Origin of the sequence: Arthrobacter sp. yr096, assembly GCF_900108925.1 — a bacterium.
Lineage (GTDB): Bacteria > Actinomycetota > Actinomycetes > Actinomycetales > Micrococcaceae > Arthrobacter.
The window spans coordinates 1-115,343 of the sequence record NZ_FNYI01000011.1 but is presented as its reverse complement, the minus strand read 5'-3'; the positions used below and the strand labels follow the sequence as shown (position 1 = coordinate 115,343).

Sequence of the window (115,343 nt, the reverse complement as noted above, 5' to 3'; positions counted from 1 at the left end):
TATTCGCTGGCTGCCGTCGGTTGGTATTGCATGACTGGAACCACTCCGGAGCCAGTGCAGCACCGCCCACCCTTGTCCCTGCTTGTTCCGGGTGTTCCACAGTCCTTGGTTGCCGCACTGGAGGCGGCCTTGGACGAGGATCCCCACATGCGGCCCTCGGCGGGGGAATTGGGAACGGCAATTTTCCGAAGTGCGGCTCCTGAGGCCTTGGACTTATCCGGTGCGGTGCACCCGTCCGTTATTCCCGAGTTACTCACACGCAGGCAGGCCCGTCGGCGTCCGCCGCTCCCCGGAACGTCGTGGATGAGGTCTCTGCGGAAGTTCCGGCCAGTCCGGCTACGATTCCTGCGCCGACAGGATGGGCGGCCCAGGTGGCAGCGAATCAGTCGGCCGACTGGAATGGCGGTCCGACTCGCCATGGCAGGGGTGCTGTTGGGGGTGGCGGGATGGATTGCCTGGCAACAATACGTGTCCGTGACGGTGGCACCGAAGCAGGAGTCGACGGCCGGCAGCGAAGCACCGTCCGGCGAGGCATCAACCAGCTCGGATTCCGCGGAGCTGCCCGTCGGATTGAGCCGGGATCTGGGATCCGCGGATCCTGCGGCGGCTGTGCGAGCGATGTCTTCCGTGCGGGACATGGCCTTTCGGCAGGGCCAGTTGGAGCTTCTGGCCCTTATTAACGCGCCAGGATCACCTGCGGCAGCGGCGGACGAGCTGGTGACCAATCACTTGAGGGAGACCGGCGCAGTATTCAGCGGATTCATCACGTCGTTGTCGGCCGTGACGGTGGAAGAGCCCTCAGCGGACGACGACGTGCTGGTAGCGGTGACTGCCTCCACCTCAGCTTATGAGGAGCGGATCCAGTCCGGTGAAATTGTCAGGACGCAGGGGGCCGGGACTCCCCGTGATCTTCGCCTGCATTTGCTTCGTTCGGACGGGCGGTGGTGGCTGTTCGAAATTCTGGCTCCCAGCGGCGCCGGGTAGCAGCCGCACCCTGGCCCGGTCGGATGAGCGGATCAGGAGTCTCCCTTAGCGTTCTGTTTCCGTGACCAGCCAGTTCATGGCATCGGACAGGGAAGGGTGCTGCCATTGAAAGCCCGCTTCGGCCAACTTGGCGGGCTCCATCTGTTGGTTGGCCAAAACGAGTTCATCGGCCAATGTGCCGAGGACCAATCTCAGGGCTGGTCGCGGCACGCGGAACGCTGCGGGCCTGTGGAAGGCCTTTGCCAGGGCAGCGACAATCGCGTTGACGTCCGCGCTTTCAGGGGCGCAGACGTTGACTGGACCCTCAAGGTCAGATGCAAGGAGGTAGGCAAGGGCGCTGGCCTCATCCGCCAACGTGATCCACGGCCAGAATTGGCGTCCGTTTCCGAAAGGCCCGCCCAGTCCTAGTTTCAACAGAGGGAGCAGCGGCCCCAGCGCCCCACCTGAAGCGCTGAGCACAACTCCGGTTCTGGGCGTAACAACCCGAACACCCGGCGGGGCTGCATGGGCGCTACGTTCCCACTCAACACACAAACTGCCGAGGACGCCGCCACCGGGGCCTGAATCCTCCCGCAGCACGCCGTCGCGGGAGGCGCCATAATAACCGGACGCCGATTGGCTGATGAAAGCCGGGGGCGGTGCGCTGAGGCTGCGCATGGCCGCCGTCAGGGTCTGGGTGGCCTGGACCCGGGAGTCCCGGAGAACCTGGATCCTCCGTTTTGTCCATGGGCGGTCTCCGATGCCGGCGCCGGACAGGTTGACAACGGCGTCTGTGGCTTCCAGTACGGCGGCGTCGAGCTCTCCCGCGGCCGGATCCCATGTCCATTCCGCGGAGTTCCTGGCTGGCCGCCGGACCAGGTGGATCACTTCATGGCCTTGGCCGGTCAGTTGCTCCGCCAACGCTGTTCCGATCATTCCCGAGGCTCCGGACATCACGATTCGCATGACCCATCTCACCATGGCGAAGGCATGCGGCGGAAACGCCTGTCGGTACCGCAATCGACGGCTGCCTCTTGACTATGATCGAACAATGACCTCCTCCAGCTACCTCCGTTTCCCGCATGTGCACGGCGATCTGGTCACTTTCGTGGCCGAAGACGACATCTGGGTCGCCCCTCTTTCCGGAGGCCGTGCCTGGCGGGTTTCCTCCCAGCAACTTCCGGCCAGGAACCCCCGGTTCACTCCGGACGGAGAGTCCCTGGTGTGGACGGCTGTTGTGGGTACGTCACCGGAGGTGGTGACGGCACAGGTCGACGGCGGCGGGTACAGGCAGCTGAGCTACTTCGGCCACAGCACTACGAAGGTCAAGGGTTTTACGCCCGCTGGAAACGTTGTGGTGACCAGTGCTTTCCAGCAAGCGGAAAGCCGCCACACGCATGCCTATAGCCTCCCCTTGGACGGTGGCGCCGCCGTCGAACTTCCCTTCGGTCCCGTGGAAGCGGTGGCTTTCGGCCCTGAGATCGGTGACGAGAAGCCCGTTGTCCTGGCCAGCGTCCTCTCCCGCGAACCCGCGTGGTGGAAGCGTTACCGTGGCGGAACGGCCGGAAAACTCTGGATCGACTCAGACGGCAACGGCGAGTTTGAGCGCTTGGTCCCTGAGCTCGACGGTAACCTGACCGATCCGCTGTGGGTCAAGGGGCGGATTGCTTTCCTTTCCGACCATGAGGGGTATGGCAACCTCTATTCGGTGCTTCCTGACGGTTCAGACCTCAGCCGCCACACGGACCACGAGGACTTCTACGTCAGGCACGCCAGCACTGACGGGAACAGGGTTATCTTCGAATCCGCCGGTGAACTCTGGGTCATTCCGTCGTTGGACGCCGATGCGGTGGCAACAAGAATCCCCATCACGTTGGGTTCTGCGTCCCCTGCGCGCCGGCCGGCACCCCTCAAAGCATCGAAGCATCTTGGCGACGTTGTTCCGAACATTGCAGGCACGGCCAGCGCAGTGGAGTCGCACGGTACCCTTCACTGGCTGCGTCACAAGGACGGACCCTCGCGGGTGGTGGAGGCTACGCCGGGTGTCCGGGCCCGCCTGCCACGCCCGCTGACGGACGGCCGGATCGCCTACGTAGCGGACCACGGGGGAGTGGAAGCTCTGTACGTCAAGCAGATCGCGTCGCCACTCTCTGCCCCCGTTGAGGCACCCAAGGCCGTAACGGAACCGTCCGCACCGGCACCGGAAGCGGACCCGCTGCCGAAGCCCGTGTCAGCCTCCAACGTGGTGGGACAGGGCAATGCTCCCGTCCAGGTTGTTTCAGAGCCTGGCCAAGCTGCCACGTCCGGGCAGTCAGCGGACACGGTAAGCGGAGTGGCAGCCGAGCCGGCCTCCACAGCAGTAGAGGACGTGGCGGATCTCCGCATTGACTTCCCGACGCCCACCCGCACGAGTGCTTTGGAAGCCAGCCCTGATGGCCGGTGGATTGCAGTTGGGACCTCGTTCGGGGACGTCTATGTGGCCGACACTTCTGCCGGAACACTGACACTGCTGGTCAGTGTTGGCGAGGGATCCATTGAGCAGCTCTCGTGGTCGAGTGACTCCCAGTGGCTTGCCTGGTCTGAACCGGTAACGTCCTTCGGGTCCCGCAGCAAGCTCCGGATTGTCCGCCCTGCTGAGCCTGGATCCGGCATCATTGATGTCACTGACGGGCGCTTCTGCGACGAATCACCACGTTTCACGCCCGACGGGAAGTTCCTGGCCTTCCTGTCCAACCGGAGCTTTGACCCCGTCTATGACGGTCACTCGTTCGATCTGTCGTTCCCCAGCCCCATCAAGCCCTACCTGGTGGCGCTGGCGGCGGACACGCCGTCACCGTTCGGGCCTTCCGTGGACTCGCTTGATGACGGACAGGTCACCTCTGCAAAGTCCGACGACGGCGACGCCCCGGCAGTGCGGGTGGACCAGGAAGGCCTGGCTCATCGGGTTATCGCCGTCCCGGTTCCCCAAGGAAACTACTCAGACCTTGCCGTTGGTGATGGCTCCCTGTTGTGGCTGGATACCGAGTTGTCCGGTGTCACCGGAGAAGGAAAGGGCACCCTCCAGGACAAGAAAACACCCCCGTCCCTGGTTCGCTATGACATTGCGAAGCGTAAGAAGTCCACGCTCGTCACCGCAGTGGATAGCTACCGCATCTCCGGCGATCTCAGCCGCATCATTTACCTCCTGGACAAACAAATCACCTCTGTTCCTGCTGACAGCAAGGTTGAGGAAGATTCAGCTGACCTCGTCAAGGTGGAGCTCAACAGGATTCGTGTCATCCTTGATCCCGTTGCTGCCTGGGGACAGGCCTTTGATGAGGCTTGGCGGCTGCAGCGTGACTTCTTCTGGACGGCCGACATGGCAGGCCAGGATTGGGAGTCGGTGTACAAGCGCTACCGCCCGATCGTGGACAGGCTCGGATCGCACGATGACCTGGTTGACCTGCTCTGGGAAATCCACGGCGAACTGGGGACGTCACACGCCTACGTGAAGCCGGCGGCCGTGACAGAGAACGGACGGAATGGTCAGGGCCGGCTGGGCGCTGAACTGCAGCTGGGTAGCAAGGGCTGGGAAATCACCAGAATCCTGGCAGGGGAGTCCTCTGACCCGTTGGCTACTTCACCTTTGACGCGACCAGGTGCGGACGCCAAGGTTGGCGACGTGCTCTTGGCGATTGACGGCGTCGGGCTTTCTGCTGCCGTGACGCCCGCGATGCAGTTGGTCGGCGCCGCTGGCCGGACCGTCGAACTGACGCTGTTGAACGGAGAAGGGCACGGGGCAGCGGCTGGAATCCAACGCCGCGTTGCCGTGGTGCCCGTTCGCGACGAGGAACGGTTGCGTTACCAGGATTGGGTCCGGGCCAACCGGCGCACAGTCCGTGAGGCGTCCGATGGCTCGTTCGGGTACCTGCATGTCCCGGACATGATGGCCAACGGATGGGCGCAGCTGCACCGGGATCTGGACACCGAAACGGCCCTTGACGGTCTGATCGTGGATGTTCGGCGCAACCGCGGCGGGCATACATCGCAACTGGTTGCTGAACTCATCGGGCGAAAGGTGACCAGTTGGAGCATGCCACGCGGCGAAAAGCCCCGGACCTACCCGGACCACGCGCCCCGCGGCCCCGTGATCATCCTTACGGACGAATTTGCCGGATCCGACGGCGACATCATCACCCAGGTCTCCAAGTTGAGGGGCATCGGCCCCGTGATCGGCACGCGGACCTGGGGCGGCGTGGTGGGCATCGACAACCGCTTTGCCCTGGCGGACGGCACCGGTGTCACGCAGCCTCGATACGCCACCTGGTTCGGCGGTGGGATTGGCTGGGATGTCGAAAACCGTGGAGTGGAGCCGGACATCGAGGTGGTGTTCCCGCCGCATGCTTACGCTGCCGGCACGGATCCGCAACTTGAGTATGGCATTGGCGCACTCAAGGAAATGATCCAGGAACTGCCTACCGACCGTCCTCCGCGCCGCGAAGGTTACCGGAAGCTTCGCCCTGCACCGCTGCCCTCCCGGCCGCAGAAGGGCTAGACGGGCCAGGTCCGGTCACAGAAGAGCCCCGCCACTTTCCTGCTGGAAAGGACGGGGCTCTTCCGCGTTAAGCCTGGGGCTAATGCTAGGAAGCCAGGGTGGCGTCCAACGTGATCTCAATGCTGGCCAGTGCTCCGGAAACAGGGCAGCCTGTCTTGGCATCCTCGGAGATGCGGCGGAAGTCCTCTTCGGAGAGACCCGGGACCTTGGCGGTCATGGTCAGGTGGCTGCCGGTGATGCCGGTGCCGGGAACGAAGGTAACGTCCGCCTTCGTGTTCACTTCTTCTGCAGTGAATCCTTCTCCGGCCAGGGCGTGGCTGAACGCCATGGAGAAGCAGGCAGAGTGTGCAGCTGCAATGAGTTCCTCGGGGCTGGTCTTGCCGCCGGACTGCTCGGTGCGGGCTTTCCACGTGACATCGAACGTGCCCAGTCCTGAGCTGTCCAGCGTCGTGTTGCCGGCGCCTTCGATGAGGTTGCCGTTCCAAACCGTGTGTGCGGTGCGTGTTGCTGCCATGTCCACTCCTTGGGGGGGGTCGTTGTAAGTCGGCAACCAGCCTTTGGCAGGTGCCACCGGGATCAATCCTAGGGACTTGCCGTCAGGACTGCACGGCCATTCCGCTGACAGTGGATTGTGACCCCTAGACTGACGAAATGGATACTCAAGAACAGTCACTTGCCGGCCATCGAACTGGGCCAAGAATCGCATCCATCATGATTAATGCCGTTGATGCAGAACGGTTGTCGCGCTTCTGGTCGGAACTGTTGGCGACGCCCGTTGCGGCAGAACATGAAGGGTTCATTTGGCTGCAGCCGTCCGAGCCTGGATTCCCCCAACTGGCGTTTCAGCAGGTGGCGGCGCCCACCGAGGGGCGTCGTCGGCTTCATTTGGACCTTCACGACGCCGATGCTGCAGCTTTGAGGCGAAAAGCTGAGGCTCTGGGTGCTTCCTTGGTTGAATCGCACGACATCGGGCACTTCTGTTGGGACGTCATGCAAGATCCCGAGGGGAACGAGTTTTGCATAGCCCAGGAGTAGCACCGCAGGGAAGACAGACAGAAGCCGTCCCATTCGTGCCGTTGGCACGTTGGGACGGCTTCTGTCAGTTCAGCTGGCAGGACCACAGGCCCGCCTGACATTAGTTCCAGAGGGTGGCGATAGCGATGTTGACCAAGGCAAGCCCGCCTACACCATGGGCCAAGCCTGTTGATACGGGTTCGCCGTTTTTGACCTTGCGCGAGCCGATGACTGCGAGGACTGCAACTGCGACGCCGATGGCGAACTTGACGCCCAGCTTGAAGTAGTTGGGATCGGCGTCAGGCAGCAGGGGGAAAAGACCCATCATTGCGATGCCCGTCAGGAGCTGAAGGAAGGCGCCGTCACGCTGGCGCGGGTGGACGGTTGGCTCCCTGAGGGTGGCGATCCAGTAGCCCACAATCATGGCTGCGCCGACGATGTGCAAGAACACCAGAATGTTGAAGAGAATACTCATGGCCCCAGCTTATCCAGTTGGTTCTACGACCCGTAGCAAAGCCACGCGTGGGTGACAAAGCCCGTGGGCGACAAAGCAAAGGAGCAGGTTGCCGGAAACCGGCAACCTGCTCCTTTGCTGTCATTCAAACGCGCTATTGGCAGTGGGTCCTAGAGACCGAGATCTGCTTCGAACGCACCCTCTTCAAGGCGGGCCTTAAGGGTCTGGAGGAAGCGACCCGCGTCCGCGCCGTCCACCAGGCGGTGGTCGTACGTGAGCGACAGGTACATCATGGAGCGGATGGCGATCGAGTCGTCGCCGTTTTCGTCAGCAACCACAACGGCGCGCTTGACGATGGCTCCCGTGCCGAGGATGCCCACCTGGGGCTGGTTGATGATCGGAGTGTCAAACAGGGCACCAACGGAGCCGATGTTGGTGATGCTGAAGGTGCCGCCGGACAGTTCGTCCGGACCGATCTTGCCGTCACGGGTGCGGCCTGCGACATCCGCGATCTTGCCGGCCAGGCCGGCGAGGTTCAGGTTGCCGGCGTCGGAGATGACGGGGACCAGGAGGCCCTTGTCGGTGTCCACGGCGATCGCCAGGTGTTCGGCGTTGTGGTAGGTGATTTCCTGCTTGGACTCGTCGTACGCAGCGTTCAGCTTGGGGTGCTGCTTCAGGGCCTCGGCAACGGCCTTGGCGATGAACGGCAGGAAGGTCAGCTTGACGCCGTTCTGGGCCTGGAACTGGTTCTTGGCCTTGAGGCGGAGTTTGGCGATCTTGGTCATGTCGACCTCGTGCACCTGGGTCAACTGAGTCGAGACCTCAAGCGATTCGCGCATGCGGCGGGCGATGACCTGACGGATGCGCGGAGCCTTCTCCGTGGTGCCACGCAGGGAGGAAGCGACCACCGGGGCAGCTGTCTTGGCAGCGGGAGCCGCGGCGGGAGCGGATGCAGCAGGAGCTGCAGCGGCCTGCTTGGCTTCGGCAGCGGCCAGAACGTCCTGCTTGCGGATGCGGCCACCGACGCCTGTGCCAGCGACGGCAGCGATGTCCACACCGTGCTGGTTTGCAAGCTTGCGGACCAGGGGAGTGACGTAGCCGGACTCCGATGCGGGGGCATCGGCAGCCGGGGCGGGAGCGGCCGGAGCGGCAGCAGCAGGAGCCGGAGCAGCAGCGGCAGGAGCCGGAGCTGCAGCGGCGGGTGCCGGGGCAGCAGGAGCCGCGGGGGCGGGGGCAGCAGCGGGTGCCGGAGCGGCAGGAGCGGCGGCAGGAGCCGGTGCAGCGGCGGGCGCGGCTGCACCGGAACCGATAACTGCCAGGACCGAGCCAACCTCAGCGGTCTCGTCCTCGCTGACGCGGATTTCCTGCAGGGTGCCGGCAACCGGGGAAGGAATCTCGGTGTCCACCTTGTCGGTGGATACCTCGAGGAGCGGCTCGTCTACCTCGACGGTGTCGCCTACGGCCTTGAGCCAGCGGGTGACGGTTCCCTCGGTGACGCTCTCACCCAACGCGGGAAGGGTTACTTCGTGGCCCTCGCCGCCGGAAGCTGCGGGAGCCTCGGCTGCCGGTGCTTCTTCAGCGGCCGGAGCGGCGGGAGCTTCCTCGGCGGGCGCGGCCTGCTCTGCGGGGGCAGCGGGTGCTTCTGCAGCCGGTGCAGCCTCGGCAGCCGGAGCGGCGGAGCCGGAACCATCGCCGATGCGGACCAAGGGGGCGCCAACTTCGGCCGTCTCGTCTTCAGCGACGAGGATTTCTTCGATGACGCCTGAGATCGGAGAAGGGATTTCGGTGTCTACTTTGTCGGTTGAAACCTCGAGCAGCGGCTCGTCGATCTCTACCCGGTCACCAACCTGCTTGAGCCAGCGGGTGACGGTTCCTTCGGTGACACTCTCACCGAGGGCGGGCAAGTTAACGGATTCAGACATGTCGTCCCCGTTCTCCTTATTGATCTTTGTGCGGATGAATTCTGCTGGTCCGGGCCGGGTGCATCCGGCAGATTCCGCTGCATGCACCCGACCCGTTTGTCTTGGGTAAAGACTTAGCCGTGGAGCGGCTTGCCCGCGAGGGCGAGGTGGGCTTCGCCCAAAGCTTCGTTCTGGGTGGGGTGGGCGTGAACCAGCTGGGCCACGTCCTCCGGGTATGCTTCCCAGTTCACGATCAGTTGTGCTTCACCGATCTGTTCACCGATGCGTGAACCGATCATGTGAATGCCCACTACGGGGCCGTCCTTCTGGCGAACGAGCTTGACGATGCCACCGGTACCGAGGATGGAGCTCTTGCCGTTGCCGGCAAGGTTGTATTCCTGGGTCTGTACTTGGTCGTCGCCGAACTTCTCCTTGGCGGCCTTTTCGGTGTAACCGACCGTGGCGATTTCAGGCTCGCAGTAGGTCACCTTGGGGATGTTGATGTCCTCGACGATGGCCGGGTTCAGGCCGGCGATTTCCTCGGCCACGAAGATGCCCTGCTGGTAGCCACGGTGTGCGAGCTGGACGCCGGGGACGATGTCGCCCACAGCGTAGATGTTGCCAACGCCCGTGTGGAGGCGCTCGTTGGTGATAACGAAGCCACGGTCAATGGTGATGCCGGCTTCTTCGTAGCCCAGGTTGGCGGTGACGGGACCGCGGCCCACAGCTACGAGCAGGAGATCGGCCTCGAATGTCTGGCCGTCAACCAAAGTGACCTTGACGCCGTCGTCGTTCTGTTCCACGCCCTGGAAGAAGATGCCGGTGGTGAACTTGATTCCGCGCTTCTTGAAGGCACGCTCGAGGTTCTTGACGATCGAAGCGTCCTCGTTGGGAACCAAAGAGGGGAGGCCTTCGATGATGGTGACATCCACGCCAAAGGACTTCCACACCGAGGCGAACTCGACGCCGATGACGCCGCCGCCGAGCACGATGGCGCTCTTGGGGATGTAATCCATGGTGAGGGCCTGGTCAGAGGTGATGACCTTGCCGCCGATTTCCAGCCCGGGGAGGGATCGCGAGTAGGAACCCGTTGCCAGGACAATGTTCTTGCCCGTGTAAGCGGTGCCGTTCACGACGACGGTGTTGTTGCCCTGGAGCTTGCCTTCACCCTCGATGACGGTGATGCCCTTGGACTTGATGAGTCCTTGGAGGCCCTTGAACTTGCCGGCGATGATGCCGTCCTTGTACGCGTTCACTGCCGGCATGTCGATGCTGTCCAGCGTGACGTTCACGCCGTACTTGGCGGAATCGCGTGCATGGTCGGCCAGTTCAGCCGAGTGCAGGAGGGCCTTGGTGGGGATACAACCGTTGTGCAGGCAGGTTCCGCCGAGCTTTGCCTTTTCCACAAGGCCAACGGTGAACCCAAGCTGTACGGCCCGCAGGGCAGTGGCGTAGCCGCCGCTGCCGCCACCGAGTACCAGGATGTCGAATTCTTGCGCAGTTGCCTGATCGGCCACTAAAACGCTCCCTCGCGTGAATGATGACACGGGACTGCGTGCCATCTGGTCTTTGGAACTTGTTCTGCCGTGATTATGCCAGCACCTAAGTTCTCTTGCATTTGTGACTATCGAGTTCACCTTAGCGAACCACCTACCCATGCTCCACCCTCTGCGGGCGTTTGTGGAGCGCTTGTGTCGAGACTCACGTTCACTTGTGACACAGCGCTACACGCCGCATAATTCCGGGGTTGTGCGGGCCCTGCAGAGTCTTCCGCGGGGCCCGCACAGCCGGGAGGGCGTGGGGGTGACGCCTAGGCGGAAACTGCCAGAAGGTCCTCGGCATAGGCAACCAGGGTGCGGACAGTGCATCCGGTTCCCTGCTTGGGGGTGTAGCCGTAGGGGCTGCCGTTGTTGAAGGATGGGCCGGCAATATCGACGTGTGCCCACGGGATCTGTTGGCCGTCGCCATTCTTGCCAACAAATTCGCGTAGGAACACCGCAGCGGTCATCATGCCGCCGTTGCGTTCACCGATGTTGGCAAGGTCCGCCACCTGCGAGTCAATGCTGGGGCGAAGTTCCTCCGGCAACGGCATTGGCCAGACCAACTCTCCGGCACGATCCGCGGCGGATTTCAGGGCCGCCGTCACGGAATCGGAACCCATGACGCCGGCCGTGCGGAGACCCAGGGCGATCAACTGCGCACCCGTCAGGGTTGCGACATCGATGATGGCATCAGGTGCTTCCAGGCTGGCGGCCACGATGCCATCGGCCATCACCAGGCGGCCTTCGGCGTCGGTGTTGAGGACTTCCACCGTCTTGCCGCCGTAGACGGTGAGGACGTCTGCCGGCCGCTGCGCGGCACCCGAGGGCATGTTCTCCGCAATGCAGAGCCACGCCGTCGCCTTGATGGGCAGGCCCAACGAGGCGATGGCCAGAACGGCGTTCAGTACGACGGCGGCGCCCGCCATATCGCTCTTCATGTCACCCATGCCGAGGGCCGGCTTAATGGAAATGCCGCCGGTGTCGAACGTGATGCCTTTGCCAACCAGGGCAATTTTCTTGGTGGCCTTTGCGGGTGCATATTCGACCTTGACCAGTCGCGGCTGGCGGGTGGAACCCTTACCTACGCCGAGGATGCCTCCGAAACCTTCCTTTTCCAGGCGCTTCTCATCCCAGACGGTGACCTTAACGGGAAGGCCCTTGGCGAGTTCCTTGGCGGATTCAGCGAACGATTCCGGGTAAAGGTGGCTGGGAGGCTGGTTAACCAGCGTCCGCGTGGCATTAACCGCACGGGCCAGCACAAGTGCCCTGTCCAGTGCAGGCTGCGCCGCTTTGGCATCGACATCGGTGAAAATCAGGGCTTTGGCGACGGGCGCCTTGAGGCCGTCCTTGCTGGAGCGGTGCTCTGTGTAGGAGTAGGCCCCGAACGCGGCGCCTTCGGAAACGGCCGCGACCTCGGCGACAGACGTCGTCGGGAATGCCAGGGTGGCGGAGGAAACGCCGGCAAGCTGGCGAACCGCGGATCCAGCGGCCCGACGCAGCGCCTCTTCGGTGAGGATGCCGGCATCGGACAGTTTGCCTACTCCCGCAAGAACCAAAATTCCGGAGCCCGTCTCCGGCAGTCCGGGCAGTCGGTGTACCTGGTCTGCAGCACCGGTGATCCCCAAAAGCCGCAGGGAGGCCGACACTGACTCGGCTGCCTTTGCGCTCAAAGGATTCGAGAGCAGCACCGGCCCGTCAGTGCCTTGTGCAACTCCAATCACCAGCGCGTCGCTGGGGGACTTTTTCAGGTCCTTGGCGATGATGCCCAGGATGATGTCAGTAGTCTTGACCACGAGGATGTGTCCTCACTTCTCTCTGCATTGCATGGCGGGGCCGCATGTTTGGCGGCCTGCCCCGGTACGCGCCCGACGTCCTCTTGCGACGGCGGCCTTGGTCTTCAGGGCCGCCGGGGCGGCCCTTTTCGATCGTAGTCTCTTGAGCGCTGCGGACAGCAATTAAATGAGAGCTGCCGCACATCCGGGGCAGGAATGCCTGTTGGATGTGCAGCGTTGTAACGATTAATAGAGTCCCTCAGCCCAACGCTGGTGCCCGAAAGCGCCAGATAGCTGGTGCTCCGGGACCTTCCCGAACTTTGTCATTGCGAAAGGAACATGCCGTGTTTGAACGGATATCCGGCTCCCTCCTGGACCCCGAATCGCTGTACGCGCGAAACATCGAGACCTTCCACAGCCCGGAGTTGCGTGGACTGAATATGGTCATGGGATTCACGGGCTTTGCCGACGCCGGTCATGTGGTTCGGCAGATCAATGCTGAACTGCTGGACGAACTGGACGCCGAGGTCGTCGCCATGTTCGACGCCGACCAGCTGATCGACTACCGCTCGCGCCGTCCCCACATCAGCTTCGTGGAGGACCACCTGCAGGACTATCAGGCACCCAAGCTCGGCTTGTACAAGCTGAACGATGGTCTGGGACAACCATTCCTTTTGCTTGCCGGCTTCGAGCCCGATCTCCAGTGGGAGCGTTTCTCGAGGGCCGTCATCGGGATTGTGGAAATGCTGGACGTCAATCTGGTGACGTGGATCCATTCCATTCCCATGCCGGTTCCGCATACACGGCCCGTGGGCGTGACTGTTCACGGCAACCGCCCCGAACTCATCGAGGGCATTTCCAGTTGGAAGCCCACGGTGGATGTTCCTGCCGCCATTGGTCACATTCTTGAACTTCGGCTCACGGAAGCAGAGCGCAACGTGGCAGGCTACGTGATCCACGTGCCTCATTATCTTTCCGAAGCCGAGTATCCGCCGGCAGCTGTAGCCGGTCTGGAGTACCTGGGTGCGGCCACGTCCCTGATGTTGCCCACGGACCGTCTCCGCGAAGCGGGCCGTGAGGTGGGGCGCCAGATCGCCGAACAAATCGAAGCCTCTGAAGAAGTGCAGGCGGTGGTCACCAATCTTGAGACCCGTTATGACGAGAAATCCGAAGGCGTCGTTCGTCGCTCCCTGCTGGCTGATGAGAATGATGAGCTGCCCAACGCAGAGGACCTCGGGGCTGCCGTCGAAGCGTACCTGGCACGTAAAGACTCGCCTCAATAAATCATCTTTGATCGGACCAGAGGCATAATTGGGGGGTGAATGCTCCCCGCGCCTGGCTCATCTGGACGATCGGCGTGTTCGCCTACCTGGTGGCTGTGGCGCAACGGACCTCGTTTGGTGTCGCTGGCTTGGAGGCTACTGAGCGCTTCCACGCAAGCGCTGCCGCCATCTCCTTCTTTACGGTGCTCCAACTTCTGGTTTACGCCGGTTTGCAAATACCTGTCGGAGTGCTGGTGGACAGGTTCGGTTCCCGCGCCATGGTGGCCGGCGGAGCAGTGCTGATGGGTTTGGGCCAGCTGCAACTGGCTTTTGCGGACAGCGTGCCCGGCGGTGTCCTGGGCCGTGTCCTTGTGGGCGCCGGCGACGCCATGACGTTTATCTCCGTGATCCGGCTCGTCCCTTTGTGGTTTGCGCCGGCCAAAGTTCCGTTGGTTACGCAGCTCACCGGCATGTGCGGCCAACTTGGTCAACTCTTCAGCGTGGTTCCCTTCGCGCTGCTCCTTCATTCAGCCGGGTGGACGCCGGCCTTCCTGACGTTGGCGGCGATGTCCGTGGTGGCCATCGTCCTGGTCCTCGCACTGCTGCGGGATGCGCCGCCAGGGCACCCGCCCAAGGAAACCGGCCAAGGCCTCCGGGCGACGGGTGTGTCGCTGTCGCGGGCATGGAAACAGCCGGGTACCCGGCTGGGGCTGTGGAGCCACTTCACTGTCCAGTTCAGCGGGAACCTTTTTGCGATGACTTGGGGCTATCCCTTCCTGTTGTCAGCGCAGGGACTCGACGCCGGGACGGTATCGGCTTTAATGGCGTTGTTCGTGGCTACGGCAATTGTCGCGGGTCCTGGCTTCGGGCGCTTTGTGTCAAAGCACCCCATGCGGAGATCTGCCATGGTTCTGCTCATCACCCTCGCCACGGCGTTGGCGTGGGCGGCGGTGCTCCTTCTCCCCGAGCGTGCTCCGCTGTGGCTACTGGTGATCCTTGTGGTGGTACTGGCTGTAGGCGGGCCAGGATCAATGATCGGCTTTGACTTTGCCCGCACGTTCAATCCCTCGCACCGGATCGGCACGGCAACCGGCATTGTTAACGTCGGTGGCTTCATTGCTGCGCTGGTGGCGATTTACCTCATTGGCCTGGTGCTGGACCTCTTGAACGCCAGCGGCTTCTCTGACGGAGATTTGTACGGCCTTGCACCTTTCCGTATCGCCCTGAGTGTCCAGTTTGTCCTCCTTGCCCTCGGCACAGTTCTCATTCTGGTGACGAGACGTAAAGTGCGGCGGCAGATGGCCGCACAGGGTATCCACGTGGCTCCGCTCGTGGCGACCCTTGCCAGACAACGCCGGGAACGGATCGAGCGGCGCCGTGCATCGCGTTCGGATGAGGCAGATGAACAGCAGAACAGCCATTAGCGGCTTCGGTTCCACCTGCTTTTCCACATAGGCAAGGTGTTATCTGTTTCCTCTGCCTCGACTTGAGCAGGCTGGAGGCATGACCACCAATCGAACGTTGAGCATCCACCAGCCCGAAGACATCCTTGGCTACATACCGCACATGCTGGGGTACTGGCCTGAAGACAGCCTCGTGGCGATCACCATGCAAGGGAATGTACTGGGTGCCACACTTCGCGTGGACCTGCCGTCCGACCGATCCCGTCGAGCGTTGGCAGGCTTCGCAGACCTGATCCGTAGTTACCTGATCGCCGACGAAGACGCCAATGGTGTGGTTCTTGCCGTCTACACGGACGCCGGATGGGCCGATGGCAGAGTAGTGGGCATGTCTGCTCCGATGCTGGACGCTCTGCAGCTGAGTTTGCAGGAGGTAGGTCTCCCGGTTCGGGATGCGTTCCTGATTGGCCCTGAATACTGGCGTGGCGCGTATTGCTCCGATGAAAGCTGCTGTCCAGCCCCGGGACTTCCTGTTGAGCGCATCAAGAACAGCCGGCTCAGTGCGGAACTGGTGTTCAGGGGAAGTGCGATCGGGCCATCGCCGCGAAGCGGATTGGGTAACCCGTTGCTGGCGAGGCAGGGGGCACTGGATCCCTTGGTGCTGGCAGCTGAGTCCCGCTACGCGGAACTCCTGAGAGGCAGATGGCGCAGCGAGGCTTGCTTGGACGCCGTGCTGGCCGTGTGGATGCACGTGATGCAAGGATGCAGCCAAAGCCAGCCTGCGCAGCTGGCAGCCGATGCCGGGCTCGTGGGATTCCTCAGATATACGTTGACGGTCACTAGCTGGCGGGATGCCGTCGTGGTGATGGCAGGTGCAGGTATTGAATCGGCGAAATTGGGGGCGGGGGCCTTCGGCCTGTTCGTCGAAGATGACGAGGATGGCCTTCCCTTCGACCCTGGCGATTTCGGCTTACCTTTCGCCGGAGTAACGCCACCCGCTGAAACATTGGGTGATTCGGGCGGGATGGGAAACGTCTTTGGATATGGGGAGGTCTTGCTGGGAATGAAGCCGGACAAGCCGTCATGGGGCCACCTCGATGCCTTGGCCCGCATACTTTCCAGGCTGTGTGTGGTGGACGAAAAAGGCGAGGTGGCCGCGGCGGCTTTGACTCTTCAAGGGTGGATCTCGTGGTGCAAGGGGAGCGGATCCATTGCCCATGGTTGTCTTAGCCGGGCACAACTGGCCTTTCCGGGATACAGGCTGGCGGAACTCCTGATGGAAGTCATGGGGCAGGGTGCCATTTGTGGGTGGGCGCGGCGGTCCGGTTCCGCCTGGCGGGGCTCGGAGGGTGCCAACGCCTAGTCGTTGCGGATTCATCAGGCGTGTGTTTCGCAAAACCGTGAGACAATGGATGCCGAGACCCGGTTGGGTCCGCGTTCGAATGCCTGTATTGCCCCGGAATCCGGGAACAATACAGTGTCGTCGGGAGTTCTACATAGTGACTCTGCAGACGGCGATCGCATTTGAAATTGATCGCGGACTTGACAGGGTCATAGTGGTGTTGCCCGTATGGTGATTCCACAGACCGCCGCTAGAAAGGTTTTCTGTGACCCCGTCTTCCGTCGAGAAGGAACCCGCCGCCCAGGCCGAACTGTCCGCTGAGGAAAAGAAGGCGGCCACATCGGCAAAGCGCGCTGCGACACGTGCTGCCAACAAGGCTTCAGAGGGTAACTCTGACAAGCCGGCACCAAAGAAGCGTGGACCCAAGCCCGGCGCGAAGGCCGCCGCTGAAGCCGCGAACAACTCCTCTGGCTCCGATTCCGATGAAGCCAGTGCCGAAGATGAAGACTTTGATCCCGCAGCCGCGGAGGAAGTCGAAGTCGGAGAAGATGACGCCGAGGATGGTGCGGTTGCCGCCAAGGAGAAGGCCGCGCCTTCCGGTTCGGGGTTCGTCTACTCGGACGCCGATGACGACGACGCCCCTGTACAGCAGGTCATGTCGGCTGGAGCTACCGCAGACCCCGTCAAGGATTACCTGAAGCAGATCGGCAAGGTTGCCCTGCTGAACGCAGAGCAGGAAGTCGATCTGGCGCTCCGAATCGAAGCCGGCCTCTTCGCTGAGGAAAAGATCAATGCTGACGACGGATCCATGGATCCCAAGCTCAAGCGTGAGCTTGAGTTCGTCATCCACGACGGCAAGCGTGCCAAGAACCACCTCCTCGAGGCCAACCTGCGACTCGTGGTTTCCCTGGCCAAGCGCTACACGGGCCGCGGCATGCTCTTCCTGGACTTGATCCAGGAAGGTAACCTTGGCCTGATCCGTGCAGTGGAGAAGTTCGATTACACCAAGGGCTTCAAGTTCTCCACCTACGCCACGTGGTGGATCCGCCAGGCAATCACCCGTGCCATGGCCGACCAAGCGCGCACCATCCGTATCCCGGTACACATGGTGGAAGTCATCAACAAACTGGCCCGTGTCCAGCGCCAGATGCTTCAGGACCTCGGCCGCGAACCTACGCCGGAAGAATTGGCCCTGGAACTGGACATGACGCCTGAAAAGGTCGTCGAGGTTCAGAAGTACGGCCGCGAGCCGATTTCGCTCCACACTCCTCTTGGCGAGGACGGCGACTCCGAGTTCGGTGACCTTATTGAGGACTCGGAAGCAGTTGTCCCGGCTGACGCCGTCAGCTTCACGCTCCTGCAGGAGCAGCTGCACTCCGTCCTGGATACGTTGTCCGAGCGCGAAGCTGGAGTTGTTGCCATGCGCTTCGGCCTGACTGACGGCCAGCCGAAGACTTTAGACGAAATCGGCAAGGTCTACGGAGTAACGCGTGAGCGCATCCGTCAGATCGAATCCAAAACCATGTCCAAGCTGCGGCACCCGTCCCGCTCCCAGGTCCTCCGGGACTACTTGGACTAAAAATTCCAGCAATACGCAAGCGGCCCGGTCGAATCCTCGACTGGGCCGCTTTTTTTGGCTGGACCGCTTAGTTTGAAGAGGCCGCATTGTTAGGCTCGAGCTCGGAGCAGCACAAGCCCTCTTAACGTAAGGAGGCTCCTCCCGTTGGGGAGGAGCCTCATCACCTGTTCAAAGTAGTTTCCGGACTGAGTCGGATTTGCCCTGCCTCGCCGGAGTGCCCTGCCTAGTCGACGGGGACGGGAGCCTTCTCGTTGAGGCGCTCGGTCTCATCGTGCCAGTCAGAAGTCATGGGCCGAAGCGTAGCTTCAACTGCACGTGCGTGGTGGCCGCAGAAGAGCAGCTCACCGCCGGAGGACTCGAGTACAACGCGGACGTACGCCTGGGCTCCGCAACGATCACAGCGGTCAGCTGCGTTCAGCGTGCGGTCTGCAACTGCTGTTGTCATGTCGGCCTCCTTAGTAGTTCTGTACATCCATATAACCAGCATTCGACGCAGATCCATGGCAAGGATGGGTCACTTTCGCTGTCCGCGTATCACATGTACGTAACGTAACCATGGAGCCTGGGCTTGCCCGGGAGTGGCAACCCGTGCGGGGAGGCCTCCGCGGCTAGCCTAGTATGGGCAGTGTTTGCCTTGAATTGCCAGCAGAATCACGGCTGGGAAGCACCCTGAGATATACCCCCGAAGGAGCACACCGCGAGTGGCACCGAGTTCTGAATACAACGCCCGGCATCTTTCTGTCCTTGAGGGCCTGGAAGCCGTCCGCAAGCGCCCGGGCATGTACATCGGCTCCACCGATTCCCGTGGCCTCATGCACTGCTTGTGGGAAATCATCGACAACGCGGTGGACGAGGCCCTGGCGGGCTTTGGCCATGACATCAAGGTGATCCTGCATGCCGACAACTCAGTGGAAATCCACGACGACGGGCGTGGCATCCCTGTGGACGTTGAACCCAAAACCGGCCTGTCCGGCGTCGAGGTTGTGTTCACCAAGCTGCATGCCGGCGGCAAGTTCGGCGGCGGTTCCTATACCGCGTCGGGTGGTTTGCACGGTGTGGGCGCATCGGTAGTCAACGCGTTGTCCAGCCGCCTGGACGTCCAGGTGGATCGTGGCAGCAAGACCTACCAGATGTCCTTCCGCCGGGGCGAGCCAGGACGATTCGTGGACTCAGGGTCCAAGCCGGGCCCGGATGCACCCTTTGAGCCTTTTGTTGAAAATTCGGTGCTGGATATTGTGGGGAAGGCGAAGCGCGGCGTCACCGGAACCCGGGTGCGCTACTGGGCTGACCGGCAGATTTTCACTCCGGATGCCAAATTCTCCTATGACGATCTCGCATCCCGGGCACGCCAGACGTCCTTCCTTGTCCCGGGCCTGAAGATCACTGTCCGCGATGAGCGAAAGTTGGCCGGAACGCCGGGCGAGAATGGGGCCCACGAGGAAGTCTTCCACCACGACGGCGGCATCAGCGAGTTCGTCGAATTCCTGGCTGCTGACGCGGGCGTAACGGACGTCTGGCGCCTTCACGGTTCGGGGAAGTTCAAGGAGACCGTCCCGGTGCTCGACGAGAATGGGCACAGCAAGATCGCCGAAGTGGAGCGGGATTGCGAGGTGGACATTGCTTTGCGGTGGGGCATTGGCTACGAAACCACCATGCGAAGCTTCGTTAACATCATCGCCACGCCCAAGGGCGGCACTCATCAATCGGGCTTTGAGGCCGCGTTGCTGAAAACCTTCCGCAAGGCCGTGGAGACGAATGCCCGCAAGCTCAAAGCCGGCAACGACAAAGTGGAGAAGGACGACATCCTTGCCGGGCTGACGGCTGTATTGACGGTCCGTTTGGCTGAGCCGCAATTCGAGGGACAGACCAAGGAGATCCTGGGTACGTCCGCGGTCCGTGCCATCGTGGCCAAGGTGGTTGAAAAGGAAATCACCGCACGTCTCACATCGGCCAACCGCAACGACAAAGCACAGTCCGCGCTCCTGTTGGAGAAGATGGTCAGCGAGATGAAGTCGCGCATCTCGGCCCGTGTGCACAAGGAGACCCAGCGGCGCAAGAACGCCCTGGAAACCTCGTCGATGCCCACCAAGCTGGCCGACTGCCGCACCGACGACGTCGCCCGCTCGGAACTGTTCATCGTTGAAGGTGACTCCGCGCTGGGGACGGCAAAGCTGGCCCGCTCTTCCGATTTCCAGGCGCTGCTTCCCATTCGCGGCAAGATCCTTAATGTCCAGAAGGCGTCCGTGGGGGACATGCTCTCCAACGCAGAATGTGCGGCGCTGATCCAGGTGGTGGGTGCGGGTTCCGGACGCAGCTTCGATATTGATGCAGCCCGCTACGGCAAGGTGATCCTCATGACAGACGCCGACGTGGACGGCGCGCACATCCGTACGCTGCTGCTGACGCTGTTCTTCCGTTACATGCGTCCCATGGTGGAAGCGGGGCGCGTCTTTGCGGCGGTCCCGCCTCTGCACCGAGTGGAAGTGATCAACCCGGGCCAGAAGGCCAATGAGATGATCTACACCTACTCCGAGGCCGAGCTCCACGTCCTGCTGGCAAACCTTGCCAAAGAGGGGAAGCGCTACAAGGAGCCCATCCAGCGTTACAAGGGCTTGGGGGAAATGGACGCACAGCAGCTTGCTGAAACCACTATGGATCCGCGCCATCGGACGCTCCGGAAGGTGGGCATTGAAAGTGCCCAGCGTGCCGAAGAAGTGTTCGACCTCTTGATGGGTTCTGACGTGGCACCGCGCAAGGAGTTCATTATTGCCGGCGCGGCCACTCTGGACCGGGAACGCATCGACGCCTAGTTCTTGGGAGGAACCGGAGTTGCCTCACTCGCTGGATGATCGGTGCGGGAGGATGGGGCGGCAGTTGCCGCCGCCCCCACCAGCAACGCCAAAGCGCCGAGTCCCCACGGCAGTCCCGCGGCAACGGCAACTCCGCCCACCAGGAGGGGTCCGCCGGCGTCGCCGAGTTCCCGCCCCAATTCGGCCGAGCCCATGGTCCGGCCGAGTCGTTCCGCCGGCGTCGAATCCGCGAGGTGGGCAAAGGCCAGGGGTGTGGCCACGCCGATGCCCAGTCCGATGAGGACAGCGGCACAATAGATCCAGCCGGCTCCCGGGAGGAAGCCTGCCATTAGTGTTCCGACTGCAACGGAGAGCAAGCCGGCTACCATGCCGGGCTTGTCGGCCAGCGCTCCACGGTCCCGTAAAGCACCCACGCGGGGCTGCACGAGCGACGACGCGACGGCCAAGACGGTAACCACGGCAACGCTCCCCGCCGTGCCCAGGCCCTCGCGTGCTGCCAACGCGGGAAGGAAGCCAACTGCGGCGCCCAACGCTCCGGTAGCTGCGGCCAGCACCAGGGTGGGCCCAAGGAACGAGCGTTCCGTGCTTTGCCTCCATACGTCCGCGATGGTGTACCGGGGCCGGGGGAGCGGTTCCAGGCGTGGCACTGAAAAGGTGGTCCACACGGCAACGCCCAGCCCCAGGGCGGACAGGATGCCGAACAGGAAGCCGAAGCCACCGCTCAAGATCGCCAAGGCTCCCAGCAAGGGGCCAATCGCGTAGCCAAGTCCTTTCCACGAGCCGTAACGTCCGAAGTAGTGACCGGTCTTTGTCCCGGCGAGTCGGGCAACGCTTGCGGACGACGCCGGAGAGAAAGCCGAGGCTGCCATCCCCTGCCCCAGACGCGCTGCGGCCAGCAGGGCGGGTTGATCTGCCCAGAGGCCAATGAGGGAGGCAGCTGAGAACGCGAGGAGCCCGCCCACGATGACCGGTTTCGGTCCAATGCGGTCCGAGAGTGCACCGAACACGGGCTTGAGGAATACTTCTGCGATGTCGTACAGGGCCAACAGGATTCCCAGGACCAGGAGGCTCAACCCGATGTCGGCGCTCTCGGCACCGAGACCAGCGGCGACGGCATGGGCGCCGAAGGCTGTGGTGAACCCGGCCGCGTAGAGCGGCCATCGTTGGCCGGCGGCAGGGCGTACGGGCGGGGGAGTTTCGGGTGTGGTCACGCTTCCCAATGTAACAGCTGCTACATTCATGTTTGTGATTGATGAACGTTGGTTGTTAATCCTGGTTCAGGTTCCATCGCAACCGTCCAGGCACCGTGTTGCTGTCTGGCGGGAACTGCGTCGCATAGGTGCCGTGCCGTTGTCGCCGGGAACCTGGGTTTTGCCTGCGCACCCGGCTTTCGACTCTGGTTTGGCCCGGGCGGAGGAGCTGGCGGCCAAGGGCGGGGGCTCCTGGACGTTGGTAGACGCCTTACCGCGCAATCAAGGTGCCGAGACCTTCCGGAGTGCCTACGAGGCTGCGCGGCTGGAGGAGTGGGCTGAGTTCATGTCGGACTGCCGAAAGTTCGAACAGGAGATAGCCAAAGAGGTTACACAGGAGAAGTTCACGTTTGCCGAGTTGGAGGAAGAAGAGCAGAGCCTGGAACGCTTGAGGCGCTGGTACAGGGACTTGAAATCCCGCGATGTTCTTCTCCTTCCCCAAGCCGGGGAGGCCGCCGGGCTCCTTGCCGGCTGCGCAGATGCGTTGGAGGCGTATGCAGCCATGGTGTACGAGGCCACGCTGCCGCAGTAAGAGGTGCAGAGAGCCGCAGTAAAGGGCTCCTCTAGCCCAACAATCCCGGCACGATCAACAATGCAGTTGGTACAGCCAGAAGCAGAGCAGATGCCGCCAGGACCAGCAGGCGCAGACCCTTGGTGAGTGGCGGCTGTGGTGAGAGCAAGCGGCTGACGCGTGACGCCGTCGTACGTGGCGAGTCGGCACCACCGGTGGCGCTGACTGTATTGCCTTCGACGACGGCCCCTCCGGCATTGAGGGTGGGGGCTCCGATGGCGGGCTGCGAGGTGCCGCTGGCCACAATCGCAATGGCTTTGATGAGCGTGCCCTTGCTCTCGGTACGGAGGGCAACGTCGTCGGCCAGCATTTCGATCAGGGAGTTCACGGCTGTTTGCGCCAACCGGGTGGTCGGAAACCATGGGAGTGCCTGTCGCCAGGCCGCGAATGCCCACAGCAACAAATCGTGGCGCTGGGACAGGTGCGCGTTTTCGTGGATGAGGACAGCTCTGAGCTCGGCTGGTTCCAGGGCTGCCATGAGCCCATCCGAGAGTACCGTTACCGAGCGGGCGCCGCCGGGAAGGCAGTAAGCCACGGGGGAATCGTGGTTGATGACCACAGTCCCCGGACCGTCCTCCGATGGTGAAGCCAGCAGGGCCAGCAGTTCGCGGTGACGCCTCCGCTGCCTCTCGATTTTGTAGTACGTCAGCAGCAGGGTGAAAACCAGGTGTGCGGTTAGAAGGGCCGCGGCTGAGAGCGCGAAGAGGTGCCAGAAACCCAGCGCTGTTGTGGGTTCATTGTTGAAGACCATCCCGGCCAGACTCTTGAGCCCGGCTATGAGGTTCTCGCCTATCGGCTCAAGGCCATAAACGAGCATGGCCCCAATCATGGACAGGCCGCCGGCGAGGGCGATTGCCTGCCATAGGACCATGGCTGTGAAGGGAGAACGCGCCGGCCACTGCGCGCGCGACAACAAAACGGGCACGGGCCACGCCAGAATCAATGCCAGGACCGCAAGCAGGTATGAGGTCCAGAACATAGTGGCTAATTGTAGCCGAGCAGTTTGCGCAGGGTAGCGGCTTCACTTTCAGTGACGGATCCGATGAAGCGGGCCAGTACGGCTTCGCGGTCCGGAGCGGAGCCCAGGACCTCGTGCATCAGTTCGGCCGTGTGGTCTGCCCGGCTTGAAACGGCCTGGTAGCGGTGCGGACGCGTTCCGCGTTCACGTTCCACGAGACCCTTCTTTTCCAGGCGGGAGAGCACCGTGAGCACCGTGGTGACGGCCAGGTCCTTGCCCTGGTGGCCCGCAGTGCCGTCGCCGGCCTCGGAATCCTGCGCGAGCAGATCACGCAGTGTGTTGGCAGTTGCAGCCTCCTGGCCTGCCCAGAGCAGATCCATCACTGCCCGTTCCAGTTCCCCAAGACTTGCCATCTATACGTCCCTACTTTCCGCTTCCCGGTGCAGGTGGCTGCTGCCGGGGGCGATGATCCAACATTCCACAATAAATCTACCGCTTTTCAAGCCTTCATTCTACGTGAGGTAGAACTATCGGCGCGCCGTGTCCTCCGCGGAGCTCTTGCGCGTGTGTAACGCCACTTGAAGAATGGGTTTGGTGTTCCGCCGTTTGTTCTACACTGTGTAGAAGAGTACTTTTCTACACTACGTAGAAGTAACGTCATCGTACTTCGGTCCGCCGTACAAAGGACAGCCATGGACGCCTTGGAAATCGCACGCTGGCAATTCGGTATCACCACCGTCTACCACTTCATGATGGTGCCCCTCACTATTGGCCTCGGCCTGGTGGTGGCCATCATCCAGACCATCTGGTATCGCACGGGCAAGCCCGAGTACCTGCGGATGACCAAGTTCTGGGGAAAGCTCTTCCTCATCAACTTCATCATGGGCGTAGCCACCGGCATTGTTCAGGAATTCCAGTTCGGGATGGCCTGGAGTGAATACAGCCGCTTCGTTGGCGACGTTTTTGGCGCGCCGCTTGCCCTCGAAGCTCTATTGGCCTTCTTCGTGGAGTCGACATTCCTGGGACTGTGGATATTCGGCTGGAAGCAGCTGAAGCGCGGCGTCCATCTGGCATGCCTGTGGATCGCAGTCATTGGGTCCGTCTTTTCCGCCTACTTCATCATCGTGGCGAACTCCTGGATGCAGCACCCGGTAGGCGTTGAGATGGTGGATGGCCGGCCGGTGATGACCGATGCCTGGGCCGTGTTCACCAATAACACCGCGCTGGTTGCCGTCCCCCACACACTGTTCGGTGCGCTGGGGGTTGCCGGGGCCTTCCTGCTGGGGATCGCCTGGTACCACCTGTGGCGCCGCCGCCACGACGGCATTGACGTAGTGGGCAAGGACGGCAGGCTGGTTCCCGGCGAAGCTGCGATTCCCGGCCGCGACAAGGCTGATTACACCGTGTGGATGAAGTCACTCAGGATCGGTGCCGTGGTGGCCATGATTTCCTTCGCGGGAACTGCGGTCACCGGCGACCTCCAGGGCAAGTTGATGTTTGAACAGCAACCCATGAAGATGGCTGCCGCTGAAGCCGCCTGCCACGATGGCACCGGATTCTCGGTACTGAGCGTTGGCAACCTTGGCGCCACAAACTGCGACGACATCGTGGCAGTCATTGAAGTACCCGGCATCCTTTCTTTCCTGGCCAAGGGCGACTTCACCACAGAGGTCAAGGGCGTGAACAGCCTGTTGGGCGAGTACAAGGAAAAGTACGGCACCCACTTGCCGGACAACCCGCTGTACGGTGAGCGCGCCGGCCAGGAAATCCAGTACGTTCCCGTCATGGAAGTCACTTATTGGGGCTTCCGCATGATGATCGGTTTCGGCGGCATCGCAGCCTTCGCTGCATTGCTGGCACTATGGGTGACCCGCAAGGGCGTCGTCCCCCAATCCAAGTGGCTCATGCGCCTGGCAGTCTTTGGGATCCTTGCGCCTTTCGGTGCCAACGCAGCCGGCTGGATCTTCACCGAGATGGGACGCCAGCCGTTCGTGGTGGCCCCCAACCCGGACATGAACGGCATCGACCAGGTCTTCATGTTTACAGCCGCGGCGGTCTCGCCCGGCGTTAGCGCGGGCGAACTGATGACATCGCTGGTGGTTCTCACCGCCATCTATGCCGTGCTCCTGGTGGTGGAAGTGAAGCTCCTGGTCAAGTACATCAGGGGTGGCGTGGCCTCAGCAATGCCCGAACTGGCACATGCGAAGGACTCAAACAATCACCACGACAAGAACGACGACGGAAATGGTCCGGACAAATCCGGCGACGACGTCCTGGCATTCGCCTACTAGAAGCAGGGGAAACTGACAATGGAACTGTTGCCAACCATCTGGTTCGTGGCCATAGCCGTCCTGTGGACCGGCTACCTCTTCCTCGAGGGCTTTGACCTTGGCGTCGGCATGCTGATGAAGCTGTTCGCACGCAACAACACCGACCGCCGGGTTCTTTTGAACACCATCGGTCCAGTATGGGATGGCAATGAGGTGTGGCTGCTCACTGCGGCCGGGGCAACCTTTGCTGCCTTCCCGCTCTGGTATGCGTCCTTATTCTCGGCCTTGTACCTGCCGCTCCTCTGCGTCCTTGCGGCCTTGATCTTCCGAGCCGTTGCCTTCGAATACCGGGGCAAGGTTGACTCGGAGCGCTGGCGCAACCGCTGGGACTGGGCCATCGCCGTCGGATCCTTCGTTGCAGCGTTCGGAATTGGTGCGGCCTTGGCGCTGACAACAACGGGCCTGCCACTGAACGCCAACGGCGATCGCGTGGGTGGCCCTATGTCCTGGTTCAGTGGCTATGCGCTGCTTGGCGGATTTGGGGTGGTGGCGTTCGCCGTGGTGCACGCCCTGGCATTCCTCGCCCTGAAGACCGACGGCGAGGTGCGGCACCGTGCCCGCCGTTGGTTTGTGCGGTTGGTCCCGGTGGCCGTAGTGCCTATGCTCGGCTGGATGGTGGCGGTCCAGTTCCTCAGCGGGAAACCGTGGACGTGGGCGTTGGTGGCAGCGGCGATCGTCGCCGTCGTGCTGGCCTGGCAGTTGGAACGAGCCGGTTCCGAAGGGCGGGCATTCGGTGCGCTCGGCGCCTTCATAGTCTGCGCCACGGCATCGATCTTCGGGGCAGCCTTTCCCGTGGTCATTCCCTCCACGATCGATCCCGCCTTCAACCTGACTATCTCCAACGCTTCGTCCTCTGACTACACCCTGGGTCTGATGAGCATTGTTGCCGCCGTTGGAGTGCCCTTGGTGATTGCATACCAGTCCTGGACCTACTGGGTCTTCAGGAGGCGTGTCAGCGCCGCCCACATCCCCGAGGCACATGGGTTCCTTCCCGCAATTGCCGCCAAAGTGTTGGTGTCCAAGGAGCCAGGAGCATCCAGCCACCAGTCCAGCGACCAGTCATAACCGGGAGACCAAGCCCTTCATGAAACCCGTGTTCCCCTCCGGCCCGGCCACGCGATCAGCTCTCTACGTGATCGGCTTGATGTCCGCGCTCAAGGCGCTTGCCCTGGTGTTGATGGCACAAGCCGTGGCGGGCATGCTGGCTGGTCTCGCCTCCGGGTCTGAGGATTGGAACAGCGGGCTCATATGGGGTGCTGCGGGAGCGGTCCTGCGGTCGCTGACCGTGTGGGGCCAGGGTATTGCCTCCAGGCGTGCCGCCCTGGGCGTCAAGGAGGAACTGCGCGCGGGCTTGTTGAAGCGCACGCTGGCCGACGGCGGCTCAGCGCCGTTGGAAGGAATGAACGACGGCGGCCTGGCGATTCTCGCGACGCGCGGCCTCGATGCGCTGGACGACTATTACACGCAATACCTTCCCGCCTTGGTGAACTGCGCAACCGTTCCGCTGCTGATCGGCGCCCGCATCCTGTTTGCCGATTGGGTCAGTGCCGTGGTGATCGTCCTGACGGTGCCGTTGGTGCCTTTGTTCATGGTGTTGATAGGCCGGCATACCGAAGACAGCGTCAAGGACGCGCAGAGCACCCTTCGGAAGCTCTCGGGACACATCCTGGAGCTGGCCAAAGGCCTCCCCGTGCTGGTGGGCCTGGGGCGGGCCAGCGAACAGCGCGCCGCCCTCGAAGACATCTCGGAGCAGTACCGCAGCCGAACCATGGGCACTCTCCGCACGGCGTTCCTCTCCGCGCTGGCCCTGGAACTCATCGCAACCATCTCAGTGGCCGTTGTGGCTGTGTTTATCGGCGTCCGGCTGGTGCACGGCGATATGGCATTGGAAGCTGGCCTGTTGGCGCTGATCCTTGCCCCTGATTGCTACCTGCCCCTCAGGGAACTCGGAACCGCCCATCACGCCAGCGACGACGGTCGGGCAGCCCTTGAAACCACCAACGCTGTGCTGGAAGCACCGGCACATCAGCGATTGCAAGGTAACGGCGACAACCCGGGACAAGCCGACACCGTGGTCACCAAGCTGACAGTGACCTACCGCGGAAGGTCAGCAGCCGCCGTCGGGCCCCTCAGCTTTACCGCGCCTAAGGGGAGCGTCACCGCACTGGACGGTGACAGCGGAGCCGGGAAGAGCACCGTGCTCGGCGTCCTGGCCGGACTCATTGGACCCGGGCATGCCGCGACAGTCACCGGGAACATCAGTGTTCCAGGTATGCGTGCCATGGCATGGGTCCCACAACACCCTGTCATGGCGGCCGAAACGGTCCAGCAGGAGATCGAGCTCTACCTGGACGGGTACAACGGCGACACCGCCGAAGCTGCGGCCCGTGTACTGAAGAGGACATCTGCGGACCACTTGGCAGCCAAACACCCTGCCGAACTAAGCCCAGGCGAATTGCGCCGGGTTGCACTCGCCCGGGGACTGGCACGGGTAGAGGCCGGGGCCACCCTGTTATTGCTCGACGAGCCCACCGCCCACCTGGACCACGACTCCGCCAGCGTGGTACGGAAGGCTATCGAATCCCTCCGTGGCTCTGTCACGGTAATCCTCGTGGCACATGACGCCGCCACACGGGCGCTCGCGGACCACCTTGTGCCCGTGGGACCTCAGCACTCCAGCCCCTCGTTAGAGTCCGGGGAGGGAAAGCAAAGCCTGGTGGTTGAGACGACCATGGCAGCTGTCGCGTCGATTCCTGCACACGGGTCCGGGCCTCAGGGGGAGCGCCCGCACACAACCGGGAGCGTGAAGCGACTCCTGGGAGTTCTCACCCCGGTCCGATGGAAGTTCGCCGCCGCTGGTGTGGTGGCAGTCCTGGCGGCCCTGTTCGCCGTAGCCCTTTCCGGGTTGTCCGGCTGGCTGATCATCCGGGCCAGTGAGCAACCGCCCATCCTCTACCTGCTCGGTGCCATTGTGGGCGTCAGGTTCTTCGGCATCGGACGCGCCGTCCTCCGGTACTGCGAGCGTCTCCTGACACACGACGCCGTGTTTGCGGCCATGACCCGTCTCCGTGGAGCCCTGTGGGCAAGCCTGAGCCGCAGGGCACTATCGCTCCGGAAGCTCCTCCAAGGCGGCAACGTCCTTGGCTCGGTGGTGGACGACATCGACACCCTCCGCGACCTCCTGCCACGGGTCGTCTTGCCTCCCATCACTGCTGTGGGCGTGGGGGGAGCCGCGCTGGCAGCCACCGCCATCGTCTTGCCCGCCGCGCTGCCCGCTGTGCTGGTGGCATCAGTGATCGGTGTAGCGGTTGCCCCGTTCCTTGCAGTCATGGCAGACCGGAACGCCGCCACAGCGGAACAGCAAATGCGCTCCGTGGTGCTGAAGGGAGTGGCTGCGGCCTTGGACGCAAGGGCAGAGCTGACTGCCAACGCAGTGGGACTGCCTGTCCTTGAGGAACTGCGTGCCAAAGACCGTGCCGCCACCGTTTCAGCGCAGCGCTCAGCCTGGGCTGAAGGGCTCGGGCAGGCCGTGATCGTTCTCGCCTGTTCGCTGGCCGCAGTGTGGGCCGGCGTCCTCAGCGCCCCTTCGGTAGCCAACGGCTCCGCAGCCCCTGAGCTCGTCGCCGTGATTGTCCTCCTACAACTGGCCCTGGTGGACCCATTCGGCGGCATCGTTTCCGCGGTACGCCAAGCCCCCGCGCTCGCAGCGGTCCTGGGGCGGGTAGCGGCCTCCGGAGCGTTGGATGCACCTGCTGCTGTGAACGGTCCGCAAGGCCACGACGACGGACCGCGGCCACTGCCTGACCGCGCCGGCAAGGCAGGGCTCGAGTTGAAAGATGCAGCGGCCGCGTGGCCCGGCGGACCTGACGTTTTCACAGGCCTCACCGCCGCGGCCGAACCAGGTCGCTGGCTCGCCATCACAGGACCATCCGGAGCGGGGAAGTCCACGCTGCTGTCCGTGCTGCTCGGTTTCCTGCCGCTCACACAGGGAACTGCGCACTTGACGGGTTCTGCCGCGTGGTGCCCCCAGGAGGCGCATCTCTTTGACTCCACGATCCGTGGGAATCTGCTCCTGAGCCGGGCTGCCGGGACGAAACCCAGCGAGGCGGAGATGCACAAGGCGCTGGCCGACGTCGGACTTGATGCAGTGGTGGAGCGACTTCCAGACGGACTCGATGCGCGGATAGGCCCCGGCGGTTCGTTCCTCAGCGGTGGCGAACGGCAGCGCCTGGCCATGGCCAGAACGCTCCTGACCGGCGCCTCGGTGTTGTTGCTGGATGAGCCAACGGCTCATCTGGACGCTGCTTCCGCGCGGGAAATGATGTCTATCCTCCGCCAAGGGCTTAAGGACGTCACGGTTGTCCTGGTCACACACAATCCGGACGACATTGACCCCTCGGATGCGCGTCTTGAGTTGTGCGGTTCAGGAAGCGTCGTATCCCCAAGCGCGGGCGCGGCGGAGCTGGTGGGAGAGCCTACTCCTCAGTAGCCTGTTGGCATGCCTTTCGAAGACGCAAGCCACTCCATGCCCGACGTCGCGGTGACGGGCCTCCAGTGGAGGCCCGCCACTCTGGAGGACCTCGATATCTGGGCTGCACTGATAGCCCGGACGGCCGCCGTCGAGCACCCCGCCTGGTTCGAGAAACGAGGCGATCTGATCCACGTCCTGGAGTCTTCCAAGAATCCGGCGGAGACGAGCACACTCCTGGGAGTGGATGGCGACGGCGTGGCGCGAGCCTATGGGCGCATCATGAAGAACCCGACGGGCGACAAAGCCACCGGAATGGCATGCGTTGACCCCGAGTGGCAGCAGCGCGGCATAGGCTCCGCAGTCCTGGCCTGGCAGGAAGCACAGGTCCGTGCGCGGTTCCAGTCCGATGAAGCTGCGGGTAACACCACCGCTCCTCCCCGGCTCCGTATCCAGACCGAAGAGCAGCACGAGCACCAGGCCGCATTGCTGATGGGGCATGGCTACGGAGCGGTGCGCTGGTTCAACGAAATGCACCGGCCATTGTCCGCGGAGCTCCCGCACGCAAGGCTTGATGGAGGACTGGAACTGAGGAACCTGGACGCTTCCCTGTTCGAGGCAGTCCGTCTGGCGCACAACGATGCTTTCAGGGATCACTGGGGGAGTGAACCGAGGGACCAGGAGTCGTGGCGGTTCACCATTGAAGAACCCACTGCCAGGCATGACCTCAGTGCCGTGGTCATCGACGGCGGCACTGGCGAAGTGGCCGGATACCAGTTGGCAAGCTTCGATCCCGACGCCGCCGCAGACCGCGGCTTCACAGAGGGCTACACCGAGCTCCTTGGCGTGCGGCGGGCATACCGTGGCCGGGGGATTGCCCAAGCCTTGCTGGCCGACGCCATGCGGCGGTATTCGGAAGCAGGCATGGACGTAGCCTCGCTGGACGTGGACTCAGCCAATCCCACCGGAGCGCTGGAGTTGTACCTCGGCATGGGCTATACGCCCGTGAACCGCAGCATGACCTGGGAGAGAGTGCTGCTCGTGAGCTAGCCGTCCACGTCGTGCAGGTGATGGACGACGTCATGCAGGAAGTACTGCGAAAACGTCAGTACGGTGAACGACGAGCCATTGCTGCGCATCCCGGTTCGCTGCCAGTCATCTTCCACCACGCGGGCAAAGGACTCGGCAATTTCCTGTCCTGCAGCGTCCAATTCATCGGCCACGGTTCGTGGATCGGCCGAGGTGTATTCGCCGTCAATGGCTGCCTGGTCCTGGTCCCAGTTGGCGAACGTGGCATCATCTTCGGCCAGCATCAGATTCAGCCGCTGGTCGAACAGGCTGAAGACGTCGCGGACGTGGCATGCGTACTCAAGGGTGGACCAGGTGTGATCGTTGGGACGAGTCGCTACGTCCTCCCGCCGCAGGACTGCCCGCCATCGGGGGAGCATGTTCAGCACTGTCCCCGGCACCGTGGAGGGAGTCACCGTGGCGGCGTCGAAACCACACTCGGGGCAGGGCTCGGAGAGGACCCAGGTCCAGTCTTTTTCGTCAGGCATGATAGGCATGCGGCCAGTCTAAGGCGATCCAGCGGACACCCCTTTGCGGGCCATGAAATATGGTGTCGTTTTCCGATTTCTAAGCGAAGCGCCCAAGAGTAGAGTTCGTTCCGGGGGGAGAGCCGGAAAGAGAAAACAATGCTCAAGGATCAGCAGGTTGGTGCCGTTCTACCGGCACAGGACATAGCCCGGGCACGTGCCTATTACAGCGAAAAGCTCGGGTTGGAACCCGAAAATCCGGACGCCGATGACAACCTCCAATACAGGTGCGGCGATGGGACCGGATTCTTCCTTTATCAAACACCCAATGCGGGGACTGCCAAGAACACGCAAATGGGTTGGATGGTCAGCGATGTCGCCGCAGCGGTGGCGGAATTGCGGGACAAGGGAGTCACGTTCGAGGACTACGATTTCCCCGGGTTGAAGACTGAGAACGGTGTCGCCACCATGCCGGATGGGAGCGCCGCAGCATGGTTCCTTGACACTGAAGGAAATATTCTGAGCCTCAACCAAACCGGCTAGCCCATGCAGGTGGCCCGGATGCCACAGCAGCAACGAAGGCCCGGCGGTGACAACCGCCGGGCCTCGCTGCGCCTGCGTCTACTCTGCAGCCTCAGCCCACGCCATGCTCGGGCCGATCGCTTCCACGGGCTGGGACAGTGGCACGCCGGAGCCGTCCCTGCGGCCATGCTCATGCGGAAGGGCCCGTGCGACACCGGCCGCGGACGACGCCTTTGCGGGACCATGTCCGGCCCAGGCGAGCAGCAGGGTGTCTTCACCCTTAAGGAAGCGGTGGACGCGGACGCCGCCAGTAGCCCGGCCCTTGGCGGGGTATTCCTCGAAAGCCGTCACCTTTGCGGTTCCGGGAGCCGTGCCCGGCAAAGCTCCGTTGGTGCCGGCAATAGTCACCACGACGGCGGCAGGATCGTTGGCGCGTACGGTACCAAAGTGGATCACATCGTCACCGGCGGCGAGCTTGATACCGGCCATTCCACCCGCGGTTCGTCCCTGCGGACGGACGTTGGACGCACTGAATCGCAGCAACTGGGCCTGCCTCGTCACAAAGACGAGATCGACGTCGTCGTCCTGTGCCGGTTCCACAGCCAGGACCGAATCCTTATCCTTCAGGGCGATGATCTCCCAATCTTCGCGGTTCAGCGGATAGTCCGGCTGAACCCGCTTCACGACGCCCTGAACCGTGCCAATGGCAAGGATGGCGTCCAGGGGAACGAAGGCAACCAGGGTCTCGCCCTTGACCAGGGTGATGAAGTCCTTCGCCGGCACGCCTCCAGCCAGGTTTGGAAGGCCCGACGTCGGCGGCAGCACGGGCATATCCATCACTTGAAGGCGCAGCATGCGGCCCTGCGATGTGACCGCCCCGATCTCGCCGCGGGCGGTGGTTTTCACCACTGACCGGAAGACGTCGTGCTTAGCCCGCGGTCCGGCTTCAGCCAACGGCTCCTGGTTGGAAGTCCGGGCTATCTGGCCGGAAACACTGAGCAAAGCCCAGCAGGGGTCATCCGGAATCTCCAAGGGAAGTGCTGCGGCCTTGCCCTTGGGGCCGGGCACCGAAGCAGCGAGGGCAGCGGCCACTGTGGGGGACACCGCTTCCGATTCAAGAAGCACCGTGCGGCGGGGTGTGCCGTACTTCTCGGAAATCACTGCAAGCTCACCGGACACGAGGTCGCGAAGCAACTCGTCCGAGGCCAGGATGGCTTCGAGCGCCTCGATTTCCCGGCGAAGTTCGTCCTGTTCCTTCTCCAGTTCCAGACGCGAGTACTTGGTCAACTGCCGCAGCCGCAGTTCCAGGATGTAGTTGGCCTGGATTTCGGTGAGGTCGTAGATGGACATCAACCGCTCACGCGCAGCTGAGGCTTCATCGGAGGAACGGATGATCTGGATGACCTCATCGATGTCCACGATCGCGATCAACAGGCCCTCCACCAGGTGCAGGCGGTCCTTCTTCTTGCCCAATCGGAAGGCGGTCCGGCGGCGGACCACATTCAGGCGGTGCTCCACATACACCTGCAACAGCTGCAGGAGGCCCAGCGTTTGCGGCTGGCCGTCCACCAAGGTGACGTTGTTGATGCCGAAGGAATCTTCCATGGGCGAATAGCGGTACAGCTGCTGGAGGACTGCGTTGGGGTTGAAACCGTTCTTGAGCTCAATCACCAAGCGGAGGCCGTGGTTGCGGTCCGTCAGATCCACTACGTCGCTGATGCCCGTCAGTTTCTTGGCGTTGACGGCATCCTTGATCTTCTCGATGACCTTTTCCGGGCCCACCATGTAGGGAAGCTCAGTGACCACCAGGCCGGTGCGGCGGGCAGAGAGCTGCTCCACCTCCACCTTGGCGCGGGTCTTGAAGGAACCCCTGCCCGTGGCGTATGCGTCGCGGATCCCGTCCAAACCAACGATGCGGCCACCGGTGGGGAGGTCCGGTCCGGGAACGAACCGCATGATCTCATCCAGCGTGGCGTCCGGGTTCGCGATCAAGTGACGTGCCGCAGCGATGACCTCCACCAGGTTGTGCGGAGCCATATTGGTGGCCATTCCCACCGCGATGCCGGTGGTGCCGTTGACCAGCAGGTTGGGGAAAGCGGCCGGGAGCACGTCCGGCTGCGTCAGCTGGTTGTCGTAGTTGGGGACGAAGTCCACCACATCTTCATCGAGGTGGTCCGTCATGGTCAGCGCAGCGGCCGCGAGCCGTGCCTCGGTGTAACGGGGGGCGGCCGGTCCGTCGTCGAGCGAGCCGAAGTTGCCGTGGCCATCGATCAACGGCAGGCGCAGGGAGAAGTCCTGCGCCATGCGGACCATGGCGTCATAAATGGCGGCATCACCGTGCGGGTGGAGCTTGCCCATGACTTCGCCCACCACGCGTGCGCTCTTGACGTGGCCACGGTCAGGGCGCAAACCCATGTCCGCCATCATGTACAGAATGCGCCGTTGAACGGGCTTGAGTCCGTCGCGCGCGTCCGGAAGGGCGCGCGAATAAATCACTGAGTAGGCATACTCCAGGAAGGAGCCTTCCATCTCGGAAGTGACGTCGATATCGACGATGTTCTCGGTGAAATCTCCGAGGGGCTCGCCTTTGCGTGCGGAAGTTTGGCTGCGGGCCATGGGGTCGGTGGATCCTTGAAAGTTGTACTGCGGATGTTTTAGCTAGGCTAAGCCTATGGTGGATCAGCCCGGCGTCGGCATTTATCCGGAATATTGGGAGGCCGATGTCGTCCTGCGCGACGGCGGAACAGCCCACCTCAGGCCAATAAGACCCGAAGACGCCGATGCACTTCAAGCGTTCCACGCCGGCCAGTCGCAGGCATCCATCTACATGAGGTTCTTTTCCTTCAAGCCAAAACTTTCCGGCAAGGAAGTCAGGCGCTTCACGGAAGTGGACCACATCAACCGGGTGGCGTTCGTCATCACCATCGGTGGCGAGATCATGGGCATTGGCCGCTACGACCGGTTGGACGATCCCACCGAGGCCGAGGTTGCCTTCAACATTTCCGACGCCCACCAGGGCCGGGGCATCGGGTCGATCCTCCTTGAGCATCTGGCTGTGGCGGCCCGGGAGAACGGGATCCGGCGCTTTACCGCCGAGGTCCTGCCGGACAACCGGAAAATGCTGATGGTCTTTGCCGACGCGGGCTATGACCTCACGCGCCAGTTCGACGACGGCGTCGTCAGCGTTGAGTTCAACATCGACCCCACGGAGAAGTCCAGGGCCGTCATGGAATCTCGTGAGCACCGCGCTGAGGCGCGGAGCGTCCGGGACTTGTTGTCGCCGTCGTCCGTGGCTGTTATCGGTGCCAGCCGCAAGTGGGGGACGGTGGGCTATCAACTGCTGGAGCACATCATCGAGGGCGGCTTCAAGGGGCCGGTGTATGCCGTCAACCCCGAAGCTTTCGAACTCGCCGGCATGATCTCCTTCGCCAGGTTGTCCGAAATCCCGGGCCCGGTACAACTGGCCATCATCGCCGTTCCCTACGAAGAAGTGCCCACGGTGGTGGACGACTGCGCTGCGGCAGGCGTGAAGGGCATCGTGGTGGCGACGGCAGGATTCGCCGACGACGGAGAACGCGGCTTGATGCGCCAGCATGAGTTGGTGCGGCGCGCCCGGGCGAACGGCATGCGCGTGATCGGCCCGGAGTCGCTTGGGATCCTGAACACCCACCCTGCCGTGTCCCTGAACGCTTCCATGGCCCCCGCCATGCCGCCCAGGGGCAGCTTGGGCTTGTTCAGCCAGTCGGCCGCTGTTGGCGTGGCCGTATACGCGGCTGCCAGCCGCCGTCGGCTCGGTCTTTCCTCATTCCTGTCCGCGGGCAACCGCGCTGACGTATCGGGCAACGACGCCATGCAATATTGGGAGGACGACGCCGATACTTCCGCCGTTGGCCTCTACCTGGAGTCGATCGGAAACCCCCGTAAGTTCTCCCGGCTGGCACGCCGGCTGTCCCGCAGCAAGCCCGTTATCGTGGCCAAGTCCGATGTCACCGGGCTGAGCCTTCCGCCCGGGCACGAGGTCCGGACCACCCAGGCACCGGCTGCGGCAGTTGATGCGATGATGCGCCAAGCCGGTGTTATCCGCGTCGACACCATTGAGCAGCTCATGGATATCGCACAAATCGCGTCCTCGCAGGCACTGCCGAAGGGCCCCGGCGTTGCCGTCTATTCCAATTCCGTGGCCTTGGGCAAAGTGGTCTCGGACAGCGCAGGTCCGCTTGGATTGGACGTGAACCGTCTGGTGACGGACGTGGACCTCGACGCCGGCATGTCGATTGCCCTTCCTGCCCTTCGGTCCAGCCTGCAGGAGAGCCTGGCAGACGAGTCCGTCCACGCTGTGGTTGCCGCCCTGCTTCCTGCGCGCGGGCTCACCGTGGAGTCCCTGGCCGCAGTACTTGCCGAATGCAGTGCCGAGGCTGGTAAGCCAGTGGTTGCCGCCTTCACGGGAATCCTGGACCCCTCCGTCCACGTGGAGGGGATGGTGGGGGCAGCGGGCAGGACCGTGCTGCCCTGCTACTCCAATGCCGGTGCCGCCGTTGCCGCGTTGGCGGCCATCGTCCGCTATGCCCAGTGGCGCGACAGGGATCAAGGACTGTTCGTCGAACCTGGGGGCTGCGATGCCGACGGCACGCGGGAAGCATTGACAACAATGCTGGCCGGGGTCACGGGCGAAAAGATCAGAAAGCTCGACGCCGGCGCTGCCGCTGCGTTGTTGGCAGGTTACGGCATCGAGGTAGTGCCCACATTCGGGTTCGGCACACCGGATGAGGCTGTCCTGGCGGCAGATACCGCGGGGTGGCCCGTGGTGCTGAAGACCACGGATCCCGCACTGCGGCACCGGTTGGATCTGGGTGGAGTCCGCCTTGATATCCAGGACGCCGAATCCCTCCGGCAGAACATAGCCCAGATGCGCCGTGCGCTGGAACCCTACGGATCGCCGTCCCTGGAGGTCCAGGCCATGGCTCCGGTGGGGCAGGCCTGCACGTTCCGGGCCATGGAGGACCCTCTGCTGGGCCCGGTCCTGTCCTTTGGTTTGGCCGGCGATGCCGTGAACCTTTTGGACGACTGGGCTCATCGTGTGCCGCCACTCTCAGCGGCGGACCTGCATGATGTCATCCGCTCACCCAGGGCTTCCCGGAAACTCTTCGGCTACCAAGGCTTGCCTGCCGTGGACATCGCAGCCCTGGAAGATATTGCCGCCAGGCTGGCCAAGCTCAAGGATGACCACCCTGGAATTGCCTTGGTGGAATTCAACCCCGTACTGGCTGGTCCCTCGGGCGCAACGATACTGGGTGCCGATGTGTGGATCGGCAACGCAGCCCAGCGCACCGACAGTGCCCGCCGCGCGATGCGAAGTTAGCCACAGGGGGCGGAGCGCACGGTTAGGAAGTCACCAAGCGATCTGTGAAAATGGGGGAATGAGCACCCAGTCTCCGACGCCTCAATCACGCCCGTCCAACACCGGGCACCACACCTCGCACAACCATAGCTCGCAGGGACAGAGCCTGGACCAGGCTTTGCAGCAGGCAGGTTTCTACCCGCGGTTGGTTGCAGACGTCGTGGACGATGCACTGGATGGCAGGGAGTGCCTGTCGCACTTGGTGCACTTGGAAACGCACTTCGACCGTGCCGAGGTCCGCAGGCACATTACTGTGCTGGTTCTCACGGAGGACATGCTGGTAATAACCCACGTTGATGACCAGCAGTTGGACGAAGCCGGTGAGCAGATCGTTGCTCAGATCTCTACGGAATCTGTGCCGGTTGCCCAAATCCGCTCCGTGGTCCTCAGTTACATGTACTCGCAGCCGCAGGATTACAAGCCGTCGGATCCCGTTCGGGAACTGACGGTTTCCATCGCCTGGTCCGGCGGGCAACGGTTGGATATGGGCCCCGCCAGCTGTGGGGATCCCCAATGCGAGGCAGACCACGGCTACAGCGGAACCATCGCCCAGGAAGACATCGTCTTGCGTATCAGCGCCGAGGCGGACGGGCTGCAGGCCGTGCAGGACGCCAAGTTGTTTGCGCGTGCGCTGCGTGCTGTCAATACAGGAAATCCCGGCCCGGTCCAGCATGCAAGCATTCCCGCTCCAAGGCCTCGTTCGGGCGTCTTCAGCAACCGCCTGAGCCGCGGACACCAGCGTTGAGGGACGCTGCACAGAACCAGAACGACGCTCCAAGCGGGACAAGGCACGCTGCCGACCTCCCTTCGCCCCCTCTCTTCGGGAGCAAGTCGATCGCTGAAGTCTTCACGAGTTCCGCCGCCTCCCTGGGGATTCCAGGATTCACCAACCACCTCAGCTTGCCGTCAGCCCAGCGTGTCTGTGTGGTCCTGGCGGATGGTCTGGGCCGGAGCCTGCTGAAGCAAAAGGCCTCCCATACGCCGTTCATCCGGTCGGTTCTTGCCGGCGGGCAGAGGAGCGTGCCGCAGTGGATCGATTCGGCGTTCCCCAGCACAACGGCGGCTTCGCTCGCGAGTCTTGGCACAGGCTTGCCCGCGGGACAGCACGGCATGGTGGGATACGACGTCCTCGATCCCGCGCAGGACAAGGTAGTTAACCTCTTAGGCAACTGGGATCCGCAGGTGGACCCTGCGCAATGGCAGCCTCATGCAACAGTCTTTGAACGTCTGGCCTCCGAGCTGGACGTTGTGACCGTGAGCTTGCCCCAGTTCGGCAATTCCCCGATGACCCAGGCTGCACTGCGGGGCAGCCGCTTCGTGGGCGGCACCACTCTCCATGCGCGGACTGCCGCAGCTGCAGAAGCGATGTCCGGTGGCGGCCGGTCCTTGATGTACTTTTACGTCAACGAGCTCGACAAAGCGGGCCACCGCTACGGTTGCCAGTCGGACCGTTGGGAACACCAACTCGAAGAACTCGATTCCACGGTGAAGAGGCTCTCGGCAACGTTGCCCGCAGGAACCACCATTCTGCTGACAGGCGACCATGGAATGCTGGACGTTCCCGAATCCCAGCGGATCGACTACTCCGCTGATGAATCGCTGGTGGCCGGTGTCCGGCACACCGCGGGGGAGCCGAGGATGGTGCACCTCTACCTTGAACCGGATGCCACCGATTCCCACCGCGAATCACTCCTTGCTGCCTGGCGTCGGCGTTTCGGCGAACGGATCTGGGCTTTCAGCCGGGACGAGGCCGTGGAAGCAGGCTTGTTCGGCACGGTGCGTCCGGAGGTCGCTCCCCGGATTGGCGATGTCATGATTGCCGCCCGCGACACCCTGGCACTCTACGACACCCGCCGTGCCCGCCCGGCATCCTTGGAGGTAGTGGGCCAGCACGGTTCGCTGACGAAGGCCGAGCGTGAGGTTCCACTGCTGTGCTTCGCCGCTGCCGGCAGGAAGGGCAAACGTGGCTGAGCTGGTCTTCTTTTCAGGCACCATGGACTGCGGCAAGTCCACCTTGGCTCTCCAGATGGACCACAACCACCGTGCGCGGGGCCGGGGCGGCGTTCGTTTCAGCTGCAACGACCGGGCCGGGGATTCCACCATCTCCAGCAGGCTGGGCCTTCAAACCGACGCGGTGGAGGTGGAAGACCACACCGATTTCTGGGACGAAGTGGTGGTTCGGCGTACCAGTGGACTTCGTGTGGACTATCTCATCTGTGACGAGGCACAGTTCTACTCGCCGCCCCAAGTGGAGCAGCTGGCTCGGGTTGTTGATGAGATGGACGTTGATGTCTTCGCGTTTGGCATTACGTCCGACTTCCGTACCAGGCTGTTCCCAGGTTCGCAGCGGCTGATCGAGCTCGCCGACAGGGTGCAGGTTTTGCAGGTCGAAGCTTTGTGCTGGTGCGGACGCCGGGCAACACAGAACGCCCGCACGCTGAACGGCATCATGGTAGTGGAGGGTGAGCAAGTGATGGTGGGCGATGTCGCTCCCACGGACGATGCTCCGTTTGCGGGAGTGGTGGGTTACGAGACACTGTGCCGCCGCCATTACATGCGACGCGTCACGGCGCATGGAGCCAATTTGATGGCGGGAGCGGACCAACCGCTTCCCTTCGACATTGACGCCTGCCTCTGGCCCGGCGCGGGCGAACTCCACCGTCAGTAGAGCTTCGCCACGGAATTAGTCTCCGCGGGCCCCAAAGACGATCTCGTCCCAGCTGGGGATGCTGGACCTCTTGGGCCGCGACGGTTGCCGCTCCGCCGGAGCATCTGCGTCCTTGGGAGCCCCGGCATCCTCGGCGCCCTCAGCGGTGGGCTTTTCTCCGTGGTTCTCGTTGAAGGACTCGTCGCGCGGGGACTCTTCCTCGGCCCGGGGAGTGCTGCTGCCACCGAGGAGTTCGTCAAGCCCCGCCGGCTTGCGACCGGCCAGCGATGTAACGGGGCGCAGAGGACTGGCCACCACTGTGATTTCCCGCGTCTCAGTGCTGACGCCGTTATGGAGCTTGAGTGAATCGTCGTCGTCATGGGATTCGACGTGCCTCGGCGCCAGGCTCAAACGCGACAGCATGGAGGGGCGTCCGTCCTTGCGGGCGGGTTCATCGGCCTGAGGCGTGGGCTCCGGATCGGCTGCTGCCGTTTCCTGCGGATCGTCAGCAACGTCCTCGCCGGGCCGCGGGTGGGCAGCGGGTACGTTGCTGAGGAGGACAGCCAACGCGTCATCCCCGTCCTCGTCAACGCCCAGGCGCTGACCGCGCCGCGACCGGAGCATTTCCAAGAGGCTGTCCGATTCCTTGGCTGCGGCCCGCGCGGCTGTGTCGCCCTCGCTTTCAAAGTCGAAAGGCCGGTCAGAGACAGCGGCGAGCCTTCGTGCCGGAACGGGGCCATCCAAGGGCTCCAGTTCACTGAGTTGCTGAGCCCAACGGTTGGCGTTCTGGAGCGACTTGCGCTGCGGGCTGAAGGTCCACATGGCGGGAGGCTCTTCACCGATGCTGCCGTGGGTGCCGGGCACGGTTTCGAAGCGTGCGACGACGGTCCAGGAACCGTCCTGGCGGCGCCACGAATCCCACTCGACGGTGGAGGAATCTATGCCGTGGGCCGAAAGCCTGTGATCCACCATGTCGCCCAGCGTGGCCGGATTGTCGCCAAAAGCCGAACGATAGGTGTCGTGGCCAGGTACGGGAGATGCGACCTCGATGGCCCGTGCCTGCCGGGCGACGTACTCACGCTCTGCCAGGACTGGACCCTCGTACCGCTGGACGTTGGCAAGGGGAAGGCCGGAGAGCTCCGCGACTTCTGCTGCGGTGGCGCCGCTGCGGATCCTGGACTGAATGTCCCTGGGGGACATGGCGATAGGTGCATTGGAGGCGCGCGCGGCCACTTGGGCAGGGGTCCGGCTCGCCGCTGCCCTGAGGGCTTCGTCGATCGGAAGCTGGAACATCGCACCGCCCGGGCCGCTCAAGAGCAGATGCCCGCCGTCGTCGTGGACGCCTACCAGTCGTAGATCCTGCATAACACCCTCCACCACATGGCATAACTGACATTCGAAACTCTGCCACCCGGCGGGCCCTTTTCCTACTAGGAGCAAGGGCGTGCCGTGATATTCCGACGAAACCGGCCGAATGCCAGCTACTTTCGGGCAAAGATCGCGGGTATGGACTTCCGGGGTTGGGGGGAGGACAATCTGCCCGATATCGGGCACAAAACCGGGGTGCCCAACGTTGCACCCTTACACCGGCAGTAGATATATCCGCGAGACCGGGCGATCCCACCCGCAGCAGGTATGGAGGACTGAGAAGGACCATGGCCACCGATTACGATGCCCCTCGCAAAACCGAGGAAGACGCCAGCGAGGATTCCCTTGAGGAGCTCAAGACGCGCCAGTCGGGGAAGCAATCCTCTGCTGTGGACGTGGATGAGACCGAGCTTGCCGACGGCTTCGAATTGCCCGGGGCTGATCTTTCAGGAGAAGAACTCCTTATTCAGGTCATGCCGGCCCAGGCGGATGAGTTTACGTGCTTCAACTGTTTCCTGGTCAAGCACAGGTCTCAAATCGCGGCCGAGCGTAACGGCCACCTGTATTGCACTGAGTGCGAGAGCTAGGCCGCTTTTGTTGGCGGCCTTTAGCTGCGCGTGGTGGTCAGTGCCGAGACGAGTTCGTCCGGCCTGCGCGACGACGCCAGCCAATACGGCGTGCGGTCTGCGGGGTCGGTGATCTCAATCTTGACCACCGGATCAATCCAACCACGGAAGCACATGTAGGCGAGGCCATTCAGTCGGGGACCCCGTTCTGCCGTCGCCTCGGCTTTCTTGAACGCCTGGACGGTACCGACGAACTTACGGTCGATGCTCGCCCGGCCCACCCGAACGGTATCGGACGTCACAGTGATTGTTGGCGTGGAGAGAACCAACATGGTGGTCATGATGGCCAGCAGCACCAGAGCTGCGATGATGCCGGTGGCAGCGCTGATAGGGCCAAACATCAGGATGCCCGCGCCGGACAGGCCTACCACCACGATCCAGATCCACACGGAGGGCCACAGCTTTTCTGTGTACACCACCCCGGCCGAGGAGGAGTTCCGGGCAGGAGTGGGCGAAGACTGGTCAGACGTAGGCATGGGTCCAGCTTATCGGTCAGGGGAGTGCCGTTGCGTCCAGTGGGCACCGTTGTCCGCGGACCTGCCAGGGGCTGGCTTTGCTGTCCCCGTAGAATGGACCACTGTGAGCAATGAGACCGCAGTTTTCAATTCAGATGCCGCCCCCGCCACTGCGGACGGCAGCGACACCACCGCAGCTTACGGTGCACCAACCTTGGAGGTGGAGCTGAAAATGCTCGACGCCGGGCTGGAAGCCCCGTCATACGCGCACCCGGGAGACGCCGGTGCTGATCTTCGAGCCCGTGAGGACGTGCACCTTGCCCCGGGCGAGAGGAAGCTGGTTCCCACGGGCGTATCCATCGCCCTGCCCGACGGATTCGTGGCACTCATCCACCCCCGGTCGGGGCTCGCCACCAAGCATGGTCTCACCGTCGTCAACGCTCCCGGCACTGTTGACGCAGGCTACCGTGGCGAAATCGCGGTAACGCTGCTGAACACGGACCAAAACCATGCCATCGACCTCAAGCGCGGCGATAGAATTGCCCAAATGGTGATTCAGCGCGTTGAATACGCGCGGTTCGTGGCTGTTGAGCAGCTGTCCGAATCCGTTCGGGGCACCGGCGGGTTCGGGTCCACGGGCGGCTTCAATGTAACGAAGGCCTGAGCAAACTACCGAACCCGGCATGCAACGCTGACTGAATGGCTGGTGCATTGCCGTTGTTCAGCGTGGTTGCGGTTTACTTGGGGATAGACCACTACTAAGGAGAAAACCCAATGCTTTTTGGGCGCGGCAAAAAGTCCAAGGATGAGCGGTCGGAAACCGCCGGCACTGTTGAGGAATCCGGTGCTGCGGCGCAAAACCCGGAGGCCGGCGATGCAGCCGGCACGCGGGGTGACTTCCGGCTGGCCAAGGGCCCCTTGGATATTGATGAGATCGAAAGCCGTGAAGGCTATGTTGACCTCGGTGCGCTGCTGATTGCTCCGGCCGAAGGTCTCCAGCTGAGGCTCGAAGTGGAAGAGGCCACCCAGCGGGTGGTTGCCGTAACCATGGACCTCGAGGGTTCCAGCTTGCAGCTCCAGGCCTTTGCAGCTCCACGATCCGAAGGTTTGTGGGACGAGATCCGGGAACAGATCACGGAATCCGTGTCGAGCCAAGGTGGCGAGACCGAGGAGATTACCGGCTCGTTCGGCACTGAATTGGTGGCCAAGCTGCCAGCAGAAGCTGCGGATGGCAGCCGTGGGTTCCGTGCGGCCCGTTTCATGGGTGTTGACGGTCCCCGCTGGTTCCTCCGCGGTGTGCTGGGAGGGCAGGCTGCTCTTGAGCGGGAAGCCGCAGCAGGCCTGGAGGAACTCTTCCGCCGGGTTGTGGTGGTACGTGGCGACAATCCGATGCCTCCGCGCGAACTCCTGCAGCTCCGCCTCCCCAAGGACGCAGCAGTGCCCGGACAAGCCGGCGCGCCGCAGGCAGCCCCGGAAATGCAGCAGCCGGAGCGAGGGCCGGAGATCACCCAGATTGGCTGACACTTCGGGCATCAGCGGAGGAGCCGGCCAAGAGCACCAGAGTCAGGGCGTAAGGGATCTGCCGGGCCGGGGCAGGGCGGTATGCACAGGGTTCATCGAATCCGTGACTCACCAGCCGCCCAGCGAACAACCGTTCTTCTCCGCTGTAGTGGTTGATGCCTTGCGGCCCGGCACCCAACCAGGTGCCGGGGCCGGGGGAGCCAGAAAGCCCTTTGACCGCCTCCGCGTGATCTGGCTGGGCAGGACCCGCGTTCCGGGTATCGAGGCGGGGGTGCAGCTTCGCCTCGAGGGCATGGTGACCCAGCTCGACGGCCTTCCGGCCATGTTCAATCCACGCTACGAAATACTTTCCCGTCAGGAGCACCTATAACCGTGGCCAACGGATCAGAACCAAAGGACACCGGGCGTGTGACGCCCAACAGTGATGAGTCACCGTTGACTGTTCCGGCGAAATCCACCGCGGACGGACCCAGCATGTCGGATCTTGCTGCCGGTTATGCCGAGAAGGCGGGCCTTCACAGGAACAGTGCCGGCCACGTGGACATGCTCAAATCGGCAGGTGGAGTGCAGGGCATCGCCGAGAGCATTGTCCCGGGCCTGGTGTTCCTGGTGGCATTCACCGTCACCCGCGATCTGACGCCTGCCCTCATCGCTGCTTTGGTTGCTGCCGCGGTTTTCACTGTGGTCAGGCTCATCCAACGCCGCCCCTTGACGCAGGCGCTGGCCGGCGTGGTGGGCGTTGGCATTTCTGCCTGGTTGGCGAACACCACCGGCAAGGCCGAGGATTTCTATGTGCTGGGCTTCTTCACCAACATGGCCTACATCGCTGCCATGGTGCTCTCCATCGCCCTTAAATGGCCTGTCGCCGGACTGCTCTTTGGGTTCGTGCGCAACGAGGGACTTGAGTGGCGAAAGGACCCGGAAAGGCTCCGGGCCTACAAATTGGGTACGTGGATCGTGGTGGCAGTGCTTGGATTGCGCCTGGTGGTGCAGGTGCCCCTGTATTTCATGGGCGAGCCTGGACTCACAGCACTGGCTACCACCAGGTTGCTGATGGGGGCCCCGCTCTACATTCTGGGCCTCTGGGTGGCTTGGCTGGTCACCAAGCCGGCCCCTCAGCCGTCGAAGCCGTCGTCCTCAGCAGACTGATCGGCAACGTCCGGAACACTCTCGCGGGTTTCGTTCCCGTCATCGGACGCTGGTGACAACAGGGCCCGCAGGCCGTCCTCCGCCGCAATGGTGGTGACGAAGAAGAGCTCGTCACCGCCGTCCAGGACGTCATCACGGGTGGGCGTGATGGGAGCCTGGTCCCGCAGAATGGCAACCAAGGTGGCGTCCTCCGGCCAGTCGATCCCGCCCACGGTGCTGCCGATGACGTGTGAGTCATGCGGAACGGTGAACTCCACTATGGATGCCACACCCGTCTGCAGGGTCAGCAGGCGCACAATGTCACCGATCTCAACGGCCTCTTCCACGAGCGCCGTCATGAGCTGTGGTGTGTTGACGGCAACATCGACACCCCAGGAATCGTTGAACATCCAGTCGTTTTTGGGGTTGTTGACGCGTCCAACTGTGCGCCCCACTCCGAACTCCGTCTTGGCGAGCAGCGACACCACCAAGTTCACTTTGTCGTCACCAGTGGCGGAAACCACGACGTCGGCATCCTCAAGTTTTGCGTCCTGGAGGGTGCTGAGTTCGCAGGCATCTCCCACCAACCAGCGGGCACCCCGCAGCCCGCTGCGTCCGATGACCTCGGGCTTCAGATCGATCAGCAGGATCTGGTGCTTGTGGGCAAGAAGCTCACGGGCAATGGACGAGCCCACGCTGCCTGCTCCGACGATGACAACTTTCACTAAGACTCCTTGGCGGGTGCTTTGGCGAGGATTCGGCTGATCTCGGACGATCGCTCCAGGCTCAACATGGCATGAACGGTGTCGCCCTCCTGATAGGCGGTGCCCTCTTCCGGGAGCAGGCCCTCGCCGAACCGTGTGAGAAACGCGATGCGGATACCGGAAGCCGCCTCGATGGAATGCAGGCTGTGTCCGATCCAGCCCTCATGCAGGTCCACTTCGGCCAACACAAGGCGGCCTGATGGCTCGCGGTAGTCGCCGGCCAAATGTTGCTCAGGAAGAATCCGGCGGAGAACCTGGTCAGCACTCCAGCGCACCGCCGCAACAGTGGGGATACCGAGGCGCTGGTAGATTTCGGCGCGGCCGGGATCGTAAATGCGTGCCACCACGTGGGCAACGTGGAATGTCTCGCGCGCTACACGGGTGGCCAGGATGTTCGAGTTGTCTCCACTGGAGACGGCGGCGAAAGCGTACGCCTCTTCCACACCGGCCTGCTTGAGGGTGTCCCGGTCAAATCCGACGCCGGTGACCTTGCGTCCGGTAAAGGTGTTGCGCAACCGGCGGAACGCCCGCTCGTCCTGGTCGATGATGGCGACCGAATGGCCTGCATCCTCCAAAGTGTGTGCCAAGGTTGCGCCAACACGGCCGCAACCCATGATCACGAAGTGAGCCACCATGTCTCCTTTTGTCTGTCGTCCGTCCCGCTCGGTATGACTTTACCTTTGCGGCCGGGGTAAGCCTGCGACAACCGTCATGACATCGCTGGGGATTCAGAGTAGCTTTGCGGAGTGCTGACAATTCTGAATGCTGCGAAGCGCGTATTGGTGGGTAGGCCGGTCCGGAACGACCGCCTGTCCCATACCTTGTTGCCCAAGCGCATCGCCCTGCCGATCTTTGCTTCGGACGCCCTTTCCTCAGTGGCCTATGCCCCGGACGAAATCTTACTGACACTCGCCCTCGCCGGAGTGAGCGCTGTGGCATTCTCCCCGTTGGTGGGCCTTGCCGTCATGGTGGTCTTGCTCACAGTGGTGGCTTCCTACCGTCAGAACGTCCACGCCTACCCGTCAGGCGGCGGTGACTACGAAATTGCCAACGTCAACCTGGGCAAATATGCCGGTCTGACTGTAGCGTCCGCCCTGCTGGTGGACTATGTCCTCACCGTCGCAGTGTCGATGTCCTCGGCCGCCACCTACCTCACCACCGCCATCCCGTCCCTTCATGGACAACAGGCGTTGATCGCTACGGTGGGCGTCATCATCCTTGCCCTGGTCAACCTTCGGGGTGTTAAAGAAGCCGGGACGGTTTTCGCAATCCCCACGTACATCTTTATGGCGTCCATCCTGGGCATGACCGGCGTGGGCATTTTCCAGGCGATCACAGGAACCCTGGGGGAGGCGCCTTCCGCGAACTTCACCATTGTGCCGGAGCCTGGATTTGATGAGGGCCTGGTAGGGTTGGCGGGCGCATTCCTGCTTCTCCGGGCCTTTTCCTCGGGTGCCGCTGCCTTGACCGGTGTTGAAGCCATCAGTAACGGCGTGCCCAATTTCCAGAAGCCGAAGAGCAAGAATGCAGCCACCACGTTGCTGCTGCTCGGAGTTATTGCCGCATCGATGCTCGCCGGAATTCTCTATCTGGCCAACGCTACAAAAGTGCACATCGTCCTGGACCCGGCGCGGGAGTTCCTGGTGGACGGCAAGCCGCTTCCGGAGGGGTACATCCAGACTCCTGCCATCAGCCAGATAGCCGACACCATCTTTGGGTCCGGCTCCATCCTCTTTTATGTGGTGGTTGCTGCCACCGGCGTCATCCTGGTGTTCGCCTCCAACACTGCCTTCAATGGCTTCCCGGTGCTTGGCTCCATCCTCGCCCAGGACGGCTACCTTCCCCGCCAACTGCGCACGCGGGGCGACAGGCTGGCCTTCAGCAACGGCGTCCTGGCATTGGCGGCTGGTGCACTGGTCCTGATCCTGTCGTTCAACGCCGATGTAACCAAGCTGATCCAGCTCTACATCGTGGGCGTTTTCATTTCGTTTACGGCCAGCCAGCTCGGAATGATCCGCCACTGGGGGCGCGAATTGAAATTGGCCAAGGACAAGGCTGTCCGCCGGCGCATCTTCAAATCGCGCACCATCAACATGTTGGGCTTCGGCATGACGGCACTGGTCCTGGTCATCGTCCTGATCACCAAATTCGAGCAGGGTGCCTGGATCGCCCTGCTGGCGATGTTCGTTCTTTTCCTCATCATGTGGAGCATCCGCGCCCACTATGACAATGTGGCCAGGGAACTGGCGGTGGATGAGGACTCATCTCCCCGTGCGCTGCCAACCCGCGTCCACGCCGTGCTCCTTGTTTCACACGTCCGCAAGCCGGTGTTGAGGGCGCTGGCCTATGCGCGGGCATCGCGTCCTTCCCGCCTGGATGCGGTGACAGTTGACATCAACTCCGAGGAGACAGAACACACCGTCAGGGACTGGGAGAAACTGGAGATTCCGGTTCCCCTTACCGTATTGGCCAGTCCCTACCGCGAGACCGTAACTCCCATCATGGACTACATCAAGAACATGCGCCGTGACTCACCGCGGGACCTGATCGTGGTCTACATCCCCGAGTATGTGGTGGGCAAATGGTGGGAACAGCTGGTCCACAACCAGACAGCACTCAGAATCAAGACGAGGCTCCACTTTGAACCTGGAGTCATGGTTGCCAGCGTTCCGTGGCAGCTGAAGTCGTCCGAAGAAGCAAAGGCACTGCAGGATACCCAATGACCCCCCACAACAATTCCCCGCTCGCCGAACCCAGCAGCCTTCAGGGCACTCCCGGCACTGACCTCGTGGTCGACGTTGGCCCGATCGCCCATGGCGGACACTTCGTGGCACGGCACGAAGGCCGAGTCATCTTCGTTCGGCACGCCATCCCGGGGGAGAAGGTCCGCATCCGGTTGACCGACTCCGGTGAGTCGTCACGCTTCTGGCGTGCCGACGTCGTCGAGGTCCTGGAAGGCTCGCCCGACCGCATCCCACACTTCTGGAAGCCTGCAGACTCCCTGGGGTCCTGGAGCCGTGGCGGGCCGCCTGTTGGCGGTGCCGAGCTCGGACACATTTCGCTGCAGAGGCAACGCTCGTTGAAGGCCGAGGTACTGGCGGAACAACTTCAGCGTCTGGCGGGGCTCCAGCGCACCACCGAGGTGGAGGCAGTGGGTGACAACCACGACGACGGACTCGGCTGGCGTACGCGCGCCAGCTTTGCAGTGACCTCCAAGGGTCGGTTGGGCATGCACGCACACCGCTCCGATGTGGTGCTTCCCATCAAGGAGATGCCGTTGGCTCTCCCGGGGTTGAATGAACTCAAACTGTGGGACCTGGACCTTTCGGGAATCGCGCGCGTCGAGGTTGCTGTGCCTGCCAACGGTTCTAGGCCCTTGATTCTCCTGGCTCCGGAAGAGTCGACGAGTCCCAAGAGGCTGCACAGCATCCTTTCGCAATTGCCGCACGACGTCTCCGTGGCGAGCTTTGACCCTTCGAAGGGCGAGGTCCTGCAATTGCGGGGTAGGACGTGGGTGCAGGAGACTGCTGCCGGCCATGAGTATCGCGTCACCGGCGAAGGGTTCTGGCAGATCCACAAGGACGCGCCGGACACACTGGTGGGCGCTGTAACGGACTATCTTTCGGGCGGTGGGTACTTGCAGCCGGGTGCTGCCGTCGCCGACCTCTACGCCGGTGCAGGCCTGTTTACGGCACCCCTGGCCGACGCCGTAGGGGTTACCGGCTCGGTTCTTTCTGTGGAAGGAGCGCCTGGCACCAGCCGGGACGCCCGCAAGAACCTTCATGGCGAACCCCAGGTGGAAATCGTCCAGGGGCGTGTGGAACGCGTACTCCACCAGAGGCCGCGAAACTTCGACTCTTTGGTCCTGGACCCACCACGCGCCGGAGCAGGCAAGGCAGTGGTCAAGCAGATGATGGCCGCCGGACCCCGCGCAATTGCCTATGTGTCCTGCGATCCAGCCTCGTTTGCCCGTGATCTGGGTTACTTCCAGCAGGGTGGGTGGCGGCTGGAGTCCCTGCGGGCTTTCGATCTGTACCCCAACACGCATCACCTTGAAACGGTGGGCCTCATAGTCCCTGCCTCATAGCCCAGGTATCGCCCGCCCGCTGGAAAGGGGCGGGCGGGCCCGGCTTGGGGCGACGCCTGCCCCTCCTGCGATATATGCCACTACGATGGGGCGTAGTAGTCCCGCTCCGCAGGAATCATCGTCGCGGTCCGGGATGACCAAGAGAGATGCCGCCCGGCTAAGTAAGGTCCGCCTAACTGGCTAGCGGCCAACCACGCGACAAAGATGAAACTGTTGCGAGAGGAGTCCTGCCATGAGCACTGTGGACAGCTTCGGTTCCAAAGGCGTACTGAATGTAGCCGGCACCGATTATGAAATTTTCCGGTTGAACTCCGTAGAAGGCGCAGACAGCCTTCCGTTCAGCCTTAAGGTATTGCTTGAAAACCTCCTGCGGACTGAGGATGGCGCCAATATTACGGCGGACCATGTCCGCGCCCTGGCCGGTTGGGATCCCAATGCGGAGCCCGACACGGAAATCCAGTTCACCCCGGCACGAGTCATCATGCAGGACTTCACTGGCGTTCCCTGCGTCGTTGACCTCGCCACCATGCGCGAAGCTGTCAAGGAACTTGGCGGCGACCCCAAGCGCGTCAACCCGTTGGCGCCGGCAGAAATGGTCATCGACCACTCCGTCCAGATCGACGCCTTCGGTAACTCCGGCGCACTGGAGCGCAACATGGAGATCGAGTACCAGCGCAATGGTGAGCGCTATCAGTTCCTTCGCTGGGGCCAGACCGCATTCGATGACTTCAAGGTTGTTCCCCCGGGAACCGGCATCGTCCACCAGGTCAACATCGAGTACCTGGCGCGCACCGTCATGACCCGTGAGGTAGACGGCGTTGTCCGCGCATACCCTGACACCTGTGTTGGCACCGACTCGCACACCACCATGGTCAACGGCCTGGGCATCCTGGGCTGGGGCGTTGGCGGAATTGAAGCCGAGGCAGCAATGCTCGGCCAGCCTGTTTCCATGCTGATTCCCCGCGTTGTCGGCTTCAAGCTCAACGGCAGCATCCCGGCCGGCGCCACCGCCACGGACGTGGTCCTCACCATCACCGAAATGCTGCGTAAGCACGGTGTGGTTGGCAAGTTCGTGGAGTTCTACGGTGAGGGTGTCGCGGCTGTGCCGCTGGCCAACCGCGCCACCATCGGCAACATGAGCCCGGAATTCGGTTCCACCGCTGCCATGTTCCCGATCGATGACGTCACACTTGACTACCTGCGCCTGACCGGCCGTTCCGAGGAAAATGTCGCCCTTGTGGAGGCATACACCAAGGAACAGGGTCTCTGGCACGATCCCTCCCGTGAACTGCGCTTCTCCGAGTTCCTGGAACTGGACCTTTCCACGGTTGTTCCGTCCATCTCCGGCCCGAAGCGTCCGCAGGACCGCATCGAGCTCACGGATGCAAAGGAACAGTTCCGCAAGGACATCCACAACTACGTCTCCATCGAAGACGGCAGCGTGGACGAATCCCTGGACGAGTCCTTCCCCGCTTCCGATTCACCGTCCTTCACGCACGCCGATTCGCACACCACGGAGACGAGCCGGGTTGTATCGGCCGCCAACGGTGCGAACGGCCGTCCGTCGTCGCCCGTCAAGGTAACCACCGCTGACGGCCGCGAGTTTGAGCTGGACCACGGTGCTGTGTCGATCGCGTCGATCACGTCCTGCACCAACACGTCCAACCCGTCGGTGATGTTGGCTGCAGCTCTCCTGGCACGCAATGCCGTGGATAAGGGCCTCACCTCCAAGCCGTGGGTCAAGACCTCCGTGGCCCCGGGCTCGAAGGTCGTCACAGACTACTACGAGAAGTCCGGCCTTACCCCCTACCTGGAGAAGCTCGGCTTCTACATCGTGGGCTATGGCTGCGCCACCTGCATCGGTAACTCCGGCCCGCTTGAGCCGGAAATTTCCGAGGCAATCCAGGCCAACGACCTCTCCGTCACCGCAGTCCTTTCGGGTAACCGCAACTTCGAGGGCCGCATCAACCCGGACGTCAAGATGAACTACCTGGCTTCGCCGCCGCTGGTCATCGCCTACGCCCTGGCCGGTTCCATGGACTTCGACTTCGATACCGATGCCCTGGGCACGGACTCCGAAGGCAACGAGGTCTTCCTCAAGGACATTTGGCCGAACCCCACGGAGGTGCAGGAAGTCATCGACTCCTCCATCGACGAAGCCATGTTCGCCAAGGGTTACGAGGGCGTCTTCGACGGCGATGACCGCTGGAAGGCACTCGACACCCCTGCAGGCGATACCTTCGCCTGGGCCGAGGATTCCACCTACGTTCGGAAGCCCCCGTACTTTGAGGGCATGAAGGCGCAGCCGGACCCTGTCAAGGACATTGCCGGCGCCCGCGTGCTCCTGAAGCTTGGCGACTCCGTCACCACGGACCACATCTCCCCGGCAGGCTCCTTCAAGTCGGATACCCCCGCGGGCCAGTACCTCCTGGCCAACGGTGTGGAGCGCAAGGACTTCAACTCCTACGGCTCACGCCGTGGCAACCACGAAGTCATGATCCGCGGTACGTTCGCCAACATCCGCATCAAGAACCAGCTCCTGGACGGCGTGGAGGGTGGCTTCACCCGCGACTTCAGCCAGGAAGGCGCACCGCAGGCCTACGTCTACGATGCCGCCCAGAACTACCAGGCAGCCGGCACCCCGCTGGTAGTCCTGGCAGGCAAAGAGTACGGTTCCGGTTCCTCCCGTGACTGGGCAGCCAAGGGTACTGCTCTCCTGGGTGTCAAGGCCGTCGTCGCCGAAAGCTACGAGCGCATCCACCGCTCCAACCTGATTGGCATGGGCGTCCTTCCGCTGCAGTTCCCCGCAGGTGAGTCCGCAGCCACGCTGGGCCTCACCGGTACGGAGACGTTCGCTGTTGAAGGCGTCACCGAGCTGAACAACGGCACCACGCCGAAGACGCTCAAGGTGACGGCCACGGCTGAGGACGGCACTGCCAAGTCCTTCGACGCCGTTCTGCGCATCGATACCCCGGGTGAAGCGGATTACTACCGCAACGGTGGCATCCTGCAGTACGTTCTGCGCCAGATCTCCGCATAGCGAAGCAGCTGGATTCCAGCTGACTCCGTTTGCCAGACAGCCCCGGCTGGTCGCCTGACCAGCCGGGGCTGTTGGCGTCCGGGGATTTGCCGCTGCCGGATCGCGGGAGTGGGAAACGCGCGCGCCTCGGGCACGCGCTAAAGTTAACAAGCACGTCATTCACCCTAAGGAGGGCCGTTGGGACTTTTGGAAACCGTCAAGGATCCACAGGACCTGGCCAAACTGTCCAGCACAGAGCTGGAAGAACTGGCCGGAGAAATCAGGGCATTCCTGATCACCAACGTAGCCGCGACGGGTGGTCACCTCGGCCCGAATCTTGGCGTCGTTGAACTCACGCTTGCCGTCCACCGCAGCTTTGAGTCGCCACGGGACAGCATCGTGTTCGACACCGGGCACCAGTCCTATGTGCACAAACTCCTCACAGGGCGCCAGGACTTCAGCACGCTCCGCCAGCAAGGCGGACTCTCCGGATATCCGGACCGGGCTGAATCGGAGCATGACATTGTGGAGAGTTCACATGCTTCCTCGTCGCTGTCCTGGGCTGACGGAATCTCCCGCGCCCGTCAGCTCACCGGCGAAGGTGACCGGTTCGTCGTCGCGGTTGTTGGTGACGGTGCGCTGACCGGTGGCATGACGTGGGAAGCCATTAACAACATTGCCGCTGACAAGCGGCGTCGCGTGGTGATCGTGGTCAATGACAACGGGCGTTCCTATGCCCCTACCGTCGGCGGTTTTGCCGACTACCTCGCGTCGCTCCGGCCCACCATCGACTCCCTGCGGACGGCTCCGGCCTACGAGGGAATGCTGGACTGGTGGAAGAAGAAGCTCCAGAATGGCGGTCCGGCCGGTCAGTTCACCTACAAGAGCCTCCACGCCATGAAAAAGGGCATCAAGGACTGGTGGGCTCCCCAGGGCATGTTTGAGGACCTGGGTATGAAATACATCGGCCCGGTGGACGGGCACAACCTCCAGGCCATGGAACATGCACTCAGCACGGCCAAGGCCTATGGTGGTCCGGTTATTGTGCACGCCATGACGGAGAAGGGCCATGGCTACGCTCCGGCACTGGCCAACGAAGCAGACCAGTTCCACGCCGTGGGCATCATCGACCCCGAAACGGGCGAGTCCACGGAGATGCCAGGTGCCAGGTCCTGGACATCGGTGTTCGCCGAGGAAATTGCCGACATTGCTGATGATCGCCCCGACATCGTGGGCATCACCGGCGCCATGCTTATTCCCGTCGGGCTGCACAAGTTCGCAGAGCGTCATCCGGAGCGTGTCATCGATGTTGGTATCGCAGAGCAACACGCCCTCACGTCCGCTGCGGGCATGGCCTTCGGTGGGCTCCACCCTGTGGTGGCGGTCTACGCCACGTTCCTGAACAGGGCCTTCGACCAGCTCCTCATGGATGTGGCCTTGCACAAGGCCGGTGTCACCATCGTCCTGGACCGTGCCGGCGTCACCGGTCCGGACGGCCCCAGCCATCACGGTATGTGGGACATGGCCATGGTCCAGATCGTGCCTGGCCTGCATTTGGCAGCCCCACGCGATGCCACCCGGCTCCGCGAGGAACTGCGCGAGGCCGTGGCCATCAACGATGCTCCCACCGTGGTGCGCTTCTCCAAGGGCAGCGTCGGCTCAGAGGTGGACGCCATCGAGCGGCTCCACGACGGCGTGGACATCCTGGCACGGCGACCTGAAGGTTCCACTGAGAACGACGTCCTGATTGTCAGCGTCGGTGCCATGTCCGAGCTCGCCTTGGATGTGGCGGGCCGTTTGGGCGCACAAGGCATCAGTTCAACAGTGGTGGACCCGCGGTGGGTCCTCCCTGTCCGGAAATCGATCATTGCCCTGGCCGCACGCCACCGTCTGGTGATCTGCATCGAGGATGGTGTCCGGGCCGGCGGCGTCGGTTCCCGGATCCGGCAGGAAATGCGCGCCGCGGGCGTTGATACCGCGCTGAACGAAGTCGGCCTGCCTGTCGAGTTCCTGGTCCACGGCTCCCGCAGCCAGGTCCTGGAGCGGGTTGGACTGACCGCCCAGAAAATAACTCACGACGTCGTAGCCCAGGTTTTGGGTACAAAGGTCCCCTTTGCCAGGCCCCTGCCGGGCCAGGAGCACCCCACCACCGGCAGTCTGCCCACGTTGTGAGTGCCGGTCGCGGACCGGGCGACTTGCAGCCCGGCGATCTTGTGGTGTCGAGAAACAGGAAATGGAACGGGACTGCACACTGGGTGGTGCCCGGTACCTATCTTGGCGAAGACATCCATGGTTGGTGGATCTTCCAAGGCGCGGGGGAGTTCTGTTCCCGTCCAGGGGCGGCCTTCTACACGGCCTCAGATGCCATCCTGCTGGTCCCGCGCGCGGGTGAGTTCGTTGCCACGTTCTACGACGATTCGTATCCCGGCGACTTCAGGATCTATGTTGATCTCGCCACAGAGCATGCATGGAAGTCCATCAGACCAGGCGTCACAGAGTTCCACATGATCGACATGGACCTGGACGTTATCCGCTCCACCCAGCGCGGGGTGTTTGTTGATGACGAAGACGAGTTTGAAGAACACCAGGTGGCCATGGGCTATCCCCAGGCGATGGTGGACAGTATGCGGGCAGAATGTGCAGCCCTTTTCGAGGCAGTGGACACAATGACAGCACCATTCGACATCACCGGCACCAACAGCACCAGCGCCGAGTGGTTCAGGAAAGGACGGGCATGAGCGGCATCATCCGTACGTACAAGCGGGACGAGGACGAGGTTCTTCATTTCCGGGAAGCCTGGTACGACGACGAAGATCAGCAATTCGTGATCAATTACGGCGTCGTTGGGCACCAAAGCACAACAGACGAAACAAGCGTCGAGGATGACTCATCGGTGGAAGGACTCATGGTTGCCTTTGCCGCACAGTGTGAAGAAGACGGATATGCGGAAATCCCGGAGTCAGATCAGTTCTGGGTGGTGGCGCAGATCGCCCTCAAGACCAAGGACGGAACCGAGCGCGACCGGCACCTGGAGCGCAAAGCAAAAGCTGCGCTGACCGGCGAATTGGCGTGGCGGGGCCTGGGGATCGTGGACCGTTCGGAGATCGGGAACGGGCACCTGAATATCTTCTGCCTCTGCCCGGACGTCAACAAGGCTGTGAACGCCATCAAGATCTGCGTTCGTGGCGAGGATCTGGACTTTACCAAACTCACAGTCGCAGCAGCACCCCATGGTGAGCCCACGGCGTTCAAGGTGAAGCACTCGCCCAAGCAGGGTGTGGGCTTTACTCTCTAAGTAGCACCCATCACGCCCAGGAGGGACCCCATGTCGTCCAAGAGCAACTGGCCAGGACATACACCGCTGCCCAAGGGTCTCGCTGCACCAGCGAGACGCGCCTTGGCGCATGAGGGGATTGAGACGCTGGAGCAACTGGCGGAGTACGGGGAAGTGAAAATCTCCAAGCTCCACGGCATGGGGCCAGTGGCCATCGCCCAACTCGAGGACGCCATGGAGGAATCCGGCATTTCGTTCGGCAACGTGTAACGGGCGGTCCTATTTGTTGCCCGAGGTGACTATTGGCACGGCAGGGCAATAGGGTGAATTCATGACTGAATACAGACGCCTTGGCCATTCCGGACTGACCGTCTCAGCCGTAGGGCTGGGCTGCAACAATTTGGGCCGCGCCAATACGCCCACCGAGTCCCAGGAAGGCACGGACGCTGTAGTTCACGCCGCGATCGATGCCGGGGTGACGTTCTTCGACGTCGCAGATGTCTACGGTCGCGAGCCTGGCCTGAGTGAAACCATGCTGGGGAAGGCACTGAAGGGGCGCCGGGACGACGTCGTCGTTGGAACCAAATTCGGCATGGACATGCGCGGTGTCAACGGCAAAGACTTCGATGCCCGCGGTTCACGCCGGTACATTGTGAAGGCGGTCGAAGCCTCGCTGCGCCGTCTGGACACCGAGTGGATCGACCTTTACCAGTTCCACACTCCGGATCCGCGGACTCCCATCGAGGAAACCTTGGCCGCCTTGGATGACCTGGTGTCCAGTGGCAAGGTCCGCTACATCGGACACTCGAACTTCGCCGGTTGGCAAATTGCCGAGGCAGAGTACGTTGGGCGGCAATCCGGCGGTGTCCGGTTCATCTCTACACAGAACCACTACAACCTGCTGGATCGTAGGGCCGAACTGGAAGTCCTGCCTGCGGCCGGGGCGTTCTCCCTGGGCGTCCTCCCGTACTTCCCCTTGGCCAATGGGCTTCTCACTGGCAAGTACTCTGCCGGTACAGCACCCGAGGGCTCCCGCCTGAGCCACACCCGCACTAATCTGGTGCACGACGCCGACTGGGAACAATTGGGACGCTTTGGCCAGTTCGCTAAAGAGCGGGGCATCAGCGAACTCCAGCTGGCCTTCTCCTGGCTGGCCGCCCAGCCCGGTGTCAGCAGCGTCATCGCCGGTGCCACTCGCCCGGAACAGATCCGTGAAAACGCTGACGCCGTGTGCTGGGTTCCGACGCCGGACGAGCGGCTGGAACTGGACGACATCTTCCCGCGTGCACCAAAAGTGGCGCTTTTCTAGGTCCCATTCTTCCAATTCACCAGATAGAGGGCCGTGCCCGGAGCGGGATGCTCCGGGCACGGCCCTCTATCTGTCCATGCGGCTCAGTGCATGCGGCCGTTTAGGCAGGTGCAGAAGCCACACCGGGTGCCAGGAACCTCTTACCGTTGACGCGCTCGGATGCGCCAACCCGGTCCAGGTATGGCGTAATGCCGCCCAGGAACATCGGCCACCCGGCACCCATGATGACGCAGAGGTCGATGTCCTCCGGGCCCGCTACCACGCCTTCTGCAAGCATGAGCCCGATCTCCTCGGCCAAAGCGTCCTGGGTGCGTCGGAGGACTTCCCCCGCTGTTGATGGCGTGTTGCCGAAGGACATGAGGGCCAGCGTGTCAGCGGGAATGACGGGGGTTCCTTCCGGACCCGGGGTCCAGAGGGTCTTGACGCCGTTGTCGATGAGCTTCTGCAGGTTTTGCGACACGGGGAACCGGTCGCCGAAAGCTGCGTGCAGGGACTCCTGAACGTGCTGGGCTACCGGCAGGCCCACCATGGCACTGAGGGTAAAAGGCGACATCGGCAGGCCCATGGGCCTCAGTGCCGAGTCGGCCACCTGCGCAGGAGTTCCTTCGTCAAATGCGGCGATGACCTCGCCCATGAGGCGAAGCAGGATGCGGTTCACCACGAAGGCTGCCGCGTCCTTGACGAGGACCGCCGTCTTCTTGAGGCCCTTGGCGAGTTCGAAAGCGGTGGCCAGGACGGCGTCGTCGGTCTTTGGTGCCCGAACGATTTCCAGCAGGGGCATGACGGCCACTGGGTTGAAGAAGTGGAAGCCCACCAGCCGCTCGGGGTGCTTCAAGTCTTCGGCCATGGACGTGACGGACAAGGACGACGTGTTGGTGGCCAGGATGCACTCGGGTGAGACGATTTCCTCAACCTCGGCAAAGACCTGCTTCTTGATATGGAGTTCTTCGAAGACGGCCTCAATAACAAAGTCGGCGTCGGCAAAGACTTCCTTGGAAACGGAGCCGGTGACGAGTGCCTTTGTCCGGTTGGCGGCGTCGGGCTTGATCTTTTTCTTTTCAAGCATCTTGTCGACTTCGGCGTGGACATACGCTACGCCCTTGTCCACGCGTGCCTGGTCAATGTCGGTCATCACTACGGGGACTTTGAGTTGCCGGGCGAACAGCAGAGCCAACTGGCTGGCCATGAGTCCGGCGCCGACCACGCCGATCTTGGTCACCGGGCGGGCCAACTTCCGGTCCGGGGCGCCGGCGGGGCGCTTGGAACGCTTCTGGACGAGGTCCAGGAAGGCGTACACGGTGGAACGGAACTCGTCTGTCTGCATGAGACCGGCGAGGGTCTCGCATTCGAGCTCAGCAGACTCTGCCTGGGTCATGGTGCGGTTGGCTTCCATGACATCAAGGACCTTTGCCGGTGCCGGAGAAGCGTTGGAGGTCTTGGCTTCGACGAATGCGCGCCCTGCAGACACGGCAGCTGCCCAGCGGGCGGCCACCGCATCCTCTGACGCATCAACCGAGTTCGAGCGCTCCGGCGTCACCTCGCCGGAGAGCACGCGTGCCGCCCAAGCCAGGGACTGCTCCACGAAGTCAGCCGGTTCAAAGATGGCGTCGGCTACGCCCAGCTGGAATGCCTGCGGCCCGGTGAGCGTGCGATTGTTGCTCAACGGGTTCTCGATCATGACCTTGACCGCATTCTCCGGACCGATCAAGCGCGGAAGAATGTACACGCCGCCCCAGCCCGGTACAAGGCCAATGAATGCTTCGGGAAGGGCAAGCGCGCCTGCGCCCGTGGACACGGTGCGGTAGGTGGACTGCAGGGCGATTTCCAGCCCGCCGCCCAGCGCGAGGCCATTGATGAAAGCGAAGCTCGGAACGCCAAGGTTGGCAAGCGTTGAGTACACCGCGTGGCCCAGTTGGGCCATCCAGAGTCCGTGCTCACGTTCCTTGAGCGTTTTCACGGCAGAAAGGTCGGCACCCGCCACGAGGAAGTATGGCTTTCCGGTGACGCCCACGCCGACGATCTCGCCGCGGGAAGCGCGTTGCTTGAGGGTCTCCAGGACGCCGCCGAGCTCGACGAGCGTGTTGGGGCCAAGAGTGGTCGGTTTGGAGTGATCCAGCCCATTGTCCAAGGTGATCAGTGCGAAGGTGCCGGCCCCAGGGAGCTGGATGTCCTGGACGTACGAATGAGTTACTACTTCATCGGGGAACAGTGCGGCGAGCTTCTGGAATTCGGCGGCGCTCATGCTGCGGCTCCTTCGGTGGTGGCGGTGGTGGCAAAAGCTTCGAAGTCGGCGTGGTGCGGATTTTCCCAGATCACGGTGGCCCCCATGCCCAGTCCAATGCACATGGTGGTGATGCCGTAGCGAACCGAGGGATCTTCCTCGAATTGCCGGGCAAGTTGGTTCATCAGGCGGACGCCTGAGGATGCGAGGGGATGTCCGACGGCGATCGCCCCGCCATAGCGATTGACCCGGGGGTCGTCATCCGCGATGCCGAAGTGATCAAGGAAGCTCAGGACCTGGACTGCGAAGGCTTCATTGACTTCGAAGAGTCCGATGTCCTCAATGCCCAGCCCGGCATTCTTGAGGGCTTTTTCCGTGGCGGGCACCGGCCCAATGCCCATGACCTCAGGCTCTACGCCCGCAAAGGCATAGGACACCAGGCGCATCTTGACTGACAATCCGAGCTCTTCAGCCGCTTCGGCCGACGCCAGAACAGCTGCTGTGGCGCCGTCGTTCAATCCTGCGGCATTGCCTGCCGTCACGCGTCCATGGGCGCGGAAAGGGGTACGCAGTTCGGCCAGATCCTCCACTGTGGTTCCGGGGCGCGGCGGCTCGTCGGTGGTGTGAAGGGCCCAACCCTGGCCCGGCTTCATGGTTGCTACCGGAACCAGGTCGTGCTGGATTTGCTCATTGGCGTAGGCAGCCGCGAGTTTGGCCTGCGACGCGGCAGCGTAGGCGTCCGTGCGGTCCTTTGTGATGGCCGGGAAACGGTCGTGCAGGTTCTCGGCCGTGTTGCCCATGTTCAGCGCTGCCGGGTCCACCAAGCGTTCGGACATGAAGCGGGGGTTCGGGTCGGCGCCGGCGCCCATGGGGTGGTTGCCCATGTGCTCCACACCGCCTGCGATCACGACGTCGTAGGCGCCAAAGCCGATGCCGCTGGCCGTCGTCGTGACTGCCGTCATGGCGCCGGCGCACATGCGGTCGATCGCGAAACCGGGAACCGTACGCGGGAGCCCGGCCAGCAGGGCGGCAGTGCGGCCGATCGTCAGGCCCTGGTCCCCGGTCTGCGTGGTGGCCGCGATGGCGACTTCGTCCACACGGTCAGCGGGTAGTGACGGGTTCCGCCGCATCAGTTCGCGGATACATTTCACCACGAGGTCATCGGCGCGGGTTCCCGCATAGATGCCTTTCTCGCCGGCTTTGCCGAAGGGCGTGCGGACACCGTCCACGAAGACGACGTCGCGGACGTTCCTCTGAGCATTGCGTGATGGACTCATGTATTAACTCCTCGTTGAGACATGGTGCCGGACCCGCAGGGCGGGTACTCCGGTTGGCATTGATGCAATGTTACTCGTGGGTAACTTAGCTTGCAAGGTGTAAGACGGTGGCCCGTCAGCCGGGCCGGAGACGCAAGAGGCCCGCCTCCGCGAACCGTGGTTCGGGTGGCGGGCCTGGGGGCCGCAGGTGTTCAGCCGGCTTCCTTGGACTGCGGTGCTTCTTTAGCCTTGGGTTCCTTGGCCGGAAGCGGCTTGGGGTTCAAGCACGCTTCGCTAAGGATCGGGGCGGCAAAGGAGATTTGCCACTCACGGGCACCGAGTGACCGAAGTTCCGCCGCGACGCTCTCCAGCGAAACGTCGGCCGGGGGACGCCAGGCAACCCGCCGCAGGAAGTCCGGCGTCAGCAGGTTCTCGACCGGCAGCTTGAGTTCGTCAGCCTTGGCCTGCAGGGCAGGCCTGGCGGTGGCCAAGCGTGCCGCGGCCTCGGGGTCGCGGTCCACCCACACCCGTGGAGGGGGTGGAGCGTTGGTGGGCAAGTGCAGCGGCGGGAGGTCACTCAAGGTCCGGGCATTGGTGATGCAGCGCAGCCAACGGGGAGCCTCACGCTGGGCCGACCTCCCATGGAATCCCTTGGTTGCCAGTAGCTGGGGGACGGTTGTGGGCATGGCCTTGGCAGCAGCGACGAGCGCGGAGTCAGGGAGAAGCCTGCCCGGGGCGACATCCCGCTTGCGCGCCAACTGGTCCCGTTCCTGCCACAGCTCACGGACTGCCGCCAATTGCCGGCGATCACGGATCTGGTGGAGCCCCGACGTCTTGCGCCACGGATCCACGCGCGGCGGGGAGATGCCGGCGGCAAGGATCCCCTGGAACTCCTGCTCGGCGTAGTCCAGCTTGCCGTCAGCCTCGAGGAGTTCAATGAGTTCCTCGCGGAGTTCGGCAAGGACCTCGACATCCAGCGCTGCGTACCGCAGCCACGGTTCCGGTAGAGGGCGCGTGGACCAATCGGCAGCGGAGTGCTCTTTGGCAAGGCCGAAGCCGAGGAGTTGCTCAATCACGGCGGCCAGGCCCACGCGGGGGAGTCCCGCAAGCCGCGCGGCCAGTTCCGTGTCGAAGAGCTTGTCCGGCCACATGCCGAGCTCTGACAAGCAGGGCAGGTCCTGCGTGGCCGCGTGCAGGATCCACTCGACGCCACGGAGGGCGTCATTGACGATGTTCAGGTTGTCGAACGGCTCAGGATCGATCAGCCAGGTGCCGGCGCCCTCGCGGCGGATCTGCACCAGGAAGGCACGTTGTCCGTAGCGGAATCCTGAGGCGCGCTCAGCATCCACTCCGGCCGGTCCTGTTCCTGCCGCGATGGCTGCAGCGCAACGCTCCAGGCCTGCAGGGGTATCGATGACCAGCGGCACGCCTTCGCGCGGGGTATCGAGATCGATGACTTCAGGGACATGGCTATCGAAGCCGTCAACCTTGATGTGGGTGGTGGGATCAGCAACCGGATCGCCGGCTGTGGTTTTTTCCGGATTTTCAGGGGTCATGGTGGCTTAAGCTTACCGATTCCCGCCAGCGCAGGGTGCTGGCGGGGCAAACGATGCGTTTGCCGGGAGGCAGAGAGTGGTCAATTGAGCCTCCTGTTGGGTAGTCCGGTGACGCCTGGCGGAAGGGGTGGCAGTCCGGCAAAGGTGCAGACCATGTCCGACCACGCTTCCAGATGGGCTTGCATGTCGGCGCTGGCGGGAGTCCACGAGGCGCGGAGTTCGATGTCGATCGTGTCGGGTCGCCCGGTTAGTGTGCCGAAGCTTTCGGAAAGAATCCGCGTAGCAGTACCGCCCGCAGCACGGTAGGGGGCCGCATGGTTTTCCAGAGCATCCACGAGCCATGTCCAGGCGACTGAGCCCAGCATGCTGTCGTTACCCATCTCCGCATCCATTTGGGCGCGGATGTAGGTGACGATCCGGAATTCGCCTTCCCACACAGCGGACCCCTCGGGGTCGTACAAGAGGATGAAGCGGCCGGTGGCCAATTCGTCGTCTTCTTCGCTGGAGGGGTTGCTGCTTTGGCTTTGGGCAAAGGCCTTGGCAGCGGGGCCGTGGACGGGTACCTGTCGGGTAGCTGCCGTAGGGCTGAAGACTTCAGCGCCCAAGGCCACGGCGTAGGGAGCCAGGCGTGCGGGCGCAGGGATCTCGTCAAGCCGCAATTCGCTGCGGCATTGTGCTTTTCGTAGGGTTCCCAAGGCGACGAGGAAGTCCGCGGGAACCTGTGCGAGGGCGTTCACCCTCGCAGGTTATGCGTCCGGGGCAGCGATTCTGTGCAGGCTCGCCGCCCCGGATTCCAAGGGTTATACGGAGTCCAGCTCGCGTTTAATCCCAGCAACAAAGGCATCGATGTCGTCCTCTGTGGTGTCGAAGGAGCACATCCAACGGACTTCGCGTCGGGCCGCGTCCCAATCGTAGAATGCGAAGGACTTCCGGAGGCGGTCCGCAATTCCTTCGGGAAGGATGGCGAAGACGCCATTGGACTGCGTCGCCTGGGTGGGCTCGACGCCGTCGATCGCTTCCACAGCCGTCCGCAGGCGGGCCGCCATGGCGTTGGCGTGCGCAGCCGAACGGAGCCACAGGCCGTCCTCCAGCAAAGCAATGAACTGGGCGGAGATGAAACGCATCTTGGAAGCAAGCTGCATGTTCATTTTGCGAAGGAACTTCAGGCCATCAGCGGCCTCGGGGTTCAAGGCAACCACCACCTCGCCGAAGAGCATTCCGTTCTTGGTGCCGCCGAAGGACAGGATATCCACGCCGGCGTCGCGCGTGAACTCGCGGAGGGGAACTCCAAGGTAGGCGGCCGCGTTGGCCAGCCGGGCGCCGTCCATGTGAAGCTTCATGCCTTTGGCGTGGGCATGCCCGGCAATGGCACGCACCTCCTCCGGCGTGTAGCACGTGCCGAGTTCGGTGGTCTGTGTAATGGACACGGCAAGCGGCTGTGCCCGGTGCTCATCGCCCCAGCCCCAGGCTTCCCGGTCAATCAGCTCAGGGGTGAGCTTCCCATCGTCGGTGGGCACCTGAAGGAGTTTGATCCCACCGACCCGCTCCGGTGCGCCGTTCTCATCCATATTGATATGTGCCGTGGATGCACAGATCACCGCACCCCATCGCGGAAGCAGCGACTGCAGCGACAGGACATTGGCGCCCGTTCCGTTGAAGACGGGGAAGCATTCGATGCCCGGGCCGAACTGCTGCTCCATGACTTCCTGGAGCCGGGCTGTGTAGACGTCCTCACCATAAGAAACCTGGTGTCCTCCGTTGGCCATTGCCAGCGCCGACAGGATCTCAGGATGCACACCGGAGTAGTTGTCCGACGCAAATCCACGCACCGATGGGTCGTGCAGTTGGCCTGATCCGGCTGTGCTGTTGGCGTTGTGGATTGCCTCTGTAGTGCTCGTCACTTGTTCATTCACGCTTTCAAGTCTATTTCGCCAGCAGGATGCGCTGACCGTTCAGGGTGGCGGCAGGTTGGTCAAAGAGCCCGACGACGGCCGTCGCCAGGTCTGCGACGTCCGTGTATCCGGGAAATCGCCGTTCCGGATGCTGTCGCCGCATGGCGTCGTCAACGAGGGCCTTGACCACGAAGATCACAGCTGCGCTGTGCTGCTCAGTGGGAGTCCCGGGGTTCCCGCTGTTGGCGGACTGGTCTCGGCGGAAACCGTCGGCTACCGCCAACGTCCAGGCCTCTGCAGCGGCTTTCGCCGCCGCATAGCTGGCGGCTGCGGCTGTGGGTGCCGACGCGGTGGTAGAGGACACCATCGCAAGCCGGCCGTGAGGAGATGCTTCGAGCTGGCTGTAGAAGACCCTGGAGACGTTGCGCAAAGTGGTGATTGCGCCCCGTTCCAAGGACTCCCAGTCCTCGTCGGATTGGTCCTTGATGCCTTTCGCGCCGCGCCAACCGCCGACCAGGTGGATGACCCCGTCGACGCCCCCAATGCCCAGCTTTTCGATGGCGGAACCCAACTCACGGACGGACTCAAGGCTGCCGAGATCACAGACCAATGGTGTGACCCCCTGGCCCGCAGCAGCCGCAGCCGCCTTGATCCGGACATCGTCCGAACCCACGGTGAGTACCCTGTGGCCGGCGGCGGCAAGTGCGCCCGCCACGGCAATGCCGGATGCGCTGCTGCCACCGGTCACGAGGATAGTCAGAGTGGTCATCAGGCCGCCGTCGCGCCGGTAATACCGGTGGTGGACTCGATAACGGGGCGCATCTTCTTCTCCAGCGCTTCATAGAACATGGAGAGCGGGAATTCATCGTCCAGGACCTGGTCGGTGAGGCCGCGCGGCGGGCCGTCCAGCGGCAACGCGTCCGGGCCCTTGGACCATACGGACGCCGGGTGCGGAGTCACCGTGCCCGAAATCAGTTCGTACGCTGCCAACCAGTGGGCAGCCTTCGGACGGTCGATTGAACGCCAGTAGAGTTCTTCGATTTTGGCGCCAAGTTCAACCACGACGTCGGCGGCATCGTCCCAGTCGATGGAGAGTTTGCTGTCCGTCCAGTGGAGTACACGGTGCTGGTGCATCCAGGCAAACAGGAGTTGGCCACCGAGTCCGTCATAGTTGCGGACGCGGCTGCCGGTGATGGCGAAGCGGAAGATGCGGTCAAAGATGACCGCATGCTGCACGAGTTTTGCGTGCTTCCTTGCGTCAGGATCAGCGTCCTCGTCTTTTTCGATGAGGACGGATTCGCGGAATGCCGTCAGATCGCAGCGCAGCTCCTCCAACGAGTACAGGAAGAACGGCATGCGCTGTTTGATCATGAACGGATCAAAAGGAAGATCGCCACGCATGTGGGTACGGTCGTGGATCAGGTCCCACATGACGAATGTGCGCTGCGTCAGTTCCTGGTCCTCGATCAGCTGCGCTGCATCCTCGGGGAGTTCCAGGGACGTGGTTGCCGCAGCGGCTTTCAGGACGCGGCGGAAACGAGCGGCCTCGCGGTCGGCGAAGATGGCACCCCAGGTGAAGGTGGGTGTCTGGCGGACGGCCACCGTTTCGGGGAAAAGGACGGCCGAGTTGGTGTCGTACCCAGGCGTAAAGTCGATGAACCGAATGGGGACGAAGAGCTTGTTGGAGTAAGCGCCAGCTTCCAGTCCGCCAATGAATTCCGGCCAAATAACTTCGATCAGCACGGCTTCAACCAGCCTGTTGGTGCTGCCGTTCTGCGTGTACATGGGGAAGACCACCAGGTGTTGCAGGCCATCGACGCGCTGCTGCTGGGGCTGGAAGGCCTGGAGGGAATCCAGGAAGTCCGGAATGCCGAAGCCGGCTTCCGCCCACCGGTCAAAGTCCTCGACCAACAACTGGAGGTACGTGGCGTCGTGGGGGAAATGCGGGGCCAGTGACACGATGGCCTGGGTAATGGTTGCCACGAGGCCGGCTGCTTCTTGGTGGGCAGCAGGATCGGCAATGGAGCCGTCTTGCTCCTGGTGTGCCTGCAGTGCAGTGGCCGCAGCCTTAAGGGTCATCCACTCGGCGTTGTCGGCAGTGACACGCGGGAGAGTGTGGGTGGCGGTGATCGTCATGGAGCTCGGCCCTTTCCGGAGTACGAATTGCTTCTGGCCCGAGCGTAGCAAGCGGAAAGGGTTGCTAATTCAAAAATGGCGTGAGCATAAGAAACCCTTGGCCATGGAGTGCTTGGAGGTAGCTTGAGATCCAGTTGTCGCGAGTACATGCCCGAATGCGCCAGCCGGACGGACCACCCTGGGGTGATCCGTCCGAAACCGCTAGCCCTGGTCCGGGTTCACCAGGCGGAGCGAAATGGAGTTGATGCAGAACCGCTGGTCCGTGGGAGTGCCGTAGCCTTCACCTTCGAATACATGACCCAAATGGGAATCACAGTTGGCGCAGCGGACTTCAACGCGGTCCATACCCATGGTGCGGTCGTGGAGATAGCGCACGGTTCCCTCAGCCAACGGGGCCCAAAAGGACGGCCACCCACAATGGGAGTCGAACTTTTCCCGGCTTGTGAAGAGTTGGCTGCCACAGGCGCGGCACTGGTACACGCCCTCAGTGTGCGTGTCCCAATACTCGCCCGTATATGGCCGCTCCGTGCCCGCCTGCCGCAGCACCCGGTACTCCTCGGGTGTCAACTCCTCGCGCCATTGGGCATCGCTCTTCTCAACGGGCGCAGAAGTTGTCTTGCTGGTGTTGTCAGGAGTGTTCATGTTTTATCCAACGCTCACGAGTCGCCGATAAATCCCGAACCGGCATAGAGATGGAGTACTGGAAGCCCCAGTTGATCCTGCGCCTTGTTGGCCCAGTCTGTATGGAACGTGTCTGCAATTGCATGTGGCCTGGTCACCACGACAGCCTGCGCCGCGTCCAGCGCCCTGACCTTGGCCACCAAGCCTGCCACGGCACCGCCGTCGACGATCTCGCCGGTGACGCCTCCTCCCAAACCTGCCAACGCCGCAAGCGACGCGGCCAAAGTCTCAGAGGCTTCCGCCCGCTCCGCCTCAGGGTCCGGCGACTGGGCCGTGAGTTCGCGGAACGCCTTTGCTATATCAAGCAGTGACAGATTCTCGAGGAAATCCACCAAGAGGTGCCGCTCGGTATTGGAGGGAACCAGCACAACAAGGGGTGCGTCACCCCCGTCGATCAGTTTGGCGATATTAACGCGGTCGTCGGGGCCAAGGGGTTCTTCAGTCAGGATGACTATGGGATCACTCATGGCTACAGCGTAGTCCCGGGGAACCCGAGTCCGCAGGCTTTTGGACCCCGGCACCCACGTGCCGGTACGCCGCGCGGTCCGCGCCTGCACCAGGCACTGCCAAGGAACGGCAACAATGGAACCATGGCATCGAACACCCGGTCAGCGAGAGAAGCTGCAGACACCAAACTGTCCCTTCGCACCAAGTGGGCAATAGCAGGCTTCGTGGCCGGCGGAACTCTCGCTGGCCTGGTGGCAGCCGGATCCTCTGCGCTCGCCGTGTATTTCGCCCGCCGCGTGATTACTCCCGCCGCACGGCACGAGGACCAGGAAGTGCTCGCAGTCATCCGCGGTGACAAAGGTTTGCAGGTCATCTTGGCAGCCACCCCCGATGCAACCATCGACGGCGTCTTCAGCCTCTTCTTCGCCGGGGGACAGGGGCATGCGCGGATCGGGCGGATCGTTTCCTATTCACCGGCAGAACAGACAGTCCTGCGTGAAGTCGAAGAGGTTTACAGCGGCGATCTGTCGGAGGCACGTCGCGGCTGGTGGAGTGGTGCAACGTATCCGGACCCGGCCGCGATCGGACTCGCGGCCGAGGACGTCACCATAGATGTCGACGGCGGCCAGGCGCCGGCCTGGCTGATTCGCGCCGAAGCGTCGGCTCCAGCGCCCATCTGGGCCATCATGGTGCACGGCCGGGGCGCCACCCGGCTGGAAGGGCTCAGGGCAGTTCGTACCGCGCGCCAGTTGTGTATGGACAGCCTGCTGATTTCGTACCGGAACGACGGCCTGGCACCGTCAGCGCTGGATGGTCGCTATGGGCTGGGATCCACCGAATGGCGCGACGTCGAGGCGGCGATCGAATACGCGGTGGAGCATGGGGCCAAGGAAATCGTCCTGTTCGGATGGTCAATGGGTGGGGCCATCAGCCTGCAAACCGCAGATCTCTCCAAACACCGGCACCTCATCAGGGCCCTGGTGCTGGACGCACCCGTCATCAATTGGGTCAACGTCATGGCCCATCACGCTGAAATGAACAGGATTCCCTACAACGTGGGGCGCTACGGACAGCTGATGCTGGGACACCCACTGGGCCGGCGGCTGACCGGTTTGTCAGCGCCCGTGGACCTGAAGGCGATGGACTGGGAGGCCCGGGCAGTGGAGTTGCGCACACCAACACTGCTGATCCACAGCGTTGACGATGACTACGTTCCCTACGGGCCCTCCGCCAGCCTCGCAGAGAAAAATCCGGAGATGGTCACCTTCGAGCCGTTCAACGGGGCGCGCCACACCAAGGAATGGAACGTCGACCCTGAGCGGTGGGAGCGTGTAGTCCATGCCTGGCTGCAGCGGCAATTGGCTCCGCGCAATAACCCCGGCCAGCCAGGTAGTTCAGAGCGCGCAGCTGGAGCAGCGCCCACTGGTTAGCGCTTGGTGGCCGTGGCGGTCCCAATTGGTGCAATGACAGCCTCGGTCAACCGGACAAGATCCGCTGGCGCGAGCTCGATGTCCAAGCCGCGGCGGCCCCCTGACACCAGGATTGCTTTATAGGACAACGCTGATTCGTCCACCACCGTGGGAGAGATCTGGCGCTGTCCCAAGGGGGAAATCCCGCCCAGTACATACCCCGTGCGGCGTTCGGCTGCCGCGGGATCCGCCATGGTTGCTTTCTTGGAACCCAGGGCAGCGGCTGCTGCCTTCAGGTCCAGGTTTCCGGAAACCGGGACGACGGCCACGGCCAGGCGTCCCTCCACCTCCACCATCAAGGTCTTGAAGACCCGGGCGGGTTCGATGCCCAGCACCTCGGCCGCCTCCAGGCCATAGCTGGTGGTCGATGGATCATGGGCATAGGGGTGCAGCACGAAAGGAACGCCGGCCGCAGCGAGTGCTGCGGTAGCCGGCGTTCCCTGTGATGCCAATTTCCTGGCCATACCGTGTGGCGATGCCTTTCAGCGTTCCAGACGGCTTGCAGCCGCGACCTTACGCTTGATGCGGCCGAGCATGGCGGTCATTCCCCGCATGCGGAGGGGAGTGATGGCCCTCGTCAAACCCAGCAACTCCGGCATATCGTCCGGAACGGCAAGGATTTCTTCAGCAGTCAATCCGTCGAGTCCTTCGTGCAGGACGCCTGCGAAGCCACGGGTTGTCGGTGCCTCCTGCGGTGCCTTGAAATAGAGCCGGTAGGCGCGGGAGCCTTCGGCATTCTTCTCGGACTCAATGGTGAGGAACAAGGGGGACTGGCATTCGACAACCTGCTCCAGCAATTCCGGATGGTCTTTCAGACGTTCCGGAAGCTCCGGCAATCCCCTGGAGAACTCAAGCAGGAGCTGCAGGCGGTCAGGCTCCGTCAAAGCCTGGAAGTCATCGACGATTTCCGCCAGCGCGGTGGGCAATGTGTTCGTACTCATCTCTTCCAGCTTACGCACAACCGCGGCGAATGCACTTTGTGTCCGGCAACGCTTCTTCCCGAACTAGTTGCGTGCGAACGCGGCAGGAACGGCGCCGCGGTCAGCGCCTTTAACGATGGGTACACGGACTGCGTTACCCCATTCGGTCCAGGAACCGTCGTAGTTGCGCACGGTGTCGAAGCCCAGCAGATACTTCAGGGCAAACCACGTGTGGCTTGAGCGTTCCCCGATGCGGCAGTACGCCACGACGTCGTCGCCGGCTTTCAGGCCGGCTTCGCCCAGGTAGAGGGCTTCGAGTTCTTCGCGGTTGCGGTAGGTACCGTCTTCAGCTGCTGCCCGGGCCCACGGAATGGAGGCCGCTGTGGGGATGTGACCGCCACGCAACGCACCCTCTTCCGGGTAAGCAGGCATGTGAGTGCGCTGACCCGTGTATTCCTCAGGCGAACGGACGTCAATGAGCGGGTTGCCCAGGTGCGCCAGGACGTCCTCCTTGAATGCGCGGATGGGGGCATCGTTACGTTCAACCTCGGGGTATTCGCCGGCTGAAGGCTGAGTAACGTCAGTAGTCAGTTCACGGCCTTCGGCGATCCACTTGTCGCGGCCGCCATCCAGGAGACGGACGTCCTCGTGCCCGAAGAGCGTGAAGACCCACAATGCGTAGGCCGCCCACCAGTTGGATTTGTCACCGTAGATGACCACGGTGCTGTCGCGGGAGATACCCTTGGACGCCGCCAGCGCGGCGAACGCGGTGCCGTCCACGTAATCGCGGGTGACCTCGTCATTCAGGTCGGTGTGCCAGTCGATCTTGACGGCGCCGGGGATGTGGCCGGTCTCGTAAAGGAGGACGTCTTCATCGGACTCTACGACTACCAGCTTGCCATCGGCAATGGCGCCGTCTGCAAGTGCTGCTGCGAGCCACTCGGTGGACACGAGGCGTTCAGGGTTTGCGTACGACGCAAACTTTTCGTTCTGTTCAACGGGGTAGGACATGATGATGGCCTTTCACTGACAACGGACGGAGCCAGGCCGTGGGAGGTGGTGCAGGTGCCAGCCCGGCGTGCTCCAACACTAACCACGGGCCGCGTGGAATGCTTCCCTCGGGTCATACGGTGAAACATGGGCTTGGTCACGTGTCCGTTCCGGGCCGTCCGATGCCGGTATTCTTGCTGGGGACCTAAAACCGAAGGAACGGACCACCGTGGTACAGATCGAACAACTGGCTGCCCGCACGCCGGCAGTCTCCGTGGAAGAACTCCTCAAGGGGTTCTACCCGTCTCCTCGATTCGGAGAGGTATCGTTCGACAGCTACCGGCCCGATCCTTCGCAGCCCAGCCAGGCCAACGCAGTCAAGTTGTTGTCTGCCTTCGCCGATGGCGTCGGCTCTGACGACGGCGGTGGGCTCTTCAAGAAGCTCTTCGCCAAGAAGGCCCCTGCCACCCGCGCGGGCATCTACCTTGACGGCGGCTTTGGTGTGGGCAAGACCCACCTGTTGGCTTCGCTGTGGCACAGGTCACCGGGACCCAAGGCCTTCGGAACGTTCGTGGAATACACCAACCTTGTAGGCGCGCTCTCGTTCCGTAAGACCGTCGAAGCGCTGAGTAGCTACAAACTGGTCTGCATTGACGAATTCGAACTCGACGATCCAGGCGATACGGTCCTGATGTCACGCCTCATGCGCGAGCTGGCTGACGCGGGCGTCAAGCTCGCAGCCACGTCCAACACCCTCCCGGGTTCCCTGGGCGAAGGCCGCTTTGCAGCCGTCGACTTCCAGCGCGAGATCCAGGTCCTCGCGGACCAGTTCGACGTCGTGAGGATCGACGGCGAGGACTTCCGCCACCGGGGTCTGCCCGCCGCTCCCGCACCTCTGAAGACCGAAGAACTCAAGCACCGTATGCGGGCCGAATTCGATGGCAAGACCGTAGCTGTGGATGATTTCCGCACCCTCGTAAACCACTTGGCCGCTGTCCACCCGAGCCGTTATCGGCAGCTCATCTCGGGCGTGGAAGCTGTGGTCTGGAGCGACGTCGAAACCATCACCGAGCAGGCAGTGGCCCTCCGCTTCGTGGTGTTGGCCGACCGGCTTTACGACAAGGACGTGCCCATCCTTGCCAGCGGAGTCCCATTCGACAAGCTCTTCACCGAAGAAATGATGACCGGCGGTTACACCAAGAAGTACTTCCGTGCCGTTTCCCGACTCACGGCGCTTGCCCGTGAGGCCCAAAACCACGAGCCTGCCTGATCTAGGACTTCTGAAGAGGCTCCCTGGTCTTCAACACCCAGCGAACCAGCAGGCCTCCGGCCAAGGCCCAGAAAGCAGCGCCAACACCGGCGAAGCTTAGGCCTGACGCGGCCAGCAGGAAAGTGATGCACGCTGGGATGCGTTCTTCAGCTGTTGCCAAGGCCGACGAGATGGATGACGCCAGAGTCCCCAGCAGTGCAAGTCCCGCAACTGCCTCAAGGAGTCCGGACGGTGCCGCGGCCACCAGGGTAACAAGCGCCGCGGAGGCGGCAGCAAGTACCAAGTAGGCGATCCCGGAAACGAAGGCTGCTATCCAGCGCCTGCTCTGGTCCTTGCCGGCTTCCTCACCCGCGGCCAGTGCCGCACTCAGGGCGGCCAGATTGATCGCATGACCACCGAAGGGTGCGCCCGCCACGGTTCCCGCGCCGGTAACCAGCATCGACGAGCGCCATGGCGTGGTGTATCCAAACGATTTAAGCACTGCCACCCCCGGGATGTTCTGTGACGCCATGGTCACGATGAACAAGGGGAGCGCCAGCCCTACGGCAGCCTCCACGGTGAACCCGGGAGTGGTCCACTCCAGCCTGGGGAGAAGGCCATCCACAGGGACGTGAACGCCGTTGGACACGATGTGGAAGCCGATCACTGCCAAGGCGACCAACAGTGAGGCCGGGACCGACCACCTGGGCGCGAACTTCATCAGGACAACCCAGCTCAGCACCACCGGCGCAATGAACATTGGTGCTGAGCCCAAGGTCTTGAAGGGTGCCAGACATAGGGGGAGCAGCACTCCTGCGAGCATGGCCTGTGCCAACGCCGTGGGAATCTTCGCCATGAGCCGCCCCAGAACGGGCAGCAGACCCGTCAGCACTATCAGGACCCCGACGATCAGGAATGCGCCCACGGCGGCCGGCCAGCCGCCGTCGACCATCCCGGCAGAGGCCAGCAGCGCTGCTCCGGGCGTGGACCAAGCGAGGGTTACCGGCATCCTGGATCGCCAGGCCAGCCAGAGAATGCCCAGGCCAAAAGTGAGGGTCAGGGCCAGCAACCCGCTGGAAGCCTGCGCCTGATTGGCCCCTACAGCCTGCAATCCGGCGAGGACAACAGCGAAAGACGAGGTGAAACCCACCAAAGCGGTGACGATGCCTGCCGTGATCGGAGGCCCCAGTGTTTCCCGGCTGGAATGGCTGCGGGTGGTGGGCGGGGAGACGGAAGGCATAGGGTCCAAAATACCTGACCCTTGGATGGAACTTGTGACCGTGAAGGTCGGGTTAAACGCCAAGGGCACCGGTGGCGCCTCTCGGCGGGACCGGTGCCCCCTTGACGTATCTGGTACGGCGGCTCAGGCAGCTATGGCTGCTTCGGCTCTTCCGTGACGGGAGCCTGTCCAGGCTGACCGTCGTTCTTGGCCACGAAGTCGGAAGCGGCATTCTGGACTTTGTCGACGTGACCGGCGTACTTGCCGCCCGTCTTCTGGTCCACAAAATCCCCGGCTTTTTCGATGCCATTCTTGATGGCTTCCTCGTTGCCTTGAATGAGACCCTGAGCCTTGCCCTTCAGGTCGTCAATTAAACCCACGGGCACCTCCCTTCCATCGCGGAGCCAGTTCGCTCCTCCGCGTCCGACCCTAACACCAGTTGACAGAGGTGCCAAGGGTCCAAGGGAGGCCTGTAGGCAACTATGCCAAGGGCGTACTTGTCACCTTGTGTCGTGGACTGTCAGGGTTCATGAGCGAGTGCCGGCGCCCGTAAGCAAAGTAGATGATCAAGCCGATGACCAACCAAACGCCAAACCGCACCCAGGTTTCCCAGTGCAACTGGAACATGAGGAACGCAGATGCGAGGACACCGAAGGCGGGAACAACCGGCATCAGTGGCAAGCGGAAGGTGCGCGGGGCATTGGGCTTGGTGTAGCGGAAGACAATCACAGAAACGCAGACCACCACGAAGGCCGCCAGGATGCCGATGTTGGTGAGGTCCGCCACTTCCTTAATGGGGAAGACTCCGGCGAGGAACGCTGAAGCAATACCGGCGATCCACGTAACGCGCTGCGGAGTACCGTGCCGGTCGGTCTTGGCGAACCAGCCGGGGAGCAATCCGTCGCGGCTCATCGAGAACCACACGCGGGTGACTCCCAGGAGGAACGTCAGCATCACAGTCAGGATGGACAGGACCGCAAATACCGAGATGATGGTGGCGATGACGGGCAATCCCACGCCCGTGAAGGCGGAAGCGAAGCCGGCGGTGGGATTGATGTCCTTGTAGTTCTGCATGCCGGTCAGGACAAGCGTGGCCGCAACATAAAGCAGCATGGCAATGATCAGGGACAGGATGATGGCCTTGGGCATGTGCTTCTTGCCATCCTTGGCCTCTTCCGCTGCCGTACTCATGGCGTCATAGCCAAAGACCGCGAAGAACACGGTCGCTGCACCGGCCACCACCGGACCGAATCCGCTGGGCATGAACGGGTTGTAGTTCTCTGTGTTCACATAGAAAATGCCCAGGCCGATGATGAACAGGATCAGGATGACCTTGATGGCCACCGCTACAAGTTCGAACCGGCCAAAAGCCTTGGTTCCACGGCTTAGGATCCATGTGACCAGGAGGCAAACGAGGATGGCGGGGAGGTTGATGATGCCGCCCTTGCCTTCATCTGCCGTGGACGTCATCCAGGTTGGCATGTGGATGCCGATGCCGGAGAGGAAGGCGTCGAAGTAGCCGGAGATGCCGATGGCCACGACGGCCACGATGGCGATGTACTCAAGCAGGAGATCCCATCCGATAAACCAGCCAATGATCTCGCCAAGGGCTACGTAGCCATACGTGTACGCCGATCCGGCGCGGGGGATCATGCCGGCGAATTCGGCGTAGGACAATGCTGCTGCTCCGGAGGCCAGGCCGGCGATGAGGAAGGAAAAGAGCACCGCGGGGCCTACGCCCGGGTTGCCCTCGCTGCCGTGGGCAACCAGTCCGGCGAGGGAAAAGATGCCGACGCCGATGATTCCGCCGACGCCGATAGCCGTCAGTTGCCAGAGGCCAAGACTCTTGAAGAGTCCGCTGTGTTTACTTTCTTCCTCGATATCGTCGATGGGCTTGCGCCTCAGGACGGACTTGGAAGCCGTCTGTTGATTCATGGGGGTACTCCTGCCAGTTGGCGTGGAACGGTGATGAGCTCGCAGTACATTATGCGAGTCGAATCACATTAGATAAAGCGAATTCTTCTGAGGGGTATCGGTTACTTCAAATAATGTATTGGGATCCAGCCGAATGTGGGCATAAAAAAAGCAGCTCCGAAGAGCTGCTTTTTTATTCTGGAGCGGACGACGAGATTCGAACTCGCGACATCCACCTTGGCAAGGTGGTGCTCTACCAGCTGAGCTACGTCCGCACATGCTGCCTGCCAGGCTCATGCCTGGCCTTCAACAACAAACAAGTTGCCTTGTTCTGGTGGGCGATACTGGGATCGAACCAGTGACCTCTTCCGTGTCAGGGAAGCGCGCTACCGCTGCGCCAATCGCCCGTTACCGGGTCCTTCTAAAGGAGAGCGGACGACGAGATTCGAACTCGCGACATCCACCTTGGCAAGGTGGTGCTCTACCAGCTGAGCTACGTCCGCACATGCTGCCTGCCTGGCAGATGCCTGGCCTTCAACAACAAACAAGTTGCCTTGTTCTGGTGGGCGATACTGGGATCGAACCAGTGACCTCTTCCGTGTCAGGGAAGCGCGCTACCGCTGCGCCAATCGCCCATGCATCCAGCCAAAAGCTGGAAGACATGGTTTTCACCGAGGTGGGTACGGGATTCGAACCCGTGTATACGGCTTTGCAGGCCGCTGCCTCGCCTCTCGGCCAACCCACCGTGTAAGCAGGATTCCGAGGAATTCTTGCCTTGACAGTGCCTTGCGAGCGGACGACGAGATTCGAACTCGCGACATCCACCTTGGCAAGGTGGTGCTCTACCAGCTGAGCTACGTCCGCAGTGTCATTTCGGCGGGCAGCCCTTCAGGCATTCCGTCGCTTTCCGACGAGTAAAAACTCTATAGGAGGTTGCTGCAAACTCCAAATCGGTAGCCTGCCTTTGGCGTCGAAGGTGCCTGGATCCTTGATTTTGCAAGGAACTTGGCGAGTTTCATGGCTGTAATTCCATGGTTGTAGTTCGCTCGGTCTGGTGGGTTTTGCATTCCGGCCATGGTCCGTTAGTGTTTTCTTTGCACCCGGGCGATTGGCGCAGTGGTAGCGCGCTTCGTTCACACCGAAGAGGTCACTGGTTCGAACCCAGTATCGCCCACCAAGATTGCCCCCGGACTTCCGGGGGCTTTTTGGGTTTCCGGGCTGCTCATCTGCACAGTGCTCACTACAACGAGCCAGGATGCGTTAGGACACGTCCTGGACAGGTCGCCGGTTATTGTCCCGTGAGGCATGTACTTGGGCGTCGCTGATGGGGCTTCCTGCAGAAGGCACAAGGCGACGCCGGGACCTCCAACGGGGGCGCGGCGTCGCCTTATTAATTGAGTGAAGTGGCCTAGAGGATGGGGCTCATGCCGTTCCAGCCGGAGCCAACCCGGACCTGCGGCAACCAGCCGCCTTTGCCGTTGCCGGGATACATCCACAGAATTCCTGCGGTATCGCGGGCAAGGACATCCGCGAATCCGTCGCCGTTGAAGTCACCGGGTCCGGTCAGTTCGGACATGGCGTTCCAGCCGGAGCCAACCCGGACCTGCGGCAACCAGCCGCCTTTGCCGTTGCCGGGATACATCCACAGAATTCCTGCGGTATCGCGGGCAAGGACATCCGCGAATCCGTCGCCGTTGAAGTCACCGGGTCCGGTCAGGTCGGACATGGCGTTCCATCCTGCGCCCACCCGGACCTGCGGCAACCAGCCGCCTTTGCCGTTGCCGGGATACATCCACAGGTAGCCGGACGTGTCCCGGGCTAGTAGGTCGGAGAATCCGTCGCCGTTGAAGTCACCGGGCACGGTCAGTTCGGACATGACGTTCCAGCCCGTGCCAACCTGCCTCTGGGGGAGCCAGTCGCCTGTTCCGTTGCCGGGATACATCCATAGGTTCCCTACCCTGTCGCGAGCCAATATGTCCGCGAAACCGTCGGCATCCTGTCCCTGACGAGCCTTGGGGTCTGGCCAGCTGCTGTCCATAACGATGACCTTGTCTAAATGCTCCAGCAGGACTTTGTCATGAACCGGGTCCACGACCATTCGGCCATGCCCGATGTTGAAGCTCCCGAGGCTCTGAAAACGGCCGTCCCTCGCTGCTATCAGCTCATAACCGCTCACGCTGCCACCGAGAGACTTCGCGAAGAAGAACGTTCGCGTTTCGGCGTCGTAAGTCAACATGCGCGCTCTATCGCTATTGGGGAAGAAGTCCGGGAACTGGGTTATTTTGCCGTCTTTGTACTCGACCAAGTCACCCATATTCCAAAACAGGAGGCGGTTTTCGACTGCATCGAAGGCAAGACTGGATATCGTGGGCAGCTCACCCCAGCTGTCTTTCGTAGGGATACCGTTGACGATGTGTTGGATCGCGTTGTAGGCGACTCCGCTGCTGCCGGTGCCTGCCTCGACCCGAACAAAAGCGGTGTGAGTCATCGAATCGACCACTATCTCACTCGGAAACTGCCCAAAGGGAAGTCGAACTGTGCTTGTGACACTTGCGTCGTTGATGAGGGCTACGCTGGCCCCGTCTATCTGTGACACGTAAGCCGTGTGGGTACTTGAATCCACGGCCACGTTGCCTGGTCCCCAGTCCACACTTACCGTATTGGTGACCGATGTCCCCTTGATAACCAAGACCTTGTGTTCCGATGTCGTGACGTAGACCGTATGGTCACCGGAATCGACCCCTATGAGGCGTGCTGTTCCATTAATCGGGATGGTGGCCGTGACCGTGGTGCCGTTGATGACAACCAGTGAATAGGTGGTCGGTATCTGTTGTGACTGAGCCTTGAGGATGTAAGCGGTACCGCTGGTCTCATCCACCGCCATATCGAGAATTTCTCCTCCGACCTCGATGGTGGCAGACACCGGATACGGCACATCCGCGGCGAAGGCAATATTTGAACTCCCTAGCAAGAATGCTGTCAGGACTGATAAGGCGCAGGCGCGCAGTAGGCTCTTTCGTCTCATAAAGCAGCACTCTACGGAGGCGAATTTCATGTGGATCGGAACGAGTTTCAATGTACTAAAACACGGCTGTCCTCGGTCGCCCTCAAAGAAACATGGCTGGCTGCCTGGGGGACGCCGATCTGATGCCTCTTGCGTCACGAATCCCGTGGACGCGCCACCCATCAGCATGCACGAACACGACGAATCGAAAGAGCCCTCGGCCGACGCGAGCCCTGCTTCGCCTTTTGGGGAGCTGGCCCTGACCGCCCCCATCCTCGCAGGCAAGCTCGCCAGGCTTTCCCCGGAGCAGCTCGCGCTGATCTTTCCGCGGATGAATTCTGTCGGTCCTCTGTGACACAGTCTTTATATGACTGCTCCACTGCTTGCCCACGCCACTGACTACGGACGGATGTATGCCCGCTCCACCACGGAACAATTTTCCGTGCCTTCCATCACCACGGTGATCGGCCAACAGGCCCATTCCTTGGATGGTTGGTTCAGTTACATGGGCGCCAGCAGCCTGGCTTCAGATCCTGAGCTTCCCGGAATTCTTGGAAGTCCCGCAAAAGTCCGGCAGGCGATCAACAAAGCCTCCAAGGCCGCCGAGGTTTACCGGGATGCGGCTGCAGCACGCGGGGATCGCGTTCACACGTACTGCGAACAGGTGGCTTTGCGGGCTCTGGGACGCCCCCATCGTATGCAGGAATGCCGGGACGATCTCGCGGCAAACGGCGAACAAGCTTTCGCCGCCCGTTTTGACGAGTGGTGGGAGCTGTACCGCGTTGAGCCACTGGCCCCGGAGATCACTGTTTGGAACAAGACAGTAGGCTACGCCGGAACACTGGACCTTGTGGCAAGGATCAATGGCCGTATCTGCCTGATCGACTACAAGACGAAGGGAACTACGCGGGACGGCACAGTCAAGGCCCTGGATGACAAAGTGGTCATGCAACTCGCCGCCGGGATGAAGGCAGAAGAAAGCCTGGTTGATCCAGTCGCCGGCGAATGGGAACCGTGGAAATACGGGGACAACCCCATGCTGCTGGCAGTAGCCATTGGTGAAACCGAAGTGCGTCCACAACGAGCCAACCCGGAAATCCTCAAACACCACTGGTGGAAGTTCTGTGCCCTGCGGCGTGTATGGGAAATGTCTGCAGACGTCACTGCAGCCGGACAGGCGTTACTGCCGATTGCCCCTCCCGTGTTCGCTTCCGCCGGTGCTTCGCCTGCGAACAGCGGCAGTGCCATGACCTCAACTAAACTGGCTTAGGCCCAGCAACGCACGGAGCCGGGTTTGACGATCGTGAGGACTGACAGCACATGGCAATTTTGAGTATCCGAATCATCGGGGATCCGGTGTTGCGCACCGTGGCGGACCCCGTTACCGATTTTGGTCCTGAGCTCGCCAAGCTGGTAGCCGACATGACCGAAACCATGGAGGACGTTGACGGTGCAGGCTTGGCCGCGCCCCAAATCGGCGTCAGCCAGCGTGTATTCACTTACCGCATCGGGGGAGTGGAAGGCCACATCATCAACCCGGTCTTGGAAAACAGTGAAGACTTCCAAGCTGACGAGGTGGAAGGATGCCTTTCCATTCCGGGTCTCGGTTTTCCCGTGCGCCGTCACCGCGCTACGCGGGCAACAGGTGTTGATCTGAACGGCAACCCGGTCACGGTGGAAGCGGAAGGCATGCTTGCCCGCTGCTTCCAGCACGAGACGGATCACCTCGACGGCGTGTTGTACACGGACCGGTTGGAAGGGGAGGACCGCAAAGCTGCCCTCCGCGCTATCCGAAACGCCAATTACCACGCCATTACAGAACAGACCACGTCCAAGCGTGCCACCACAGTGGGCTCAAGTTTCGGTGGCGGCAGTTTCGGAGTTCCCGAGTGAGAGTACTCTTCGCAGGAACTCCTGCCGTAGCAGTACCGTCGTTGGATGCCTTGCTCAAGGCGGGCTTTGACGTGGTGGCCGTCCTGACGAGGCCGGACGCGCCACTGGGCCGCAAACGGGTGATGACTCCTTCTCCAGTGGCGGCGCGTGCCGGGGAATTGGGAATCGACGTCATTCGCGCGGCGAAAGTGGACGCCGATACCACGGCACGCATTGCAGAATTCGCACCCGACGTCGCCGCCATTGTGGCCTACGGCGGCATTGTTCCGAGGGCCGCTCTGGGAGTTCCCACGTACGGTTGGGTCAACCTGCATTTCTCCCTTCTGCCAGCGTGGAGGGGCGCTGCTCCCGTTCAGCGGTCCATTATTGCCGGAGACGACGTCACCGGCGCCGCGACGTTCCAGCTTGAGGAAGGCCTTGATACTGGCCCCGTGTTTGGAACTCTCACTGAGACCGTCCGTCCGGAAGACACCGCCGGTGATCTCCTCGAACGGCTGTCCATCAGCGGGGCAGTGCTTCTGAGCCAGACGCTCTCCGCCATCGACGCGGGACAGGCGGCTCCGCAGCCGCAAACCGGAGAGGTCTCCCTGGCGCCCAAACTGACACTCGAAGACGGGCGCATGGACTGGCAGCAGCCGGCACTTGCCCTGAACCGCCGGGCGCGCGGCGTTACCCCGGAACCGGGAGCCTGGACCACGCTGGAAGGCCAGCGGATCAAGCTTGAACCCGTGGAACTGAGGCCGGAGGTCAAGGACCTCGCGCCAGGAACCATCAGAATTGACGGCAAATCCGTTCTGGTAGGTACCGGGTCCCATGCAGTGGAACTTGGCCGGATTCAGCCGGCCGGTAAGAAAATGATGTCATCGGCTGATTGGGCCCGCGGCCTGGCAGCACCCGAGAGAGTGGTATTCGAATGAGCGAGTCCGGCCGCCGAGGCCCCAACAACAGCGGGAGCCGGGACAGCGGCGGGGCGGGAAACCGAGGTTCACAGGGCAACCGGGGAGCCGGAGGGCAGAGCAGACGCAACGCCCAGGGCAGGGAGCGGAACAGGGGCCCCCAGAAGGGCTTCTCCAACAATGCTCCGTCCCAGCGAACCCGCCGTGCTGATCCTGCGCGATTGGTGGCCTTTGAAGTGCTCCGTGCTGTGGCTGCCGAGGACGCTTATGCCAACCTCGTCCTTCCCGCACGCATCCGCGAGCACCGGCTCGACCGCCGTGATGCTGGGTTCGCCACCGAGCTGAGCTACGGGGCGCTTCGCGGCCAGGGCACCTACGATGCCATCCTGGCTCGCTGCGTGGACCGCCCCCTCGCGCAACTGGATCCGGCAGTCCTGGACGCTCTGCGGATTGGCTCGCATCAGCTCCTGTCCATGCGCGTTCCCGCCCATGCTGCCCTGGACCAGACCGTTGGCTTGGCCCGTGCCGTCATTGGCGCCGGACCGTCAGCCCTCATCAACGCGGTACTCCGCAAAGTCACTGCCCACAGCATGGATGAGTGGCTGGGCATTTTGTTGGAGCAGGAAACTGACGAGACAAGAATCGCCGCCCTGCGCCACGCCCACCCCGAGTGGATTGTCCGCGCATTGCGTCAGTCGCTGGTGAATCACGGACGACCCAAGACCGACATAGATGCTCTGCTGGAGGCCGACAACGCAGCGCCGGTGGTCAACCTTGTGGCGTTGCCGGGTCTGGGAGACCTGGAGGAGGCCTTTGAGAATGGAGCCACCGCCGGTGAATTGGTGGAGGGTTCCGCGCTGTCCGCAGGCGGAGACCTCGGACGATTCGAATCGGTCCGGCGCGGCACCACGCGCGTGCAGGATGTCGGATCGCAGTTGGTGGCGCGTGCATTGGCCGGCGTCGAGCTGGGAGAGTCTCCCGCCCACGGCGAACGGTGGCTTGACTTGTGTGCAGGTCCTGGTGGCAAAGCCGCGCTGCTCGCCGCCTTGGCTCATCGCGACGGAGCCACCCTTCTGGCAAATGAGCCCGCACCTCACCGGGCCAAGCTCGTTCAGCAGGCTCTTTCCGCAGTTCCCGATGAATCGTGGACTGTTAGAACCGGAGACGGACGTGACGTCGGAACCGAGCAGCCCGAGGCATTCGATCGCGTCCTGGTGGACGTTCCGTGCAGTGGTCTGGGGGCGCTGCGCCGACGCCCGGAGTCACGGTGGCGCCGCTCGCCCAAGGACATTGGAGACCTCGGTCCGCTGCAGCGTGAACTCCTGAAGTCTGCGATTGATTCCGTGAAACCTGGCGGTGTGGTGGCCTATGTGACGTGCTCTCCGCACCCAGCGGAAACCACCGCGGTGGTTAGCGACGTGCTCAGCAAGCGCGAGGACCTTGAACTGATCGACGCCGGAAAAGCACTGGATGATGTCAGCCTTACCGGCAACCTTGGCGCAGGTCACGAACTCACGGCACAGCTGTGGCCGCACGTCCACCAAACGGACGCAATGTTCCTGGCGATTATCCGCAAGAAAGCGTAGTCACCTACACCTGGCTGCCGTGGCCGGATTTCCTTGGCCTTGGCAGTCGTCTTCCGACCCACAACTCACCCGAAGGGGCTGCCTTGTCTGAGTGCTGTATCAATCCGAGCATCCTGTCTGCGGACTTTGTTAATCTTGAGGCCGAACTGCAGCGGATCAGCAACGCCGATGCCGTCCATGTGGACGTTATGGACAACCATTTTGTGCCCAATCTGACGCTCGGCTTGCCAGTGGTCCAGAGGATTCAGGCGGTGAGCCCGGTTCCGCTGGACGCACACCTGATGATCTCCGACGCCGACCGCTGGGCACCTGCCTACGCGGACGCCGGTGTCGCGTCAGTGACGTTCCACGCGGAGGCCGCCATGGCGCCGGTCAAGTTGGCCCGCGAACTGCGTGCCCGTGGTTCCAAAGCCGGGATGGCGCTGCGGCCCGCAACCCCGGTGGAGCCCTACCTGGACATGCTCAGCGAACTGGACATGCTGTTGATCATGACCGTGGAGCCTGGTTTCGGTGGACAGTCATTCCTGGATATCACCTTGCCTAAGATCAGGCGTGCCCGGGCCGCAGTAGAGGACTCGGGTATTGGGGTCGCCATTCAAGTGGACGGCGGCATCACCGAGGAGACCATCATCCGGGCTGCTGAAGCAGGCGCAAATGTCTTTGTTGCAGGTTCGGCCGTCTATGGTCACCAGGATCCCGCGGCCGCCATCGATCGGCTTCGTGCAGCAGGCCAGGCTGCGGCCTCGGCGAAAGCCTGACGACCGTCACCACATGTTACGAAGATGGCCGGGAATAGCCCGGCCATCTTTGTAGTTGTGGCAGAATAACAACACACATACGTGCTCCGGGGTCGGTGTAAGTCCGAACCGGCGGTTATAGTCCGCGACCCGTGAGCCATGGCATTCCGAGTGATTGGAATGTAATGGCGAACGGTTGAACCGGTGGAATTCCGGTACCGACAGTTAAAGTCTGGATGGGAGAAGCACGTACAGTCATGCCGTGGGCGGTCCTTTAGCGACGCCCGGCATTGCGCTGTCGTACACCCCCGGAGTCATCGCGGCTTACTGGGAAGGAACGGCATGGATTTTCTGCGATGGCTCTTCGAAGCACAGATCCCCGTTGGGGGATCTGCTCTTGTCTTACGCGAAGTGCTAGGTAACATTTTTGGGCTGCTCAGCGCCCTCGGCGGCATGCGCCGCAAAGTCTGGGCTTGGCCAATCGGCATTCTAGGCAACATCCTCCTGCTCACGGTCTTTCTGGGCAACGTGTTTGGCGCGGCTGCGCCCGCCACGCTTTGGGGCCAGGCCGCGCGGCAGATCATGTTCATTGCAGTTGCGCTTTACGGCTGGTACCGCTGGCGGCAAGGCCAGCAATCCAGCTCGCAGGGACGGGCCATTGTTCCTGGATGGGCCAGCAACAAAGTCCGCATTGCACTGATCGGCGCGATGATCGCCGGCACAGCTGCCCTGACCCCGGTTTTTGATTCCCTGGGCTCCTACCCACCGGTCTGGGCCGATGCCTGGACCTTCATGGGATCTCTCCTGGCTACGTACGGCATGGCCAAGGGCTGGACGGAATTCTGGCTTATTTGGGTGGCCGTGGACATCGTTGGCGTGCCGCTGCTCTTCAGCGCCGGCTATTACGCCAGTGCGGTCATGTACTTGTTCTACGGCTTCTTTACCCTGACTGGCTTCTTTGTGTGGTGGCGTGCCGAAAAGCGTGAACGGGACAGTCGTGTTGCCACCAAGAATGCAAGCCCGGCTCCCACCGTGGGAGCTGCACAATGATTGCTGGGAAAAACCGTTACACGGGTGCGGAGAGTGCAGCCATGGATGCCGCGCTGACTGCCGCACTTGCCGGTCCGCGCGGAGCCAATCCCTTGGTTGGTGCGGTGATCCTCAGCCGCCAAGGTGAACAACTCGCTACGGGTTACCACCGCGGAGCCGGAACGGCCCATGCCGAGGCGGACGCAATTTCCGAGGCACGCAAGCAGGGGATCGACATCAGCGGGACCTCCATGGTTGTCACGTTGGAGCCCTGCAACCATGAAGGCCGCACAGGTCCTTGCGCGCAGGCAATCATTGATGCCGGAATCGCCAAGGTGATTTACGCCGTCGACGATCCCCATGACCCCGCAGCGGGCGGCGCCCGAACCCTTCGCGCCGCCGGGGTTGAGGTCCAGTCCGGGCTGGGCGCAACGGAGGCGTTCGGCTTGAACCGGGAATGGTTCGACGCCGTTGCCGCCAAGCGTCCATTCGTCACGCTGCATATCGCCCAGACGCTGGACAGCCGTATTGCTGCGGTGGACGGCACCAGTCAATGGATTTCCAGCCCGGAATCGCTCGCGGACAACCACGGGTTGCGTGAACTCATCGACGCGATTCTGGTAGGTACCGGAACAGTGCTGATCGACAACCCGCGGCTGACGGCCAGAACTGCGGACGGCGAACGTTCGCAGCGACAGCCCATCCGCGCTGTCATGGGCCTGCGGAAGGTGCCGGACGATGCGGCAGTCCGGGGAACAGATGGTCGCTTTGTCCACCTGCCCACAAGGGACCCGGCCGCGGCCCTGGGCACGCTGTTCGACCAAGGCGTCCGGCATGTCATGGTCGAAGGAGGTTCGTCGATCCTGAGCACCTTCCTGGCGGCGGAACTGGTGGACGAACTGATTGTCTATCTGGCGCCGACGCTGCTGGGTTCCGGAACTCCGGCACTCAACGACCTCGGGATCACCACCTTGACCGCCGCCCAGCAATGGTCGTGGGACGAAGCAGGCGGCGGGGCAGTCCGGACCCTCGGCAAGGACCTTCGTCTGCACTTACGGCCCACCCGGGCCAGCCATATCAAGAATTCCATTCCGCGCAGTGAAGCTGCGGAATATGTCACAGGAGGACACTGATGTTTACGGGAATCGTCGCCGAGCAAGGCACCGTGCTGGGGATTGAGCATGATGGAGATGCCAGTGCCACCTTGCGTTTGAAAGCTCCAACCACCACAGGCGACCTGGCGTTGGGCGGATCCATCGCAGTCAATGGTGTTTGCCTGACGGCTACGCAGATTCACGGTCAGGATTTCAGTGTGGATGTCATGGGCGAGACACTCATTCGCACCACTATCGGCGAACTCGCGGCCGGGGACACCGTGAACCTGGAGCGTTGCGTTCCCGCAGGCGGCCGCCTGGACGGCCACGTCGTACAAGGCCACGTGGACGGCGTAGGTGAACTGTTGGAACGTGAACCTTCGGGCAACTGGGACCGCCTTCGCTTCGGGGTCCCCGCCCCGCTGGCACGCTACATCGCGGAGAAGGGTTCGATCGCCGTCGACGGTGTTTCCCTGACGGTGACCGCCGTCAGTGCCGCGGCGGAAACCGCGCCGTGGTTTGAAGTGGGACTGATCCCCACCACGCTGGAGGAAACCGGGTTGGGAGCAAAGCCAGTGGGCGGCCGGGTGAACCTGGAGGTAGATGTGCTGGCCAAGTACACCGAGCGCTTGCTGTCCTTCGCGCCGCAGCAAGGAACCGACCGATGAGCGCCCCCGCCAAGACGCCGGCGTCGGCGCAGCGTACGGGTCTTGATCCTGTTGAAGCTGCAATCGCTGCCATGGCGGCCGGGAAGGCGGTGATAGTGGTGGACAACGAGGACAGGGAAAACGAAGGCGACATCATTTTCGCCGCCCAGCACGCCACGCCGGCCCTCATGGGGTGGACCATCCGTTATTCATCCGGCGTCATCTGCGTCCCCCTGGCTGGCGACCGCGCCGACGCCCTGGTGCTGCCGCCCATGGTGGAGATCAACGAAGACGCCAAGGGCACTGCCTACACAGTGTCCTGCGATGCTGCGAGTGGAGTCAGCACCGGCATTTCGGCAACGGATCGAGCCCTGACGGCACGGATTTTGGCAGATCCGAGCAGTTCGCCGGCGTCAATCACGCGTCCCGGGCATATTTTCCCGTTGCGGGCCGTTAAGGGGGGAGTGCGTGAACGTCCGGGTCATACGGAAGCTGCCGTGGACCTGTGTCGGCTTGCCGGGCTGGCCCCGGTGGGCGTGATCGCAGAGTTGGTACATGACGATGGTGAAATGATGCGCTTGGACAGCCTGCGTGGGTTTGCCGCCGAGCATGGATGCCCCCTCATCTCCATTGAGGACCTGGTGTCGTATGTGGAAGCGGTAGAGTCCCAGGCGGCACATGTTTCACGGGGAGACGAGGAGAAGCGATGACCGCATCGACCACACGCAATAGTGACCACACGGGCCCGGCGCCGCACCCCGTCAGTGGTGGGCCGATCGTGCAGTTGCCCACAGCATTCGGTGACTTTGTGGCCCAGGCATGGACGGACCATGTCACCGGCGTGGAACACCTCGCCGTGAGTTCTCCCAACCCGCCCAAGGACGGCAAAGCGCCTCTCGTCCGGTTGCACTCCGAGTGCCTTACCGGCGACGTTTTCGGTTCCTACCGCTGTGATTGCGGCGAGCAGCTCGCCTTCGCCCTGGAGCTCATCCACGCCGAAGGCGGCACGTTGCTCTACCTGCGCGGCCAGGAAGGCCGTGGCATCGGGTTGGCCAACAAGATCAAGGCCTATGCCTTGCAGGAAGCGGGCTTTGACACGGTTGAGGCCAACGAGCAGTTGGGTCTGCCCGTTGATGCCCGCTCGTACACTGCCGCGGGCCAGATCCTGGCCGAAATGGGACTCCACGAAGTCCGGCTGCTGAGCAATAACCCTGACAAGCAGCACCGCTTGGACAAGGCCGGAGTTACCGTCGTGGAAATGGTGCCCACCGAGGTGCCCTCACGCGAACAGAACCTGCGTTACCTGCAGACAAAGAAGGACCGGATGGACCACCGGTTGACGCTCGATGTCGAGCCCGTCAGCAATGGCAAGACCCCTTCTGCCCACACCTTTGACAACAACCAAGACTGAACGGACCCACACCACACCATGAGCGGACACGGCGCGCCCACTATCGACCTCACCACCCTCAACCCGGAGGAAACTTCGCAGCTCAAGCTGGCCATCGTGGCGGCAAGCTGGCACACACAGATCATGGACGGCTTGGTTGACGGTGCGCTTCGCGCCGCCAAGGAAGCCGGCATTGCAGAACCCACCCTGTTGCGCGTTCCGGGCAGCTTCGAGCTCCCGGTTGCCGCTGCGAGGCTCGCGCCGCACTTTGACGCCGTCGTTGCACTCGGAGTGGTCATCCGGGGAGGCACGCCCCACTTCGACTACGTCTGCCAGGCCGCGACGTCGGGTCTTACCGATGTCAGCGTTCGCACCGGTGTGCCGGTTGGCTTTGGCGTTCTCACCTGCGACACCGAACAGCAGGGGCTCGACCGGGCAGGCTTGCCGGGTTCCCAGGAAGACAAAGGCCACGAAGCTGTCACGGCCGCCCTCTCCACTGCTGTGACCCTCAAGCAGTACAGCTAGGGCCACCGGCTGACGAAGGGGATGTGCATGTGTCTTCACTCACATCCCCTTCGTCATGCAACGCCCCAACAAGCGGTGGCAGCCCCCGAGCCAGTAGTCTGGAAGGCGTGAAGAATTTCGAGACGCTGTTCGCAGAACTGAGTGAGAAAGCAGCGACCCGCCCGGCAGGCTCGCGCACGGTTGCCGAACTGGACTCCGGAATCCACGGCATCGGCAAGAAGGTGGTCGAAGAGGCCGCAGAAGTGTGGATGGCCGCGGAGTACGAAACGGACGAAGCTGCTGCTGAGGAAATTTCCCAGTTGCTGTACCACCTGCAGGTCCTCATGCTCGCCAAGGGCCTCAGCCTGGAGGACGTTTACAAGCATCTCTAGCCACGCCACTCCGCCGTCCCCCAGGCGGAGGCCGCTGCGTGGCCAACGTGCCTGAAAACCTCCATTCCAAAGAGAAAGTCTCCCAATGCTCCGTGTAGCAGTCCCCAACAAGGGATCCCTGTCCGAAGCCGCCTCGGCAATGCTTTCCGAGGCCGGCTACCGCCAGCGCCGCGACTCCCGCGAACTGGTCATGGTGGATCCCGATAACGACATTGAATTCTTCTTCCTCCGTCCCCGCGACATCGCTGTCTATGTAGGCCAGGGAACCTTGGACGTCGGTATCACCGGCAGGGACCTCCTGCTTGACGCGAAGGTCGAAGCCGAGGAAATACTTCCCTTGGGATTTGCCCCGTCAACTTTCCGTTTCGCTGGCCCCGTGGGTGACTTCGCCGGCGTCGAGCAGCTTGAAGGAAAGCGTCTGGCCACCAGCTACGACGGCCTCCTGCGCGACTACCTCGCCGATCGAGGCGTGAACGCGAAGGTTGTCCGCCTGGACGGAGCCGTGGAATCTTCGGTGCGTCTCGGTGTCGCTGACGCGATTGCCGACGTCGTGGAAACCGGCAACACCCTCAAGGCTGCCGGCATGGAAATCTTTGGCGACCCCATCCTGAAATCAGAAGCTGTGTTGATCCGCCGCTCCGGTTCGGGTGGCGCTGCCAACGGCACGGTAAAGGAAATCGAAATCCTCATCCGGCGCCTGCAGGGTGTTCTCGTGGCACGCCAGTATGTGCTGATGGACTACGACATCCGCAAGGACCTGGTGGAAGACGCTGCAGCACTGACCCCTGGGCTTGAATCGCCCACTGTGTCCCCGCTCCGTGATTCCGAGTGGGTTGCGGTCCGGTCCATGGTTCCCAAGAAGGAAACCAACCGCATCATGGACGAGCTCTACGACCTCGGCGCCCGTGCCATCCTGGTCAGCAGCATTCACGCCTGCCGGATCTGATCCCACCCGTCGATCAAGCCGAGCCCAGTAAATCTAGGAGCAGCACATGGCTGTAGCCGTACGCGTCATTCCCTGCCTGGACGTCGACGCCGGTCGCGTTGTTAAAGGCGTTAACTTCGAGGGTCTTCGCGACGCCGGAGATCCGGTAGAGCTGGCACACCGCTACGACAATGGCGGAGCTGACGAACTTACGTTCCTCGACGTCACGGCGTCGTCGGGAAACCGTGAAACCACGTTCGACGTCGTTCGCCGCACCGCCGAGGAAGTATTCATTCCGCTGACAGTGGGCGGCGGCGTACGCGGCGTGGCAGAGGTGGACAAACTCCTGCGCTTCGGTGCGGACAAAGCGTCCATCAACACAGCGGCCGTTGCCAGGCCCGACGTCATCGACGAAATCACCCGCCACTTCGGTTCGCAGGTGCTGGTGCTCTCTGTGGATGCGCGCCGTACCCGCGAAGGGGACGTTCCGACGTCGTCCGGCTTTGAGGTCACCACCCATGGTGGCCGCACCGGCACGGGGATCGACGCCATAGCGTGGGCAAAGGAAGCAGCTGACCGGGGCGTCGGGGAGATCCTGCTGAACTCGATTGACGCAGACGGCACCAAAGATGGCTTCGACCTCGAACTCATCCGGCTGGTTCGCGCAGCCGTGAACATTCCCATCATCGCCTCGGGCGGCGCCGGTGTGCCTGCGCACTTCCCGCCTGCCGTTGAGGCCGGTGCAGACGCCGTGCTGGCGGCTTCGGTGTTCCACTTTGGCCCGGACGACATGATTGCCCAGGTCAAAACGGCTATCCGTGAGGCTGGCTTCGACGTCCGCTAGCGTGAAAGATCAAACAACAAGGGAGGGTCACCCGTAGGTGACCCTCCCTTGCTCGTCCTAGAGGCCTATGTCCGCGGACTGCAATAGCGCGACGGCGTCCGGCTGGCCTTCGAAAGTGACCAGTGCTTGGCTGGTGCGGCCGTGGGCATGCATCAGAAGTTCGCCCGGCTCGCCGACGATGGCTACAGAGACCGGAGCGCGCTTGGCGACATGCCGGGGGCCGGTGGGCCGGACCAGCACGATTCCAAGGTCCACTCCGCGGTAGAGGAAAGCGGCACGCTTGATCAGCTCATCCCAGAGGGCGTCGGAATACGCTTCATCGAGGGCCCGGGGCGCCCAGCGATCACCGGCGCGGCGGATGTCCTCGGTGTGAACGAAGTATTCGATGAGATTCGATGTCTCATCCAGTGCCTTGATCTTCAAAGGGGACAGCGCCGGCGGGCCTGCGCGGAACGTCTTGACCAGATCGGCGTAGGCGTCCGAGCTCTTCAGCTTGTCCGCAAGTTTGGACGTGGCTTTCTCAGAGGCCTTGCCCAAGCTGGGGATCAGCAGGCCGAGGCCCACCGCGATTTTCCGTTCACGCAAGTACAAATGCGCGGCAAGATCCCGGGTCATCCACCCTTCGCAGAGCGTGGGGGAGTCAGGTCCGGCCGCCAAGAGGGTTTCGGCCAGTACTTCTCGGGAAGGATCGACGAAATGCATCACTTGTGAAACTAGCACGATCGGGGCGCTCTTGCGCAGTGGAACCGCCGCAGAACCCGCCTGCCGCCGAAGGCACTAGACTTGATCTGATGTCAGAGCAGTATGCCCCCAGCCCAACTCCTGCCGTGGAGCTTTCCAGCGACCCCGCCGGCCCCTTGCCGCAGGAGATCGCCAGCGCGCTCAAACGCGACGCGTCCGGTTTGGTAGCCGCCATCATTCAGCAGCACGACACCAACGAGGTTCTCATGCTCGGCTGGATGGATGACGAGGCACTCCACCGCACTATGACGAGCGGCCGGGTAACGTTCTTTTCCCGCTCCCGCCAAGAGTACTGGCGTAAGGGCGACACTTCCGGACACGTACAGTTCGTGAAGTCTGTCGCCCTGGACTGCGACGGCGATGCCCTCCTGATCCGCGTGGACCAGATCGGCGCAGCCTGCCACACCGGAACCCGGACCTGCTTTGATGGTCGCGACTTCACTGTCGTTACGGGCCACCGCGACTAAGGCACCCACCACTTCCACTGACGCACCACCTCAGACCAAAAGGCGGAGAAAATAGCCATGCAGGACCTTGGAATCATCAGCCCGGGCCTGGAAGAGTTCCGCGAACTCGCCGTCCACAGCCGTGTCATCCCTGTCCGACTCAAGGTCTTGGCGGACGCCGAGACCCCCATTGGCCTCTACCGGAAGCTGGCCAAGGGTCAGCCCGGAACATTCCTCCTGGAGTCGGCAGCCGTAGGCGGGGCATGGTCCCGTTACTCTTTCATCGGCTCCAAGTCGCGGGCCACCCTGACCACCAAAGACGGCCAGGCGCACTGGATCGGTGAACCGCCGGTTGGCGTGCCGGTTTCCGGTAATCCGGTCGAAGCCGTTCGCGACACCATTGCGGCACTCCAGACGGACCGCTTTGATGACCTCCCTCCGTTCACGTCAGGACTGGTCGGCTTCCTCGGTTGGGAGGCCGTGCGCCACTGGGAGCGGCTGACCGCTCCGCCCGAGGATGATCTGCAGCTGCCCGAAATGGCGCTGAACCTGGTGACGGACATGGCCGTGCACGACAACATGGATGGAACAGTCCTCCTGATCGCCAATGCCATCAACTTTGATGACAGTTCCGAACGCGTGGACGACGCCTGGCACGATGCAGTGGCCCGCGTGAAAGATTTGCTGGACCACATCAGCACCCCGGTTGCCCAGCCGGTATCTGTTCTGGAAACGGCCGCCTTGGACTTCGCTTCCAGCGTTCAGGAGCGATGGGACGAGGCCAAGTACCTGGACGCAATCGACCGCGGCAAGGAAGCGATCGTGGACGGCGAGGTCTTCCAGGTGGTGATCTCGCGGCGCTTCGAGATGGAATGCGGGGCTGACCCCCTCGACGTTTACCGGGTCCTCCGCAACACGAACCCCAGCCCCTATATGTACCTCTTCAGCCTGGAGGATGCAGAGGGCCGGGAGTACTCGATTGTTGGTTCGTCGCCCGAGGCCTTGGTCACGGTCACCGGCGAGGAAGTCATTACGCACCCCATCGCAGGTTCGCGCCCCCGGGGCAAAACCGTGGAGGCGGACAAGGCCTTGGCGACCGAACTGTTGGCTGACCAGAAAGAGCGCGCCGAGCACCTGATGCTGGTGGATCTTTCCCGGAACGACCTCTCCAAGGTGTGCGTAGCCGGCACTGTAGACGTCACCCAGTTCATGGAAGTGGAGCGGTTCAGCCACATCATGCACCTCGTCTCCACCGTTGTGGGGGAGTTGGCACCCCATGCCAAGGCATACGACGTCCTCAAGGCCACGTTCCCGGCGGGTACCCTCTCCGGCGCGCCGAAGCCGCGCGCGCTGCGCCTGCTCGACGAACTCGAACCACACCGGCGCGGCATTTATGGCGGAGTCGTGGGGTACCTGGACTTCGCCGGTGATATGGACATGGCCATTGCCATCCGGTCCGCGTTGCTCCGTGAGGGCCGGGCTTACGTGCAGGCAGGCGGTGGAATCGTGGCAGATTCGCACAAGCCGTCCGAAGCGCTGGAGACGGTGAACAAGGCGGCGGCGCCCCTGCGGGCCGTACATACTGCAGGTTCCCTGCGCAACATCTCCGCGGAGACGGTACGGAACGCAGACATCGTCGACGACGGGACGCCGGCCTCATGACAACAGCATCGTCAGTTCCCGGAACAGTCAAAGCCCCGCGATGGGCCCGTAAGTCCACTCTGGTGCTGGCCACCGTGGTCATAGCGTTGGCGGTTTTCGGGGCCACGACGCAGACGTGGATCGAGGTTCGCCTGGATCCCACCGGAGCATCCAACAGCGACCTCCACGTCCAGGGAAGCAAGGCCGCCACTGCCGTCACTGCATTGGCAGTTGTCGCATTGGCCGGAGGCCTCGCTGCTTCCATTGCTGGCAAGATCGCACGCTGGATCATTGCGGTCCTTGTTGCTTTGTCAGCCGCCGGGATCATCCTGGCAGCGGTGACCGTACTGCTCGATCCGCTGGGTGCTGCGCAAGGGGCCATCGCAGCCGCTACCGGTATTTCCGGTGGGCAGGCGGATGCGACAGCCACTGTGTTCCCCGTTCTGGCCGTCGTCGCCGGTTCCCTGTTGGCCGTGTGCGCCATCGTCCTGCCCGTGGCTGGCCGCTACTGGACGTCACGGACCAAATACGACGCCGGGTCCCGTGCCGGGAAGAATGCTGGCGAACCAGTGGACGAGATCGACAGTTGGGACCGTTTGTCCCGGGGCGAAGACCCCACGTAGGCGGCCGGATTTGGGCTTTTGGACAGGCTCGGCGCAATAAAGGGGCCCACGCCTGTCCTGACGTCGGACGATGTCCCGGACGCCGTCAATAAATGGCAGAATGTAAGCAGTATTCATCCTGAGGAGATTTCACATGAGCAAAACCACAGTGTCCGCAAACCAAGCTGAATCGACCATGGCCAGCCACGCTGACGCCATCGGTCACGGTAATAGCCCGGCTGCCTGGACCTGCGTGATTGTGATGCTGGTTGGCGCCCTGATTTCCTCGATCGCCTTCGTCATTGCCAGCACCCCGATCTTTGTCGGCGGCCTGGTTGTCATGGTCATCGGCCTCATCGTGGGCTTGGTAATGCGCAAGGCCGGCTACGGAGTTGGTGGCAGCAAGCTGCAGAACAACGGCCACTAATCGTGACCGTTCTTGATGACATCATTGTTGGCGTCAAGGAGGAGATGGAGGCTCGGCGTCGGCTCGTGTCTCTCGCGGAGCTGAAGGATCGGGCTGCAAGTGCCGCTCCCGCCCGCGACGCATGGGCAGCCTTGGGTGGCTCGTCGACCGTTCGTGACGATCTCAAGGTCATCGCGGAAATCAAGCGCCGCAGCCCCTCCAAGGGTGACCTCGCGCCCATCGCCGATCCCGCATCCCTCGCGGTGCAGTACGCCGACGGCGGAGCTTCCGTCATCAGTGTCCTCACCGAACAACGCCGCTTCGGCGGTTCCCTCGCGGACCTCGACGCCGTGCGTGCCGCCGTCGACATCCCCTTGCTGCGCAAGGACTTCACTGTTGACGAGTACCAGATCTGGGAAGCGCGTGCCCACGGCGCGGACCTCATCCTGCTCATCGTTGCGGCTTTGTCCGATGCCGAGCTTGCTGAGTTCAGCGCGTTGAGCCACCAGCTCGGCATGAACGTGCTGGTGGAGACGCACACCGAGGAAGAGATCGAGCGTGCCGTTGCAGCGGAAGCCAGGATCATTGGCATCAACGTACGGAACCTCAAGACGCTCGACGTCGACCGCTCGGTTTTCGGGTCACTGGCGGGATTAATTCCGGCTGAGTCCGTCATCGTGGCCGAGTCAGGTGTCAGGGGCGCCGACGACGTTTCGCATTACGCAGCAGGTGGCGCCAACGCCATCCTGGTGGGGGAGGCGCTGGTCAGCGACTCTACCCCGCGCGAACGCATTACCGAATTCAAAGCAGCTGGAGCTGCAGCCATCGCCGTGAGGAACTGAGGCAGTCCCTGAATCACGGTGAACAGTCATAAGGCAGCCCGGGCATGAGCCTGCGGCTGCCTTGTGGCAGGTGGAACTACCCAAAGAACTAACTGGAACAGGACGGTGAGACTGATGGTCGACGCGCCAACAGCCGGCTCAGAAGAGAATGCGGCCGACGCATTCCTGCAAGGTGGCCCTTCGCTGCGCAACGCCTCCGGGCCCTACTTCGGCAACTATGGCGGACGCTGGATGCCGGAGTCTCTTATCGCCGCCCTGGATGAAGTCCAGGACACCTTTGAGAAGGCCAAAGCTGATCCCGACTTCATCGCGCAGCTGAAGGACCTCAACAAGAATTACTCCGGAAGGCCCTCCCTGCTGACCGAAGCCAAACGCTTCTCCGAGCACGCAGGCGGAGCGCGCATCTTCCTCAAGCGCGAGGACCTCAACCACACCGGGTCCCACAAGATCAACAACGTCCTGGGCCAGGCACTACTCGCCAAGCGCATGGGCAAGACCCGTGTCATCGCCGAGACCGGCGCCGGACAACACGGCGTTGCAAGTGCCACGGCCGCAGCCCTCCTGGGCCTCGAATGCGTGGTCTACATGGGTGCAGAGGACTGCCGCCGGCAGGCGTTGAACGTGGCCCGGATGCAACTCCTGGGTGCCACTGTGGTTCCCGTGACCAACGGCAGCCAGACGCTTAAGGACGCCATCAACGACGCCCTCCGCGATTGGGTCTCCAATGTGGAGAACACTCACTACCTGCTGGGTACCGCAGCCGGTGCACATCCGTTCCCTGCGATGGTGCGCTACTTCCACGAAGTGATCGGCGAGGAAGCCCGCAGCCAGATCCTTGAGCAAACCGGTAAGCTTCCCGACGCCATTGCGGCTTGTATCGGTGGTGGCTCGAACGCCATTGGGCTGTTCCACGCCTTCCTGGATGACGCCTCGGTCAAGATCTACGGCTTTGAGGCCGGCGGTGAAGGTGTGGATACCGGCCGCCACGCCGCAGCAATCTCGCTGGGACGTCCGGGCGTGCTGCACGGTGCCCGCTCCTACCTGATGCAGGACGAAGACGGACAGACCATCGAGTCGCACTCCATCTCTGCAGGACTGGACTACCCCAGCGTCGGTCCGGAGCACTCGTACTTGGCCGACATCGGCCGCGTTACGTATGAGGCTGTCACCGATACCGAGGCAATGGACGCGTTCAGCCTCTTGTGCCGCACGGAAGGAATCATCCCCGCGATCGAGTCCTCGCATGCGCTTGCCGGTGCCATCAAGATCGGCAAGCGACTCACTGATGGCAAGGAGAACCCCTCCGACGTCACTGTGATCGTCAACCTGTCCGGACGCGGAGACAAGGACGTGGAAACCGCTGCTGCCTGGTTCAACATGTTGGACGAGGAAGGGCATGTCAAGGGCACTACGCTCTCCACCCGGAAGCCCAAGGGGCCCGCGGAGCGCACGTCCGAAGCCGCCATGGATGTCAACGAGGACCACAACTGATGACTGAAGAATTCGCCAGCAAATCCGCTGCCGCCATTGACCGCGCCAAAGCAGAAGGTCGCGCCGCACTGGTGGGCTACCTTCCCGCGGGCTACCCCACGGTCCAGGAGAGCATTGAGGCCGGTATAGCCCTGGCCCGCAACGGTGCTGACCTGATCGAAATCGGCATCCCGTACTCCGATCCCGTGATGGACGGCCCCGTCATTCAGGCCGCCACCACCGAAGCAATTTCCAACGGCTTCCGCGTTGCCAACGTCTTTGACGTGGTAGCCGGCATCACCGCCGTCACGGATGCGGCAGTGTTGGTCATGACTTACTGGAACCCGGTCATGCGCATGGGTGTGGATGAGTTCTCCCGCCGCCTGGCCGAGGCCGGAGGCGCCGGGCTCATTACCCCTGACTTGGTTCCTGACGAGGCTCGTGAGTGGATCGAAGCCTCCAACAAGTACGGCTTGGACCGGGTGTTCCTGGTGGCGCCGTCTTCCACGCCCGAACGGCTGGACATGACGGTCAAGGCAAGCCGTGGATTCGTCTACGCTGTCTCCATCATGGGTGTCACCGGAACACGTACCTCGGTCAGCAGCAGTGCGGAGTCCGTGGTGGCACGCGCGCACGCTGCCGGTGCCGAGCGTGTGTGCGTAGGTTTGGGCGTTTCCAATCCGGACCACGTCCGTGAAATCGCCGCCTATGCGGACGGCGTGATCGTCGGCACCGCTTTGGTGGCGGCCCTCCGCGATGGCGGCGTGGACGCCGTCGGACAACTCACCAAGAACCTCAGCGCCGGCCTGGGCCGCGCAGCTGCAGAAGCCTAGGAAAAGGAAACAGCGAAGCGAATGCAGACCGTCCTCCACGCTGCGGCAATGGTCCCCTTGAGCATCCCGAGCCCCTCGTGGTCCGGTTTCGATATTCCGCTGCCGTGGGGGACGTTACGCATTCACGCTTACGCCCTCTGCATCCTGGCGGGCATCATTGTTGGCCTGTGGCTGACCTCGGCACGTTGGAAGCGACGTGGAGCGCCTGAAGGCAGCCTCTGGGACATTGCCATTTGGGCGATTCCCTTCGGCATCATAGGTGGCCGTCTCTACCACGTGTTCTCCTCTCCGGATGCGTACTTCGGTCCTGGCTTTGACGGGACCGGGGACCTCTCGCTGATTCCGCAGATCCAGCGCGGTGGGCTGGGCATCTGGGGTGCGGTGATCCTCGGCGCCGTCGGCGCGTGGATCGGTTGCCGCCGTGCCGGCGTCAAACTGACGGCCTTCCTGGATGCAGCTGCTCCCGGGCTCCTGCTGGCACAGGCAATTGGCCGCTTGGGTAACTGGTTCAACCAGGAACTCTTCGGTGCGCCGACCACACTTCCCTGGGGCCTGGAGATCGATCCAGCCAATGCCAACTTCCCGCCTGACATGGCTGCTGGCACTCTGTTCCACCCGACATTCCTCTACGAAATGCTGTGGAACCTCGCAGGCGTAGCCATCCTCTTGCTGCTGGACAAGAAGTTCCACTTCCGCTGGGGACGGCTGTTCTGGCTCTACGCTGTTTACTACACGCTGGGCCGCGTGTGGATTGAGGCTTTGCGTATTGACGATGCCGAGCAGATCAACCTCTTTGGCATCACTACAAGGCTCAACGTCTGGACCAGCATCTTTGTCTTCATTGCCGCGCTGGCCATCTTCTTTGTCCTTGGTATGAAGGGCCGCCCGGTCCCTGATACCCCTTATTTGGCGGGGCGCGAGCCGGCAGAAACCAAAGAAAAGGTGCCTGCTTCGGTGACCAGCGTCACCAGTCATGATGTGGACGCATCTGTCTCAGATACTGGTTCGCGTGGTAATCTCCCTGATAACCAAAGCGATTCGGGCCACGTTGACGAGCCGCGGGAAAAAGCAGGGAAACCGGAAAAGGACAGCGTGTCCTCTACGGATTCCGCATCAGCTGAACCTGCCGCGAGGAAGGCCCCCGAATCCACACCGAAGGCAGACGACACCAAGTAGTCGCGTTCGGTAAAGGGGCAACAGAGTCACCGCTCGTAGGGCCCAGTCCACAGCGTCGTGGCACCCCGGAAACCGGATCGCAGCATACCGATGTTCGCTGGTCAAGCCGGGGCCAGAGGTCTGCGTAACTGTTCGTTGCGCTGGATCGGCTGGCCTACAATTCCAATAACTAGCGCTTTGTTGTGCCCGTCACAGGGCAGGCAAGGTGGGGCCAACGTTGTCCCTTCCATACGCACGATCTCGAGGAAGGACGTCTCCCATGACCCATCTTCATAACCCCGGTTGGTCCGAAAAAATCGAACCTCAGGGTGCCATGTCTCCGTTCAAGCGCTTTGCTGCGCTCCCGGAGGCTCAGGGTCTTTACAACCCTGATAAGGAGAAGGACGCCTGCGGACTGGCGATTATTGCCACGCTCCGCGGGGAACCGGGATACGACATCGTGGAAGCGGCACTGACCGCCCTCCGCAATCTCGAACACCGCGGCGCCGTGGGCGCCGACGAAGGTACCGGCGACGGTGCGGGACTGCTCATGCAGGTTCCGGACGAGTTCTTCCGGGCCGTCACTGAATTCGAGCTGCCCGCCCCGGGCCAGTACGTGGTGGGCACCGCCTTCCTTCCGGCTGAGTCCCGCGAGGCAGAGACGGCGAAGGCCGGCATTGAGGCACTGGCAGCAGACGAGGGCCTTACTGTCCTCGGCTGGCGCGAGGTTCCGGTGGTCGCAGACCTCGTAGGTGCCATGGCGCGTGCGTGTATGCCGTACTTCTCGCAGCCATTCCTTGCTTCGGCTACCGGTGAGCAGCTTGAGCACAATGAGCTGGACTCCCGCGCCTGGCGTATCCGCAAGCGTGCCCAGAACAAGTTCGGCGTGTACTTCCCGTCGCTGTCCTCGCGCACCATCGTCTACAAGGGCATGCTGACCACCGCGCAGCTGGAGCCGTTCTACCCGGACCTCTCGGACCAGCGCTTCAAGACGAAGCTTGCAATTGTGCACTCGCGCTTCTCCACCAACACGTTCCCGTCGTGGCCCCTGGCGCAGCCCTTCCGCACCATCGCCCACAATGGCGAAATCAACACCGTCAAGGGCAACCGCAACTGGATGCGTGCACGGCAGTCACAGTTGGCCAGCCCGCTTCTTGGCTCGGTCCCGGAAGAGCTGTACCCGATCTGCACCCCCGGTGCCTCGGACTCTGCTTCCTTCGATGAAGTAGCCGAACTCCTCTGGCTGTCCGGCCGCCCCATCACGCACTCGATCATGATGATGATCCCGGAGGCGTGGGAAAACCATGCCACCATGGATCCAGCGCGCCGTGCCTTCTACGAGTACCACTCCCTGCTCATGGAGCCGTGGGACGGTCCTGCTGCCGTTTCCTTCACTGACGGCAATTTGGTTGGTGCGACATTGGACCGCAATGGCCTGCGCCCGGGACGATACTGGATCACCGAAGACGGACTGATCATCTTCGCCTCTGAAGTTGGCGTGATCGAGGTTGAACCCTCCAACGTGGTCAAGAAGGGCCGTGTTGCCCCCGGCAAGATGTTCCTGGTGGACACCGAGGCCGGCCGTATCATCGACGACGCTGAGGTCAAGGCCGAAGTCGCCGCTGCCAACCCTTGGGCGGAATGGCTCAAGGACAACCTGATCGATATCAACGAGCTCCCCGAGCGCGAGCACGTCGTGCACACCGCCGCGTCGGTCAACATCCGTCAGCGCACCTTCGGTTACACCACAGAAGAACTGAAAATCCTGCTTGGACCGATGTCCCGCACGGGTGCAGAACCTCTGGGTGCCATGGGTTCGGACACTCCAGTTGCCGTTCTCTCCAAGCGTCCCCGCCTGCTGTTCGACTACTTCGTTCAATCCTTCGCCCAGGTCACCAACCCACCGTTGGATGCCATCCGCGAAGAGCTGGTGACCTCACTGAAGTGCGCCATTGGCCCGAACGGCAACCTCCTTGATGGCAAGCAGGTCCGCCAGCCGCAGATCTCCCTGCCGTTCCCGGTGATCAACAACGATCAGCTCGCCAAGATCGCCAACATCGAAACGCCCGACGGCGACCGCATCGCCATGAAGGTCCGTGGCCTCTACCGCCCCGAGGGTGGGGAAGCTGCACTTCGTGCTCGGCTGACCGAGATCTGCGAGCAGGTCTCCGGTGCGATCAACCGCGGTGTGCAGTACGTTGTGCTGTCCGACCGCGACTCCAACGCGCAGTGGGCTCCAATTCCTTCGCTCCTGCTGGTCAGCGCCGTTCACCACCACCTGCTCCGCAGTGCCAACCGCACCAAGACCGCTCTGGTGGTTGAGGCCGGCGACGTCCGCGAGACGCACCACGTCGCGGTTTTGATCGGCTACGGCGCTTCCGCAGTCAACCCGTACTTGGCCATGGAATCGGTGGAACAGCTGATTTCCAACGGCGATGTTGTTGGTGTGACTGCCGAAGACGGCGTCTACAACCTCATCAAGGGCCTGGGCAAGGGCGTCTTGAAGATCATGTCCAAGATGGGCATCTCCACCGTGGCTTCCTACACGGGCGCCCAGACCTTCGAAGCACTGGGCCTGTCCCAGGAACTCGTTGACGAATTCTTCTCCGGCACGCACTCCCAGCTGGGCGGCGTCGGCCTGGACGTCATTGCAGCCGAAGTTTCGGCCCGCCACCAGATGGCGTACCCGGAAGGCGGCATCGAGCACCCGCACCAGCCGTTGCTGGGCGGCGGCGAGTACCAGTGGCGCCGCGACGGCGAACCGCACCTCTTCAACCCGGAGACTGTGTTCCGCCTGCAGCACGCTACCCGCGAACGCCGGTACGACATCTTCAAGTCCTACACCAAGGGCATTGACGATCAGTCCGAGAACCTGATGACGCTGCGTGGCCTCCTTAAGTTCAAGGACGGCGTGCGTCCGGCCGTTCCGCTGGAGGAAGTGGAACCGGTCTCCAGCATTGTCAAGCGCTTCTCCACCGGTGCCATGAGCTATGGCTCTATTTCCAAGGAAGCACACGAGACACTCGCGATCGCCATGAACCGGTTGGGCGCAAAGTCCAACACCGGTGAGGGCGGGGAGGACGTTGACCGTCTGCTGGATCCGGAGCGCCGCTCGGCCATCAAGCAGATCGCGTCCGGTCGTTTTGGCGTGACCAGCCTCTACTTGACCAACGCTGACGATATCCAGATCAAGATGGCCCAAGGCGCCAAGCCCGGCGAGGGTGGCCAGCTGATGGCCCAGAAGGTCTACCCGTGGGTGGCCCGGACGCGGCACTCAACCCCCGGTGTCGGACTTATTTCCCCGCCCCCGCACCACGACATCTACTCGATCGAAGACCTCGCGCAGCTCATTTACGATGCCAAGCGCGCCAACCCTTCGGCCCGGGTCCATGTGAAGTTGGTTTCGGAAGTCGGGATCGGCACGGTGGCGTCCGGCGTCACCAAGGCGAAGGCCGACGTCGTACTTGTATCAGGTCACGACGGCGGAACCGGCGCCTCGCCGCTGAACTCGCTTAAGCACGCTGGTGTGCCCTGGGAACTCGGCCTGGCCGAAACCCAGCAGACCCTGATGCTCAACGGTCTCCGTGACCGCGTGGTGGTTCAGGTTGATGGCCAGCTCAAGACCGGCCGCGACGTTGTGATTGCTGCCCTGCTGGGTGGCGAAGAATACGGATTCGCAACCGCTCCGCTGGTGGTTTCCGGCTGCATCATGATGCGCGTTTGCCACCTGGATACCTGCCCGGTGGGCGTTGCCACCCAGAATCCCGAGCTCCGCTCGCGGTTCAATGGCAAGCCCGAGTTCGTGGTCAACTTCTTTGAGTTCCTCGCCGAGGAAGTCCGTGAAATCCTCGCCGAGCTCGGCTTCCGTAGCCTGGAAGAGGCAATCGGCCACGCCGAGGTCCTGGATACCCGTGAGGCAATCGATCACTGGAAGGCCGAAGGCCTGGACTTGGACCCCATCCTCCACGGGCTGGAGTTCGACGACGACGTGCCGCTGCGCAACATGACCGGCCAGAACCATGAGCTGGACAAGCACTTCGACCAGCGCCTGATCACCATGGCGCAGGAAGCGCTCAGCGATCGGATGCCCGTCAAGATCACCCTGGACGTCATCAACACGGACCGTTCCGTGGGCACAATGCTGGGCCACGTGGTGACCAAGACCTTCGGCATCGATGTCCTGGCGACCGACACGATCGACGTCACGCTCAACGGCACCGCGGGCCAGTCCCTCGGCGCGTTCCTGCCTGCCGGAATCACGCTGCGCATGTTCGGTGACTCCAACGACTACGTCGGCAAGGGCTTGTCCGGTGGGCGCATTATCGTCCGCCCGGACCGCACCAACGTGTTCCAGGCAGAACGCAACGTTATCGCCGGCAATGTGATCGGCTATGGGGCCACCAGCGGCGAGATGTTCCTGCGTGGACAGGTGGGCGAACGCTTCCTGGTGCGTAACTCCGGTGCCACCGCCGTCGTCGAAGGTATTGGCGATCACGGGTGCGAGTACATGACCGGCGGCCAGACGCTGATCATTGGCCGCACCGGCCGTAACTTCGGTGCCGGCATGTCCGGCGGTACGGCCTATGTGCTGGACCTTCAGGCCGAGCGCGTCAACAAGATGGCCCTCGATACCGGTGAACTCCAGCTCCTGGAGCTCGACGCCGAGGACCGCGACATTGTCCACGGACTGCTCACCAAGCATGTTGAGGAAACCGAATCCGTCCTGGCCGGCCGTCTGCTCGAGAACTTCGACGACACCGCCGCCCGTATCACCAAAGTACTGCCGCGCGACTACGCCGCAGTCCTGCAAACCCGTCTCGACGCCATCGAAGAGGGCCTTGACCCCGATGGCGAAGAAGTATGGTCTCGAATCCTGGAGGTAACCGGTGGCTGATCCACGCGGATTTTTGAAAGTCCGGCAGCGCGAGACGCAGCCACGCCGGCCCGTTCCGGTCCGGATCATGGACTGGAAAGAAGTGTACGAAGCCCAGGAAAAGGGTGTTCTGAAGAGCCAGGCCGGCCGCTGCATGGACTGTGGCGTTCCGTTCTGCCACCAGGGCTGCCCGTTGGGTAACCTCATTCCGGAATGGAATGACCTGGTGTGGCGTGACAAAGGTGAAGAAGCGATTGAACGCCTTCACGCCACGAACAACTTCCCTGAGTTCACGGGCCGCCTGTGTCCTGCACCCTGTGAGGCTTCCTGCGTGCTGGGTATCAACCAGCCTGCAGTGACCATCAAGCAGGTTGAGGTCTCCATCATCGACCAGGCCTTCGACAACGACTGGGTCCAGCCGCTTCCTCCGACGCGCCTCACCGGCAAGACCGTGGCCGTCGTCGGTTCCGGCCCTGCCGGTCTGGCCGTGGCACAGCAACTGACCCGTGTGGGCCACACCGTTGCCGTGTACGAGCGCGACGACAAGATCGGCGGCCTGCTCCGCTACGGCATCCCCGACTTCAAAATGGAGAAGGAACAGGTTGACCGCCGCCTGGAGCAGATGAAGGCCGAAGGAACCCGCTTCCGCACCGGCGTTGCGGTCGGTACCGACGTCACTTGGGAGCAGCTGCGACGCCGTTACGACGCCGTAGTTGTGGCCACCGGGGCTACCGTCCCGCGCGACCTGCCTATCCCGGGCCGCGACCTTGAGGGCGTGCACTTCGCCATGGACTACCTGGTTCCTTCGAACCGTGTAGTGGCGGGGGAGAACCCTGAGAACCACATCGACGCCCGTGGCAAGCACGTAGTCATCCTCGGTGGCGGCGATACCGGTGCTGACTGCATCGGCACCGCGCACCGCCACCAGGCTGCCTCGGTGACCACGCTCGCCATCGGCAAGCAGCCGCCGGCCGAACGTGCAACCCACCAGCCGTGGCCGACGTTCCCCACTCTCTTCGAGGTCGCCAGCGCCCACGAAGAAGGAGGCGAGCGGACCTACCTTGCATCCACCGTTGAGTTCGTTGGAGAAAACGGCAAGCTCACCGGCGTCAAAGTTGCTGAAACCGAGTTCGTGGACGGCAAACGCCTGCCCAAGGCCGGCACAGAGCGCATTATCCCAGCTGACCTTGTCTTCCTGAGCCTTGGCTTCACCGGCGCTGAGCCGGCGGGGATCACGGAGCAGGTCAGTGCAGAGTTCGACGGTCGGGGCAACGTTGCCCGCGACGGCTACTACATGACAAATACCGAGGGCGTGTTTGTTGCCGGCGACGCCGGACGTGGCCAGTCACTGATTGTGTGGGCCATTGCGGAAGGCCGTGCATGTGCGGCCGCAGTGGACAAGTTCCTGATGGGAAGCACCATTCTCCCGGCACCGGTCGCCCCCACCGACCGGGCGATAGCGGTCTTATAGCGCCGGCAGGAACAATCTTTTACTCAATCAGCATGAACTACTTAGGGTAGGTATATGAGACGCGCGAAAATTGTGGCAACTTTCGGCCCGGCTATCTCCAGCTTCGACAACACCCTCGCGGTGCTGGAGGCCGGCGTCGACGTTGCTCGCATGAACATGAGCCACGGCGACTACTCCGTGCACGACAACACCTACGAGAACGTCCGCAAGGCTGCCGCCCAGCTTGGCAAGCCTGTGGCGATCATGGCCGACCTCCAGGGACCCAAGATCCGTCTGGGTCGCTTTGTTGACGGCCCCCATGACCTCGCGGTCGGGGACACCTTCACCATCACCACCGAAGACGTTCCCGGCACCAAGGACATCTGCTCCACGACGCTGAAGAGCCTCACCGAAGACGTCAACGTGGGCGACGCCCTGCTGATCGACGATGGCAAGGTGGCGCTGCGCGCCATCGAGGTTGACGACGTCAAGGTTGTTGCCACCGTGACAGTCGGCGGCAAGGTTTCCAACAACAAGGGCATCAACCTGCCCGGTGTTGCTGTCAACGTTCCTGCACTGAGCGAAAAGGACGAGGACGACCTCCGCTGGGCCCTCAAGCGTGGTGCTGACCTGATCGCCCTCTCGTTCGTGCGTGATGCCTCCGACATCAAGCGCGTCCACGAGATCATGGATGAAGAAGGCCGCCGCGTGCCGGTGATCGCCAAGATCGAAAAGCCGCAGGCAGTGGAGCAGCTCCACGAAATCATCGACGCGTTCGATGCCATCATGGTTGCCCGTGGCGACCTCGGCGTCGAGCTGCCGCTCGAAGAGGTCCCGATCGTCCAGAAGCGCGCCATCGAACTGGCGCGTCGCTGGGCCAAGCCGGTCATCGTGGCCACCCAGGTCCTCGAATCCATGATCGACAACCCGCGTCCGACGCGCGCCGAAGCTTCCGACTGCGCCAACGCAGTTCTCGACGGCGCCGACGCAGTCATGCTTTCCGGCGAAACCTCCGTGGGTCAGTACCCCATCGAGACCGTGAAGGTCATGGCCCGGATCATCGAGTCCACCGAAGTTCACGGCCTCGAGCGCGTCCCCCCGCTGGGTACCAAGCCCAAGACCCGCGGTGGCGCCATCACCCGTGCCGCCGTCGAAATCGCTGACCAGTTGGACGCAAAGTACATCTGTACTTTCACCCAGTCCGGCGACTCGGCACGACGCCTCTCGCGCCTGCGCCCCGTCAAGCCGGTCTTCGCTTTCACCCCGGTGGAGCACGTGTGGAACCAGTTGGCCCTCACCTGGGGCATCCAGCCGGTACTGGTCCCCTCCGTGGGCCACACCGATGAGATGACCGCACAAGTGGACAAGAGCCTCCTGGAAATGGATCTCGTGGACGAAGGCGACCTGGTTGTCATCGCTGCCGGTTCCCCTCCAGGACAGGCCGGTTCCACGAACTCGCTGAAGGTCCACAAGGTAGGCGACCTTGCCGACACTTCCAAGACCGACGAAGGTTCACGCAAGGAACCCGTTGGCCCGTGGCCCGAAAAGAAGTCCAAGGCCAAGGCATAGTTCTTAGCTTGCAGGAAGCGGACCCCACCGACGTGGTGGGGTCCGCTTTTCTATTGCTTGTGGTGGGTACAACGGCGGCCGCGAACCTCGTGTGAGGTGCGCGGCCGCCGTCGTGCGTTGATTCTTGTTAGTTGACCTGGTTGATAATGGTTTCGGCAACCTCACGCATGCTGAGGCGACGGTCCATGGAGGTCTTCTGGATCCAGCGGAACGCCTCCGGCTCCGTCAGGCCCATCTTGGTGGTCAGGAGGCTCTTGGCGCGCTCCACAAGCTTGCGCGTGGCAAACTGCTCCTGGAGGTCGGAAACCTCGTTCTCAAGCGCCTTGATTTCCTCATGGCGGGAGAGAGCAATCTCAATGGCCGGGATCAGGTCCGCAGGGGAGAACGGCTTGACGACGTAAGCCATGGCACCGGCGTCGCGTGCCCGCTCCACCAGTTCCTTCTGGCTGAAAGCGGTCAGCAGGACAACAGGGGCAATGCGGGCCTTGACGATCTTCTCAGCTGCCGAGATGCCGTCCATGACAGGCATCTTGACGTCCATGAGGACGAGGTCAGGCTTGAGTTCCTCAGCCAGCTGCACAGCTTTCTCGCCGTTGTCTGCCTCGCCGACGACGTCATACCCTTCGCCCTTCAGGATCTCGATAATGTCCAAGCGGATGAGAGTCTCATCCTCGGCTACGACAACGCGTCGGGCCGGCTGGGCTGTGGACGTTGACTCCGTCTGTTCGGTCACGGGATCTCCTTGAAAAGGTTCGGCGGGTTCATGTCCATCTTAGTGTGGACTCTTTGATGGCTGGTTTTTGTTGCATCAGCGCGCCCGGTTCTTTGAATCAGCCTATCTGCATGTATAGTAATTTCGCGTGCTGGGAAAGGATCGCGTTGCTCACAGAAGTGAGAGCAGTCAGCGAGATTTAACCTCCCGGTAATCCGCGCCCGAGTGGCGGAATTGGCAGACGCGCTGCACTCAAAATGCAGTATCGAAAGGTGTGTGGGTTCGAGTCCCACCTCGGGCACGGCATACCCCCTCGTCGGAGGGGGTTTTTGCTTTAACGTGTGTACATTCTGGTCGGCCAGGTCCCTCTGACTCTGGCCGCGGGGTGCGCCTGGCGCCGCGGGTCGCCTCTGAAGTTGTGGGGGAGCGGGATCAGGGTCCTGGCTTGTGGGCCCTCCGCTGGCTTTGAACTGGGGTCATGCGGGTCCTCTCTTGGTTCGTCTGGTAGGTCGTGGTTGGCCTACACCTCTTCATGGCGTAGAGATGCTGAGGACGACACGACTTCGGGACCTTGCGCTAAAGATCCTGACTTTGGTTCATTCCTCGAGCGAGAAGACCTTGATGGTGGCTGCTTTGTCAGGCCAAAGGGGGTGTGGACATTGTCCACACATAAATCTTCTTTATAGTGAGCGGAGTCCGCGCTGCTCAGATGACGGGCCAAACAATCAAGGTCTCCCACTTGGCCGGGCCCGGCTGCTTATTTCCGGGTCGCTCAAATAGAACTCCCACATGTGTCTGAGGGCGTCATCCCCTCTGCGCTCATTCGCTCAAGGGTGAGCGCGTACGTCCGTTCCAAGGTGTCGTATGCACAGCTTCGAGGGTGTCTGCGGGAAATCCAAAGGCTCTACGACGAGCAGCTATCTGCACTGCCGTGCGTTCAGCGGTTGAGCTCCACTATGGTCATGAAGAACGTCGTGGAGAACCGGCCGCTGCCACTGTGACCCCCGGGTTTAATCATTATGTGGTCGACCAGTTAGCGATCGCGGAGTACCATGGCCGTAAGACTTGAAGGGATTATCCATGACTGCATCATCTGTTAACACGGCCGACCTTTATGACGAGCTCGGAGAGGACATTCAGTCCATCGCCATTCAGTTCCATTCACTCGGCGCTAAATCCCACTTCAGTGGTCCAGCCAGGACTGTCCGCTGCTTTGAAGACAATGCGCTGCTCAAATCCGTCGTATCAGGACCCGGCGAAGGCGCCGTCTTGGTGGTTGACGGGGGTGGCTCGCTCTCACGGGCGCTCATGGGCGATATGATCGCCGAGATCGCCGTTTCGAATGGCTGGTCCGGAGTGATCATCAATGGAGCAATCCGCGATCGTGAAGCGATTTCCAACCTTCCTCTCGGTGTGAAAGCATTGGGCAGCAACCCAAGAAAAAGTACCAAAACCGGTGCAGGTGAGACTGACGTCGAGCTGACGCTCGCAGGCGTCACTATCAAGCCGGGCGCCATGGTGTACTGCGATCCAGATGGAGTCCTCGTTGAGCGCTGACCCAGCCGTTACCGAGCCGGCCCCCCGCGCCACCCGCCGCAAGCGGGCGGCCCCTTCAGTGACCGGATTGAAGCCCGTCAGCGTGGTCCATGCCGAGCCGGCTTCCTCCGAAGTGGCCAAGGCATTACTGGATTACATTTTCTCCGGGCAGGTGGCGCCAGGGGAGAAGCTGCCGTCGGAACGTCAACTGAGCGAGTCCTTTGGTGTGGGGCGTTCGGTGGTCCGCGAAGGGATCAAGTCCCTGGGCCTTCTGGGTCTGGTTGAATTCCGGCATGGTGGGGGAACGTTCCTTCGGAACGCCAATTCGGAGCTCCTCCCTAGGGTGATCGAGTGGGGCCTGATGCTCGGCGAGCGACGAACGTCGGACCTCGTGGAGGCCCGCCAGCACATTGAGCGAGTGACTGCAGGTCTTGCAGCCACCCGAAGGACGGACGCGGACCTCAAGCGCATCAAGAAGGCACTGGACGCCATGGGTGATGCCAAGACGACGGAAGAGTTCGTCTCCGCTGACGTGGACTTCCACCTCGCCGTCGCCGACGCCTCGGGTAACACGGTCCTGGCGAACATGCTCAAGAACATCGCTGCGCTTTTGCGCGTGTGGATCCATCGCGTGATGGACGCCGAAACGTCATTCGACGGTTCGCACGCGGAGCACACGCCGGTGTACGAGGCCATTCTTGCCGGAGACGCCGAGGGGGCTTCGGGCTCGATGGCCCAGCATATGGATGCCGCCAGCGGCCGCCTCATGGCCACTTTGAAGTCTGCTGAATAGCCGGCACAACGATACCGACCGATAGCGGGGAAGCGGATATGCTTCCCCGCTTTTCTGTGCCCAAACCTACGTTTCAGCATTACAGCAGACGCATCGAGCAAAGTGGTTGACTGGCCGACCACTTTTGGCGCATGCTTGGTGTGCGAGGCAAATTCAATCAGAACTTCCCGCAACAAAGTGGTTGACTGGCCGACCACTTAGCCTCATGATTATGTGAGCAGCCTCACTGGCTGAGCATCACCAGTCACGGGGAACCAATCACTACCAGCCGTGCAGCCTCAAGGGAGAGAAGCAATGACTGAATTCAAGAAGGCCCTGCCCGCCGGGCCCCGCCGCCGGACGGTCATGACCGTCGGCGCAGCAGCAGCGATCGCCGCCGTGATGGGCCTGACCGCCTGCGGTGGAGGATCCGAAACGGCACAGACGCCGGCCCCGGAGAACTCCATCGCCGTGGGCCAGTACCCGGATTACTACCCGGCCGATTACAAGGACCTGGTGGCAGCAGCCGAGAAAGAAGGCGGCGAGCTGACCATTTACTCCAATACGGACCAGGAGAACTGGGATCCGATTCTGCGGGACTTCAAGAAGAAGTACCCCTTCGTTACCAAGATCGCGGCGAACAACCTGGACAGCGACGAAGTCTTCCAGAAGGCCTTGAGCGAGAAGGCTACCAACGCCTCCAGCGCCGATGTCTTCGTCTCCAACGCCGCCGGGGCCTGGGCAGACTTCGCCGCACGTGATGGCATGTTGGCCAAGTACACCTCACCTGAACTGGCCAAAGTCCCCGAATTCGCGTCCCTCCTTCCGGGGGTGGTGGCGATGTCCGCGGACCCGCAGACCATCGCCTTCAACACCTCGCTCCTTACGGAGAAGCCCGAGAGCCTGGAGGGCCTGGCCGCACAGATCAAGGCAAAGCCTGCGGACTTCACAAACATGATTGGCGTCCGGGATACCACCGGAGCGTTCGGGTTCACCATGTTTTACAACCTGACCGAGGCCAAGCCGAAGTCATGGGAGTCCATCGAGACCATCCTTTCTGCCTCCCGACCGGAAACGTCCTCGGGTACCTTGTCTGAAAAGGTCCTCGCCGGCGAGTACAAGGCCGGGGTTCTGGTCACCGCAGCACCGGCGTTCCCAGTGGTGAAGAACAGCAACGGCTTGTTCGACATCGCCCTTCCGAAGGACGGCACGGTGGTTATCCCTCGTGGGCTCGGCATTTCCGCTGACGCGCCCCACCCGGCAACCGCCAAGCTCTTCCAGGACTTCGTAATCTCCCAGGAAGGACAGCAGGCTGTTCTTGAAGGCGGTTTGTCCTCCTACCGCGATGGCGTGAAGTCAGTCCAGTTCGCCCTCACCTACCAGGACGTCGTGTCCAAGGTCGGCGAAGAGAACGTGATCATGGCCCCGTACGAGTCGGTCCCCGCGGACAAGGTGAAGGCATTCACCGACCGCTGGCAGAGCCTCCTCAAGTAACCCGCTGTGCAAGGATCTGGAACCAAGACCATGAAAACACTCCCCGAAGTCGCCGAGGTGCCGACGCAGACGCCGGCGCGAACTGAATTCCCGGCACCGAAGTATCGCAGGATTCTCGGTGCGGACCGCAGCCAGTTGCTCTACTGGTCGACGATAGTCATTCTCGCGCTCCTTGTCCTTGCACCTGTGGTCCCCACGCTGTACCAGTCGGTGATGGACCGTCCTCTGTACGAGGAGGGCGGTCTGTTCACCACAGAGAACTTCACCAGGCTCTTCACCGAAGGCGGCTTCGGCCAGGTTGCACTGAACACACTGATGTTCGCAGTCCTGACAACCGTGATGACACTGCTGATCGCAGTGCCGATGGCCATCGTCGTCGTTCGAACCAACATCCCCGGCCGGAAATTCTTCGGAACCGCGATGCAGTGGCCGTTCTTCATCTCATCCCTGATCCTGGGGTTCGGCTGGATCACTATGTACGGCCCGGCCGGCTTCGCCAGTGTCCAAGTCAAGCGGGTCCTGGGTTTCCTCCCATGGGACCTCTACACGATCCCGGGAATGGCGATCACTGAAGCGGTGGCCCTGGCTCCAATAGCCTACGTTTTCTGCGCCAATGCCCTGCGTAACTCCGACGCTTCGCTCGAAGGCGCGGCACAAACCGTAGGCGCCGGACCCTTCAGGATCCTCTGGTCAGTCATCATTCCGATGCTTCGCCCGCCCATGGTCTACAGCTCGGTCCTGGTGTTCAGCATGTCCATCGAAACCCTGTCCATCCCGTTGCTTTACGGACAGCCGGTCGGCATCACCGTCTTCGCGACGTTCCTCTACAAGAACGGGCTCCAGTCCATCGACCCGGACTACGGAATCCTAGGCGCCGCGTCCGTCATCATCCTGCTCGTGACCATCCTCCTTGTCGCCGTGCAGGCCAAGCTCCTCAAGGACGCCAAGCGGTTCGTCTCCGTCCGGGGCAAGGCAACCCGGCCCCGTCTGCTGGACCTTGGCTGGATCAAGTGGCTCTCGGTCGCCTTCATCTCCGTCTACGTCGTCATTGGCGCCCTGGTTCCGATCCTGGGTTTGGTAATGCGTTCCTTCACCAAGGTCTTCACGCCTCTGCAGAACCCCTTGCAGTCCCTCACCATGGGCAACTACCAGCGCATCTTCGAGTTCCCCGTTTATCTGGCCTCCATCCGCAACAGCCTGATCGTCGCCGGCGTCGGCGCCGTTCTGGTCAGCGTCCTGGCCGTAGTGGCAGTGGTGGTCGCCAAGCGGTCCACGTTCCGGTACCGCAAGGTCATCGAGTATCTGGCCCTGGCACCGCAAGCCATGCCCGGCCTGATCATCGGCATTGGCCTCTTCTGGGCGTTCTCGTTCCTGCCGTTCAACATGGGGTCCTTCGTCCAGGGCACCATCTGGGCGATCATCATCGGCTTCGGCCTCCGCGCCCTGCCCAGTGCCTTCGGTTCCATCTCCCCGGCTGTCATGCAAATCGGTGAAGAACTGGACAACGCCGCCCGCGTCAACGGAGCGGACTGGATGCGCATGTTCATCCGCGTCCTGGCCAAGCTCCTCACCCCCGCCTTCGTCGCCGCCATGGTGCTGACTTTCGTGGTCATGATGAAGGAATACTCCCCGGCGATCTTCCTTGGATCTGCCGACACGAACATCATTGGCACCACGATGCTCGAGCTCTGGGTCCAGGGCAACACTGGATCAGTGGCCGCCCTGGCCACCATTCAAATCGCTATCACTGCAGCCTTCGTCGGCATCGCCGGCCTGCTCATGAAAGGTAAGAAAGATGCCTGACGTCGTAGTCAAGAATCTCCGCAAAGACTTCGGAGGCATCACTGTCCTCCACGAAGTGAGCTTCACCATCAAGGACGGGGAGTTCTTCACCCTCCTTGGCCCCTCAGGCTGTGGCAAGTCCACTACATTGTCTTGCCTGGCAGGCTTGGAACAACCCACGTCGGGATCCATCGCCGTTGGTACCACCGTCCTGGTGGACGATTCCTCCAATAAGTTTGTTCCACCGGAAGAGCGCAACCTGGGCATGGTGTTCCAGTCCTACGCCCTCTGGCCTCACATGACGCTGGCTGAGAACCTGGCGATGCCGCTGAACATCCGCAAGGTCCCCAAGGCTGAGCAAAGGACCCTGATCCACGACGCGTTGGACAAAGTGGGCTTGGCGCATCTGGCGCAAAGGTACCCGCACCAACTCTCCGGCGGCCAGCAGCAGCGCGTCGCCCTGGCCCGCGCCCTTGTCTACTCACCCAAGGTCCTGCTGCTGGACGAACCCTTGTCCAACCTCGACGCCAAGCTCCGCGAACAGGCCAGGGTCTGGCTCAAACGCCTCCAGTCCGAGCTCGGCATCACCACCGTTTACGTCACCCACGACCAGGAAGAAGCCCTGGCCATGAGTGACCGCATCGCGGTCATGTCCAATGGCAACATGCTTCAGGTCGCCCCGCCCGAGGAAATCTACGAACGTCCCGCCACCGCCGAGGTCGCCGCCTTCATCGGCCGCTCCAACTTCCTCGACGGCACCATCACCTCAACCATCGGGGACCGGGCAGTGGTCCGGCTTGAAGACACCGGCGAAACGGTCACCGCCGTTCTGACCGGCGAAATGCACGACGGCGACTCGGTCACCGTAGCGTTCCGTCCGGAAAAGGCCTCCCTCGCACCGGTGGAAGAATCCGTACCGTCCGGTCACGTGGGGCTTCCCGTGGAAATCCTCACGACGTCGTACGTCGGTTCCCGCTATGAGTACGAGCTTCGCTACGGTGCACGCACCTTGGCCGTAGACAGCAAAAGCAACACTTATCGGGGCGACTTGATGCTGATCGTTCCCATTGAGGCCTTGCGTCTCTACCCCCGCGCCAATGTGGTCTCAGCCGACGCCGCCGAACTCATGGCAGTCATTCACTAGTTCCTGGTCCGTCAACGAGACCTGGTTATAAAGAAAAGGAAATACCGTGACTACATCCAAGCAGTACCGATTGGCCGTTCTGAACGGCGATGGCATCGGCCCGGAAATCGTTCCCGCGTCCGTGAAGATCCTTGACGCCGCGATGGCCGCTGCCGGAGCGCCGGCCATCGACTGGACCGAACTGCCCCTGGGCCGTGAAGCGATCGACACCCATGGCACCGCCGTCCCGGACGAAACCCTCCAAGCCCTCGCCGACGTCGACGGCTGGCTCCTGGGCCCGCACGACAGCGCGTCCTACCCCGAACCGCACAAGTCCGCATTGAACCCCTCGGGCACCATCCGCAAACACTTCGGACTCTTCGCCAACATCCGCCCCTCGAAGGCCTTCCCCGGCGGAAACGCCATCGTTGAAGGCACCGACCTGGTCATCGTGCGCGAAAACACCGAAGGCTTCTACGCCGACCGGAACACCTTCGCAGGCACCGGAGAGTTCATGCCCACCCCGGACGTAGCGATCATGCACGGCATCATCACCCGCGCCGCCACCGAACGCATCGCACACTCCGCGTTCCAGCTCGCCCAGTCCCGGACCAAGCAACTGACCATCGTGCACAAAGCCAACGTCCTGAAAATGACCACCGGCCTGTTCCGCGACGTCTGCAAGGAGGTCGCACAGCAGTACCCCGACGTCACCGTCAACGACTTCCACATCGACGCCATGACCGTGCACCTGGTCCGCCGCGCCAACAAGTTCGACGTCATCGTCACCGAAAACATGTTCGGCGACATCCTCTCGGACCTCGCCGGTGAAGTCGCCGGATCCCTGGGCATCGCACCCTCGATCAACTCCTCCGACACCCACGCCATGGCCCAGGCCTCCCACGGCTCCGCCCCGGACATCGCCGGAAAGAACATCGCCAACCCCATCGCGATGATCCTCTCCTCCGCCATGCTCCTGCGCTGGCTCGGCGCGAAGTTCGACGACGAGAAAGTCCTCCAAGCCGCCGAACTGGTCGAAAAAGCCATCGAAGCGACCGTCCTGGACGGCACCACCACCAAAGACATGGGCGGCACCGCCGGCACCAGCGACTTCGCCGACGCCGTCGCCACCCGCGTCACCACCGTCGCCCACGTCTAACCACACCACCCACACGCCGGGCGGGAACAAACCACCCGCCCGGC

General features: G+C 62.5%; 99 protein-coding genes, 8 tRNA genes and 1 riboswitch (1 of these 108 running past the window's edge). Of the genes, 67 read left to right on the top strand and 40 right to left on the bottom strand.

Translation table 11 applies throughout. From position 1 onward, the window contains the following. Positions 1-984 carry the 3' portion of a serine/threonine protein kinase gene (locus BMY91_RS21040; RefSeq protein ID WP_090825494.1) on the top strand. The gene continues 621 nt to the left of window position 1, outside the view, so only the last 984 of its 1,605 coding nucleotides appear in the window; the start codon falls outside the window, past its left edge; its stop codon occupies positions 982-984. Between the two features lie 45 nt (positions 985-1,029). On the opposite strand, the gene BMY91_RS21035 is transcribed toward BMY91_RS21040, so the two are convergent. Continuing rightward, entirely contained in the window at positions 1,030-1,929 is a 900-nt protein-coding gene (locus tag BMY91_RS21035) for a TIGR01777 family oxidoreductase (protein ID WP_090825492.1), read from the bottom strand. A gap of 85 nt (positions 1,930-2,014) precedes the next feature. On the opposite strand from BMY91_RS21035, the gene BMY91_RS21030 reads away from it, so the two are divergent. Next, the gene (locus tag BMY91_RS21030) at positions 2,015-5,497 is read left to right on the top strand and encodes a S41 family peptidase (RefSeq protein ID WP_090825490.1); all 3,483 of its coding nucleotides are present in this window, start codon (positions 2,015-2,017) and stop codon (positions 5,495-5,497) included. An 85-nt stretch (positions 5,498-5,582) separates the two neighbouring features. Here BMY91_RS21030 and BMY91_RS21025 read toward each other — a convergent pair whose 3' ends face one another. Beyond that, entirely contained in the window at positions 5,583-6,011 is a 429-nt protein-coding gene (locus BMY91_RS21025; RefSeq protein WP_090825488.1) for an OsmC family protein, read from the bottom strand. 137 nt (positions 6,012-6,148) lie between these two features. Here BMY91_RS21025 and BMY91_RS21020 point away from each other — a divergent pair, with 137 nt between their 5' ends. Next, entirely contained in the window at positions 6,149-6,532 is a 384-nt protein-coding gene (locus tag BMY91_RS21020) for a VOC family protein (RefSeq protein WP_090825486.1), read from the top strand. Positions 6,533-6,632: 100 nt separating this feature from the next. On the opposite strand, the gene BMY91_RS21015 is transcribed toward BMY91_RS21020, so the two are convergent. The 4 genes from BMY91_RS21015 to BMY91_RS21000 all read right to left on the bottom strand — a co-directional run bounded on the left by BMY91_RS21015 (position 6,633) and on the right by BMY91_RS21000 (position 12,200). After that, positions 6,633-6,986, bottom strand: coding sequence for a hypothetical protein (locus BMY91_RS21015; protein ID WP_090825484.1), 354 nt, complete (start codon positions 6,984-6,986; stop codon positions 6,633-6,635). A 149-nt stretch (positions 6,987-7,135) separates the two neighbouring features. Further along, positions 7,136-8,887, bottom strand: coding sequence for a 2-oxoglutarate dehydrogenase, E2 component, dihydrolipoamide succinyltransferase (sucB, locus tag BMY91_RS21010; protein ID WP_090825482.1), 1,752 nt, complete (start codon positions 8,885-8,887; stop codon positions 7,136-7,138). A 113-nt stretch (positions 8,888-9,000) separates the two neighbouring features. Beyond that, on the bottom strand, positions 9,001-10,383 hold the full coding sequence (gene lpdA, locus BMY91_RS21005; RefSeq protein WP_090825481.1) for a dihydrolipoyl dehydrogenase: 1,383 nt from the start codon (positions 10,381-10,383) through the stop codon (positions 9,001-9,003). A gap of 293 nt (positions 10,384-10,676) precedes the next feature. After that, positions 10,677-12,200 (bottom strand): leucyl aminopeptidase, encoded by a 1,524-nt coding sequence (locus tag BMY91_RS21000; RefSeq protein ID WP_090825479.1) that lies wholly within the window; start codon positions 12,198-12,200, stop codon positions 10,677-10,679. Positions 12,201-12,523: 323 nt separating this feature from the next. Between BMY91_RS21000 and BMY91_RS20995 the strand changes: the two genes are divergently transcribed. The 4 genes from BMY91_RS20995 (at position 12,524) to BMY91_RS20980 (ending at position 17,762) form a co-directional block, all read left to right on the top strand. Further along, positions 12,524-13,462: a proteasome assembly chaperone family protein gene (locus tag BMY91_RS20995; RefSeq protein ID WP_090825477.1), complete on the top strand. Its 939-nt coding sequence runs from the start codon at positions 12,524-12,526 to the stop codon at positions 13,460-13,462. 35 nt (positions 13,463-13,497) lie between these two features. Further along, positions 13,498-14,865 (top strand): MFS transporter, encoded by a 1,368-nt coding sequence (locus tag BMY91_RS20990; protein ID WP_090825475.1) that lies wholly within the window; start codon positions 13,498-13,500, stop codon positions 14,863-14,865. 79 nt (positions 14,866-14,944) lie between these two features. Then, positions 14,945-16,204, top strand: coding sequence for a DUF4192 domain-containing protein (locus BMY91_RS20985; protein WP_090825473.1), 1,260 nt, complete (start codon positions 14,945-14,947; stop codon positions 16,202-16,204). Between the two features lie 244 nt (positions 16,205-16,448). Continuing rightward, positions 16,449-17,762 carry an RNA polymerase sigma factor gene (locus BMY91_RS20980; protein WP_090825471.1) on the top strand — a complete coding sequence of 438 codons (1,314 nt, stop codon included), beginning with the start codon at positions 16,449-16,451 and terminating at the stop codon, positions 17,760-17,762. Between the two features lie 223 nt (positions 17,763-17,985). Here BMY91_RS20980 and BMY91_RS20975 read toward each other — a convergent pair whose 3' ends face one another. Then, a complete protein-coding gene (locus BMY91_RS20975; RefSeq protein WP_018778705.1) occupies positions 17,986-18,207 on the bottom strand; it encodes a DUF7455 domain-containing protein in 222 nt (73 codons plus the stop codon). Between the two features lie 256 nt (positions 18,208-18,463). Here BMY91_RS20975 and BMY91_RS20970 point away from each other — a divergent pair, with 256 nt between their 5' ends. Beyond that, positions 18,464-20,572 (top strand): DNA gyrase/topoisomerase IV subunit B, encoded by a 2,109-nt coding sequence (locus tag BMY91_RS20970; protein WP_090825469.1) that lies wholly within the window; start codon positions 18,464-18,466, stop codon positions 20,570-20,572. On the opposite strand, the gene BMY91_RS20965 is transcribed toward BMY91_RS20970, so the two are convergent. Continuing rightward, the gene (locus tag BMY91_RS20965; RefSeq protein ID WP_256212856.1) at positions 20,569-21,783 is read right to left on the bottom strand and encodes an MFS transporter; all 1,215 of its coding nucleotides are present in this window, start codon (positions 21,781-21,783) and stop codon (positions 20,569-20,571) included. The two genes, BMY91_RS20970 and BMY91_RS20965, sit on opposite strands and share 4 nt — an antisense overlap. A gap of 28 nt (positions 21,784-21,811) precedes the next feature. On the opposite strand from BMY91_RS20965, the gene BMY91_RS20960 reads away from it, so the two are divergent. Then, entirely contained in the window at positions 21,812-22,354 is a 543-nt protein-coding gene (locus BMY91_RS20960) for a Chromate resistance protein ChrB (protein WP_256212855.1), read from the top strand. 31 nt (positions 22,355-22,385) lie between these two features. Here the strand turns inward: BMY91_RS20960 and BMY91_RS20955 are convergent, their stop codons facing one another. Together BMY91_RS20955 and BMY91_RS20950 are read right to left on the bottom strand one after the other, a co-directional pair. After that, complete coding sequence (locus BMY91_RS20955; RefSeq protein ID WP_090825465.1) at positions 22,386-23,372, bottom strand: M56 family metallopeptidase; 987 nt, start codon at positions 23,370-23,372, stop codon at positions 22,386-22,388. 5 nt (positions 23,373-23,377) lie between these two features. Further along, positions 23,378-23,764: a BlaI/MecI/CopY family transcriptional regulator gene (locus BMY91_RS20950; protein ID WP_011774471.1), complete on the bottom strand. Its 387-nt coding sequence runs from the start codon at positions 23,762-23,764 to the stop codon at positions 23,378-23,380. 279 nt (positions 23,765-24,043) lie between these two features. On the opposite strand from BMY91_RS20950, the gene BMY91_RS20945 reads away from it, so the two are divergent. From BMY91_RS20945 to BMY91_RS20930, 4 genes are read left to right on the top strand one after another with little or no spacing between them, the layout of a single operon-like run. Then, on the top strand, positions 24,044-25,642 hold the full coding sequence (locus tag BMY91_RS20945; protein ID WP_090825463.1) for a cytochrome ubiquinol oxidase subunit I: 1,599 nt from the start codon (positions 24,044-24,046) through the stop codon (positions 25,640-25,642). 18 nt (positions 25,643-25,660) lie between these two features. Beyond that, positions 25,661-26,746: a cytochrome d ubiquinol oxidase subunit II gene (gene cydB / locus BMY91_RS20940; RefSeq protein WP_090825461.1), complete on the top strand. Its 1,086-nt coding sequence runs from the start codon at positions 25,661-25,663 to the stop codon at positions 26,744-26,746. A 19-nt stretch (positions 26,747-26,765) separates the two neighbouring features. After that, complete coding sequence (gene cydD, locus BMY91_RS20935; protein ID WP_090825459.1) at positions 26,766-30,170, top strand: thiol reductant ABC exporter subunit CydD; 3,405 nt, start codon at positions 26,766-26,768, stop codon at positions 30,168-30,170. Between the two features lie 9 nt (positions 30,171-30,179). After that, on the top strand, positions 30,180-31,199 hold the full coding sequence (locus BMY91_RS20930; RefSeq protein ID WP_090825455.1) for a GNAT family N-acetyltransferase: 1,020 nt from the start codon (positions 30,180-30,182) through the stop codon (positions 31,197-31,199). Here the strand turns inward: BMY91_RS20930 and BMY91_RS20925 are convergent. Beyond that, a complete protein-coding gene (locus BMY91_RS20925) occupies positions 31,196-31,714 on the bottom strand; it encodes a DinB family protein (RefSeq protein ID WP_090825453.1) in 519 nt (172 codons plus the stop codon). The two genes, BMY91_RS20930 and BMY91_RS20925, sit on opposite strands and share 4 nt — an antisense overlap. A gap of 129 nt (positions 31,715-31,843) precedes the next feature. Between BMY91_RS20925 and BMY91_RS20920 the strand changes: the two genes are divergently transcribed. Next, entirely contained in the window at positions 31,844-32,227 is a 384-nt protein-coding gene (locus BMY91_RS20920) for a VOC family protein (RefSeq protein ID WP_090825451.1), read from the top strand. A 78-nt stretch (positions 32,228-32,305) separates the two neighbouring features. On the opposite strand, the gene BMY91_RS20915 is transcribed toward BMY91_RS20920, so the two are convergent. Continuing rightward, positions 32,306-34,822, bottom strand: a complete 2,517-nt coding sequence (locus BMY91_RS20915; protein WP_090825449.1) for a DNA gyrase/topoisomerase IV subunit A — start codon at positions 34,820-34,822, stop codon at positions 32,306-32,308. A 55-nt stretch (positions 34,823-34,877) separates the two neighbouring features. Here BMY91_RS20915 and BMY91_RS20910 point away from each other — a divergent pair, with 55 nt between their 5' ends. Genes BMY91_RS20910 through BMY91_RS20895 form a run of 4 tightly spaced genes read left to right on the top strand, consistent with a single transcriptional unit; the run spans position 34,878 to position 40,272 of the window. Beyond that, entirely contained in the window at positions 34,878-37,565 is a 2,688-nt protein-coding gene (locus BMY91_RS20910) for a bifunctional acetate--CoA ligase family protein/GNAT family N-acetyltransferase (protein WP_090825448.1), read from the top strand. Positions 37,566-37,623: 58 nt separating this feature from the next. Next, positions 37,624-38,349 carry a DUF5998 family protein gene (locus tag BMY91_RS20905; protein WP_090825446.1) on the top strand — a complete coding sequence of 242 codons (726 nt, stop codon included), beginning with the start codon at positions 37,624-37,626 and terminating at the stop codon, positions 38,347-38,349. Continuing rightward, a complete protein-coding gene (locus tag BMY91_RS20900; RefSeq protein ID WP_090825444.1) occupies positions 38,346-39,575 on the top strand; it encodes an alkaline phosphatase family protein in 1,230 nt (409 codons plus the stop codon). The genes BMY91_RS20905 and BMY91_RS20900 overlap by 4 nt, the downstream gene beginning before the upstream one ends. Next, positions 39,568-40,272: a thymidine kinase gene (locus BMY91_RS20895; protein ID WP_090825442.1), complete on the top strand. Its 705-nt coding sequence runs from the start codon at positions 39,568-39,570 to the stop codon at positions 40,270-40,272. The genes BMY91_RS20900 and BMY91_RS20895 overlap by 8 nt, the downstream gene beginning before the upstream one ends. 15 nt (positions 40,273-40,287) lie before the next feature. Here the strand turns inward: BMY91_RS20895 and sepH are convergent, their stop codons facing one another. Next, the gene (gene sepH / locus BMY91_RS20890) at positions 40,288-41,616 is read right to left on the bottom strand and encodes a septation protein SepH (RefSeq protein ID WP_090825441.1); all 1,329 of its coding nucleotides are present in this window, start codon (positions 41,614-41,616) and stop codon (positions 40,288-40,290) included. Between the two features lie 290 nt (positions 41,617-41,906). On the opposite strand from sepH, the gene BMY91_RS20885 reads away from it, so the two are divergent. Then, entirely contained in the window at positions 41,907-42,206 is a 300-nt protein-coding gene (locus BMY91_RS20885) for a DUF4193 domain-containing protein (RefSeq protein ID WP_090825439.1), read from the top strand. Positions 42,207-42,226: 20 nt separating this feature from the next. On the opposite strand, the gene BMY91_RS20880 is transcribed toward BMY91_RS20885, so the two are convergent. After that, entirely contained in the window at positions 42,227-42,721 is a 495-nt protein-coding gene (locus BMY91_RS20880) for a DUF3093 domain-containing protein (RefSeq protein WP_090825437.1), read from the bottom strand. Positions 42,722-42,824: 103 nt separating this feature from the next. Between BMY91_RS20880 and dut the strand changes: the two genes are divergently transcribed. The 4 genes from dut to BMY91_RS20860 all read left to right on the top strand — a co-directional run bounded on the left by dut (position 42,825) and on the right by BMY91_RS20860 (position 45,370). Then, on the top strand, positions 42,825-43,364 hold the full coding sequence (gene dut, locus BMY91_RS20875) for a dUTP diphosphatase (RefSeq protein ID WP_090825435.1): 540 nt from the start codon (positions 42,825-42,827) through the stop codon (positions 43,362-43,364). A 110-nt stretch (positions 43,365-43,474) separates the two neighbouring features. Further along, positions 43,475-44,221 carry a DUF3710 domain-containing protein gene (locus BMY91_RS20870; RefSeq protein WP_090825433.1) on the top strand — a complete coding sequence of 249 codons (747 nt, stop codon included), beginning with the start codon at positions 43,475-43,477 and terminating at the stop codon, positions 44,219-44,221. A gap of 103 nt (positions 44,222-44,324) precedes the next feature. Next, positions 44,325-44,591 (top strand): hypothetical protein, encoded by a 267-nt coding sequence (locus tag BMY91_RS20865; protein WP_090825502.1) that lies wholly within the window; start codon positions 44,325-44,327, stop codon positions 44,589-44,591. Further along, positions 44,588-45,370 (top strand): DUF3159 domain-containing protein, encoded by a 783-nt coding sequence (locus tag BMY91_RS20860; protein ID WP_090825431.1) that lies wholly within the window; start codon positions 44,588-44,590, stop codon positions 45,368-45,370. The genes BMY91_RS20865 and BMY91_RS20860 overlap by 4 nt, the downstream gene beginning before the upstream one ends. On the opposite strand, the gene BMY91_RS20855 is transcribed toward BMY91_RS20860, so the two are convergent. Together BMY91_RS20855 and BMY91_RS20850 are read right to left on the bottom strand one after the other, a co-directional pair. Beyond that, entirely contained in the window at positions 45,337-46,074 is a 738-nt protein-coding gene (locus BMY91_RS20855) for a potassium channel family protein (protein WP_090825429.1), read from the bottom strand. The genes BMY91_RS20860 and BMY91_RS20855 overlap by 34 nt on opposite strands. After that, entirely contained in the window at positions 46,074-46,745 is a 672-nt protein-coding gene (locus tag BMY91_RS20850) for a potassium channel family protein (RefSeq protein ID WP_090825500.1), read from the bottom strand. The genes BMY91_RS20855 and BMY91_RS20850 overlap by 1 nt, the downstream gene beginning before the upstream one ends. A gap of 114 nt (positions 46,746-46,859) precedes the next feature. Between BMY91_RS20850 and BMY91_RS20845 the strand changes: the two genes are divergently transcribed. The 8 genes from BMY91_RS20845 (at position 46,860) to BMY91_RS20810 (ending at position 57,802) form a co-directional block, all read left to right on the top strand. Further along, a complete protein-coding gene (locus BMY91_RS20845; RefSeq protein WP_090825427.1) occupies positions 46,860-48,836 on the top strand; it encodes an APC family permease in 1,977 nt (658 codons plus the stop codon). Continuing rightward, positions 48,833-50,200, top strand: a complete 1,368-nt coding sequence (locus BMY91_RS20840; RefSeq protein WP_090825425.1) for a class I SAM-dependent RNA methyltransferase — start codon at positions 48,833-48,835, stop codon at positions 50,198-50,200. Before BMY91_RS20845 ends, BMY91_RS20840 begins: the two co-directional genes overlap by 4 nt. 232 nt (positions 50,201-50,432) lie before the next feature. Further along, positions 50,433-53,240 carry an aconitate hydratase AcnA gene (gene acnA / locus BMY91_RS20835; RefSeq protein WP_090825423.1) on the top strand — a complete coding sequence of 936 codons (2,808 nt, stop codon included), beginning with the start codon at positions 50,433-50,435 and terminating at the stop codon, positions 53,238-53,240. A gap of 177 nt (positions 53,241-53,417) precedes the next feature. Continuing rightward, on the top strand, positions 53,418-55,391 hold the full coding sequence (gene dxs, locus BMY91_RS20830; protein ID WP_090825421.1) for a 1-deoxy-D-xylulose-5-phosphate synthase: 1,974 nt from the start codon (positions 53,418-53,420) through the stop codon (positions 55,389-55,391). Beyond that, positions 55,388-55,957: a DUF402 domain-containing protein gene (locus BMY91_RS20825; RefSeq protein WP_090825420.1), complete on the top strand. Its 570-nt coding sequence runs from the start codon at positions 55,388-55,390 to the stop codon at positions 55,955-55,957. Before dxs ends, BMY91_RS20825 begins: the two co-directional genes overlap by 4 nt. Further along, positions 55,954-56,514, top strand: a complete 561-nt coding sequence (locus BMY91_RS20820) for a hypothetical protein (protein WP_090825418.1) — start codon at positions 55,954-55,956, stop codon at positions 56,512-56,514. The genes BMY91_RS20825 and BMY91_RS20820 overlap by 4 nt, the downstream gene beginning before the upstream one ends. Before the next feature lie 30 nt (positions 56,515-56,544). Next, positions 56,545-56,763 carry a helix-hairpin-helix domain-containing protein gene (locus BMY91_RS20815; protein WP_090825416.1) on the top strand — a complete coding sequence of 73 codons (219 nt, stop codon included), beginning with the start codon at positions 56,545-56,547 and terminating at the stop codon, positions 56,761-56,763. 61 nt (positions 56,764-56,824) lie between these two features. Beyond that, a complete protein-coding gene (locus tag BMY91_RS20810; protein ID WP_090825414.1) occupies positions 56,825-57,802 on the top strand; it encodes an aldo/keto reductase in 978 nt (325 codons plus the stop codon). Between the two features lie 100 nt (positions 57,803-57,902). Here BMY91_RS20810 and BMY91_RS20805 read toward each other — a convergent pair whose 3' ends face one another. From BMY91_RS20805 to BMY91_RS20765, 9 genes are all read right to left on the bottom strand, one after another. Continuing rightward, the gene (locus tag BMY91_RS20805) at positions 57,903-60,044 is read right to left on the bottom strand and encodes a 3-hydroxyacyl-CoA dehydrogenase NAD-binding domain-containing protein (protein WP_090825407.1); all 2,142 of its coding nucleotides are present in this window, start codon (positions 60,042-60,044) and stop codon (positions 57,903-57,905) included. Continuing rightward, positions 60,041-61,300: a thiolase family protein gene (locus BMY91_RS20800; protein ID WP_090825405.1), complete on the bottom strand. Its 1,260-nt coding sequence runs from the start codon at positions 61,298-61,300 to the stop codon at positions 60,041-60,043. The genes BMY91_RS20805 and BMY91_RS20800 overlap by 4 nt, the downstream gene beginning before the upstream one ends. Before the next feature lie 191 nt (positions 61,301-61,491). Beyond that, positions 61,492-62,835 (bottom strand): HRDC domain-containing protein, encoded by a 1,344-nt coding sequence (locus BMY91_RS20795; protein ID WP_090825403.1) that lies wholly within the window; start codon positions 62,833-62,835, stop codon positions 61,492-61,494. A gap of 80 nt (positions 62,836-62,915) precedes the next feature. Next, complete coding sequence (locus tag BMY91_RS20790) at positions 62,916-63,572, bottom strand: DUF3000 domain-containing protein (RefSeq protein ID WP_090825401.1); 657 nt, start codon at positions 63,570-63,572, stop codon at positions 62,916-62,918. Positions 63,573-63,635: 63 nt separating this feature from the next. After that, entirely contained in the window at positions 63,636-64,748 is a 1,113-nt protein-coding gene (locus BMY91_RS20785; protein WP_371261068.1) for a threonine aldolase family protein, read from the bottom strand. Positions 64,749-64,758: 10 nt separating this feature from the next. Further along, positions 64,759-65,496, bottom strand: a complete 738-nt coding sequence (locus tag BMY91_RS20780) for an SDR family NAD(P)-dependent oxidoreductase (protein ID WP_090825399.1) — start codon at positions 65,494-65,496, stop codon at positions 64,759-64,761. Next, the gene (locus BMY91_RS20775) at positions 65,496-66,863 is read right to left on the bottom strand and encodes a DUF6421 family protein (protein WP_090825397.1); all 1,368 of its coding nucleotides are present in this window, start codon (positions 66,861-66,863) and stop codon (positions 65,496-65,498) included. The genes BMY91_RS20780 and BMY91_RS20775 overlap by 1 nt, the downstream gene beginning before the upstream one ends. A 201-nt stretch (positions 66,864-67,064) precedes the next feature. Then, on the bottom strand, positions 67,065-67,505 hold the full coding sequence (gene msrB, locus BMY91_RS20770; RefSeq protein WP_090825395.1) for a peptide-methionine (R)-S-oxide reductase MsrB: 441 nt from the start codon (positions 67,503-67,505) through the stop codon (positions 67,065-67,067). Between the two features lie 14 nt (positions 67,506-67,519). After that, positions 67,520-68,011, bottom strand: coding sequence for a hypothetical protein (locus tag BMY91_RS20765; protein WP_090825393.1), 492 nt, complete (start codon positions 68,009-68,011; stop codon positions 67,520-67,522). Between the two features lie 123 nt (positions 68,012-68,134). Between BMY91_RS20765 and BMY91_RS20760 the strand changes: the two genes are divergently transcribed. Continuing rightward, the gene (locus BMY91_RS20760) at positions 68,135-69,421 is read left to right on the top strand and encodes an alpha/beta hydrolase family protein (protein ID WP_090825390.1); all 1,287 of its coding nucleotides are present in this window, start codon (positions 68,135-68,137) and stop codon (positions 69,419-69,421) included. On the opposite strand, the gene ybaK is transcribed toward BMY91_RS20760, so the two are convergent. From ybaK to BMY91_RS20745, 3 genes are all read right to left on the bottom strand, one after another. Next, entirely contained in the window at positions 69,418-69,924 is a 507-nt protein-coding gene (ybaK, locus tag BMY91_RS20755; RefSeq protein ID WP_090825388.1) for a Cys-tRNA(Pro) deacylase, read from the bottom strand. The two genes, BMY91_RS20760 and ybaK, sit on opposite strands and share 4 nt — an antisense overlap. 18 nt (positions 69,925-69,942) lie before the next feature. Next, a complete protein-coding gene (locus BMY91_RS20750; RefSeq protein ID WP_175538658.1) occupies positions 69,943-70,401 on the bottom strand; it encodes a SufE family protein in 459 nt (152 codons plus the stop codon). Positions 70,402-70,464: 63 nt separating this feature from the next. Next, the gene (locus BMY91_RS20745; RefSeq protein ID WP_090825384.1) at positions 70,465-71,391 is read right to left on the bottom strand and encodes a sulfurtransferase; all 927 of its coding nucleotides are present in this window, start codon (positions 71,389-71,391) and stop codon (positions 70,465-70,467) included. Positions 71,392-71,599: 208 nt separating this feature from the next. Between BMY91_RS20745 and zapE the strand changes: the two genes are divergently transcribed. Next, a complete protein-coding gene (gene zapE / locus BMY91_RS20740; RefSeq protein WP_090825382.1) occupies positions 71,600-72,640 on the top strand; it encodes a cell division protein ZapE in 1,041 nt (346 codons plus the stop codon). Position 72,641: 1 nt separating this feature from the next. Here zapE and BMY91_RS20735 read toward each other — a convergent pair whose 3' ends face one another. The 9 genes from BMY91_RS20735 to BMY91_RS20695 form a co-directional block, all read right to left on the bottom strand. Then, positions 72,642-73,859, bottom strand: a complete 1,218-nt coding sequence (locus tag BMY91_RS20735; RefSeq protein WP_090825380.1) for a benzoate/H(+) symporter BenE family transporter — start codon at positions 73,857-73,859, stop codon at positions 72,642-72,644. 131 nt (positions 73,860-73,990) lie between these two features. After that, a complete protein-coding gene (locus BMY91_RS20730) occupies positions 73,991-74,224 on the bottom strand; it encodes an antitoxin (RefSeq protein WP_090825378.1) in 234 nt (77 codons plus the stop codon). 94 nt (positions 74,225-74,318) lie between these two features. Then, positions 74,319-75,773 (bottom strand): amino acid permease, encoded by a 1,455-nt coding sequence (locus tag BMY91_RS20725; protein ID WP_090825376.1) that lies wholly within the window; start codon positions 75,771-75,773, stop codon positions 74,319-74,321. A 178-nt stretch (positions 75,774-75,951) separates the two neighbouring features. Next, positions 75,952-76,027 (bottom strand) — tRNA-Gly (locus tag BMY91_RS20720). Between the two features lie 57 nt (positions 76,028-76,084). Next, positions 76,085-76,159 (bottom strand) — tRNA-Val (locus tag BMY91_RS20715). 23 nt (positions 76,160-76,182) lie between these two features. Then, positions 76,183-76,255: transfer RNA gene (locus BMY91_RS20710), tRNA-Gly, on the bottom strand. A gap of 57 nt (positions 76,256-76,312) precedes the next feature. Continuing rightward, positions 76,313-76,387: transfer RNA gene (locus tag BMY91_RS20705), tRNA-Val, on the bottom strand. A 39-nt stretch (positions 76,388-76,426) separates the two neighbouring features. Continuing rightward, positions 76,427-76,497 (bottom strand) — tRNA-Cys (locus BMY91_RS20700). A gap of 46 nt (positions 76,498-76,543) precedes the next feature. Next, positions 76,544-76,616 (bottom strand) — tRNA-Gly (locus BMY91_RS20695). Positions 76,617-76,854: 238 nt separating this feature from the next. Here BMY91_RS20695 and BMY91_RS20690 point away from each other — a divergent pair. Then, positions 76,855-76,929 (top strand) — tRNA-Val (locus BMY91_RS20690). A gap of 231 nt (positions 76,930-77,160) precedes the next feature. Here the strand turns inward: BMY91_RS20690 and BMY91_RS20685 are convergent. Next, entirely contained in the window at positions 77,161-78,777 is a 1,617-nt protein-coding gene (locus BMY91_RS20685; protein ID WP_256212854.1) for an FG-GAP-like repeat-containing protein, read from the bottom strand. Between the two features lie 145 nt (positions 78,778-78,922). Here BMY91_RS20685 and BMY91_RS23555 point away from each other — a divergent pair, with 145 nt between their 5' ends. The 15 genes from BMY91_RS23555 (at position 78,923) to hisF (ending at position 90,693) form a co-directional block, all read left to right on the top strand. Next, the gene (locus BMY91_RS23555; protein ID WP_254779831.1) at positions 78,923-79,111 is read left to right on the top strand and encodes a hypothetical protein; all 189 of its coding nucleotides are present in this window, start codon (positions 78,923-78,925) and stop codon (positions 79,109-79,111) included. A 12-nt stretch (positions 79,112-79,123) separates the two neighbouring features. Next, positions 79,124-80,026, top strand: coding sequence for a cytochrome (locus BMY91_RS20680; protein WP_090825372.1), 903 nt, complete (start codon positions 79,124-79,126; stop codon positions 80,024-80,026). Between the two features lie 50 nt (positions 80,027-80,076). Next, positions 80,077-80,649 carry a peptide deformylase gene (gene def, locus BMY91_RS20675; protein ID WP_090825370.1) on the top strand — a complete coding sequence of 191 codons (573 nt, stop codon included), beginning with the start codon at positions 80,077-80,079 and terminating at the stop codon, positions 80,647-80,649. Beyond that, positions 80,646-81,566, top strand: a complete 921-nt coding sequence (gene fmt / locus BMY91_RS20670) for a methionyl-tRNA formyltransferase (RefSeq protein ID WP_090825368.1) — start codon at positions 80,646-80,648, stop codon at positions 81,564-81,566. The genes def and fmt overlap by 4 nt, the downstream gene beginning before the upstream one ends. Next, on the top strand, positions 81,563-83,131 hold the full coding sequence (locus BMY91_RS20665) for an RsmB/NOP family class I SAM-dependent RNA methyltransferase (RefSeq protein WP_090825366.1): 1,569 nt from the start codon (positions 81,563-81,565) through the stop codon (positions 83,129-83,131). Before fmt ends, BMY91_RS20665 begins: the two co-directional genes overlap by 4 nt. 83 nt (positions 83,132-83,214) lie before the next feature. Further along, positions 83,215-83,889 carry a ribulose-phosphate 3-epimerase gene (gene rpe, locus BMY91_RS20660; RefSeq protein WP_090825364.1) on the top strand — a complete coding sequence of 225 codons (675 nt, stop codon included), beginning with the start codon at positions 83,215-83,217 and terminating at the stop codon, positions 83,887-83,889. A gap of 77 nt (positions 83,890-83,966) precedes the next feature. Beyond that, a riboswitch (FMN riboswitch) is annotated at positions 83,967-84,121 on the top strand. Between the two features lie 89 nt (positions 84,122-84,210). Further along, a complete protein-coding gene (gene pnuC, locus BMY91_RS20655; RefSeq protein WP_090825362.1) occupies positions 84,211-84,918 on the top strand; it encodes a nicotinamide riboside transporter PnuC in 708 nt (235 codons plus the stop codon). Continuing rightward, the gene (gene ribD, locus BMY91_RS20650) at positions 84,915-86,030 is read left to right on the top strand and encodes a bifunctional diaminohydroxyphosphoribosylaminopyrimidine deaminase/5-amino-6-(5-phosphoribosylamino)uracil reductase RibD (RefSeq protein WP_090825360.1); all 1,116 of its coding nucleotides are present in this window, start codon (positions 84,915-84,917) and stop codon (positions 86,028-86,030) included. The genes pnuC and ribD overlap by 4 nt, the downstream gene beginning before the upstream one ends. Continuing rightward, complete coding sequence (locus BMY91_RS20645) at positions 86,030-86,659, top strand: riboflavin synthase (RefSeq protein WP_090825358.1); 630 nt, start codon at positions 86,030-86,032, stop codon at positions 86,657-86,659. Before ribD ends, BMY91_RS20645 begins: the two co-directional genes overlap by 1 nt. Further along, entirely contained in the window at positions 86,656-87,348 is a 693-nt protein-coding gene (gene ribB, locus BMY91_RS20640) for a 3,4-dihydroxy-2-butanone-4-phosphate synthase (RefSeq protein WP_090825356.1), read from the top strand. Before BMY91_RS20645 ends, ribB begins: the two co-directional genes overlap by 4 nt. After that, entirely contained in the window at positions 87,345-88,049 is a 705-nt protein-coding gene (gene ribA, locus BMY91_RS20635) for a GTP cyclohydrolase II (RefSeq protein WP_090825354.1), read from the top strand. The genes ribB and ribA overlap by 4 nt, the downstream gene beginning before the upstream one ends. Positions 88,050-88,067: 18 nt before the next feature. Further along, positions 88,068-88,553: a 6,7-dimethyl-8-ribityllumazine synthase gene (gene ribH, locus BMY91_RS20630; protein WP_090825352.1), complete on the top strand. Its 486-nt coding sequence runs from the start codon at positions 88,068-88,070 to the stop codon at positions 88,551-88,553. A gap of 107 nt (positions 88,554-88,660) precedes the next feature. Next, positions 88,661-88,924: a phosphoribosyl-ATP diphosphatase gene (locus tag BMY91_RS20625; protein ID WP_090825350.1), complete on the top strand. Its 264-nt coding sequence runs from the start codon at positions 88,661-88,663 to the stop codon at positions 88,922-88,924. Positions 88,925-89,009: 85 nt separating this feature from the next. After that, positions 89,010-89,870, top strand: a complete 861-nt coding sequence (gene hisG, locus BMY91_RS20620) for an ATP phosphoribosyltransferase (protein ID WP_090825348.1) — start codon at positions 89,010-89,012, stop codon at positions 89,868-89,870. Between the two features lie 46 nt (positions 89,871-89,916). Next, complete coding sequence (gene hisF / locus BMY91_RS20615) at positions 89,917-90,693, top strand: imidazole glycerol phosphate synthase subunit HisF (RefSeq protein ID WP_090825346.1); 777 nt, start codon at positions 89,917-89,919, stop codon at positions 90,691-90,693. Between the two features lie 57 nt (positions 90,694-90,750). On the opposite strand, the gene BMY91_RS20610 is transcribed toward hisF, so the two are convergent. Then, a complete protein-coding gene (locus BMY91_RS20610) occupies positions 90,751-91,395 on the bottom strand; it encodes a TIGR03085 family metal-binding protein (RefSeq protein WP_090825344.1) in 645 nt (214 codons plus the stop codon). Positions 91,396-91,484: 89 nt separating this feature from the next. On the opposite strand from BMY91_RS20610, the gene hisI reads away from it, so the two are divergent. The 11 genes from hisI to pyk all read left to right on the top strand — a co-directional run bounded on the left by hisI (position 91,485) and on the right by pyk (position 106,721). Next, a complete protein-coding gene (hisI, locus tag BMY91_RS20605; protein ID WP_090825342.1) occupies positions 91,485-91,901 on the top strand; it encodes a phosphoribosyl-AMP cyclohydrolase in 417 nt (138 codons plus the stop codon). 57 nt (positions 91,902-91,958) lie between these two features. Further along, complete coding sequence (locus BMY91_RS20600) at positions 91,959-93,542, top strand: anthranilate synthase component I (RefSeq protein WP_090825340.1); 1,584 nt, start codon at positions 91,959-91,961, stop codon at positions 93,540-93,542. After that, positions 93,539-94,144, top strand: a complete 606-nt coding sequence (locus BMY91_RS20595) for a Trp biosynthesis-associated membrane protein (protein WP_090825338.1) — start codon at positions 93,539-93,541, stop codon at positions 94,142-94,144. The genes BMY91_RS20600 and BMY91_RS20595 overlap by 4 nt, the downstream gene beginning before the upstream one ends. 133 nt (positions 94,145-94,277) lie before the next feature. Next, the gene (locus BMY91_RS20590) at positions 94,278-94,550 is read left to right on the top strand and encodes an HGxxPAAW family protein (RefSeq protein WP_090825336.1); all 273 of its coding nucleotides are present in this window, start codon (positions 94,278-94,280) and stop codon (positions 94,548-94,550) included. Between the two features lie 2 nt (positions 94,551-94,552). Beyond that, the gene (gene trpC, locus BMY91_RS20585; RefSeq protein ID WP_175538659.1) at positions 94,553-95,371 is read left to right on the top strand and encodes an indole-3-glycerol phosphate synthase TrpC; all 819 of its coding nucleotides are present in this window, start codon (positions 94,553-94,555) and stop codon (positions 95,369-95,371) included. Positions 95,372-95,485: 114 nt separating this feature from the next. Beyond that, positions 95,486-96,862, top strand: a complete 1,377-nt coding sequence (trpB, locus tag BMY91_RS20580) for a tryptophan synthase subunit beta (RefSeq protein ID WP_090825332.1) — start codon at positions 95,486-95,488, stop codon at positions 96,860-96,862. After that, positions 96,862-97,674, top strand: coding sequence for a tryptophan synthase subunit alpha (trpA, locus tag BMY91_RS20575; protein ID WP_090825330.1), 813 nt, complete (start codon positions 96,862-96,864; stop codon positions 97,672-97,674). Before trpB ends, trpA begins: the two co-directional genes overlap by 1 nt. Positions 97,675-97,695: 21 nt before the next feature. Continuing rightward, positions 97,696-98,850, top strand: a complete 1,155-nt coding sequence (gene lgt, locus BMY91_RS20570; RefSeq protein ID WP_090825328.1) for a prolipoprotein diacylglyceryl transferase — start codon at positions 97,696-97,698, stop codon at positions 98,848-98,850. A 259-nt stretch (positions 98,851-99,109) separates the two neighbouring features. Then, a complete protein-coding gene (gltB, locus tag BMY91_RS20565) occupies positions 99,110-103,723 on the top strand; it encodes a glutamate synthase large subunit (RefSeq protein ID WP_090825326.1) in 4,614 nt (1,537 codons plus the stop codon). Beyond that, the gene (locus BMY91_RS20560) at positions 103,716-105,173 is read left to right on the top strand and encodes a glutamate synthase subunit beta (protein WP_090825324.1); all 1,458 of its coding nucleotides are present in this window, start codon (positions 103,716-103,718) and stop codon (positions 105,171-105,173) included. Before gltB ends, BMY91_RS20560 begins: the two co-directional genes overlap by 8 nt. 54 nt (positions 105,174-105,227) lie before the next feature. Further along, a complete protein-coding gene (pyk, locus tag BMY91_RS20555) occupies positions 105,228-106,721 on the top strand; it encodes a pyruvate kinase (RefSeq protein WP_090825322.1) in 1,494 nt (497 codons plus the stop codon). Positions 106,722-106,848: 127 nt separating this feature from the next. Here pyk and BMY91_RS20550 read toward each other — a convergent pair whose 3' ends face one another. Further along, positions 106,849-107,454 (bottom strand): ANTAR domain-containing response regulator, encoded by a 606-nt coding sequence (locus BMY91_RS20550; RefSeq protein WP_011774540.1) that lies wholly within the window; start codon positions 107,452-107,454, stop codon positions 106,849-106,851. A gap of 198 nt (positions 107,455-107,652) precedes the next feature. Here BMY91_RS20550 and BMY91_RS20545 point away from each other — a divergent pair. The 7 genes from BMY91_RS20545 to BMY91_RS20510 all read left to right on the top strand — a co-directional run bounded on the left by BMY91_RS20545 (position 107,653) and on the right by BMY91_RS20510 (position 115,299). Continuing rightward, positions 107,653-107,734, top strand: a tRNA-Leu gene (locus tag BMY91_RS20545). A 779-nt stretch (positions 107,735-108,513) separates the two neighbouring features. Beyond that, entirely contained in the window at positions 108,514-108,990 is a 477-nt protein-coding gene (gene rraA / locus BMY91_RS20535; RefSeq protein WP_090825320.1) for a ribonuclease E activity regulator RraA, read from the top strand. After that, on the top strand, positions 108,980-109,762 hold the full coding sequence (locus BMY91_RS20530; RefSeq protein ID WP_217639274.1) for a FadR/GntR family transcriptional regulator: 783 nt from the start codon (positions 108,980-108,982) through the stop codon (positions 109,760-109,762). Before rraA ends, BMY91_RS20530 begins: the two co-directional genes overlap by 11 nt. 294 nt (positions 109,763-110,056) lie before the next feature. Further along, positions 110,057-111,235, top strand: a complete 1,179-nt coding sequence (locus BMY91_RS20525) for an ABC transporter substrate-binding protein (RefSeq protein WP_090825316.1) — start codon at positions 110,057-110,059, stop codon at positions 111,233-111,235. A 30-nt stretch (positions 111,236-111,265) separates the two neighbouring features. Further along, positions 111,266-113,038 (top strand): ABC transporter permease, encoded by a 1,773-nt coding sequence (locus tag BMY91_RS20520; RefSeq protein ID WP_090825314.1) that lies wholly within the window; start codon positions 111,266-111,268, stop codon positions 113,036-113,038. Continuing rightward, the gene (locus BMY91_RS20515) at positions 113,031-114,161 is read left to right on the top strand and encodes an ABC transporter ATP-binding protein (protein WP_090825312.1); all 1,131 of its coding nucleotides are present in this window, start codon (positions 113,031-113,033) and stop codon (positions 114,159-114,161) included. Before BMY91_RS20520 ends, BMY91_RS20515 begins: the two co-directional genes overlap by 8 nt. Positions 114,162-114,207: 46 nt before the next feature. Further along, a complete protein-coding gene (locus tag BMY91_RS20510; RefSeq protein ID WP_090820731.1) occupies positions 114,208-115,299 on the top strand; it encodes an isocitrate/isopropylmalate dehydrogenase family protein in 1,092 nt (363 codons plus the stop codon). Positions 115,300-115,343: the final 44 nt, after the last annotated feature.

Excerpts from the sequence above, each read along its gene's own strand:
- BMY91_RS21035 (WP_090825492.1), bottom strand. The coding sequence starts at position 1,929 with ATGCGAATCGTGATGTCCGGAGCCTCGGGAATGATCGGAACAGCGTTG.
- BMY91_RS21030 (WP_090825490.1), top strand. The coding sequence starts at position 2,015 with ATGACCTCCTCCAGCTACCTCCGTTTCCCGCATGTGCACGGCGATCTG.
- BMY91_RS21025 (WP_090825488.1), bottom strand. The coding sequence starts at position 6,011 with ATGGCAGCAACACGCACCGCACACACGGTTTGGAACGGCAACCTCATC.
- BMY91_RS21020 (WP_090825486.1), top strand. The coding sequence starts at position 6,149 with ATGGATACTCAAGAACAGTCACTTGCCGGCCATCGAACTGGGCCAAGA.
- BMY91_RS21015 (WP_090825484.1), bottom strand. The coding sequence starts at position 6,986 with ATGAGTATTCTCTTCAACATTCTGGTGTTCTTGCACATCGTCGGCGCA.
- sucB (WP_090825482.1), bottom strand. The coding sequence starts at position 8,887 with ATGTCTGAATCCGTTAACTTGCCCGCCCTCGGTGAGAGTGTCACCGAA.
- BMY91_RS20985 (WP_090825473.1), top strand. The coding sequence starts at position 14,945 with ATGACCACCAATCGAACGTTGAGCATCCACCAGCCCGAAGACATCCTT.
- BMY91_RS20975 (WP_018778705.1), bottom strand. The coding sequence starts at position 18,207 with ATGACAACAGCAGTTGCAGACCGCACGCTGAACGCAGCTGACCGCTGT.
- BMY91_RS20960 (WP_256212855.1), top strand. The coding sequence starts at position 21,812 with ATGTTTGTGATTGATGAACGTTGGTTGTTAATCCTGGTTCAGGTTCCA.
- BMY91_RS20955 (WP_090825465.1), bottom strand. The coding sequence starts at position 23,372 with ATGTTCTGGACCTCATACCTGCTTGCGGTCCTGGCATTGATTCTGGCG.
- BMY91_RS20950 (WP_011774471.1), bottom strand. The coding sequence starts at position 23,764 with ATGGCAAGTCTTGGGGAACTGGAACGGGCAGTGATGGATCTGCTCTGG.
- BMY91_RS20945 (WP_090825463.1), top strand. The coding sequence starts at position 24,044 with ATGGACGCCTTGGAAATCGCACGCTGGCAATTCGGTATCACCACCGTC.
- cydB (WP_090825461.1), top strand. The coding sequence starts at position 25,661 with ATGGAACTGTTGCCAACCATCTGGTTCGTGGCCATAGCCGTCCTGTGG.
- cydD (WP_090825459.1), top strand. The coding sequence starts at position 26,766 with ATGAAACCCGTGTTCCCCTCCGGCCCGGCCACGCGATCAGCTCTCTAC.
- BMY91_RS20930 (WP_090825455.1), top strand. The coding sequence starts at position 30,180 with ATGCCTTTCGAAGACGCAAGCCACTCCATGCCCGACGTCGCGGTGACG.
- BMY91_RS20925 (WP_090825453.1), bottom strand. The coding sequence starts at position 31,714 with ATGCCTATCATGCCTGACGAAAAAGACTGGACCTGGGTCCTCTCCGAG.
- BMY91_RS20920 (WP_090825451.1), top strand. The coding sequence starts at position 31,844 with ATGCTCAAGGATCAGCAGGTTGGTGCCGTTCTACCGGCACAGGACATA.
- BMY91_RS20915 (WP_090825449.1), bottom strand. The coding sequence starts at position 34,822 with ATGGCCCGCAGCCAAACTTCCGCACGCAAAGGCGAGCCCCTCGGAGAT.
- BMY91_RS20910 (WP_090825448.1), top strand. The coding sequence starts at position 34,878 with ATGGTGGATCAGCCCGGCGTCGGCATTTATCCGGAATATTGGGAGGCC.
- BMY91_RS20905 (WP_090825446.1), top strand. The coding sequence starts at position 37,624 with ATGAGCACCCAGTCTCCGACGCCTCAATCACGCCCGTCCAACACCGGG.
- sepH (WP_090825441.1), bottom strand. The coding sequence starts at position 41,616 with ATGCAGGATCTACGACTGGTAGGCGTCCACGACGACGGCGGGCATCTG.
- BMY91_RS20885 (WP_090825439.1), top strand. The coding sequence starts at position 41,907 with ATGGCCACCGATTACGATGCCCCTCGCAAAACCGAGGAAGACGCCAGC.
- BMY91_RS20880 (WP_090825437.1), bottom strand. The coding sequence starts at position 42,721 with ATGCCTACGTCTGACCAGTCTTCGCCCACTCCTGCCCGGAACTCCTCC.
- BMY91_RS20870 (WP_090825433.1), top strand. The coding sequence starts at position 43,475 with ATGCTTTTTGGGCGCGGCAAAAAGTCCAAGGATGAGCGGTCGGAAACC.
- BMY91_RS20840 (WP_090825425.1), top strand. The coding sequence starts at position 48,833 with ATGACCCCCCACAACAATTCCCCGCTCGCCGAACCCAGCAGCCTTCAG.
- acnA (WP_090825423.1), top strand. The coding sequence starts at position 50,433 with ATGAGCACTGTGGACAGCTTCGGTTCCAAAGGCGTACTGAATGTAGCC.
- BMY91_RS20820 (WP_090825418.1), top strand. The coding sequence starts at position 55,954 with ATGAGCGGCATCATCCGTACGTACAAGCGGGACGAGGACGAGGTTCTT.
- BMY91_RS20815 (WP_090825416.1), top strand. The coding sequence starts at position 56,545 with ATGTCGTCCAAGAGCAACTGGCCAGGACATACACCGCTGCCCAAGGGT.
- BMY91_RS20810 (WP_090825414.1), top strand. The coding sequence starts at position 56,825 with ATGACTGAATACAGACGCCTTGGCCATTCCGGACTGACCGTCTCAGCC.
- BMY91_RS20805 (WP_090825407.1), bottom strand. The coding sequence starts at position 60,044 with ATGAGCGCCGCCGAATTCCAGAAGCTCGCCGCACTGTTCCCCGATGAA.
- BMY91_RS20800 (WP_090825405.1), bottom strand. The coding sequence starts at position 61,300 with ATGAGTCCATCACGCAATGCTCAGAGGAACGTCCGCGACGTCGTCTTC.
- BMY91_RS20795 (WP_090825403.1), bottom strand. The coding sequence starts at position 62,835 with ATGACCCCTGAAAATCCGGAAAAAACCACAGCCGGCGATCCGGTTGCT.
- BMY91_RS20780 (WP_090825399.1), bottom strand. The coding sequence starts at position 65,496 with ATGACCACTCTGACTATCCTCGTGACCGGTGGCAGCAGCGCATCCGGC.
- BMY91_RS20775 (WP_090825397.1), bottom strand. The coding sequence starts at position 66,863 with ATGACGATCACCGCCACCCACACTCTCCCGCGTGTCACTGCCGACAAC.
- msrB (WP_090825395.1), bottom strand. The coding sequence starts at position 67,505 with ATGAACACTCCTGACAACACCAGCAAGACAACTTCTGCGCCCGTTGAG.
- BMY91_RS20765 (WP_090825393.1), bottom strand. The coding sequence starts at position 68,011 with ATGAGTGATCCCATAGTCATCCTGACTGAAGAACCCCTTGGCCCCGAC.
- BMY91_RS20760 (WP_090825390.1), top strand. The coding sequence starts at position 68,135 with ATGGCATCGAACACCCGGTCAGCGAGAGAAGCTGCAGACACCAAACTG.
- ybaK (WP_090825388.1), bottom strand. The coding sequence starts at position 69,924 with ATGGCCAGGAAATTGGCATCACAGGGAACGCCGGCTACCGCAGCACTC.
- BMY91_RS20750 (WP_175538658.1), bottom strand. The coding sequence starts at position 70,401 with ATGAGTACGAACACATTGCCCACCGCGCTGGCGGAAATCGTCGATGAC.
- BMY91_RS20745 (WP_090825384.1), bottom strand. The coding sequence starts at position 71,391 with ATGTCCTACCCCGTTGAACAGAACGAAAAGTTTGCGTCGTACGCAAAC.
- BMY91_RS20735 (WP_090825380.1), bottom strand. The coding sequence starts at position 73,859 with ATGCCTTCCGTCTCCCCGCCCACCACCCGCAGCCATTCCAGCCGGGAA.
- BMY91_RS20725 (WP_090825376.1), bottom strand. The coding sequence starts at position 75,773 with ATGAATCAACAGACGGCTTCCAAGTCCGTCCTGAGGCGCAAGCCCATC.
- BMY91_RS20685 (WP_256212854.1), bottom strand. The coding sequence starts at position 78,777 with ATGAGACGAAAGAGCCTACTGCGCGCCTGCGCCTTATCAGTCCTGACA.
- BMY91_RS20680 (WP_090825372.1), top strand. The coding sequence starts at position 79,124 with ATGACTGCTCCACTGCTTGCCCACGCCACTGACTACGGACGGATGTAT.
- def (WP_090825370.1), top strand. The coding sequence starts at position 80,077 with ATGGCAATTTTGAGTATCCGAATCATCGGGGATCCGGTGTTGCGCACC.
- BMY91_RS20665 (WP_090825366.1), top strand. The coding sequence starts at position 81,563 with ATGAGCGAGTCCGGCCGCCGAGGCCCCAACAACAGCGGGAGCCGGGAC.
- pnuC (WP_090825362.1), top strand. The coding sequence starts at position 84,211 with ATGGATTTTCTGCGATGGCTCTTCGAAGCACAGATCCCCGTTGGGGGA.
- ribD (WP_090825360.1), top strand. The coding sequence starts at position 84,915 with ATGATTGCTGGGAAAAACCGTTACACGGGTGCGGAGAGTGCAGCCATG.
- BMY91_RS20645 (WP_090825358.1), top strand. The coding sequence starts at position 86,030 with ATGTTTACGGGAATCGTCGCCGAGCAAGGCACCGTGCTGGGGATTGAG.
- ribB (WP_090825356.1), top strand. The coding sequence starts at position 86,656 with ATGAGCGCCCCCGCCAAGACGCCGGCGTCGGCGCAGCGTACGGGTCTT.
- ribA (WP_090825354.1), top strand. The coding sequence starts at position 87,345 with ATGACCGCATCGACCACACGCAATAGTGACCACACGGGCCCGGCGCCG.
- ribH (WP_090825352.1), top strand. The coding sequence starts at position 88,068 with ATGAGCGGACACGGCGCGCCCACTATCGACCTCACCACCCTCAACCCG.
- hisG (WP_090825348.1), top strand. The coding sequence starts at position 89,010 with ATGCTCCGTGTAGCAGTCCCCAACAAGGGATCCCTGTCCGAAGCCGCC.
- hisF (WP_090825346.1), top strand. The coding sequence starts at position 89,917 with ATGGCTGTAGCCGTACGCGTCATTCCCTGCCTGGACGTCGACGCCGGT.
- BMY91_RS20610 (WP_090825344.1), bottom strand. The coding sequence starts at position 91,395 with ATGCATTTCGTCGATCCTTCCCGAGAAGTACTGGCCGAAACCCTCTTG.
- hisI (WP_090825342.1), top strand. The coding sequence starts at position 91,485 with ATGTCAGAGCAGTATGCCCCCAGCCCAACTCCTGCCGTGGAGCTTTCC.
- BMY91_RS20600 (WP_090825340.1), top strand. The coding sequence starts at position 91,959 with ATGCAGGACCTTGGAATCATCAGCCCGGGCCTGGAAGAGTTCCGCGAA.
- BMY91_RS20595 (WP_090825338.1), top strand. The coding sequence starts at position 93,539 with ATGACAACAGCATCGTCAGTTCCCGGAACAGTCAAAGCCCCGCGATGG.
- BMY91_RS20590 (WP_090825336.1), top strand. The coding sequence starts at position 94,278 with ATGAGCAAAACCACAGTGTCCGCAAACCAAGCTGAATCGACCATGGCC.
- trpB (WP_090825332.1), top strand. The coding sequence starts at position 95,486 with ATGGTCGACGCGCCAACAGCCGGCTCAGAAGAGAATGCGGCCGACGCA.
- trpA (WP_090825330.1), top strand. The coding sequence starts at position 96,862 with ATGACTGAAGAATTCGCCAGCAAATCCGCTGCCGCCATTGACCGCGCC.
- lgt (WP_090825328.1), top strand. The coding sequence starts at position 97,696 with ATGCAGACCGTCCTCCACGCTGCGGCAATGGTCCCCTTGAGCATCCCG.
- gltB (WP_090825326.1), top strand. The coding sequence starts at position 99,110 with ATGACCCATCTTCATAACCCCGGTTGGTCCGAAAAAATCGAACCTCAG.
- pyk (WP_090825322.1), top strand. The coding sequence starts at position 105,228 with ATGAGACGCGCGAAAATTGTGGCAACTTTCGGCCCGGCTATCTCCAGC.
- rraA (WP_090825320.1), top strand. The coding sequence starts at position 108,514 with ATGACTGCATCATCTGTTAACACGGCCGACCTTTATGACGAGCTCGGA.
- BMY91_RS20525 (WP_090825316.1), top strand. The coding sequence starts at position 110,057 with ATGACTGAATTCAAGAAGGCCCTGCCCGCCGGGCCCCGCCGCCGGACG.
- BMY91_RS20520 (WP_090825314.1), top strand. The coding sequence starts at position 111,266 with ATGAAAACACTCCCCGAAGTCGCCGAGGTGCCGACGCAGACGCCGGCG.
- BMY91_RS20515 (WP_090825312.1), top strand. The coding sequence starts at position 113,031 with ATGCCTGACGTCGTAGTCAAGAATCTCCGCAAAGACTTCGGAGGCATC.